Genomic DNA, 113,643 nt, shown 5'->3' with positions numbered 1-113,643 from the left:
CGAGAAGAGCCGCTTGCGCTTGTCGCCGGCCGGCTGGAGTTTCCTTGACTATGCCCGGCGCATTCTCGACCTGGTCCAGGAGGCTCGCGCGACGGTGGCGGGCGAAGAACCGCAGGGATCGTTTCCCCTGGGGTCGCTGGAGAGCACCGCTGCAGTGCGCATCCCTGAGCTGCTGGCGGCGTATAACCAGAAGCACGCCAAGGTCGAACTGGATCTGTCCACCGGACCTTCGGGGACCATGATCGACGGGGTGTTGTCTGGCCGACTGGCGGCAGCGTTTGTCGATGGACCGGTGCTGCACCCGGCACTGGAAGGCGTGCCGGCGTTTGAGGAAGAAATGGTGGTGATCGCACCGCTCAACCATTCCCCCATCCATCGTGCGCGGGATGTTAATGGCGAAAACATCTATGCCTTCCGCTCCAATTGTTCCTACCGCCATCACTTCGAAAGCTGGTTCGCCAAGGACGCGGCGGTGCCCGGCAAGATTTTCGAAATGGAGTCCTATCACGGCATGCTGGCGTGCGTCAGCGCCGGTGCAGGCCTGGCGCTGATGCCCCGCAGCATGCTCAACAGCATGCCCGGATGCACCACGGTGAGCATCTGGCCGCTATCGGAATCGTTCCGCTATTTGCGCACCTGGCTGGTGTGGCGCCGGGGGACGGTGTCGCAAAGCCTGACCATGTTTGTGCGCTTGCTCGAGGAGCGCGGAGTGGTGCGGGATGAGGCTGTGCGCTAGTTCACGCTTGAGAATGTCCAGATCGGTGTGCCGGCTCATTCCCCGGCTTTCGTCGACTTGATCAGATTGCCACGCAACTTCACGATCGCCTTCTGCAGGATCGTGAACTCGTCGAGCGTCAGGCCCGTTGCGTCGGCGAGGCCCATTTCCGGTTGGCTTTCGCGCAGCTGTCGACCGTTCTTCGTCAGGCTGATCCGCACCTGGCGCTCGTCCTCTGGATCGCGCTGCCTTTGCAAAAAGCCCATCGCTTCCAGTTTCTTCAGGATCGGGGTCAGGGTGTTCGATTCCAGAAACAGCTTCTCGCCCAGGCTGCCGACGGTCTGATCGTCTTCCTCCCACAGCGCGACGATGGTGATGTATTGCGTATAGGTCAGCCCAAGCTGCTCGAGTATCGGCTTGTAAGCCTTGCCGAAGGCCAGGTTGGTGGAATAGACCGCAAAACACAGGAATTCGGAGAGCTTCAGGTTGTCGGGGACGGCGTTGTCGATGGGTTTCATGTGCATCCTCGTTGGCCAAAGACGGATGGCTCGCAAAAAGCGAAATATACCTCGTATGCGATTGTGTCGGAACGACTCTAACTGACGGTGGCGACCGGTTCGACGGCGAAAGTCGAACCGGTCGTACGGTGCATCACGCTGTCAGGGCGTTGATGACCACGTCGATATTGCCGCGCGTCGCCTTCGAGTACGGGCAGATTTGGTCTGCGGCGTGCGCCAGCTCCGTCGCGACGTCTTGCGTCAAGCCTGGCACGCGAAGAGTCAGCCGGGCCTGGAGGAAGTAGGCCGGACCGGTCTGGCCCAGATCGACCTCAATATCAACGGCCAGATTGGGCGGCAGCGTCACCTTCATATTTTTCGCCGCCAGTTCGACGGCAGCGGTGTAGCAGGCCGACCATGCGCCGGCGAAAAACTGCTCTGCCGTTGGGTGCGGCACAATGGCTGCGAACTCGTGTGCCAGTCTAGGGTTTCCAGGCGACGAGAGCTCGATGGCGAGGCCGCGGGAAGAGTTGTCACCGTCGCTGAACGTCGTGTGGGTTTTGCCTGTGGCTAGGACTTTTTCGATCTTGTTCATGGATGAGTCCTCATCATTTTGTTGGGGTTGTGATTCGTATGCGCTTAAAGCGCATACGATATATATGGTGTATCGACAATGCCGATCGACAGCAACGCCGCGCGGTGCGTCAAGCCGTGAGGACGTTCAGGGCCACGTCAATGTTACCCCGCGTCGCTTTCGAGTACGGGCAGATTTGATCGGCGGTGTGCGCCAGTGTGGTCGCAACATCGTTCGACAAACCCGGTACGCGCAGGGTCAATCGAGCCTGAAGGAAGTAGGCCGGACCGGTCTGACCCAGATCGACTTCGATGTCGACGGACAGATCCGACGGCAGCACCACGTTCATTTCTCCTGCCACCAAGCCGACGGCGGCGGTGTAGCAGGCCGACCATGCGCCGGCGAACAGTTGCTCGGCGGTCGGGTGCGGCTGGGTGGCGGCGAACACGTGGGCTGGCTTGGCGTTGCCAGGCGTCGACAGGGTGATGTCGAGGCTGCCGTCATGGCCGCGCGAGGTGTTGCTGACGGTGGTGTGGGTTTTGCCGGTGGCCAGTACTTTTTCGATCTTGCTCATGATGATTTCCTGAGTTGTTACTGTTTTCGTATGCGCTTATATCGTATGCGACATATTTGATGGATTAAAACGATCTTCACGCCGTCAAGACGTTCACCGCCACGTCGATGTTGCCCAGCGTCGCTTTCGAGTACGGGCAGAGTTCGTGTGCGGCGTGCGCCAGTGCCGTTGCGACGTCGTGTGCCACGCCCGGCAAGCGGACAAAGAATCGAGCCTGAAGGAAGTAAGCCTGACCGGTCTGGCCCAGATCGACCTCGATGTCGACGGACACATCGGCCGGCAGCATCACTTTTTTCGCCTTGGCTATGTGTTCGATGGCGGAGATGTAGCAGGCCGACCATGCGCCGGCGAACAGTTGCTCGGCCGTCGGGTGCGGTTGGGTAGCTGCGAACACGTGGGCCGGTTTCGCGTTACCTGGCGACGACAGCTCGATGTCGAGGTTGCCGTGGGCACGGGTCGCGTCGCTGAACGTGGTGTGGGTTTTGCCGGTGACCAGTACTTTTTCGATCTTGCTCATGGAATGAATCCTCAACGTTTCAATAGGTGGTGCTTGTCTGTCGTATACGTTTGTATCGTATGCGATTTAAATAATACTCGCGCAGAGCTCAATCGGTGTCAAGGGGTGGTGTGGCGTCCAGCCGACGAATGGCCGGGCTGCCGGGATATGCCGAATTCGTCGTCGACCGGGTCTAAAGCGATCAAGCCGTGGCGTCGGGAATGGGCCAGTCTGGGCGGTCTGTCCAAGGAGTTGATGATGAAACGACTGTCCCTGGCCGAAGCTCGCGAGCTGGCCGAATCGATCTTGCTGCACAACGGTTTCAACCTTGCCCACGCTCAGGCGGTGGCCGCCACGGTGATTGCCGGGGAGCGCGATGGCTGCGCCTCCCACGGTTTGTATCGGGTATTGGGGTGCGTAAATTCGCTTAGGGCCGGAAAGGTAATGGCCGATGCCGAGCCACGGGTGATCGACCAGGCCCCTTCGATCGTGCGGGTCGATGCGGCGGGTGGTTTTTCCCAGTTGGCGTTTCAGGCGGGTCTGCCATTGCTGGAGGAGAAAACCCGGGCAAACGGGATTGCGGCGCTGGCGATCAATCGCTGTGTGCATTTTTCCGCCCTGTGGGTCGAGATCGAGCAACTGACCGCTGCCGGCCTGGTGGCGCTGGCGTGTAATCCCAGCCATGCCTGGGTCGCGCCGGCGGGAGGCAGTCAACCGGTGTTTGGTACCAATCCCATTGCGTTTGGCTGGCCGCGTTCGGGCAAGGATCCGTTTGTGTTCGACTTCGCCACCAGTGCGATTGCCCGTGGCGAGATCGAGTTGCATCGACGCGCCGGCAAAGCGATTCCCGAAGGCTGGGGCGTCGATGCAGACGGGCAGCCGAGTACCGATGCGAACGTGGTGCTCGATGCCGGCGCGATGCTGACGTTCGGCGGGCACAAGGGCTCGGCGCTGGCCGCCATGGTGGAGTTGATCGCCGGGCCGTTGATTGGTGACCTGACCAGTGCGGAATCGCTGGCGTACGACGCGGGCAGCAAGTCATCGCCGTACCACGGCGAGCTGATCATCGCCCTCGATCCGCGGCGCTTTCTCGGCGAGGCCACCGAGCAGCACCTGGCCCGTGCCGAAGTCATGTTCCAGAGCATACAAGGGCAGGGCGCGCGCTTGCCGTCGCAACGGCGTTACGAGGCGCGAGCACGCAGTTTGGTGGAGGGTGTGCAGATTCCCGAAGCCTTGTACAACGACTTGAAGGCACTGCTGGATTGATGAGAAACGGGCGCCAGTGGCGCCCGTTTGGTTTTACAGTGGTTCGCGGTGGCTGTTGCCATCGACCAGACGGGCGATGCCTAGCGGATTGGCGTTTTTCAGCGCCTCGGGCAGGAGCGCATCCGGGCAGTTCTGGTAGCACACCGGGCGCAGGAAACGCTCGATGGCCAGGCTGCCGACCGAGGTGCCACGGGCATCGGAGGTGGCCGGGTAGGGCCCGCCATGCACCATCGCATCGCAGACTTCGACGCCGGTCGGGTAGCCGTTGAACAGTACCCGTCCGACTTTCTGCTCGAGCAGCGGCAGCAGTTCGCTATGGGTTTGCAGGTCACCGGCTTCGGCAATCAGCGTGGCCGTAAGTTGACCGTGCAAACTCTGCAACGCCCGTTGCAGTTCGGCCTTGTCGGCCACTTCCACCAGCACCGTGGCGGGGCCGAACACTTCTTCCTGCAGCAGCGGGTCGCCGTTGAGCAGCAGGCTGACGTCGGCCTTGAACAACTGCGGCTGGGCCTGCTTGCCCTGTTGTTCGCGACCAGCCAAGTGGTTGATGTGCGGATGCGCGTGCAGCGCCTGCACGCCCTTGGCGTAGCTGGTTAACGTGCCGGCGTTGAGCATGGTTTGCCCCGGCTGGTCGGCCATGATCGCGCTGAGCGATTCAACAAATGCGCTGAACTCGGGGGAGTGAATACCGATCACCAATCCGGGGTTGGTGCAGAACTGGCCGCAGCCGAGCACCACTGACGCGGCGAGTTCACCGGCGATTTTATCGCCCCGCAATTGCAGGGCTTCGGGCAGTACCAGCACCGGATTGATGCTGCTCATTTCGGCGAACACAGGAATTGGCTGCGGCCGTGCGGCGGCCATGTCGCAGAGGGCGCGACCGCCTTTGAGCGAACCGGTGAAGCCCACCGCCTGGATCGCGGGATGCTTGACCAGTGCTTCGCCGACACCCGCGCCGTAGATCATGTTGAACACGCCTTTGGGCATGCTGGTTTGCTCGGCGGCGCGGATGATCGCATCGGCCACGAGCTCGGCAGTCGCCATATGCCCGCTGTGGGCCTTGAACACCACCGGGCAACCGGCGGCCAGGGCGGCAGCGGTGTCGCCACCGGCAGTGGAGAACGCCAGCGGGAAATTGCTCGCACCGAACACCGCGACCGGGCCGACGCCGATCCGGTACTGACGCAGATCCACCCGTGGCAGTGGCTGACGCTCAGGCAAGGCGCGGTCGATGCGCGCGCCATAGAAATCGCCACGGCGCAGGACCTGAGCGAACAGGCGCATCTGGCCGCTGGTACGACCGCGCTCACCCTGAATACGCCCGATTGGCAGCGCCGTTTCGCGGGTTACCAGGGCAATGAACTCATCGTCCAGCGCATCCAGTTGCGCGGCGATGGCCTCGAGAAACTCCGCGCGCCGGTTCGCCGGCAAGTTGCGGAAGGCTGGGTAGGCGGCAGCCGCTGCCTGGGCGGCGGCGTCGACTTCCTCAACGGTGGCTTGCATGAACGAGTAGGGCAGCGCTTCACCAGTGCTGGCGTCATGGCTTTGCACGGTGATGTTGCCGGCGGCACTGCGCGCACCGCCGATGTAGTTGTGGCCGATGATGTGGGGCATGAAAAACTCCTGTCGAAAGAGGGCAAAGGGAAAGGCGCGTCGGACAAAAAACTGTGGCGAGGGGGCTTGCCCCCGTTCGACCGCGCAGCGGTCGCAAATTCAACGAATGCGGAGTGCCTGACGCAACCGATTGCTGGTTTTGGGGCCGCTTCGCGACCCAACGGGGGCAAGCCCCCTCGCCACATTTGATCGCCAGGCTCAAGCCAACGAATCGCCCCGGCGCGGGATGGCGGATTCGGCGGTATCCAGAGCAGCAATCCGTGCAGCAGATTCGCTATCCACCAGGTGCAGCGACTTGCCACGGGTTTCCCGGGTCAGGCCGACGGCGACGATGGAGATCAGCGCAGCGCCGACCAGGTACCAGGCGATCGGTGTCGAGCTGTGGTACTTGTTGAGCAGGGTGAGGGCAATCAACGGCGCCAACGAGCCGGCGAAGATCGGTGCCACTTGGTAGCACAAGGACAACGCGGTGTAGCGCACGTGGGTCGGGAACATTTCGGCCATCAGCGCCGAGTAGGGCGCGTAGGTCATCGACTCGATCGCCAGGCCCAGGGTGATAGCCCCGATGATCAGCCAGTTGTTGCCGGTGTCCATCATCGGGAAGCCGATGAAACCCCAGAACGCGGTGAGGATCGCACCCGTCAGGTACACCGGTTTGCGCCCGACCAGGTCGGACAGATAACCCATCAGCGGGATCATGAAGAAATGCAGCAGGTGCGCGCCGAACATCAGAAACAGAATCTCTGAAGTGTCCTTGTGCACCACCAGTTTCAGGTAGGTAATCGAGAAGGTCACGACGGTGTAGTAGAGAATGTTCTCGGCAAACCGCGCGCCGATACCGACCAGCACTGCACGCCAATGATGACGCAGCACTTCGACCACGCCCAGCTGTTGTTGCTTGTTTTGCGCCTGACGGGCCTGGGCTTCCTTGAAGATCGGCGCGTCATCGACGCTGGTGCGAATCCAGTAGCCGATCAGCACCACCACCGCCGAGAACCAGAACGCTACACGCCAGCCCCATGCGAGGAATTGCTCCTCCGACAGGTTCGACGACAACAGCAGCAACGCGACGGTCGCCACCAGGTTACCGGCCGGTACGCCGGCTTGCGGCCAACTGGCCCAGAAGCCTCGACGATTGTCCGGGCAGTGCTCGGACACCAGCAGAATCGCACCGCCCCATTCACCACCGAAGGCGAAGCCCTGGATCAGCCGCAGCAACACCAGTAACACGGGCGCGGCGTAGCCGATCTGGTCGAAACCGGGCAGGCAGCCCATCAGGAACGTGGTGATACCGACCACCACCAGGCTCAGTTGCAGCAGGCGTTTGCGGCCGAACTTGTCACCGTAGTGACCGAACACCAAGCCACCCAATGGGCGGGCGAGGAAGCCGACGGCATACAGGGCGAAGGCGGCGAGGATGCCATCGATCGGGCTGTCGGTCTGGCGAAAGAACAGCTGGCCGAAGACCAGTGCCGAGGCGGTGCCGTAGAGAAAGAATTCATACCATTCGGCGACGGTGCCGGCCATGGCGGCGGCCACGACACGCTTGAGTCCCGAAGGTGTGGTTGCGCGGGCGGTGTTGTGAGGATTGGGCATGCTGACGTTTCCTGTAGAGGCGCAAAAAACAGGCAGCCGGGCTGGGTCCGCAAGGGACCCGCCCGGCAATCACTCAGAGACCGACGTCTGGCAGTTCCGGACGATTGGCCAGGGCCTTGGCCATGATCTGCTCGACGAAAACCCGATCGGCTTCCGGCAGGGCCAGGCGTGGCGGACGGGTCAGGGCGCTGCCGCGACCGGCAATGGCTTCGCACAACTTGATGCACTGCACCAGGTCGGCACGGGCGTCGAGGTGCAGGATCGGCATCAGCCATTCGTAGATCGGCATGGCTTCGGCGAAGCGACCGGCCTTGGCCAGGCGGAAGATGGTTTCGCCTTCTTTCGGGAACACGTTGGACATGCCCGAGACCCAGCCTTCGGCACCCACCGCGATGCTTTCCAGTACCACGTCATCGAGGCCGGCGAACAGCACAAAACGGTCACCCACTTCGTTGCGAATGTCGATGAAGCGGCGGGTGTCGCCAGAGGAATCCTTGAAGCACACCACGTTGTCGCAGTCGGCCAGGGCAATCAGGATGTCCGGGGTGACGTCGTTTTTGTAGATCGGCGGGTTGTTGTAAACCATCAGTGGTACGTCGGCGTTTTTCGCCACGTAACGGTAGTGCTCGGCGGTCTCGAATGGCTTGGAACCGTAGACCAGCGCGGGCATCAGCATGACCCCGTCGACACCCACCCGGCGCACGGCATTGGCGACCTTGGCCGCTTGAACGCTGGTGAATTCGGCCACACCGCAAATGACCGGCACGCGGCCGCGGGAAGCGTCGACCGCGACTTCGGTCACTGCGATTTTTTCTTCGGCGGTCAGCGAGGTGTTTTCCCCCACCGAACCACACACCACCAGGCCCGACACGCCGTCACGGATTACGTTGGAAATCACCTGGTGGGTTTTTTCCAGGTTGATGGTGAAGTCGTCGTTGAATTGAGTGGTCACCGCGGGGAAGACGCCACTCCAGTTAATGCGCTTGCTCATTGTTGCCTCCGGTTCATTTTTTGTATTTCGTATACGATATTGCATGTGAAAAGACTCGGCCAGTGCTTTTTTCAGTTACGAAGGGTTTTTTACTAGCCGTTTGTCAGAGTTTTTGGGTGAGGGTTTGTAAGGCTGTGTTCAGGCCCCAGGCCAGGTGTCAGAGAGCCGATAGCCTTGTGGCCACGGATCGCTCGGATCGAGTAGCAACTGGTGGGTGCCGGTGATCCAGGCCCGGCCGGAAATGCACGGGTAAATCGCCGGGCGTCCCGCCACTTCCGTCAACGAATCGATGCGGCAGTGGAACTCGGAACCGATGATCGAGCGGCCGATAAATCGCTCACCGACCTGCATCAATCCCTTGGCCTGCAGCACCGCCATGCGCGCCGAGCAGCCGGTGCCGGTGGGTGAACGGTCGATCTTGCCGGGTTGAATCACCACCGCGTTGGCGCCGGTGGCGATGCCGTTTTCATAGACGAGGGGAGCCGCGATCTGGCAGAAGGAAATGTGCGACCACTCGGGGTTCAGCGGATGGACAAATCCCAGTTGCTCATTGGCCGCGCGGGTAATTTTCAGCCCGACCTCGACCAGCTCCGCCGCTTCATCAGGACGAATGGAAAAGCCCAGGCGCTTGGCGTCGGCGATCACAAAACTGTCGCCGCCGTACGCGGTGTCGACCTGCAATGAGCCGACGCCTTCGACTTCGATCCAGGCGTCGAGGCGGTCAGCGAAGGAGGGCACGTTCTTGATTTCCACTCGTTCGACCTTGCCGTCACGGCAGTCGGCCACCGCTTCGATCAGTCCGCCCGGTGCTTCGAGCACCAGCCGGGTTTGCGGTTCGGTCATCGGCAGGATGCCGCTGTCGAGCAACACGGTGGCCACGCACAGCGAGTTGGAGCCGGACATCGGCGGAGTGTCGGCCGGTTCCATGATGATCCAGGCCATCTGCGCCCGAGGATCCTTGGCCGGCACCAACAGGTTGACGTGGCGGAACACCCCGCCGCGCGGCTCGTTGAGGACGAAGTTGCGCAGGGTCTGATCCTTGGCAATCCAGCGCGACTGTTCCCACACGGTGGCCCCGGGCGGTGGCGCGACGCCGCCGACGATCACGTCGCCGACTTCGCCTTCGGCGTGACAGCTGACTACATGGATGACTTTTGATGAGCGCATGGTTTGCTCCTTGTTTCGTCTGTTAGGGCGCCTTCGCGAGCAAGCCCGCTCCCACATTTGACCGAGTTCTTCCAGAAGAAATGCGAACAGTGTGGGAGCGGGCTTGCTCGCGAAGGGGCCATCGGTTATTTCACTGATTTCAGAAAGGCCGCAGTTTCCGCATGCACCGGGTTGCCAATGACCTGATCAGGCGAGCCGATCTCATGCACCAAACCATTGCGAAAGAACGCCACGCGGTCGGACACATCGCGGGCAAAGCGGATTTCATGGGTCACCAGAACCATGGTCATGCCGTCTTCAGCGAGCATGCGCATGGTGTCCAGCACCTCGCCCACCAACTGCGGATCGAGGGCCGAAGTGGCTTCGTCGAACAGCATGTAATCCGGCGACATGGCGAGGGCGCGGGCGATCGCCATGCGCTGTTGCTGGCCGCCGGAGAGTTTGCCGGGAAACGCTTTGAGCTTGTCGCCCAGGCCGACGTGGGTCAGTTGCTTGACCGCCAGTTCCTCGGCTTCCGCCTTGCTCTTGCCCAGCACTTTGCGCGGCGCCAGCATCACGTTTTCCAGCACGGTCAGGTGCGGGAACGCGTTCCATTGCTGGAAGACGATGCCGATCTTCTGCCGCAGACGGTTGAGGTCGGTGGCGCTGTGATGGACCTCGACACCGTCGACCCGGATGTTGCCTTTCTGAATCGGCTCCAGGCCGTTGATGCACATCAGCAGGGTCGATTTGCCCGAGCCGGAGCCGCCGATGATCGACACCACCTCGCCCTTGTTCACCGTCAGGTTGACGCCCTTGACCACTTCGAGGTTGCCGAAGGATTTGTGTACGTTGTCGATCTCAATCATTTTCTTGCCACCTTCTTTCCAGACGAGCGCCGAGGCGAGCGACCACCAGGCTCATGACGTAGTAGATGAGGCCCGCGATGCACAGCACCAGCAGCGGTTCCTGAATGCGGGTCACGATGGTTTGCGAGGCGCGCAGCAGTTCGACGATGCCGATCCACATCACCAGCGCGGTGTCTTTCATCACGCTGAGGACCAGGTTCAGCCAGCCGGGAAAGGCCACCCGCGTGGCCATCGGCAGGACGATCCAGCGCAGGTCCTGCAGGAAGCTCAGGCCCAGCGAGCGACTGGCCCGGCGCACGGTGAACGGCACCGAAAGCACGCCGCTGCGCACGATCTCGGTGAAGTACGCGGCGGCGTAGACCCCCAGCACAATGCAGCCAACGCTGAAGGCGCTGATGTTCAAACCGACGATGCTTTTCAGCGAGTTGAACAACACAAACTGGATCAGCAACGGCACGCTGCGAAACACGTCCAGCACCCAGGCCAGTGGCAGGCTCGCACGCGGAAACAGCGCCCGCAGCAAGCCGAACAACAGCCCGGCGAAAGAGCCGAGGATGATCGACCAGAACGTGAGTTTCAGAGTGACCCAGGCGCCATCAAGCAAGAACAACAGGTCATTCCAGGAAAAACTGGTGGTCAACATGGTCTCCTCCTCAGTAGCGGAACAGTCGCCAGGCCATCAGCCGGGCGACGGCGACGATCGCCTTGGCAATCAGGTAATACAACGCCGCTGCGATGGCGAAGTATTCGAAGGTGCGGAACGTCTTGACGTTGTAGTCCTGGGTCACGCCGGTGAGGTCGTTGTTCAGCCCGACGATCACCCCCAGCGACGTCATCAGCACCGCCCAGACCATCTGGTTACTCAACGGGTAGAACACGATCCGCAGCAGCTGCGGGACGATGATCATCCGGTAAGCCTGGAAGGCACTCATGCCCAGCGAACGCGCGGCGCGAACTTGCGTGCCCGGCACAGCCTTGAGGCCGCCGCGAAAGTTTTCCGCCAGGTAACCAGCGTTGTTGAAGGTGATCCCGGCCAGCAACGCGAACCATGAGCTGACATGCAAATCGAGCGAGCCGAGGCCGAAGTAGAGGACGTAGATCTGGAACAGCGACGGGGTGTTGCGGGCGATCGACACCCAGCCATTGCCGATGCCGCGCAACAGCGGTTGTTTGGTTTCGCGCATCACCGTCAGGGCCAGGGCGATCAGCACGCCGAAGATCATCGACAGCGCGGCGGTCTCGAAGGTGACCCAGGCGCCGGCGAGCATGTCCGGCAGGGCGCGCAGGGTCGCACGCCATTGGAAGGTGTAATCAAACATGCGCGTGGCTCTCCAGTGAGGCGGCCGATTGCAGCCAGGCCGGCAAACGACCGCTGGCCGTGGCGCTGCAGGCGGTGTCGACACATTCGGCGAGGTTGGCGAAGTGCACCTTGCGGCCCACCAGGCCGGGTGCGTAATGGGCGTACTTGCCTGAGTTGGTCATCAAGGTTTTGGCGGCCAGCGGGATCACCGGCTCGCCGAGCATGCACCAGCAGGTGTCGGTGACCAGGGTCGCGCCGAAGGCTTCGATCACCGCGATATGTCCAGCCTCGCGGGCCTGCTCCAGCACCGCACGACCGCAGGTGATGGCGAGCACAACCTCGGGGTGTTTGTGCCGACCCCGACACAACCGCGCCAGATGCGCGAATTCGCTGAGGGAGAAATGCGGGTTGCCCAGCGAGACCACATCCACTCGACTGTCGCGGGCACTGTTGAGCTCGCGCCAGCTGAGCAGCAAATCCTTCAGGCGGATTTTTTCCACCGGCACATGGGCATTCGCCTCCAGCACCTGCGTCGGGTCGAGTGCTTCCGGGGTCACCCCGGCGATATGGAACAGCGGCGCGGCGGAGGTGGTGGCGAAAGCCGCACCGAAAGCTTTCAGGTCATCCAGGCTCGGCTTGCTGTGTTCCAGCCCCAGCACCAGCGGGATCCGGCTGCCGGCCAGGGCACCAATGTGGTAACCGAGCAGCGGGTAGAAGGCATCGTCTAGCTCGCGCAAAACCGGTAATTCGATTTGCAGTCTCGCTTTACGTTGCGCGTCCAGATGGCAGCCGATCAGGGGCGCGCGGCCGGTCAGGGCGATGCAGATATCCAGGTAGTCCGGGTATTTCAGGGTGCGCGCACCGAGCACGCTGTTGGCATAGACCACGGCGTTGGATTCGGCCCAGACGATTTGCTCGCCGGCCTTCGGCGCGCTGTCGAGCAGGTAGGGCGCGCAGGTGAAACTCAGCTGTGCACCCATCGCCATGTATGCATCGCCGAGGGCGCTGGCCGGTACGCCGAGTGCCGGATCAATGCCCAACTCGCGCCAACGGCGCTGGTCCACAGAAATGGAATTGAGGGTGGTCGGCACCCGTACTTTTGCTCCCCACTGCACCAGTTGTTCGGCGAAGCGCAGGCTCGCAGGCCCGGTATAAATGCAGCCGTCGATGTGTGCCTGGGTGACGTCCACCAGATGGCGGGCGCCTTGCAGTTCGGCCATGCGCAGGACGATCTGCATCGCCACTTCGGCTGCCTTGCCATGCGCGCCGTCGAGCAGCGCCTGATCGTGTTCGGTGAGTTCGATAGCGGTGTTTTTTTCTGCTGTCTGCAACGGACTGTCGAGTGCCTGCCAGGCATCGCCCGGCAGGTGTTCGAACACGGTCACCGTTGATGCTTCGACCCGAGCAAAGGCCTTGCCGCGCAAGGCGGCGAAGGCCTCCCGGCCGATGCAGAGCACCGGCAGGGAACGCTCGAAAATGGTCTGTGCCACAAGCACGCCCAGGGTCAGGATCTCATCGGGTTCGGCCAGCACCAGTGCGGCCGGCGCATGACCGTTGCTGATCAGTTCCATCAGCACACTGCTGCCGGTGCACGAACCGCGGCCGCTGGGAATCGCCAGTACCCGGCCGGCCAGATGTTCGCCGCTCAGCGGGTGGTGACGGTCGATGACCTCGCCGCTGTACGGGTCGACCCCGCCCCAGAAACTCAGCCCGACATCGGCGAACAACAGGGCGCCTTGTGCGGCGCCGGCGACCAGGCTGCGACCGGTCAGAGAGGTTGGCCTAGGCATGCCGGACACCTCAGTAATAGACCTTGGGCACGGTCAGGTCGGTGGGTGAAATCTCGGTGCCGACCCATTTGGTGAACAGCTCGTTGTAGCGGCCGCTACGCACCTGCTGATTGACGAACAGGTTGAGGTAGTTGAGCAGGCCATACTCGTTGCGCTTGGCGCCCAGGGACACGTAGTCGATGGTGTACGGCGCGTTACCGGCGATTTTCAGGTTCTTGTATTTGCCCGACTTGATCGTGGCGGCGGCCACGGTGTTGGTGACTACGGTGGCGTCGATGTGGCCCTGAGCAACCGCCAGCAACGTGTCGTTCTGCGACTGATAGGCGCGGAAGGTGCCGGTGCCCCAGTTTTTCACATCTTTTTCCAGGGCGATGGCTTCATAGGTGCCGCTGGTGTTACCCAGCGCTTTGCCTTTGATATCGGCGAAGCTGTTGATGCCGGTGTTGTCGCGGGTCAGCACCACCATCTGGAAGGCGAAGTACGGCACGGTGAGGCCGACAGTCTTGGCCCGTTCGAGGGTGTCGGACGTGGACGCGACGATCACGTCTGCGCGCCCGGAGACCAGCGCCGGAATTCGATCGGGGAAGGGCGTTTCAACCACTTCGGCGTCGACCCCGAGGATCTTCGCCAGGTCGCGGCAGTAGTCCACGTCGAAACCGGCCGGGTTGTTACCTTCATCGCGGAAACCCATGGGTGGGAAGTCCAGCGTCACGGCGCAGCGCAGCTTGCCCGAACCGATAATGTCGTCGAGCTTGTCGGCCTGGGCGGTGGCGATGAAGGAAGTACTGAGAACAGCGCTGAGGGCTACGGCAAATGCGGGGTTTTTCATAGAGGCCTCGTTGTCGGAAAGTGCTGTTGGATATCGTATTGTGAATTTCGTATACGATATGTGATTAGCAATGACCATGCCTGTTTCCGAACAGAGGCGAGAATTAATCGCCAAGCCTTGAGCTAAAGGTCTTACAAGATTGTGGGAACAGGGTGTAGGAGAAGAACGCCTCGGCGGGCCGTATCAGGCGGTGTTACAGAAGGGAGCAGTGGGAACGCCGGGCGCCCCTTAAAGGAACACTCGCCCGGGTTCAGCGACGGCTTTCGCGATACTGACTCGGCGCCAGACTGGTCAAGGCGCGGAACTGCCGGCTGAACGCGCTGTGATCGGTGTAACCGCAGCGCAGGGCGATCTCGGTGATGGGCAGGTCGGTGTGCAGCAACAGTCGGGAGCCTTCTTCCAGGCGCGCCTTGTGAATCATCTGCCGTGGAGTGAGCTGGAACACCCGTTTGCAATGGCGCTCCAGTTGCGCCACGGAAAACCCGGCGATCGCGGTCAGTTCGGCAAGGCTGATCGGCCGGGCGAAATGGTTGCGGATATGCGCGTCCACCGCCGCGAGTTTCTGGAACGCCGGATGGCTGGACTGTGGCGTTTGCAGGTCGCGGGAGATGCCGGCCAGGCCGACGATCTGACCTTGCAGGTCGCGCAGCGCGAGTTTGTGGGTCAGGCACCAGACCGGTTGGTTACCGTAATACAGGTGCAGTTCGAGTTGGTCGGCCAGTTCGCGGCCGGTGGACAGCACGCGACGATCCTGCTCGGTGTACAGCGGGCCGAAGCGCTCGGGAAAGACCATGTCGGCGGTGCGCCCGAGCAGTTCGTCACTGTGTTTGAAGCCGCAGCGCCGGGCCAGGGTCTGGTTGACGAAGGCGTAGCGGGCATCGCTGTCCTTGATGAAAAACACCACGTCCGACAGGGTGTCGAGCAGCGCCGCGATCGGCTGCAGACTGCTCAGCAGAGTGGGCAGGTCGCAGGGTTTGAAGGTAGTGAGCGAGGCATACATGGCGCTGGGCGTCTGGAGGCAATGCCCGGGATCATAAAGACTCGGCGACGGACCCGAAAGCCCCGAGCCGGCATTCAGGCCGGCGGGGTGTCGTCCAGGCACAACAAGGTCTCGATCCGCGCCGGACTGAAGGGCGGGCGTGGCGCCGAAGGTTGCCAACCGAACAGGTGCTGCAAAGCGCCGCCACACACCCGGCCTTGGCAGGCGCCCATGCCGCAGCGACTGGCCAGTTTGACCTCGCGCCAGTCAGTGTGCCCGGCAAGCAACCCGTAAGACACGTCTTCGCAACGGCACACGAGGGTGTCGGGTTGCGCCAGCGACTTGAGTTGCGGGTCGAGGGTGAATGCTTTGTTGAGGGCCTTGGCGAAACCCTGCCAGCGCGCACGACGCGGCCACAATGCTCGGGCCGATTCAAGGTCACCGACGGCGGCGTGGCCAGCGATGGCGCCTTCGACCAACGCCAGTTCACTGCCACCGAAACCGGTGCATTCACCCGCCGCGTAGTGATCGGCGCGGCGAGTGGCCTGCCAGGCATCGACGGCGATCGCTTGGCCATCGAGTTCGCAGCCCAGAGCCTGGCCGAGCTGGGTATTGGGAATCAGACCGAAGCCGCAAGCCAGGCGATCACATGCCAGTTCGACGATTTTTCCTTGCTGTTGCAGGCGCACACCTTCCAGCCGTTCATTGCCCAGGGCCGCCAGTACATAGGTCCCGGTACGGTAATGGCGGTCGAACAAGGTGACCGACTGCATCAGTTTGTTGGGCCAGCGTGGCAGTTGCGCGGCGAAACCGGCGACGGCGGCCGCGCGGGCTTGCTCGGCGATACGCAGCACTCGGGCGCCGTTGTGTTTTGCGGTGGCGGCGCTGGCCAGCAAAAGCGGTCCGCTGCCGGCAATCACAATGCGTTCGTCCTGCACCGGCAGCCCGCCCTTGATCAACGCCTGGAGACCACCCGCACCAGTCACGCCGGGCAGCGTCCAGCCGGGGAAGGGCAGCAGTAATTCGCGGGCGCCGGTACACAGAATCAGTTTGTCGTAACCGATCACCCAGCCTCTATCGGCGTCTTCGACCAGCAGTTGTTTCGCCCCGGCACAGGCGATCACCCGCGTGCCGGAGTGGTGGTGGATGTTGCTGCACGCCTCCAGTCGCTCGCGCATCTGACGCGCCGGGTTCGGCAGCTTGGCCTGAGGCCCGTCACGCCAGATTTGCCCGCCCGGCAGCGGGTTGTCATCGAGCAGGACGATGCGCGCACCGCTTGGCGCCGCAGCGAGCGCGGCGGCCATGCCGGCGGGACCGGCACCGATGATCAGCAGGTCGGCGTATTCGCTCATGCTTGCGTCTCCACGTGCATACCGTCACGGCACAGCGTCTGGCAGGCCAGGCGCAGGCGACCGTCGATGGTCACCCGGCATTCCTGGCAAATGCCCATGCCGCACAGCGGTGCGCGGCGTTGGCCACTGACCGAGGTGCGCGTGCAGCCATCGCCGCTCAGCGCCAGTGCCGCGGCGACGCTGGTGCCCTCGGCAACCCGCAGGGCACGTCCGTCCAGCATCAATTCAGGCATAAACGGGCTCTCCGAGAAAACGTTGCGGCAGATACGGTTGCGCGGCCAGCGGCGGCGTTTCGTCGAACAGCTGCGCGACCAGCAGGTCGGCGGTGCCGGGGGCGGTCGTCACGCCGAGGCCCTCGTGACCGACCGCCAGCCATAAGCCTTTGCGTTGCGGGTGCTGACCTACCAGCGGCAAGCCGTCGGGGCTGGCAGCGCGAAAACCGGTCCAGGCGCGGATGCCGTTGAGCTGAGCCAGGCCCGGCATGTAGTCGGTGGCACGCCGGAGCATTTTCGCCAGCATCCAGCCCTCGACTTGCGGGTCGGTGGTGCCGAATTGCCGCGAGGCACCGATGAACAATTGTCCGGTCGGCCGGGGCTGAATATTGCACGCCGTCGATGGGCCAGTGGCGTTGTGGGCGCTGGTGACATAACCGAGTTCCACCAGGGTGTGGGTGACTTTTCCGGGGTAGCGGTCGGTAATCAGCAAGTGGCCTTTCTTCGGCTCGATCGGTAACTCCGGGCAGAGTTCGTTGGCCTGGATGCCGTTGGCCAGAATCACCGCTTCGGCGCTCAGCCAGTGGCCGTCGTCGAGTCGCACGCGGTTGCCATCGACTTCGCTGACCCGCGCCCGGCGTTGACTGATGTTCGGTGTATCGAGCATCCAATTAGCCGTCGCCGGCGCATAAAGAATGCCGTCGCCATTGATCAGCAGTCCGCCTTCCAGGCCCTCGCGCAGTTCCGGCTCGCGCTGGAGCAAGGCACTGCTGGAGATCAACTCGCAAGCCACGCCTTGGGCCTGCAAATTCAGGTATTTGCTGTGGGCGACGGCCATTTCTTCGGCATTGGCCGCCAGCCAGAGCGTGCCATTGCAACGGTAGGCGCAGCCGTCGGGCAGGGCCGGTGCCAGTTCGCGCCAGCGTTGCAGGGAGTATTGACTGAGGGCCAGTTCGGCCGGGTTGTCGTCGAGGACCAGCAAGTGGCCCATGCCCGCCGCTGTAGCGCCGGGCAGGCCGGCGTCCAGCACCAGCACGCGCAAGCCACGCCCCGCCAGCGCCTGGGCACAAGCGGCGCCGATGATGCCGGCACCGATCACGATTACATCGGCCGCCAGGCCCTCGTTCACGGGCGAATACCCCAGGCGAACGGGTCGTCCTGTTCGATGATCAGGCTGGCTTCGGCGCTGATAAAGGCACGGCCGCGAATGGTCGGCACGATGCGTTCGCCCTGAAGTTCGTAGGAACCCTCGAATTCGCTGCCGATGACGCTGGCCTGACGCCAGATCTGTCCCGGCTGCAATTTGTCGTCGGCGGCCAGGCACGCCAGTTTGGCGCTGGTGCCGGTGCCGCAGGGCGAGCGGTCGTAAGCTTTGCCAGGGCAGAGGACGAAGTTGCGGCTGTCGGCCTGCTCGTCATCGGCGAACAGCTCGATATGGTCGATCAAGCCGCCGTCTTCGCCGCGAATGCCTTGAACCTCCAATGCTTGCTGCACGGCGTAGGTGTAGGCGGTCAACGTATCGAGGTTATCGCCGGCAATGCGCAAACCATGCTCGGCAATCAGGAAAAACCAGTTCCCACCCCAGGCAACATCGCCGGTCACTTGACCGATCCCCGGCACCTGCAGCGACAGCGCTTTGCGATAACGGTAGGCCGGCACGTTGCGCACGCTGACCGAATGGTCTTCGTGCAGTGTCGCTTGCACCGTGCCCACCGGGGTTTCGATGCTGTGCACCCCGGGGCCGATCTTGCCCAGATGCGCCAGCGAGGCCACCAGGCCGATGGTGCCGTGGCCGCACATGCCGAGGTAACCGCTGTTGTTGAAGAAAATCACGCCGGCGCAGGCGCTCGGGTCCACCGGCTCACAGAGCAGGGCGCCGACCAGCACATCGCTGCCCCGTGGTTCGAGCACGCAAGCGGCGCGCCATTGATCATGCTGTTCGGCCAGCCGCTGTCGACGTTCGGCCATGCTGCCGTTGCCTAGGTCAGGAAAACCGGCGGTCACCAGGCGGGTCGGTTCGCCGCCGGTGTGGGAGTCGATCACGGTGATGCGTTTCATGGGATGGCCACGTCCGTTCAGATGAGTGAACGAAAGAGTGGCCTGTGCGGGGGCTTGCCGGCTTGATGGTTTTATTCAGTGCCGATGACGAAATCGGCACAGTGCGGCGAAGGGTTAGTGGCTGTGAGGCAGGTGCTCGAACAGGGTCTTGCAGACCCCAGCAATGTGCTCGTCGAGCAACTTCACCGCCAGGTCCACGTCACCGGCGCGGCAGGCCGCGAGGATTTCACGGTGTTCGTGATCGGCGCGTTCCTTGCCGGCCGACAGGCTCATCTGCATACGCAGGTAGCGCTCCAGTTTGTCGTTGACCGAGCGGATCAGACCGACCAGAAACGGTCGTTGCGCCGGCTCGTAAAGGCAAGCGTGCAGTTCCCAGTTGAGCTCGGCCCAGCGCCCGACGTCATCTTCGCCGATGAACTCCTGGCAGATGCGTTCGGCGCGAGCGAAGGTTTCTTCGGTCATGTTGGGAATGGCCAGGCGCAGCACCTTGTCTTCGAGCAGCATGCGCACTTCGAACATCTGCGCCAGTTCTGCATCGGAAACCCGGGTGACCATCGCCCCGCGATTACGCTGGAACATCACCAGGCCTTCGGCCTCCAGGCGCTTGAGGGCTTCGCGCACCGGAATCTTGCTGACGTTGAACTGACGGGCGATGTCGTCCTGGCGAATCGGCTCGTCCTCGGCGAAATGCCCGGCAACGATGGCGTCACGCAGATGACGGGTGATGATTTCCGACGTCGAAGGCGAATTGCCAAGGTCGGGAGCGTTGAGTTTTGTCAGGGCCACGGTCGTGATCGTTAGGATGGAATTGCAGATATGGTATACGAATTTGCACTGAGTGTTCCTGCGTCGATGATCAGGACCCCCAGCCACTGCAATATCTTCCCGATCCGATTGCAACTGCTACGCTACGTTCTGGCAGCGCTCGAGTCGTTCATGGCCATCGAGGTGGCGGGCGACAGGCGGTTACCTGCAAGGAGGCAGGCTGTGGTGATCAAGCCCATCGGCAATGCAAGTGCAGACATCGTTCCCGAGCCTCTCGCTCGGGAAGAGGTGGAGCGGGTGCTCGCGCTATTATTGGCCAGCCCGTTGTTCGCCAAGTCCAGGCGGATGGGCAGCCTGCTGCGCTTTCTGGTCGAGCACGACCTTCAGTTCCCGGATATCCCCCTTACCGAGCACGCCATCGGCATCGCGGTGTTTCGCCGTGATCCGGCGGTCTACTGCACCGGCGATGATCCGGTGGTGCGGGTTCAGGTAGGCCGGTTGCGGCGCAAGCTCGCCAGTCATTACGCCACGTTTGGCCAACAGGATCCGGTGCGTCTGAGCCTACCGGCCGGTTGTTATCGGCTGGCGTACCAGCGACTCAGACTCAAAGGCATCGCTATTCGCCATCCTGTTCTGCAACTCCAGCCGTTTACCTGCATCACCCGCGATGGCGACGACTTTACCCGGGGCTTGTGCGAAGAGTTGAGCTGCAGGCTGTTTGAGTCGTTTGAACAGACGCAAACCCGCGTCAGTCATGTGCTGATGAAGGTGCCGCGAAGCAGCGTGAAAACACTGGCCCAAGGGCGGACGGGGCGGGGCAGCTATTCGCTGGAAGGCAGCGTGCGGGTGGAGCCGGCTCGTGTCCGGGCCTCGGTACGTCTGATTGATGTCGCTCAGGGTCGCATTCGCTGGTCAGAGCAGTTTGATCGCAATCGACCGTATGGCATCGCCACTCAGGAAGATCTGGCCGAGTCCATCTGTCAGTCGTTGACGGGGTATTTCGCCCGGGGTGACGGTGACGATTGATGAGCACAGGGGCAACGCGAGGTTGCCCCTGGATGCTGGCGTTACACGATAGTCCAGCTACCGCCAGAGTAGAGGCGGGTCGCACTGTTATCGAAGGTCAGGTCGATTTCGACGGATTGCGAGCGCGAGGTGCTGAACATGGTGCTGGTCTGCACGTTCTGTTCGAACCACACCAGAATGGTCTCGACGGGGGTTAGCACGGTCTGGCCGGTGACTACTTGTGCCGAGGCCACGTAGATGGGCGTGCTGATCTGCTTGCCATCGATGCCTGTGGACAATTGGCTGATGCCGGGGTGGATCGCACCGTAGTTGTTCACCAGGGTGATGGAGGTGTCGGGGCCACCGCTCGTCGCCGAACCCAGCAGGCCGGCATTGTCGAGTATCGACTGTTGGCCCAGCCCGATATTGACGAGGTTGGTCGATACATCGACCTGCACGTTGGCCTGGAAAGTGTTGGCGCCGAACAACTGATACTGGGGCGTCCAGCTGAAAGTGCTGTTGCTCAGGTACTGGACGTAAGACTGCCAGACCACGTTGTAGGCTTCATTGCCGACCTTCTTGGCAAAGCACAGCTTGTAGCCTGATTGTTTGAGCTGGGTCAGATCAGCGGAGGCGATCTGGATCTTGACCGACTTTTGGGTGGCGGCCAGGGTCGACGTCAGCACCTTGCTGTAGTCGGTGGTTTTCAGGGCCGTTGGGGCGACGCTCTGGAACGACTTGAAAGCCTCTTGCACGTCTTTGTGCAGTTGCTGGCTTTGTTTGCTGACTGCGTTTGACTGACTCATGGTTTCCCTCTTCCTTGGTTGAGTGTTGGACAATCAATGGGCAGCGGGCTTCGAATCCGGCGGACGGTGCCGATGATGTGTCACGACCCTGTAAGCACATTGACGGCTTTACGGTAGGCGGATCGTGCAGTGCGGCGAAGTGTCTTGGCGTTACAGTCAGAAGGGGCATTGGCGCCGGTGCAGATCAGGAAGTAACAGCCGGCGTAACGGTGTTGTATCAACGTTCGGGAAGGTTCCAGCTTTCGCGGATTTGCTCATATTCCGCCTCGGGCATTTGAACCAGCAGAGGGGACTGGCGAGGATCCAGCCAATTGAATAAACGAGAAATATCCGCTTGATCCATGGCGGTGCAACCCAGCGTCGGCGAGGTGGGACCGCGCCAGATGTGGAAGAAAATGCACGAGCCCGAGGTGGGGGACGCCGACGTATTGTGCTCGATGAAAATGCCTTTTCGATACGTGTCGTCATCGCGGCGCATACGTTCGGAGCTGTTCCAGTCTTTCGAAACAGTCGCTCCGTCGACCAGCTCGTTATAGCGCTCGGAGTGGCTGTCATCCACGCATTCGATGGTCGAGGTCAGCGCCAGGTAAGGCAGTTTTGTCTCGGCCGTGCGGTCGTAGCCAAAAGCCGTCCCCAGTTTGAATACCCCGGCAGGTGCTTTGCCATCACCTTCACGTTTGACCGGACCTTCGCGTTGCTCAACGCTGCTCAGGCCCTTGCCCCATGCGAGCCCGCTCTTGCCGACCACTACCGGAAACGACCCTTCGTATTTTCGAAAGGTGTTGCCCTGCCGTTCATAGCGCTGGGCCGTGCCCTGGATGTCAGTCCAGTTTTTTGTGGTGACCACAATCAGCTGATTGGCGGTGTCGAGAGCGTCGCGTGTACCCAGCGGCGTGATGGGGAAATCCATGACGTTCTTCGGCGAACCTTCCCCGCTGTAGGTGAAGTGCCACCATTCCTTCGAGTACCCGGTAAACCCTTCTTTCTCCATGGCCCTGCTGAGCTTCTGGCGATTGTCCCTGGCGGCAGCGCTGATCGTCGGATTGTCGGTATGCGCACGCTCATCGAAGCAATCGAAACCGGTGCCCATGTCGAGCGCACCGTCGCGCCAACGCTGGCCATAGGGGGCCGTGCAATCGACTTGCCCGGCTGAAGGCATCCAGGTATCGGCGGGCAGGGCATCCGGACCGGTCAGTGTCAGGTCCACAGTTGAGCCTTTGGAGTGGTTCGACACCCGGGCCACGTAACCCAGACGCCAGAAGTCCTGTTTGTCCACGCGCGGATAGAACTCGGCCTTGCGCGGGTCACTCGCCTCCGACGCAAAACGCCCCATATCGGCAACGGCACGGCTGGGCCGATAACAGTCAAACACCTTCAAACCGTAACCTTGCGCCCGCAATGCCGTTTGTACCCGAGCGAGGGCCTTGGCGGCGTCCAGCGATAACAGACACTGTGCCGCGGCGTAACCGTCGAGTGGGTGCCCGGTGAAGTTGTGAGCGCTGGCATAGCGAATGTCTTGCTCGATGCCCGGATCAATCGTACGCAGATAAACCATGTTCTCGGGTCGTGTCTCTGCACCGGCCATGCCGGGGGCGACAATGCTCAGGCACAGGATCCATCGCAGACAGGTTCGCGTGAGCCTGTTTTGCAGACGGACTGGAAATGGCATCGAGAAGGACGGAGGTTTGATTGGGCATAAAGAGCGCATGCGATGCCTCCAAAGATTCTGGTTTCTAAACAAGATCATGCAATGACACGAGTCGGTGACAGTATCAATGCTCGATCCGCTTTCCACTGCTATAAGGCTCAGTCTCGCTAAGAGGTGTGAGTAGGTCGTGGAAGCGGCTACGATGGACTGCAATCGACTCCGAGCGGACGTTGAAGCCCTCGCAAGAGACGAGTGAGCGAAGCGAACGACTTGAACCGTTTTTAGGCGTACAAGCCATACCCTGCCGCGATGATCAGCGGAGAAACCAGCAGCATTGCCCAGAACCCCGATTTTGGAACCGCAATGACGCAAATGATCGAGATCATAAGCACATAGATGCCAACCATTTTAAGTAGCGCGAGATCGCCAACGGCTACGGCGTGAATCGCTGTCTGCCCTGCGAGCATAAAAAGCGGCCCCAGCATGGTAAACCAGAGGGCAGTACGCCGATCTTCGTGCGCTTTGAATTGGTCAACGAAGCCAGAGTCTACAGCGGCGGCGAATGCTGTTTTGAACTTGATGATACCGAATGGAATATGGAGGACGCCCAGGGCGAACAGGGTCCATGCGACGATGTTTGACATGTCTTATATGCTCCGTACGGTAAGGTTGGATAAGTGCCTAACGTTTGTTTAAGGGCGCGCGGCACGGTCCCAGCTTTATCGCGCAGCGTCCAGCAACCGAAGAGAGCGACAGTGAGTGCATTGTCAGACCGGGTCCTCGCGGTACGTGCCATCGGAATGCCTGGCCCAAACAGACTTGTAAATTTCAGTGGTGTTTAAGATGCTTAGATCAGCTCTCAGGGGAAATGATCGAGTCTGGACTGGGTTCAGCCTCTAGTTTCAATCGGTCAGCTTTACTAATGTATTTAGACTTGCTTGGCGGTGCCAATTTGGCACTGGCCTTTTTTGCGTGAGCCTTTAATAACTGCTGTATTTTTTTACGACGATTCATGTTTTCTGCTCGGCTTATCAGTTCTTGAATGATGATACCAGCAGCACCCGCTACAGCCCAAAGCAGACATTCACCGCCGCATCTCTCAGGCAAACGCAGCCTCGACAAATGCCTCCAGCGCCTTTTCTTCCAGGATCTCGATAGAGAAGTGCCCGAAGCGCTTGGGCAACCAGATGATGCGTGTCCCGGACGGGGATTGCAGGTTTGCGCGGGCCAATGGCTCTCCGTTTTCATCTTCTGGCTGAACACCGGCGACCATCAATTCGTCATAGGCCTTCTCGATGTCCGGTGTCGAGTAGCAGTGGCGATAAATCATCCCTTCGCCCGAGGAATCCAATAGCTCCTTCAGGTTCCCCGCCAACGGCTGTACCAGCATGAATCGCTCTTGGCCGATCAGCGCAATCGCGTAGCGTACGTGCAGTCCACCTCGTTCCCAGACGAGCGTTTTGGAGATCCTGGCATTAAGTATCTGCGCATAGTAAGCACAGGCTTCCTCGAGGTTCTTGACCAGTACATCGACGTGACTGAATTTCAGTTCCATTGCATGCCTCCTGCCACATTTGCAGTGGCACGCGAACTCTATTTATTCAGTTACCCAATTTAGCTCATGACTTAGACCCGCCACGGTGGAAGAGCCCCTTCGAAAAGTGAAAAGGCTCGATGCAGGAAACTGTTGAAGCGAGCGGCATCACGCCGCAGCCCTGCCTGTTGACCACCAATCAGGCACAGATGGGCCACCTGACCAATTACTTCTGCTTCGCCTGGCATACGGACCAAGCGGCGGCACGTCCGTATCGCGAAGTCCAGTCGTCTTGTGTCAACACGCTGCTGAAACTCGCCTACCAACGGATCGTGCAGCGACCAGGCTCGGATGGAAACTTCCCGCCCAGGTTGTTTCTCAGCGGCAATACTCAAGTAGCGTTTCAAGGTTTCGCCCACGCTACGACCCTGCGCCGCATAAGCGAGCATGCGCTCCGTGTAGTCTTCTTCCCAAGCGGCCAGCAAGGTGCGGACAAAGTCTTCGCGATTACGGAAATGGTGATAGAACGATCCGCGGGTCACATTCAATCGGCGCGATAGACTCTCGGCCGAAACGCCAATATGCCCTATTTGGTCGAGGGCCTCAAAACCAGCCGCGATCCAATGGTTACGAGTTAGTTTTCTCACCAGTTATTTCGCTCCATATTTAGCGCCATACAGACTGTGTATGGTGCGCAACCGATTGATACGCTGCGAACACCAGCAAAGATGGCCGTTGCGTTTTGCACGCCAGCACTTTTCATGGAGCTCGCCTTGAAGAAAATCGTTCTGGTTGCTTTCGACCAATTCACTGATATCGACCTATTCCTGATGTGGGACATTTTAGGCCGCAACACTGAGGACTGGCACGTCCGAATATTGGGTTCTAGCTCTATCGTGCGATCGGCGCACGGCCTGCCTGTTTCGGTGCACGGTCCGCTTTCCGAGGCCAATAGTGCCGACGCGGTATTGTTCGTCAGCGGCAAGGAAGGGATACCCGCTGCACTTGCCGCCCCAGATTTCCTGCCGTCGTTTGAACTTGACTCCAGACGCCAGCGAATCGGCTCCATATGCGCCGGAACTTTCATTCTCGAACGGCTTGGACTGCTCAGCGGCCAAGCAACTACACACCCGGATGCACGATCGAGCTTGCACGCTCTGGGACTTGAGCCCGTGGACCAGCCTCTTGTATGCCAGGGGAACGTTGCAACCGCTGGCGGATGCCTTTCGGCGCTCTATCTGGTGGGATGGTTGGTTGAATCCTGGTTCGATGTCGACAAGCGCCGTGCGACGTTGCTCCCTGTTCTGCCAGCTGGGCAGCAAGAGCTCTATGATGCCTTGATCGGGTTCAGTATTCGACAAGGAGCGTTACACGACAAACCATCGCAACAAGAAACGCGACATGGCATGTCGTCTAATTGGTAGTTAGAACTCAGGAGAGATCCCCGATGCCCAGAGAATTTGAGCTCATTATGTCCGTGCCAGTCCCCTCGAAGTCCGGCATCACCCACCTTTACAAGTCGATGAACCTGGCGGACGCTTTTGCGATTCGGCTCCCTGCGGGCACATCTGGCAATCCGGATTTGCTAGCTCGATTCATCTTTTCCCACCAGCCATCCTGGATCGGATGGCTCACGAAAGTCCGAGACACTATTGTTGCCTGTTTTGGTCTCAAGACAGCCAAACACTTGGCAACACTTGCTAATCGGATTGGAATCTTCAAGGTCTACAGCACGAACCAGACTGAAATCGTGTTGGGAGAGGACGACAAGCACCTCGACTTCCGGATATCGATCCTATGTTCTGGAGAGGTAGAGCCAGAAGGCAGTCGCCAACTCGTTTTTTCAACCGTGGTCGAGTGCCACAACCGTCTAGGCCGGGCCTACATCTTCGTCATTGCCCCACTTCACCGTTTGGTTGTTAAGGCCAGTCTCCTGCGTGCAGCGCGCATCGGCTGGCCTCTGGCTACCTGCCCCTAAGGCTGAGAGCGCTGTGTGCCCCCTGAGGTGCCACTGCGAAGCGACCCGGCAAACAACCAGTTTGAGCGCCCAAGTGCCCATGGTCGGATTTGGTTCTCGACTTGATTATTGTCAATGGGCACGGCCCCGTCTTCCAAGTAGCGCGTCAACGCTACCCAGCGTTTAAGGCTGTAATCCAGAGCTTTGGCCGTTGCTGATCCATTGGGCACGAGATCGCGCTGGGCCAGCATCCAGTCATGCAGCGTTTTGATGATTGGGGCTGCCTTTTCCTGGCGTATTCGCAAACGATCCTCATCGCTCATGTCTCGAGCTTGGCGTTCACCCCTTCAAGTCTAAACATACAAGCGAGCTTGCTCGCTCCCACAGGTCCGTATTTTTTTGGCTATGACAATCAGCTTCCAGCCCGTTTATTCAACGCCTCTTCCGCCGCCGCAATTTCAGCCTGACGCTTGACGATCATGTCGCCTATCGGTGGACCCTGGAAGCGTCGGGCTTCAAAGCCGAACCAGACGATGGCCGTCAGCACCAGAAAGCCGATGGTGATGTACAGCGCCCAATCGTTCGGTGGCTGGATGCCGATGACGAAAATGATCACCATCGAGAGGATCGAGAGGATGGCAAACACGGAGTACCAGAAGCGCCCCATGTTCCACGGCCCCATGGTTGGCCACTTCGACGTCCCGAAGGTAAACAGGCCCAGGATGATGGGAATGACGAAGGAGAAGAACAGGAAGATCACCGTGCAAGACACCACGATGGTATAGACCGGCGTTTCACCGATCGAGATCACCGACGATCCCCAGACGAACAACACCGCGAGGGTGGCACCGGTCCAGATCGCCGCCACCGGGCTGCGAAGGGTAGGAGAGACCGAGGACAGAGCTTTGGAGAAGGGCAGGCCGCCGTCACGGGAGAACGCGAAGATCATTCGTGAGACCGAGGTCACGGTCGCCAACCCGCAAAGAAACTGCGAGATGAAAATCGCCACATAAAGCGCCAACTTCACAGTCGGATTGACCTGGGTGTCCATGGCCCAGAAAAACACGGTCCAGCCATGCTTCGCCGCCTCGTCCATGCTCGGCAGCATCAGCACAAACGAACTGAGCATGACCCAGCCGAACAGCAACGACCAGACCACCGACATGACCATGCCGCGTGGCACCGACATGGCCGCATTCCGGGTCTCCTCGGAGGTGTGTGCGGAAGCGTCATAGCCGGTGATGGTATAGATCGGCAACAGCAGGCCGAGCATGAAAATCCAGCCGTTCGACACCTGTGGCCAGACGCTGCCGCCAGCCTCGCCGGAATAGTTGCTGAAGGTCCATAACCGGGCGAACTCATAGCTGGGTGCAGAGATCAGGCAAACGATGGTCAGCGCGAGCGCCGTGGCGAAGATCAGATAACCCGAGAAGTCGGTGAGCTTCGCCGTCAGACCGATACCCAGGTGGTTACACAAGGCCTGGAGGCCGGTCAGGATCGCCAGGAAAATCACCCGGGTCGTGGTGGTGTCCTCCATTCCCAGCGCCGGTCCGAAGGCGCCGAAAAAGAAGTAATAGGTGCCGACGTTGATCGCGCCGAGCACGGTGACCAGTCCGAGCAAGTTGAACCACGCGGTCAGCCAGCCGGTGAAGCGGTTACCGAGAATCGAGCCCCAGTGATAGAGGCCGCCAGCGGTAGGGTAGGCCGAGGAAATCTGCGCCATGGCCATGGCGAAAACCCCGGAGATCAGGCAACCGATCGGCCAGCCGATGCCGATTGACGCACCGCCTGCACCCGAGGTGCCCTGGGCGAGTGAATTGATACCACCCGAGAGGATGCAGATGATCGAAAAGGAAATGGCAAAGTTGGAGAAAACGCCCATGCGTCGCGAGAGCTGCTGGGCATAGCCCATGTTGTGCAGCACCTTGACGTCATCGTCTTGCGGCGTGCTCGTGCCGGGCTGGCTTGCTGGATTCATGTTGTGTGCCCCTTAGGTTTTGATACGCATCCATCCGGGTTTTACGTAGCCGGATGGGCTGGCCTTCAACCCCTTGTCGTACTGCTCCTGTTTCTTGCGGATAAATCCCGCCCATGCTGCGCGTTCGCACCTTGGCCATGGACAGACAACTGCTCTACAGACGGCCGTGGTACGCCGCCTCGAAAATTTCTGCCGCGCCATTTCGGGTCAATGGCAGCGGATTGCCGCCGGCGCAAGGGTCGACAATCGCCATGTCCGCGATCAGGTCGGCCTGCCGGTCATCCACTCCCAGCTCAACCAGCGTATGGGGCACGCCGATGTCCTTGCGCAACTTGAGGACGAAGGCCAGAAAACTGTCGAAGCCGGGTGAGGGCAGACGCAAATAAGCCGCGAGGCGGGTGATGCGTTCCTCGATGGCCGGGCGATTGAACTTCAGGACATAGGGCATGAACGTGGCGTTGGTCATGCCGTGATGGGTGTCGTACAGGGCGCCCACCGGATGTGAGAGGGCGTGCATCCCGCCCAGACCTTTCTGGAAAGCGGTAGCGCCCATCGCGGCAGCCGCAAGCATTTCCGCGCGCGCCTCCAGGTCCGAGGGTGTGTGTACGGCTCGCACCAGGGCATTGGCGACCAGGCGCATGCCTTCCACCGCAATGCCTTCGGCCATGGGGTGAAAACCGGGGGCGCAATACGATTCCAGACAATGCGCAAACGCATCCATGCCGGTGCCCGCGGTGACCTTGGCCGGCATGCCGACGGTGAGCGCCGGGTCGCTGATGACCACGCGCGGCATCATCTTCGGGTGGAAGATGATGCGTTTGGTGTGCGTACGCTCATCGATGATCACCGCGGCACGGCCCACCTCGGAGCCGGTACCTGCCGTGGTCGGCACCGCAATGATCGGGGCGATGCTGCCTTCGTCGGCGCGGGTCCAGTAGTCGCCGATGTCTTCGAAATCCCACACCGGGCGGGTCTGGCCGCTCATGAAGGCGATGAGCTTGCCCATGTCCAGGCCACTGCCGCCGCCGAAGGCGACTACGCCATCGTGTTTACCGGCTCGCCAGGCGTCGAGCCCGCCCGCCAGATTGGCTTCGACCGGATTGGGTTTAAGGTCGCAGAACAGCGCGACGCCAAGGCCGGCGGCGCGCAAGGCGTCCAGCGCTGCAGCGGTGATCGGGGCTCGTGCCAGGCCACTGTCGGTGACCAGCAACGGTCGCTGGATCCCTTGGCTGCGGCAGATCTCGGCGAGCTCGGCGATGCGGCCGACACCGAAGCGGATGCTTGTGGGGTAGTTCCAGTTCGCGGTCAGGCTCATGGCTCAGATCTCGTGGCGCAAATGGAAGGATTTCGCTCGGGTCAGGTTGTCATAACCCAGGCGCGACAGCGTGACGCCGCGCCCGCTGTTCTTCACCCCGGTCCAGGCCAGGGCCGGGTCGAGGTAGTCGCAGCGGTTCATGAACACGGTGCCGGTGTCGATCTCATTGCCCAGGCGTTCGGCGGCGGCAAGGTCTTGCGTCCAGATGGACGCGCTGAGCCCGAACTCACTGTCGTTCATCAACGCGATGGCTTCGTCGTCGCTGGCCACCGGCATGATGCCGACCACCGGGCCAAAGCTTTCCTCGCGCATCACCGACATTTGATGGGTGACATCCACTAATACTTGCGGCGCGAGGTAGGCGCTCCCCGGCGCGTCGGCAGGAAAATCCTTTGGATCGATCAACGCCCGAGCGCCCTGGGTCAGTGCGTCGGCGATCTGACCACGAACGAAATCAGCGGCGTTCGGTGTGACCAGCGGGCCGAGCGTGGTGGCTTCGTCCAGTGGGTTGCCCAGCACGTATTGGCGGGTCAGTGCGACGAAGCGTTCGACAAACGCCGGGTAAATTTTTTCATCGACATAAATACGCTCGACGGCGCAACAGCTCTGCCCGGAGTTGAAGAAGCTGCCATCCACCAGGTTTTCCACGGCGTGTTCGAGGTTGGCATCTGCCCGGACGTAGGCCGGGTCTTTGCCGCCGAGCTCCAGGCCTACACCGAGGAAACTTCCGACGGCCGCGTGTTCCATGGATTTTCCGGCTTCGACCGAGCCGGTGAAGTTCACCTGCTGCACGCGTCCAGAGGCAATGATCGCTCCGGTATAAACATGACTGAGCAGCAGGTTCTGGAACAGCCCTTCGGGCAGGTTGGCACGGCGAAACGCCTCGGCGAACCGTTCACCCACCAGCAGCGTTTGTGAGGCGTGTTTGAGGATGACGCTGTTGCCGGCCATCAGTGCCGGAATGATCGTATTCACTGCCGTTAGATAGGGGTAATTCCAGGGCGCGACGACCAATACCGTACCCAGCGGCTCGCGTTTGATACAGCGTCGAAAACCGGCGACGGGCGTGGGCTCAAGCGCTGCCAACGCTTCAGGTGCAATGGCGATCATATGCCGGGCACGCTCTTCGAAACCGCGCAGTTCACCAGCGCCAAAGCGCACCGGGCGGCCCATTTGCCAGGCCAGTTCCGGCACGATGTCGGCCTTCATGGCCAGCATCGCGTCCACCGCGGCGCTGCAGAAGGCGGCGCGTTCGCTCAGTGGCCGGCGTTTCCATTGCATCTGGGCAGCTTCGGCCGCCGCCAGAGCCTGGTCAATCTGCGCAGCATCGGCGCAGCGGCGTTCGGCATAGACCCGGCCATCGACCGGTGAGATGAGTTGAATGGTTGAAGTCATGATGGCGGTCTCAATAGCGCTCAAACCCGCGCTGCAGTTCCCAGTCGGTGATCCGCCGGTCGTACTCTTTCTGCTCCCATTCGGCGGTGTGCACGTAGTGGTCGATCACTTCATCGCCGAACGCTTCGCGCAACATGGTCGAGCCCTGGAGTGCGGCGCAGGCTTCGCGCAGGGTCTTCGAGACTTCAGGCAAGTGTTCGTCGACGTAGGCATCGCCCTCGAAGGGCGGCGCGAGGCTGAGCTTCTCGTCGATACCGGCCAGTCCCGCAGCGATCAACGCGGCGAAGGCCAGATAAGGGTTGAGGTCGGCGCCGCCAATGCGACATTCGATGCGGATGGATTTGCTGCCTTCTGCGCACAAACGAAAGCCCGCAGTGCGATTATCCCGACTCCACACCGCCCGGGTCGGGGCAAAGGTGCCGGCCTGAAAGCGCTTGTACGAATTGATATAGGGCGCGAGAAAACAGGTGATGTCGTTGGCATATTTAAGCTGCCCGGCCACCCAGGAGCGCATCAGTTTCGACATGCCGAACTCAGCCTTGGCGTCGAAGAACAGCGGCTTTTTACCGTTCTTGTCCCACAGCGAATTGTGGATGTGGCTGCTGGAACCGGCGGCGTCATAGCGCCACTTGGCCATGAACGTGATCGCCTTGCCCTGCAGTTGCGCGATCTCTTTGCAGGCGTGCTTGATGATGACGTGGTGGTCGGCCATGGTCAGCGCATCGGCATAACGGATGTTGATCTCTTCCTGGCCTGGGCCCCATTCACCCTTGGAGTTTTCCACGGGAATGCCGCTGGCCTGCAGATGTTTGCGAATCGCCCGCAGCACCGGCTCTTCGCGGGTGGTCTGCAGGATGTTGTAGTCCTCGATGTAGTGACCGGCCGTTTTCGGCTTGTGGTAGTTGCGCTCGTGGATCGCCTCGTAGGTCTCGTCGAACAGATAAAACTCCAGTTCCGAGGCGAACATGCCGGTGTAGCCGCGCTCGCGCAGTCGCTCGACCTGCTTTTTCAGGATCGCCCGCGGGCTGTGCGGCAGATCGCGCCGATGGTGATGATCGAGTACATCGCAGAGCACCAGCGCCGTGCACTCAAGCCAGGGCACCCGCCGCAACGTGGTCATGTCGGGTTTGAGCACAAAGTCGCCATAGCCTTTGCTCCAGCTGGCCGCGGCGTAACCCGGCACCGGTTCCATGTCGATGTCGTCGGCCAGCAGGTAATTGCAGCAATGGGTTTCTTCATGGCCGCTGTCGATGAAAAACTCGACCTGGAATCGCTTGCCGACCAGTCGGCCTTGCATGTCGACCATGCAAACAAGAACGGTATCGATCTCGCCAGAGGCGGCGGCACGCTTGAGTTGATCAAAACTGAGGAAGGGCTCGGTCATCACGTAGTCCTGCGTGAATTGTTTGGGCCTGTCTGAAATAGCTGTTGCAGACGCTCTCCAGAACAAACCAAAACCTGCAGACGCGAGCATCGTGTGCAATAAGCTGCTGTAAGCGTAGCCTACTGTTGCAGTGTGCAAGTTTCGGAAATCGCAGCCTGATGACTAAGGCGCAAAGGCGCGAATTGATCGCCCTCCAACGCGAGGAAACAAACATGGCAAAGAAGAGAGAGCACAACACCTACCAACGTCTCGAACAGCAGTACCCGGATTACATGACCGCCGTGGAAGCCTTGGGTACGGCGGTGCGTCATACCGGTCCACTGGAAGAGATCGTTGTCCAGCTGATCCAGCTCAGTGCTGCGGCGGCCATCCGTTCTGAGGGCGCAGTGCACAGTCATACCCGACGGGCACTGGCGGCGGGCGCCACGCCAGAGCAGATCCGTCACACGCTGATCTCACTGACCAGCACCATCGGTTTCCCGACCGTCGTTGCGGCCATTAGTTGGGCGGATGATGTGATTGAGACGTGAATGAGTTCGCTGGAAGACAGGGCACCGGTCGCCTTGATCATAAGCGAGCCCCGCAAAGCGGTAGTCACGAATCATGTCGGTCGCTGACAGGCGCAAGTTGTGCCATCAGCTCAGCGACCCAATCGATGAACACGCGCAACTTGATGTTGATATGCCGGTTCGGGGGAAATGCCACGTAGATGGGCATCGGATCGAGGCTCCAGTTCTCGAACAGGGGCACTAACTCGCCGCGCGCTTCGAAGGTCTTGGACATGTACTTTGGCAGCCAAAGAACACCCAGTCCGGCAAGGCCGGCCGCGAGGTAGGCATTGCCATCGTCGACTGCCAGCGCGTAGCGACCTTTGATCTGGACACTCTCAACGGGGTTGCGCATGGCATAGGGCACGGCTTTGCCGGTGCGCGCCCACAAGAAGCCGACGATACGATGATGCGAATCTTCCAGCTCCCGCGGATGCGCGGGCATACCGACGCGTGCCAGGTAGCTCGGCGCTGCAAAAACGCCAAGCTGCAGTTCGCCTACCCGCCGGGCTATTAACGACTGATCCGTTAGCTCGCCGCCGCGCACCACGCAATCGACGTTCTCATCGATCATATCCACGATACGATCGCTTACGCCCATGTCGATCTGAATGTCTGGGTATCGCACGTAAAACGCAGGCAATGCGGGTACGAGAATCATGCTGGCCAGCGGGCTCGGAACATCCACTCGCAACCGGCCCCTGGGCAGCGCCGAGGCGCTGGACAAGCTAGTCTCGGCGTCGTCCATGTCAGCCAGCAGCCGTAGCACTCGCTCGTAATAGACGGCACCATCGGCAGTGACGTTGACTTTGCGAGTCGTGCGGTTAAGCAATTTAACGCGCAACCGAGCCTCCAGCTGCTGCACCAGTTGTGTCACGGTGGTCTTGCTCATATGCAGTGTTTCGGCCGCCTTGGTGAAGCTGCCCGCTTCCACCACTCGAGCAAATGCCTGCATCGCATCAAAACGATCCATTTCTGCCCCCGCTATCGATCAGATTGTTTGGATTTCACAAACAGTGATAGCCAAGGTTGCTTGTTTATCGCCCAGACACAAGTCCTTACAGTCTCTCCATCATTAGTTTCGGGTCGGCTTTGACCCATTGATGGAGGCACTTATGACGCAGCGTGATGTTGTTTTTCCGCCTGGACGCCAGGCGCTTTATGAGCGCAATCGCTATTCGCCGGCTATCAAGTCCAATGGTTTTTTATTCGTGTCGGGGCAAGTCGGCAGTCACGAAGACGGCTCGCCCGAACCCGAACTGGAGGCCCAGGTCCGACTCGCGTTCAACAATCTGAATGCAATCCTGGTCGCTGCCGGTTGCACCTTCGACGATGTGATTGACGTCACCGTTTTCATCGTCGATCCCGAATCAAAGTTCGAGACGATCTGGAAGGTTGTGCCAGAGTTCTGGGGTAACGCGCCGCACCCGACGCTGACCGGCGTGGGCGTCACGTGGCTCTATGGTTACCAGTTCGAGATCAAGGTGATCGCCAAGCTTCCAGAAACCACTTGGGGATGATCTGACCAGCGATTATGTAAACCGAGGCTATTTCCCCGGGTCTTTCTGCCTGATATCTCCGCAAAAAATATCGATGTTGCCACTGTCCGGTGCACTTCGAACGACGATGGAGTACTCACCGGAAAGCAGGACCGGCAGTGCGACCGGTGCGCTTCTTGAGAAAGCCCAGCCGCGTATAGCCTGGGGTTCGGTGGTGACACGATCATTCATGGCGTAAGCGACTGGCCCGGGTTGCTGGCAGCTGCCTTTATTGATGAAGGTGAAGAGGCGCAAAGGCAGAGACGCTCCGCTTGGAGCACCACTGATGAAGAAACTGAACCCGGTTTCTTTGCCCCAGTCGGCCAACGTTACATTGCCGATCTGACCGGTGTTCTGCCGGGTGGCAACCAAAGGAACGCTCACGCCATGGTTTGATGAAGTGGTGCAGCCGAAAAGGCTTGCGGTGACCATAAGAGCTGCAAGTGAGTTACTGCGTTTCATGCCAACCTCCTGTGCTGAAGAACTGCAATGAGAGATTAGCGGGTATAGCTCATTAATCGTCTGCCTGGCGTTGCCTGTTCGAAATTCTCCATTCATGCGGAATCCGGCAACAGTGTTTGTCCAGTGGGCTGCTGTTTGAGGGCGAGGTAAACACCTAGCATCGTCTCTACCGAGTGAGCCAATAGAGTCAATATCAACCCGCTCACGAGGTTAACTTTTGACGATAGGGTGAATACGATGAAAATCTCAAAACTGGCGATGTTTCTTGCGCTCGGCGTTTTAGGTTCACAGGCATTTGCGGGCGAAAGCCATTCAACTGCCGCGGACAGCAAGTTGCCTGTTGAAACGTACACTTACGACACGAAACTGGATATCCAGAAAGTCATTACGGTGACTGATATTCCTGACCAGTGCGGGCCAGTCCCGGCGCAAATGACGTATGAAGACTCTCACGGTCAACGGCATATCCTGCAGTATCAAGTCATGGGAACTGGCTGTTCAAATGGTTGAGTCGTGCGTGGAAGATGGAGGGTCGACACTCCATGCCTGCCGCACTCGTGATTTAAAAGCTTGTTATCGTTTCCTGGGTGAGCCTGTGATTTTTTCATCGGATGCCAACAAGCCTGGAATGTAACTTTTAAGAAACTCCACCCATGTCCTGATCTTTGCATCCACGAATTTTCGTGATGGGTAGATTGCAAATAAATTCAACGCTTCAAGATGATAGTCGGGTAATACCCGCACTAACGTGCCCGCCCTGAGTCCATCGACTGCCGAAGCAATCGGCTGAATGCCGATGCCCATCCCGTTTGTAATCGCGATGGTCATGCCATCGGCGGTGTTGATGTGCAGGGGAGACAGCGGGATGTTGACGGTTTCCATGCCTTCTGGTCCCTCAAATGCCCAGTTTTCAGCCGGCATGACGGTATTAACAATTCTCAAGCAATCATGTGAGCCAAGAGCACTCGGGGACTCCGGGTGTCCGCGTTTCTTCAGGTACGCAGGCGAGGCGCAGAGGATGCTGTAGGTCATGCCGAGCCGCTGAGCGACAAACCCTGAATCGGGTAAATCCCGCGCTAAGACAATCGACATGTCATAGCCTTCTTCCAGCAAGTCAGGGAGCCGGTTGGTCAGGGTCAAATCAAACATCACCGAGGGATGAGTCTCTCTATAGCGGGCGATGGCATCGATCACGTAATGATTGCCAATGGCTGACATCGCGTGAATTTTCAGTCGGCCAACGGGCAGGGTGTGAGCAGTGCCGGCTTCCTCATCTGCTTCTCGCAATTCTTCCAGAATTTTCTCGCAGCGTTGCAAATAGCGCAGACCGGCTTCGGTCAGCGCCAGGCGTCGGGTTGTCCGGTTAATCAGGCGAGTTTGAAGCCTGGCCTCCAGGCTGGAGACCGCTTTGGAAACGTTGGTTGTTGTGGTGTCCAACACCTCAGCCGCCGCGGTAAAGCTGCCGCTTTGAGCGACCGCCACAAAAAAACGCATGGTTTGGAAAACGTCCATCGTTTCCACCTCAAGGGGTATGGATGAAGAGGGCGGCCCTGCAAAAAGACCGCCCCCTCGTGGTGTATTACTTTTTCTGCGGAATAAATCCAGGTACACCCGTTTCCACGACTGAGTTGAATCGCACTCTAGTCGTAATATCGTCCTGAATTTCACGCATGGCCCTGTGCGGCAGGGTAGAAATATCAATGTTTTCCTGAATATGGCTCGGCGTCGCAGACGTGGTCAGGAAAGCGACTCCCCGCTGTACCGACCAGGCCAATGCCACTTGAGCCGGGGTCTTCTGTATGCGCTTGGCGATCCCTGTAATCACCGAGTCTTCGAGTACGTTCGGCTCCATGCCATGGCCGAGTGGCGCAAACGCAAGGACAATAATTCCGTGCTGCTGACAATACTCAAGCAGTTCCCATTCAGGCAGATAAGGGTGGGATTCAACCTGCACGACGGCGGGTTTTATCCGGGCCACTGCCACAATCTCTTGTAACCGCTCCAGCGTGATATCAGACAAGCCGATGGACTTGCAGCGTCCTTCATCCACCAGGCGCTCAAGTGCCCGCCAGGTCTCTATCAACGTCACGCCTGAATCGTAGATGACTCGACCGTGCTCGTCTCTCGGGTCCTGATCATCACCGGGTTGAAAGGCGAAGGGCGTATGGATCAGATAGCAATCGATGTAATCAACTTGTAGCCGTCGGCAACTCGCCTCAAAAGCAGGTTCGACTCGCTCGGGACGATGGTTGGTGTTCCACAGTTTCGTGGTAATGAACACGTCCTCGCGCCGAACCTTACCCGCCTCAATCACTTCCTGTAGGGCAACGCCGACCCGCTCTTCATTTCGATAACGTTCTGCGCAATCGAAATGGCGAAAGCCTGCTTCCAGTGCGGCCTTGACCGCTTGTGTTGTGACGTTGAGATCCCTGAATAGCGTGCCAAAGCCAACGGCCGGCATCTCACCCGACCCGTGTATCAGAGGGAATCGGGTATCGCGAAGTGCATCGTGAAATGATTCGTATGGCATATCTTTTACTCCAATGTCTGGCGCTACTGATAGGACGGTTTCTGGTCTTCGCGACTGGCCACTCGTTGCTCAAACACACCGGCGGAATTACCGCCGAGTGCCACGTACAGCCGCACGGTGTCGAGGTACTGCGCGGTCTTCACTCTGATTTGACCCAGCAACGCTTGCTGATAAGCACGTTCCGCCTCCAGCACCTGGAGAATGCTGTTTTCGCCTTGCGCGTAGGCTTGTTGGTTCAGCCGAAAACTCGTGTCAGCCGCTCGCAACGCGTCCTCCTGCGCCAGGTTTTCCTCGGCGTCATGATTGATCGCCTGCAGCGTGTCGGCGACCTGACCAAACGAATTAATGACGGTTTGCTGGTAGCCGGCGAGGGTAGCCTTGTAACCGTCGACGGCGGCCTGACGTTCAGCTTTGAACGTTCCGCCATTGAAGATGGGCGCCGTGAGCCCGGCAGCGAAGCCCCAGAGTGCGGCGCCGCCATTGCCTGAAGCCGCTTGTGCAAGTGATGCGGACAGTTCGACATGCGGATAGAGGTTGGCTGTCGCCACGCCAACCGCGGCGCTGGCCATGTGCAGTTCTGCCTCTGCTTGCCGTACGTCCGGCCGGTCGTGGGCCATTTCGGAAGGCAGACTGACCGGCACGTTTGCCGGCAAGGCAAACTCGGCGAGCGTGAAGTCAGGTGCGATCCAGTCAGCCGGGCCTTTGCCCGTCAAAATTGAAAGCGCATGACGTGCCGAATCGCGCTGCTGGGCGAGGGGCGGCAACAGCGTGCGGTCCTGAGCGAGCCGCGTTTCGGCCAGCGAAACATCGATCTGCGTGGTGCTGCCATTGGCGTGCGCCATGCGCACCAGTTCGAGGTTCTTTGCGTCATTGGCGAGCAACTTCTCGACGGCTGCCATCTGCGCGTTGGCCGAGGCCAGCAACAACGCCTGGCTCGCGACATCGCCCGTCAGGGTCAGGTACGCCGCTTCGTAGCGATGCTTCTGCAGATCGGTAAACGCTTGCTGTTGTTCGACCTGGCGCTTGTTACCACCGAAAACGTCAAGGTCGAAGCCAACCCGTGGCCCAATCGCATAGAAATTGGAGATGGAAGGTTCTTTCGCGTTGTGCACTCGTTGGCGGCCAGCCTGGGCGCCAAAGTCGACCTGCGGATACAGCGCTCCTTCCGCCGCAGCGACGAAGGAAGCCGCTTGCCGGATCGTCGCGTCTGCCGCTACGAGCTCAAGATTGCCGTCAATGGCGCGACGTACAAGCTTGTCGAGCTTCGGCGAGCGAAACGCAGACCACCAGTCACCGTTGACCTTCTTGCCCAGGTCAATGTGCTGTTCACCGGGTTTGTTGCCACCTTGGCCAAGACGCTGCTCGGCCTGTTGGTCGTAGTGCTGCGACAGGCTCGGTGGCGGCATTTGATAGTCAGGGCCGACGGTGCAGGCAGTCAGGAATGCAAGAGCCGACACCGCACCGAACGTGGTTTTTAACATCTGTCTGTTGATGAAGCGCGCATGGGATTTCATTTGGCAAACTCCACGAAAACTAGTTGGTCGGAACGGGCTTGCGAAGAAAGACAACCAGTGGGCTGACCACCAGCATCGCGAACATCAAAATCCTGAACTGGTCGATCACCGCGATAAATGCTGCCTGGCCGGTGATCATTTCGTTGAGCCCCGCCAGTGCTTGCAGGGACGTCGGCGCGGAATGCGCAGCGGCGCGATAGGGCGTCAGGTTGCTGACCAGCGCCAAGTGCATCGCCTGCGTGTTGTTGAAGAAAAACAACTGCACAATCGCAACGCCGAGGGTGCTGCCGTACACGCGTGACAGATTGAACAGACCGGTGCCTTCGGGGCGTAACGTCGGGTCGAGCGTGCTGAACGCGACCTTGGTCAGCGACGGCATCAAGACGCCGATGCCAACCCCCTGGATCGCACCCGCCACCGCCACGGGCGACCAGTCCATCAGCGGCGAATAGCCGAGCATCAGCCAGTTGGCATAAATCACCACGGCGACGCCTGCCGCCACGAACAATCGGCGGTCGAAACGCTCGGGCACACGGCCCATCAACAGGAACGCACCGACCAGCCCGATCCCGCGCGGAATCGTCAGGGAACCCGTGGTGTCAGGCGGGTAGCCGAGAATCTCGTCGAGCATCGGTGAGGTCAGCGCCATGGTCGACAACAGCACGAAACCCACGGCGAAAAAGATGACCGTCGACAGCACGAAGTTGCGGTCTTTGAACAAACGCTTGTTGAGGAAATGCACCTTCGCGGTCAGCACATGCACAGCGAACAGGTAGAGCCCCAGTGCACAGCCGATTGCTTCCAGCCAGATCTCGGTCGAGGAAAACCAGTCCAGGCGTTCACCACGGTCGAGCAACATCTGCAGGCTGATCAAACCCAGCGTGAAGCTGCCGAAGCCAAAGAAGTCGAACGACGGACGTTTCTCGGCCTTTTTCTCGGCAAGCAATAGCGCCATCACCAGGAAGATAAACGCCGACAGCGGAAGGCTGATGTAGAAGATCGGGCGCCATCCGAAATGTTCGCCGAGCCAACCGCCGATGCTCGGGCCGCTGACGATGCCGAACAGCACGATGGCCGTCCACGTCGCGCCAAATTTCGCACGCTTCTCGAGTGGCAATGTCTCCAGCGCAATCGCCATCGACAGTGGTGCCAACACGCCGCTCGCCAGGCCTTGAACAATGCGCGCGCCAACGAATTCCAGCGGCGTCGTTGCCTGCGTAGCGAGCAGCAAGCCCAGGACGAAGAAGGCCAGCGCGGCTTGATAAACCCGCTTCAAGCCATAGCGCCCGGCGAGCCACTGCGCAATCGGCATAGTGATGGCGCTGGCAGCCAGGTACGAGGTGAATATCCAGCCAGCCTGGTCGTCGGTCATCGACAGGCTGCCCTGAATCAACCTGAGTACCGCATTCGGAAGCGGCAGGTTCGCCGACTGCATATAGGTGGCGAGCAGCGCGGCGAACCTTAATGCCCCCGCACCTTGAGGTCCTGCAAGTTTGGCGTTCATCAGAAGTTACCCGCGGTCAAAAGCGCCTTGAGCGGATGCCACCAAGGCGTGCGATACCCGGTATCGACCTTGACCGTGGCGCTGGTGCCCGAGAAAAGGGGCAGGGCAGGGTCCATCTCATCGAGTTCGAGTCGGACCGGCACCCGCTGGACAACCTTGACCCAGTTGCCGGTCGCGTTTTCCGGCGGCAGCAATGCGAAGTCCGATCCAGCACCCGGACTCATGCTGGTCACGTGGGCTTTGAAGATGCGATCAGGATACGTATCGATACTGATGGTCGCTTCCTGGCCTCGACGCATGTGGGTCACGTCGGTTTCGCGGAAGTTGGCCTCTACCCAGATCTCGCGATCGGACAGCAGCGCAAAGGCTGGCGCACCGTTGTTGACGTAGTTGCCGACCTGTAAATCGTCGACCTTGGCCACGATGCCATCGTCCGGCGCATACACCGTCGCGTACGAGAGATACAGCTGCGCCTCGTCGAGCTGAGCCTTGGCCTCGCGAACCGATGGGTGACTATCGGCTTCGATGTTCGGATTACCGTTCAAGGCAACGACCGTACTGGCGATCTGTTGTTCGACCGACGCGATTCGTTGTCGGGCAACTTTAAGGTCGGTGTCGGCGCGCTCGTAAATGGCGCGCGAGACGAACTCGGTAGCGACCAGCGCCTTCTTGCGGGCAAACTCCCGCTGGTCGAAATCGGCCGACTCTTTGGCCGATTGCATTTCAGCCTGCTGCTGGCGGTAGCTGGCCTTGAGGCCATCAATACGAAGTCGCGCGACGCTCAGTTGTGCTTGTGCACGGTCAACGGCGATCTGGAGTGGTTTCGGGTCGATCCGAAACAGAATCTGGCCCTTGTGGACAGGCTGATTGTCCTCGACTGCGATCTCGACAACTTGCCCGGAAATGCGCGCATTGATCGATGCCTTCGCCACTCGGGCGTAAGCGTTATCGGTCGAAACAAAGGGCTCGCCCGCTACATAGTGGGCGTAACCAACCGCGGCGAAAAGGAGAGGAAAACCCACCATCAGCACTGGCCGTAATTTCTCTTTTAACGGCTTTTTGATGGGCAAGTCAGACGGGTTCGGCCCTGGATGCTCGAAGGTCTGTGTAGCTGGGATGTCGAACTGTTTGGTCATGATCGAATGCACCTATTAACCGGGAAGTCGGGCTAACACCCACAAAAACAGCCATACCGTGTGCGGTCAGGAGGATCGCTCCGCCGCCTCTGTTTCGTCGCCGCAATACCCAGTTCGAGCTCCGCTACAACAAACCTCAAAGCCAAGGAATTTCTGGTTCCTTAATTTTGTGCGATGGTGTAAGAATATCCCCCGAGCCCATCTTCATTCAAGGATTTTGTACGACATGGCACAAAAAAAGATTACAGAGGCGAAAGGCCGCGGCCGTCCACGCGCGTATGACCCGCAGACAGCGCTTTTGCAGGCACTTGATGTTTTTTGGAGCACCGGATATTCCGGCGCTTCTCTGGACAGCATCGCCACGGCCGCCGGCATGAATCGCCCAAGCCTCTATGCGGCATTCGGCGACAAGCACGCGCTCTATATCAAAGCGCTTGAGCAGTATTGGGAGTTTGCCGCTGCCGCCATGCAGGAGGCGCTGACGGACAACGAACTGACCTTGAGCCAGGCATTGATGCGGTTTTATGAGGGGCAGTTGTCGATCTACTTCTCGGGTGACGGCCAACCGCGCGGTTGTTTTGCAATCGGCACGGCGACGACCGAAGCCGTCGAAGATTCTGAAATACGAGACGTGCTTTCGGACCGGCTCAGCAGGCTCGATGCCGATCTCGAAACGCGTCTGCGAACGGCCATCAGTTCCGGCGAATTGAAAGGCGATGTTGACCCGGCAGCTCTTGCGGTACTCACGTCATCCCTGCTGCATAGCATTTCCATACGTGCACGGGCGGGCAAATCCCGCGCTGAATTGACCGAGCTTGCCCGCAGTGCGGTCAACGTGATCTGCGGTGTGTGAGGTTCACTGTGAGTGAAGGACTCGACGATATTCTTGCCGAACAGCTAGCCGTGATTTTTTGTGGCATCAACCCAGGCGTAACTGCCGCTGCCCAAGGCCATCATTTTGCGGGCCGGGGCAATCGCTTCTGGCGCACGCTGCATCTCGCCGGCTTTACGCCTGAGGAGGTGCGCCCGGAAAACGATCGGATAATCTTGCAGTATCAGTGTGGATTAACGGCCGTGGTGGAACGGCCTACGGCGCGAGCGGATCAGCTGGCTGCCCATGAATTCATCGCTGCCGCTGCAGACTTTGAACAAAAGATCGTGCGTCATGCGCCACGCTTTGTGGCGTTTCTCGGTAAAGCGGCGTATTGCGCGCTATCCGGCCAACGAGACATTGCATGGGGGCTTCAGCCAAAGACCTTCGGCAATGCCTCGGTATGGATCCTGCCCAATCCCAGTGGGAGAAATCGCGCGTTCACACTTGATCAACTGGTGGGCGCGTACCGCCAACTCTATTTAGCGACAGGCGAGCAACCTCACCATTAAGCCAGGTACCGCCGAAACCACCCCAGCGTCCGGTCCCAGGCCAGCTTGGCCGCGGCCTCATCGTATCGAGGCGTGGAGTCGTTATGGAAACCATGATTGGCCCCAGGGTAGATGTACGCTTCATAGGTCTTGCCCGCGGCTTTCAGTGCCTTCTCATAGGCGGGCCAGCCTTCGTTGATGCGCGTATCCAGTTCGCCGTAGTGCAGCATCACCGGCGCCTTGATGCGGGCGACATCCTTGGTCTCTGGCTGTCGGCCATAAAAAGACACGGCAGCCGCCAGTTCTGGATAAGCCACGGCCGCCGCATTGACGACGCCACCGCCGTAGCAGAACCCGGTGATCCCTACTTTTCCAGTGGTTGCGTCATGCTTCATCAACCACTCGATGGCGGCGAAAAAGTCGTTCATGAGCTTTTCAGGGTCGACGGTCGCCTGCAGCTCCCGGCCTTTTTCATCGTTGCCAGGATAGCCGCCCACCGACGTCAGGCCATCAGGGGCGAGGGCGATGAAGCTTGCCTTGGCCACACGCCGCGCGACGTCTTCGATGTACGGGTTGAGCCCGCGATTTTCATGCACAACCACCACCGCCGGCACCTTGCCGGTGGCTTTCGCCGGACGCACCAGATAGCCACGAACCTGCCCGTTGCCCTTGGGGGATGGATAGGTGATGTACTCGGCAACAATGTCCGGGTCGGTAAATTCAACCTGCTCGGCGAGCGCATAATTCGGACTCAGCGCGGCGAGGAGGGCGCTGGCGGCCAAACCGCCCAAGGTGAACAACGCCGCCCGATCCAGAAACTCACGTCGGTTGATCTTGCCGTGGGCGTAGTAGTCGTACAGTTCGAGCAGTTCCGGGGCAAAGTCTTTCGCAGTGAGACGGGTCATCTGTGCGCTTCCTCTTGGGCGGGCCGATTGCTCTGTCGGTTGGACAGGGTGGGCGATACCTGTCGAGCGTAGCTGTTCACAAAAAAGAGGCCTCGCAGACGGGGTGAAAACGCGAAGAGGGTGGCTCAAGCAAACGCCCGAGATTGTTTTGGGGGCTTGCTTTTGGGTTAGGACGCGGCTGCCCGGAACTTACTACTGTCGATCGCCACAAGCTCACTTACGGCCAAGCTCGAATCATCAGGCGGTAGCTAAGTTTTCACACAATCTGTGATGGTCGATTTTTAGAGTAATTGTTTTTACTAATTATGTAACTTTTAATAAGTTTTTATAGACTGATTTTTTAAGTTGACTGGGCAATCTGTGATCTAAGTGCGGAGTTTCAGCGCTTTAGCTCCACTGCAATGTGTGTAGAATTATTTCGAAGATACAATATGAAACAAATAGTCGGTTGAATCGTAATGTAACGAAATTATAGAAGTGTTCTGTTTTCCAACGAGAAAAGTTGATTTTTCTTACATTGCGGGTAATCGTCTGAGGTCAAAACATGGAGTTCGACGTCATTGTTGTAGGTGCAGGAGCAGTTGGTGGGTCAATCGCGTATGAGTTGTCCACGCGTGGTTTAAATGTCTGTCGAGTCGGTGAGACTGATCGTACAAATGCAGCGTCAAGGGCTGCCGGAGCGATGAATGGATGTTTCGGGGAGGTAACAAGCGGCCTGCTGGCAAGTGATTTTGGTCGATTGAAATTAGACATGGACCGACAAGCTCAACACCTGTGGTCAAGTTGGGCGGAGCGTTTGGCAATTTCTTCAGGTGATTCCAGCTCGTTGTTTACAGCGATTGGGACCCATGTGCTGCTCAACACCGCCGGCATGGATGAGGTGGACAGCGTTAACTACGACACCATCGAGAGAACCCTTCGTGAGTATGGTGAGCCGTTCGAAACTGTTGATCCACGCAAAATGGAGTGGCTGAAGCCCAACCATCTGGTTCGCCCTTTGCGTGGGCTGTACATACCAAACGAGCATTCCGTGAACTCTCATCTTTTGCTGGAGAAACTGGATGCTGCATTTGTCTCCGAGGGCGGCACTCTGAAAAATGAGAACGCCCAACGCGTGTTGGGTGAGGGTGGAGTAGTCACCGGCATTGAGTTATGCAATGGAGAGGTTCTTTGGGCTAAAAAGGTTGTGATTGCGGCAGGCGTTCAATCTTTAGACCTGCTTAGTGATTTCGACGAGCTCGTAAAGAAAATTCCACCGTTGTTCAGTGGATATGGCGTTTCAATTCTCGTGAAAATGCCAGAAGGGGTTGAGTTGCCTAGTTCTGTCATACGGACGCCAAATCGTGCTTTTGCGTGCGGCTTGCACTGTGTCCCTCGTGGGGACGGGGTCCTGTATTTGGGAGCTACTAATATAATTTCCGAGCAGCCTAAACAACAGGCTCTCATATCGGATGTTCAGTTTTTGCTTGACTGTGCTGTTGATCAGTTGAATCTGGACCTTCATGGTGCTGAAATCATTTCCATACAGGTTGGCAACAGACCAATTCCGGCAGATGGTTTCCCATTGATTGGCGAGTGCGGCATTGAAGGTCTTTGGCTTGCAACAGGCACCTACCGAGACGGCCTGCACCAATCACCATTGCTTGCGCGGTATATAGCTGATTGCCTTACCGATATAGAGACTCCCGATCTAGATCTCAGCCCTTTCAAACCTGTGCGTGCTCCGTTATCTGGGTTTGCCCGCGAGAATACGGTCAGGGAAACGGTACAGCAGATGTTTGCCACAGGATATGAGTATCGTTGGGATATAAAACCTTACTGGTTTCCTTTGCTGGATGAAGGACTTTCGCGCAACTACGAACAACTTATAAATGACTTGCACCCGTCATTTACGCCTCCGCCGGAGTTGGTCGCATTCTCCTATCTGTATGAGTCAATTTTGAAAAGACTTTCGCAGTATTACAAGGAGTGGTCATGAGTCTTACAGATCGTGAGTATCTTGCTATTAGTCAAGCGCGGGCCATGTTGCAAGCGTCTGGGGTCTGGGACTTGGAAGCCGACTTGAGTTGTCTTATAGATCGCTATATCGAACGGGTGGATAAAAGCCGTGCGCTCGATGAATTTATGTTAGCGGTTAAAGAACGCTGTAACCGAATTCCTCTCGGGCATATTGTTGGCATGGTGGAGTTTGACGAAATGCCGCTGGTGGTTGGTACCGGCGTGTTTATCCCCCGCCCTCACAGCCAAATCATTCACAAATGGCTGGAGACCAGTGCTGCGCTGCGACCGGGAGCTACTGTTCTCGATTTGTGTGCCGGAAGCGGCGCGATTGGCTTGGCGATCGCACGGCGCAGACCGGATCTGAAAGTGACATGTGTGGAGTTTGATGAGATAGCGATGCAGTATCTCAAACGCAACATCGATCGACTGGCCTGCAAGGGGGGGCAGGTCAATCACTTGCAGGCAGACATTCGCGACAAACAGGCATTTACGCGATTCACAGATCAGGTTGGTTTGATTGTCGCTAATCCTCCGTACGTCCCACAGTCCCAAGAGTTGTTACCTGAGTGGAGCAATCACCATCCACGGGAGTCGGTCTATTCCGGGGTCGATGGGCTTGAACTGATACGGCAAATCATCTCGCTCGCGAACCAGTTACTTAGTCGTGAAGGTTGGCTAGTCATTGAGCACGGCGAGGAACAGGCCAGAGCGGTGCGTGAACTGTTCAAGCAGAGTCAGCTGACAAATACACAAACTGTAATCGATAAGGAAGCGTCCGACGCCTCGGGCAGCTCAGTAATGACCATCGGATGCAAATCTCATTGATTTTCAGAAAGGAACTTTAGCTATGGATGTGCAAACTAGACAAGACTGGATGAGCATTCGTCGCGGCAACACCACTGGTGCACTGGCGAAGGCTTACGAGGAAGGGCTGACAGGTTTTACGGTTGCGAGTCGTGTGGGTAAGCACATTACCTTGCAGAACGGAGGCACATTCACAGAGTTTGTTTCCTGTTCGTACTTGGGCTTGGAAACCCACTCTGCATTGATCTATGCCGCACACCAGGCTATGGAAACTACCGGACTACACCTGTCGTCTTCTCGAAGTGCGATGCGCCCAAGTTACCTCCCTCAACTGGAAGAGTTGCTTGCTCAGATTTACGGAGGTAGCGGCGTTGCGGTGTTTACCTCTACCAGCAGTGTCCATTTAGGTGTTTTACCGTTGCTGGGGAGTGGTTCGTTGAGTGGGTATCCAGTCAAAAAACGAATCCACTGGCTGATGGATAAAACCGCCCATGCTTCGATGCAGGTACTTAGGGGGATTTTGGAGCAGTTCGGACCTGTTTCTAGAGTTGAGTCCACCAGCCAAGAATCAATGACCACAGCGCTGAAAGTCTGCACCGACAAAGGTGAAACTCCTGTGCTCTTGATCGATGGAATTGGCTCGATGAGTGGTCTTGTACCCATCGCCGAGCTCTCTCGGCAGCTAGAGTCGGCACAGGGATACCTATACGTAGACGATGCTCATGGTATTTCGATCGTCGGACGTCATGGTGCGGGATATGCCTTTTCAGCGGTTGATCACTCATTACCTGCAAATATTATTCTGGCAGGGTCTCTCTCCAAGGCATTTGGTGGCGCGGGTGGTTTTGTCGTGGTTTCAGATCCACGGGATGTTGAAGTTATCCGAACCCTGGCCAATCCGCTGATATTTGGTCATTCCATTATGGTGCCCATGCTGGCGGCTAACGTTGCCTCGGCGAAAATCCATCTCAGTGACGAGATCGATATGCTGCAACGGCGACTTTGGGAAAATGTCGCCCTTTTAGATTCCCTCACCGACAACCAGTTGCTCAACGCAGGTATCCAGTCACCCGTCAGAGGAGCCTTCTTTGACACAGAGGAGGCCGGCTTGCAGGCTGCGAGAACCCTGCGTGACCAAGGCATGCTGCTCTTTCCTGTGTTTTACCCAATCATTGCCAAAGGCAAAGCGATGCTGCGTTTTGCAATTTCAGCAGACCACAGTGGCAAAGACATCAAGTTATTGGGGGCTGCTCTAGGGGCTATGACGAACAAGGGGTTATGGGTGCCTGCTATCAATGAGCAGGATCACGCCTGACTGACGACTCTCTACCAGAAATTGGCAAACGGAGGTGCAAAAGATGAAACAACAGGGACAGTTATCACCGACAGGCACGTCTAACATTTTGCAGCCGCAGCGGGAGCGGCTTGACTCGATAAATTTGCAAGTTGTCGACCTGCTCTCTGAGCGAATGAAAGTGTGCATGGACATTGCCGAGCTCAAAGCCGTCCATGGCATTGCGATGATGCAACCCGGACGAATTTCCTACGTGCTCGATATGATTAAGACTAGATCGGAGGCGGTAGGATTGAGGGCAGAATACACCGAGTCGATATTCAAACTGATTATAGAAGAGACGTGTATTCAGGAAGATGTCCTGATTAATCGGTGTCTGGCTGAGGGGCGGCCTTCATGAAAATATTGCTGATTGATAACTTTGATTCCTTCACCCAGAACATTGCTCAGTATTTGTATGAGGTGACAGGTATTTGCGCGGATGTAGTCAAAAATACCTTTTCGTACAATGAATTGGGCATCGAAAAATATGATGCTGTAGTGCTGTCGCCCGGTCCAGGGCACCCCGGTCAGGAGGCTGATTTTGGTGTGTGCGGTGACGTCATTCTCCGTTCTCCTGTCCCGTTGCTTGGTATTTGTCTAGGACACCAAGGCATCGCTCAATTTCTTGGGGGGACTGTGGGGTACGCTCCCAGCCCTGTGCATGGCTACCGCAGTCGGATTACTCATTCCGGTAAAGGGCTCTTTCGAGATTTACCGGAGCAGTTCGAAGTGGTCAGATACCATTCGTTGATGTGTACCAGCCTCCCAGCAGAGCTCCAATGTACGGCTTGGACGTCTGAAGGTGTGGTCATGGCAATCGAACATATCACTAGACCGGTTTGGGGTGTCCAGTTCCACCCCGAATCCATCGATTCAGAGTATGGCCATGCGCTATTGAGCAACTTCATACGCATGGCGCTGGAACATAACGTCAGTGCTAGAGCTCACTTAGAATCAGACACGGAATGTACGTCATCAAAAGATGCATACGTCGCAGTAGGGGGGATGCTGAATATGCAGCTTGCCTATCGCGAGTTTTCCGAATGCACGGATCCACTAGCAGTATTTTCAACGCTCTATACAGATGATCGTTATGCTTTTTGGCTAGACAGCGAGAAGTCAGAAAGACCTAATGCTCGCTACTCGATCATGGGTAGTGGGGAGGCGCAAGGAGCGATAAGGCTTGAGTACGATGTCAACGATGAGTGCCTGAAGCTTGAGGGCCCCAAAGGTAAAAAAAGTATCAAAGGAGACTTTTTTACACTGATTGCACAGATCTTCGAAGCTGTGCAGGTGGCGACCCCTCAGTACTTGCCGTTTGTTTTCAAGGGCGGTTTTGTTGGCTTTCTCGGTTACGAATTGAAAGCTTTGGCGGGTGGATGCAAAATTTACCGTTCGGTTTATCCGGATGCTTCATTCATGTTTGCGCCGCATTTCTTTGTCTTTGATCATCATGAAGACAAGGTCTATGAATGCCTGATGACTGCGACTGACGATGCTGTGGATTGGCCTTCCTTACCTGATTTTCTCCATCGTAATGATGAGTCAGTTGGTGATTGCAATTCGTTTATTCCAGGTGCCGTAGATCAGCTGAAGCTCTCGCTTGAGGACGGGCCAGATGATTACATCAGTAAGATCAATCAATTTCTCAAGTACATCACCGATGGGGAGTCATACGAGATCTGCCTGACCAATAGGGCAAAAATGGCTTACAGCGGTGCGCCTTTGAGTGCTTATTGGCGAATGCGCGAGGCTAGCCCCGTACCCTACGGTGCCTACCTCTCGTTTGCAGGATTTTCAGTATTAAGCGCTTCGCCCGAAACCTTTCTCAGAATCGATGACAGCGGATTGATCGAGTCCAGACCGATCAAGGGAACCAGGCCGCGTAGTAAACAATTCGCAGAGGACCAAATACTACGGGATGAGCTACGTAGCTCGGCCAAGGACAGGGCCGAGAACCTAATGATTGTAGATTTGGTGCGCCATGATTTGAATCAAGTGTGCCGTCCAGGGAGCGTTCATGTTCCTGAGATTTTCTCAGTAGAAAGCTTTTCCTCGGTCCACCAACTTGTCTCAACAGTTCGTGGCCACCTTCGCTCGGATATTTCAACAATCGAAGCTATTCGAGCTTGTTTCCCGGGAGGCTCAATGACGGGAGCTCCGAAGAAACGCACGATGGAAATTATTGACGTATTGGAGTCCTCTGCCCGTGGTGTCTACTCAGGCGCATTAGGCTGGTTATCTTTCAGTGGTGGAGCGGAGCTGAGTATTGTCATCCGAACAGCAGTACTCCAAGGTAACGAGGCGAAATTTGGAATTGGTGGCGCGATAGTTGCGCACTCTGATCCACAGCAAGAGCTTGAAGAAACGTTGGTCAAGGCTAGCGTGCCTTATTACAGTTTTGTCGCAGGGAGCGAATCATTATGAGCGACACGGTTGTTGTGTTGGGAGGAGCGGGTTTGGTTGGCTCATTGATCAGCCGCATTCTTATGCAATATGGATACGATGTCCGGGTGGTGGATCGCAGGCCTTCCGAACAGGAAAGTGGCTTCTATGAAGTCGATGTCACAAGTCCGTTCAGCAACACCGGGCACATCTTCCAAGGGGCGGTGGCAGTGGTCTTTGCATTGCCCGAAAACGTGGCTATTCGGGCAATACCTTGGGTTGTTGGCTCCGTTTCGAACGATGTTGTATTCATACCGACTTGTTCTGTTCAGGAGCCTTTTTACAGAGCATTGAAGAATGCTTCGTCCCAGCAGCCTTTCGTCGGCGTCAATCCGATGTTTTCACCCAAGCTCTCCGTACAGGGACGCACCGTCGCAATTTGTCTGGAAGATGGCGACTCACCTTCGACTTTCATCGAACAGCACTTGATGGGGGCTGGGATGAAGATTAAGCGAATGACGCCGGTGGCCCATGATGAACTCATGGCGCTATGTCAGGCGCTGCCCCATGCCGCAATTCTCGGGTTCGGTTTAGCGTTGGCAAAGTCGTCACTTGATCTGGAAAGCGCTCTTGAAGTGATGCCACCACCGATGCGGACAATGATGGCGTTGCTGGCCCGGGTTCTGGTCAATCCGCCTGAAGTCTACTGGGACATACAGCTAGAAAATGACCAAGCCAACCGCCAGCGCGCCGCGCTGGCGGAAGGAATGGAACGCTTGATGAATAATGTCTCTAATCAGGATTTTGACGAGTTCAGATGCGACTTACGGGACGTTTCAAATGCTTTGGGTAGTCGTTTGAACTCAGGGGCCGTCGATTGTCAGCATGTTTTTTCATTACTGAACTGACCGAGTCCTCGCCATGGAAGTGCGCTGGGTTCGTTTCACGGGAGCATTGCGAAATCTCCCGTGAATACTTTGAGGGAGATAAGGAGCTTGGCTAATGCCGTTAATAAGTGAGATAGCGCAACACAGAGCAAAATCAAAACGATGGTCTGCCCTAACCGTGCTGATGCTGCCAGTACTACTGGTGACCGTAGACAATACGGTGCTTGGATTTGCGTTACCAAAGATTGCCGAGGCCCTGAGTCCGAGCGCTAGTCAGCAGTTATGGATGATCGATGCCTATTCACTGGTATTGGCGGGATTACTGGTGTCGATGGGTAGTCTGGGCGATCGAATCGGTCATCGAAAGTTGTTACTGGCCGGTTCTTTGGGTTTTGTCATTGTGTCGGTGCTGACCGCCTATTCCCAAACGGCCATGCAACTGATTGCCGGGCGAGCTTGCATGGGGGTTTTCGGTGCGATGTTGATGCCCTCTACTTTGGCATTGATACGTTCGGTGTTTCTGGATCGAGAGGAGCGCAGAGTCGCTGTCGCGATCTGGGCAACAACTCTGACGGTAGGATCAGCGCTCGGTCCTTTGGTCGGTGGGGTTTTGCTGGAGTTTTTCAGCTGGGGGGCGATTTTCCTATTGGCAATACCCGTATTGGTGCCGTTGTTGGTATTGGGACCAGTGTTGTTGCCCGAGTCCGAGAAAGACTGTTCAGGGCCATTGGATCCGCTGAGCATCCTGCAATCGATGGTTGCCCTCAGTGCCATCGTTTACGGCATTAAACACAGTGCCAGTAATGGTCTCGACTGGATGGCGCTGACAGCATTTGTAATCGGCATAGTTGCTGGGTGGATGTTTGTGCATCGGCAGTTACGTCTGCCTGTGCCGCTGATGGACCTGAGTCTGTTCCGAAGTGGCGCCTTTAGCGGCTCCGTACTAATCAATTTGATGAGCCTCGCGTTCCTCGTCGGCTTTGTGTTCTTCACCACTCAGTTCTTACAGATCGTCCTTCAGATGTCCCCGTTGAATGCCAGCTTTGCGTTAGTACCTGGTCAGATCATGGCGATCGTAGTGGGAATGGCAGTCGTGCCTGTAGCGCGGCGAGTACCGGTGCATGTGCTGGTACCGATTCTGATGGCGTTTGCTGGGGCGGCGTTTTTGTTGGTCGCCAGCATCGGCAGCAGCCTGACCGTTCTGGTGGTGGCTTTTGCCTTGCTGAACATCGGCGTGGGCGCGATTGCGACGGTATCCAACGATGTGATTTTATCGGCAGCACCGCCGGAAAGGGCGGGTGCGGCGTCCGCCATTAGTGAAACGGCCTATGAAGTGGGTGTTGTTTTGGGGACGACGGTGCTTGGTGGTCTTGTCACAGCCTACTATCGCGGTGCATTGCAGCTTCCGGGCTTTTTGAGCGAGGTTCAGACGATGCTGGCGAGTGAGACGCTATCGGGTGCTAATCATGTAGCGGTGCAGTTGTCAGGAGATCAGGCAAGAGAGCTGATGACGCAGGCGGGAAGTGCATTCGAGGGTGGAATTAATCTGGCTTCGTGGGTGACGTTCGGCTTGGCACTCATGGCGATATTGATTGCCTGGCGCGCTCTGCAGACACCGAAGACGAAGCTTGCTGAAGGGCAGTGATCGAAAACGAACGTCGGGCCGTTTGCCACACGGCCCGACTGTTTCAGTGCTCGAAGTTACCAAGCAGGTTCCAGGTTTTCACCCAGTCTGTTCAGTCTCTTTTGTTCCCTAGGTTTACGCCCTCGACTGCTTACACACGCGCCGGAATTTATGCAACAGCGGTTCGGTGTAGCCATTGGGTTGTGCGCATCCCTCGAACACCAGTGCGCAGGCCGCTTGAAACGCAACCGACTGCTCGAAGTCCGGTGCCATAGGCGTGTAGATCGGATCACCGGCGTTCTGCTCATCCACGACCCGCGCCATGCGCTGCAAAATTTCGACGACCTGATCCTGGGTGATCACCCCGTGTCGCAGCCAGTTGGCCATGTGCTGGCTGGATATGCGCAAGGTCGCGCGATCTTCCATCAAGCCCACGTTATGGATGTCGGGCACCTTCGAGCAGCCGATGCCTTGTTCGACCCAACGCACCACATACCCCAGCAAGCCTTGTGCATTGTTTTCGACTTCCTGACGAATCTCATCGGCCGACCAGGACGGGGCGGTGACGACCGGCACGCTGAGCAAACCGTCCAGAAGTGCCGGGCTGGCGCCACCGAAGTCTGTTGTTTCAAGGGACTCCTGCACTGAGCGCACGTTGACCTGATGGTAATGCAGCGCGTGCAAGGTGGCGGCGGTCGGCGAGGGCACCCATGCGGTATTCGCGCCCGCTTTCGGGTGGGCGACTTTCTGTTTGAGCATATCGGCCATCCGGTCCGGCATGGCCCACATGCCTTTGCCAATCTGCGCTCGCCCACGCAATCCACAGTCCAGACCGACGAGCACGTTGTTGCGCTCGTAGGCCTCGATCCACGAGGTGTTTTTCATGTCACCCTTGCGCAGCATCGCGCCCGCTTCCATGGCGGTGTGCATCTCGTCGCCGGTGCGATCCAGAAAACCGGTGTTGATGAACGCGACCCGTGAGGAAGCTGCCGCGATACAGGCCTTGAGGTTGACGCTGGTGCGTCGCTCCTCGTCCATGATGCCCATTTTCAGGGTATGACGTTCGAGCTGGAGCAGGTCTTCGATGCGGCTGAACAATTGCTCGGCGAAGGCCACTTCGGCGGGGCCGTGCATTTTCGGTTTGACGATGTAGACGCTGCCGGTGCGGGAGTTAACGCGGCGTCGCAGGTCATGCAAGGCAATCAGGCTGGTGATGACGCCGTCGAGAATGCCTTCCGGGATTTCCAGTCCGCCCTTGTCGAGAACCGCCGGGCTGGTCATCAGGTGTCCGACGTTACGGATGAACAGCAACGACCGCCCGTGCAGCGACAGTGAGCTGCCATCGGCCGCAGTGTACTTGCGGTCCGGGTTCAGCCGCCGAGTGATGGTTTTACCGTTTTTCTCCAGGTCCTCTTTCAGGTCGCCCTTCATCAAACCCAGCCAGTTGCGGTACACCTGCACCTTGTCATTGGCGTCGACCGCAGCGACCGAGTCTTCACAATCAATGATGGTCGAGAGTGCTGCTTCAATCAGCAGATCCTTGACCCCAGCGGCGTCAGCCTGGCCGATGACGCTCTGCCGATCGATCTGAATTTCGACGTGCAGATCGTTGTTTTTCAGCAGAATGGCCGTGGGATCAGCGAGTGAACCCTGATAGCCAATGTACTGCGCAGCGTTTGATAAACCGGTTTGGCTGCCGTCATTCAAAGTGGCTTCCAGTGTGCCGTTGTCGATCCGGTAACGCGCCACCTCGGCATGGGAACCGCTGCTCAAGGGGAATGCCTGATCCAGGAAACCACGGGCAAACGCGATGACTTTCGCCCCGCGCACGGGGTTGTAAGTCCGGCCCGGTTCGGCACCGCCGTCATTGGAAATCACATCGGTGCCGTAGAGCGCGTCGTACAGCGATCCCCAGCGCGCATTGGCGGCATTCAGCGCATAACGTGCGTTGACCGCCGGGACAACCAGTTGCGGTCCGGCCTGCACACTGATTTCCGTATCGACGTTGGTGGTGCTGACCTTGACGTCTGCGGGTTGCGGTTGCAGGTAACCAATACCGCTCAGGAAGTCGCGATAAGCCGGCATGTCCGTCACCGGTCCCGGGTGGGCGCGGTGCCAGGTGTCCAGTTCGGTTTGCAGGCGATCACGCTCAGCCAGCAGCGCGCGGTTGATAGGTGCCAGTTCATGCACCAATGCGGCGAAACCACTCCAGAACGCTTGAGGGTCCAGGCCGGTTCCCGGCAGCACGTCCAGATCAACGAAACGTTGCAAGACAGGCGCGACCGTGAGGCCTTGGCAGTTCACGAAATCGGTCACTTTTTGCATCTCCATCACACAGTGTTATCGAGCGCTAAATCGCGCCCGGCTCAATTCAGTTCAGGCATTGCGCGCCGGCCTTGGCCACTTGTGCGTCCTGCTCGGCTTTGACACCGGACACCCCAACCGCGCCGATCACCTGGCCGTCGACGATGATCGGCACGCCGCCCTCAAGGGACGTCAGTAATGGCGCGGACAAAAAGGCGTGGCGCCCGCCATTGACCATCTCTTCATAGCCTTTGGATTCGCGCCGGCCCAGGGCCGAAGTGCGGGCCTTTTCGGTGGCGATGTAGGCGCCAATCGGAGCGCAACCGTCGAGGCGTTCGAGAGCCAGGGGATGGCCGCCGTCATCGACAATCACGATGGTCACGGCCCATTGGTTGTTCTGCGCTTCGGTGCGTGCCGCCGCGAGGATTTGGCTGACTTCGGTCTGGCTCAGTACGGCTTTGCTTTTCATGGGGATTCTCCAGTACTCGGTTAGGGCAAGGCGGCTTCGACCAGTTCGATCCAGTGCCTGACAGGGGTTCGGCCCGCACCGTCGAGGTGGGACTGACAGCCGATATTGGCCGTGACAATGACTTCGGGATGTCCGCTTTCCAGCGCATTGAGCTTGTTGTCGCGCAATTGCCGGGACAGTTCCGGTTGGGTCAGCGAATAAGTGCCTGCCGAGCCGCAGCACAGGTGACTGTCGGCAACAGGCGTGAGATTGAAGCCCAGACTGGTCAGAATAGCTTCAACCGCACCGCCCAGTTTCTGCGCGTGCTGCAAGGTGCAGGGGCAATGGAAGGCCAGGCGTTTGGCGCTGTGGATACCGAGCTTTTCCAGCGGCTCGTCGCGCAGCACTTCGACCAGATCCTTGGCCAGCGCGCTGACCTTTTTCGCCTTCTCGGCATAGGCCGGGTCGCTGCTGAGCAGGTGGCCATAATCTTTGATGAATGCGCCGCAACCGCTGGCGGTTTGCACAATCGCCTCGGCACCGTTTTCAATGCTCGGCCACCACGCATCGATATTGCGGCGGGCGCGGTCCAGGCCGGCCGCCTGAGCGTCGAGGTGATAATCCACAGCGCCGCAACAGCCCGCCTCGCGGGTCGGTGTGACGCTGATCCCCAGTCGATCCAGCACTCGGGCGGCGGCCGCGTTGGTATTGGGTGACAGACTCGGTTGCACGCAGCCTTCAAGCATCAGCACCTGCCGGGTGTGGCGAGTGACTGGGCGCGGCTTGGCCGGATAGACGCGGCGAGGCAACTTTATCTGCAAGGTGTTGGGCAACAATGCCCGGAACATCTGTCCGCTGCTGACCAGCCCTTTGAACAGCGCAGGATTGGGCACGACGCTGCGCAGCCCTTCGCGCAACAAGCGCTGACCGAGTGGGCGCGGCACCGCCGCATCGACCACTGCTCGGCCGATGTCCAGCAAGTTGTGGTAGTCAACGCCGGAAGGGCAGGTGGTTTCGCAGTTACGGCACGACAGGCAGCGATCCAGGTGTTGTTGGGTCTTTTGCGTGACTTCGTTGCCTTCCAGAACCTGCTTGATCAGGTAGATGCGGCCCCGCGGTCCATCTAGCTCATCGCCCAGCAATTGATAGGTCGGGCAGGTGGCATTGCAGAAACCGCAGTGCACGCAGGTGCGCAAAATGCTTTCGGCTTCTTCGGCGCGGGGCAGCTGACGGGCTTGTTCGCTCAAGGTGGTCTGCATGGGTCAAAGCTCCGCGTACAGGCGCCCGGGGTTGAAGATGCCCCGGGGATCGAGTTGTTGCTTCAAGTTCCGGTGGTAGCGCATCAATGCGGCAGGCAACGGTTGAAACGGGCTGTCGATCAGGCCATGGGTATAGCAGGTCACATGCCCGCCAACTTCTTCGACGATCGAGCGAATGAACGCTGCCTCCGCGTCAGACTTGAGCCAGCGCTGTGCACCGCCCCAATCGAGCAGCTGACGGCCAGGCAGGGAAAGCCGAGGCGTGTTGTGAGGGACGGACAGGCGCCAAAGTGCCTGGTCCTCATCGAAGAAGCTCAATCGATGTTCGTTGAGATCCTCCCAATAGGAAGCGTCGAGCAACTCGCCGCCGAGTCGGTCATGAGCCGCTGCCACCGAGCCTTCGCCCCCCTCAAGCCGCAGGTGCAGGCGCTGCCCATCGTGGCACGCGGCGCTGATCGGCAGCGGTTGTTGCCCCCATTCGGCGAGGCGCAGCAAGGCGCGATCACTTTCCATTTCCAGGCTGATACTTAAAGCTTGACGCGGCTTGGGCAGGACCTTGAGCGAGACTTCGGTCACCACACCCAACGAGCCGTAGCTGCCGGCCATCAAGCGCGACAGGTCGTAACCGGCGACGTTTTTCATGACTTCGCCACCAAAGCGCAAATGCTTGCCATGACCGGTGATGACGCGGGTGCCAAGGACGAAGTCCCGAACGGAGCCCGACCAAGGACGCCGTGGCCCCGACAACCCGCTGGCGATCATGCCGCCGACGGTGGCGCCGTCGCCGAAGGAGGGCGGTTCGCAGGGCAACATCTGCTGCGCTGCGTCCAACACTTCAGCCAGTTCTGCCAACGGGGTGCCGCAGCGAGCGGTGATCACCAGTTCGGTCGGGTCGTAGCTGACGATGCCTCGGTGGCTGCGCGTGTCGAGTACTTCGCCCGCCACGATGCGCCCAAGAAACGCCTTGCTGTTGGAGCCTTGAATGCGCAACGGCGTAGCGTTTTGCAGCGCCTGGTTAACCTGTTCCAGCAGCGAGGCGCTGTCGTCGATATCGTGTTCGCTGCGCATCAGAAACGCTCCAGTTCAGGGAAGGGCAGCTGACCCATGTGAACGTGCATGGCGCCGAACTCGGCGCAGCGGTGCAGCGTCGGAATGTTCTTGCCGGGGTTGAGCAAGCCACTCGGATCGAAGGCGGCTTTGACGGCATGGAACACGGTCAATTCATCGCTATTGAACTGCGCGCACATCTGATTGATTTTCTCCCGGCCCACGCCGTGCTCACCGGTAATGCTGCCACCGACCTTCACGCACAATTCGAGGATCTTGCCGCCCAGGGTTTCGGCGCGATCGAGCTCTCCCGGTTGGTTGGCATCGAACAGAATCAGCGGGTGCATGTTGCCGTCACCGGCGTGAAAAACGTTGGCCACCCGCAGGCCGTACTCGGCCGACAACGCGGCAATCGCCTGCAGCACACCGGGCAACTCGCGGCGAGGAATCGTCCCGTCCATGCAGTAATAATCCGGTGAGAGACGGCCCACCGCCGGAAAGGCATTCTTGCGCCCGGCCCAGAAGCGCACGCGTTCTGCTTCATCTTTAGCCTGGCGCACTTCGGTGGCGCCGGCCTGTTCCAGCACCTGGCGCACGCGGTCGCAGTCATCATGAACGTCGGCTTCAACGCCATCGAGCTCGCACAGTAGAATGGCTTCGGCGTCGACCGGATAGCCGGCGTGGATAAAGTCTTCGGCGGCGCGAATGGCCAGGTTATCCATCATTTCCAGGCCACCGGGGATGATGCCGGCGGCAATAATGTCACCCACCGCACGGCCGGCTTTCTCGACGGAATCGAACGCCGCCAGCAGCACTTTGGCGGTCTGGGGTTTGGGCAGCAGTTTGACCGTGACCTCGGTGATGACACCGAGCATGCCTTCGGAACCGGTGAACAACGCCAGCAGATCGAAGCCCGGAGAATCGAGCGCCTGGGAACCCAGGGTCAGCTGTTCGCCGTCGACGGTGAGGATGTCGACCTTGAGCAGGTTGTGCACGGTCAGCCCGTACTTCAGGCAATGCACGCCACCGGCGTTTTCCGCCACATTACCGCCGATTGAACAAGCGATCTGCGAGGAAGGGTCCGGCGCGTAGTACAAGCCAAACGGCGCTGCAGCCTGGGAAATCGCCAGGTTGCGCACCCCCGGCTGAACCCGAGCCGTGCGGGCGGCGGGGTCGATGTGCAGAATATTGTTGAAACGCACCATCACCAGCAGCACGCCTTTTTCCAGCGGCAATGCACCGCCCGACAAACCGGTGCCGGCACCGCGGGCGACCACCGCGACCTGCCGCTCATGGCAGAGTCGGAGCACGCCTTGCACTTCGTCAATGTGGCGCGGCAGCACCACCAGCATGGGCGTGGTGCGGTAAGCAGAAAGTCCGTCGCATTCGTACGGCTTGAGCTCTTCCTGTTGATGCAGGACTTCCAGATCCGGCCACTGCGTTTGCAGGGCTTGCAGCAGGGCAGTTTTGTCGACGTCAGGCAGGACGCCGTCGACGCGTTCATCGTAAAGAATGTTCATAGTCGGTTGACGACCCTCAGTTGTTTTTATAGGAGGTCTGTGTCCGTTTACCACTGACTTGCATGATTGGCCTGAGGCGTTCTACTGTCTATGTGTTGTTTGGCTGGTCGAACCAGTTTTTTATTCGATGGTTTTTTATTGGTGCAAATAAACAGTTTTAAAACATAAGCTTATGTTTGTGTTTGAACATTGGTGGTTTTGGTAGTGAGACTGGTCATACCAGTTGGAGAGTCGATGGAAAGGGCAGAAACGAGCCGCAATCCACAAGTCGCAGACGTGGTCTGTGAACGCATAGAACGGCTGATCGTGGACGGGGTGCTCAAGACCGGGCAGCTGTTGCCGTCGGAGCGTCGTCTGACCGAAAAACTCGGCGTTTCCCGCACGGCACTTCGCGAGGGCCTGAAGCTGTTGCGCGCTCGCGGGATTATCAAGACAGAGCAGGGCAAAGGTTCATTTGTCGCCGACCTTTCGGGGCACGGTGCCGCGTCACCGCTGATGCACTTGTTCAGCTCACAGCCACGCACGCTCTACGATTTGTTCGAGGTCCGCAGCCTGCTCGAAGGTGAGTCCGCACGCCTCGCGGCGTTGCGTGGAACCGACGCCGACTTCGTCCTCATCACCCGCAGCTACGAGGCGTTGCTTGATGCCCATAGCCGCTCTCTGGAGGCGTCCGAACACGCCCGGCTTGATCATGCGTTTCACCTGGCGATTTGCGAAGCGTCGCACAACCCGGTGCTGGTGCAGACCTTGCGCTCGCTGACGGACTTGCTGCTGAACACGGTGTTTGCCTCGGTCAACAACCTTTATCACCGCGAACCGCAAAAGCGTCAGATCGACCGCCAACATGCACGGCTCTACAACGCCGTCACCGGCCGTATGCCGGAGCAGGCACGCAAGGCGGCCATCGCGCACATTCAGAGCATCTGCGAAAACCTCAAGGAAATCGAAAGCGAGGAACAACGGTTGGTTCGGGCTACGCTGCGACTTGAGGGGTGGGCGTAATGCCGCATCTGGATCACTTCTCCTTGCACCTGTTTATTCTGGTCTGCGACGAAGGCACCATCGCACGGGCCAGCGAGCGGGCATTCATCGCGCCATCGGCGGTCAGTAAACGGATCTCCGACATTGAGCTGCGTTTCGGCACGCCGTTGCTCAAACGCAGCAAGCGCGGGGTTGAACCGACGCCGGCAGGGCAGGCTTTGCTGCGGCATGCCCGGTCACTGACCCGAGCAATGGAAAGGCTCGACAGTGAGCTCAGCGAATATGCGGGGGGGGCTCGTGGGCATGTCCGGGTATTGGCGAACGTGTCCTCGATCATGGAGTTTTTACCGGAAGAATTGTCCGATTTCATGTTGGCCAACCCGAGAATCCAGGTCGACATCGAAGAGCGTTTCAGCCCCGATGTAGTCCGTGGGGTGGCCGAAGGAAATGCCGACCTGGGCATTTGCAGGCGGTCGATGGCCGTGGGCGACCTGGAGTTTCTGCCTTACCGCCAGGACCATCTGGCCGTCGTGGTAGGTGCGAATCATCCCTTGGCCGATCGCACCAGCCTTGCGTTCGAAGAGACGCTGGATTTTGATCACCTGGGATTGTCGGCCTTCGCCACGCTCAATACCTTCATGCGCGAAGATGCGGAAAAGCACGGTCGGGAGCTGCGTTTCCGCTCCTATGTATCGTCATTCGACGCAGCGTTCCGGTTGGTGCAGTTCGGGCTGGGACTGGCGGTGTTCCCGCTGGAAGCCGTCGCGCGCTACAGGCAACTGTTCGACCTGCGCATCATCCCCCTGACCGACGATTGGGCACTGGGCGAGTTTGTGATCTGCGTGCGGGATCGTGAGGCACTGTCGCTTTCAGCCCGTCAGCTGCTGGATCACCTGCTGTTACGGGCACCGCCACGACAAACCATGACCTGAATCCATCCATCGCGGTTGACGATGGATCAGACCGTGAATCACGTCTTTTCGGCGCCTTGGAGTCTCTCTAGTCTGAGCCTGTGCTTCAGCCTGTGAGAGAACTTCATGACAACAATAACGATCAACGAAGTCGGCATGCGCGATGGATTGCAGAGCCTACAAGCCATCATGCCCACTGCTGCCAAACGCCAATGGATCGATGCCGCCTATGCGGCTGGCGTACGGCATATGGAAGTCGCGTCCTTTGTGCCTGCCAAACTGCTGCCGCAAATGGCCGATGCCAAGGAAGTCGTTGCCCACGCCTTGAGTTACCCCGATCTGGTGGTCTCGGTCCTCGCGCCGAACCTGCGCGGCTGTCGGGACGCGCTTGAGTCCGGTGCTCACCGCATCATTGCGCCTGTTTCCGTCAGCGCGGCCCATAGCCTGGCCAATGTTCGGCGTACGCCGCTGGAAATGGTCGAAGAGCTGGCGCGGATGTGCCAGTTGCGCACCGAGCTGGGTCTGCACAGCGTTCAAGTGATTGCCGGAATGTCCGTGGCTTTCGGCTGCACCCGCCAGGGCGATGTACCGTTGAGCGACTTGTGCGAATTGACCCGGCACGTGCTTGAGGCCGGTTGCAATCTGGTCTCGCTCGGTGACACCACCGGCTATGCCAATCCCGGTCAGGTGGCGACCACGTTGCAGGCAGTTCGAGCCATCGCCGGTGAAAAACTCCGGGCTGCGCATTTTCATGACACCCGTGGTCTGGCGCTGGCCAACAGTCTGGTGGCCGTGCAGCAAGGCATCACCGAACTCGATTCGTCCCTCGCCGGGCTGGGCGGTTGCCCGTTCGCACCGGGCGCGTCCGGCAACACCGTGACGGAAGACCTGGTGTTCATGCTGCACAGCATGGGTTACGACTCCGGCATCGATCTGGCCGCACTGATCGAATCACGAGACGTGCTGCATGCCGCGTTGCCGGACGAAACCCTTTATGGCTGCATTGCCCGCGCCGGTCTGCCACTCAATTACACGCCACCCGTCAGCCGCGCTTGAGCCTGTTCGATCGAGGAAAACATTCATGTCCAGACTTCCATTGGACGGCATTCGTGTCGTCGAAATTTCTCACATGGTGATGGGGCCGACCTGCGGGATGATCCTCGGTGACCTCGGTGCCGAAGTCATCAAGATCGAGCCAACCCGCGGTGACGGTACGCGTCGTCTGCTGGGGGCCGGTGCCGGATTCTTTCGCACCTTCAACCGCAACAAACAGTGCATCGCCATCGACGTCAACACCCCGCAAGGGCGCGACGCCGTGCTGGAGCTGATCGACACCGCCGACGTGTTCATCGAGAACTTCAAACCCGGGCGCATGCAGGAACTCGGCTTCGGTTACGCCGCGATGCGTGAGCGTAATCCGCGCATCATTTATGCCTCGCACAAAGGCTTTCTCAACGGCCCGTATGACAATCGCCTGGCCCTGGATGAAGTGGTGCAGATGATGGCGGGCCTGGCCTACATGACCGGCCCCGTCGGCAGACCGTTGCGGGCCGGCAGCTCGGTGAACGACATCATGGGCGGGATGTTTGGCGCTATCGGCGTGCTTGCCGCGCTCAATGATCGCCACACCACTGGTGTCGGCCGTGAGGTGCAAAGCGCGCTTTACGAAAATTGCGTATTGCTAGCGGCCCAACACATGCAGCAGTACGCCGTGACCGGGCAGGCGGCCGCGCCAATGCCAAGCCGCATCAGCGCCTGGGCGATCTACGACGTGTTCGAGTTCGCCAACGGTGAGCAAATGTTCGTGGCGGCCACCGGCGAAGGGCAGTGGAATGCCTTGTGTCAGTTGCTCGGTCAGACCGCGTTGCTCGACGACCAGACCCTCACCACCAACAATGATCGCGTGTTGCAGCGACCCCGGTTGCTGGCTCACATGGCCGAAGTCTTTGCCACGATGGATGCTCAGGCACTGGCTCTGGAGTTGGAGGCTCACAGCATTCCCTTTGCGCCGATTCGTCGCCCTGAGGAGTTGTTCGACGATCCTCACCTGCTGCAAAGCGGTGGCCTGGCGAATCTCGAACTCGAAGACGGATCGTTCACCGCCATGCCATTGCTGCCGTTGTCCCTGGATGGCGAACGTCTGCAACCGCGTCAATCGATTCCGCGCATCGGCGAGCATACGCACAAAGTCATGCGTGGACTCGGTTACAGCGACGAGCACATCGCCGAGTTGTGCGCGGCCGGCGTGCTTAAAACCGACGCTCAGGCCTGAGGAGGCGCTGCCATGGCTATCTATCAATACGACACGCTGATCCCCGTCATCCACGCCGAAACTTTCGTCGCCGAAGACGCCACCGTCATTGGAAATGTCACGCTGGAGCAGGGCGTCAGTGTCTGGCCCCAGGCGGTTCTGCGTGGTGACAACGAGCCGATTCGAATCGGTCAGCACAGCAACGTACAGGAAGGCGCGGTCTTGCACGCCGACCCCGGATTTGCGCTGACGGTGGGCGAGGGCGTGACCATCGGCCACCAGGCCATGTTGCATGGCTGCACCATCGGTGATGGGGCGCTGATCGGGATTCAGGCGGTGGTACTCAATGGCGCGGTCATCGGCAAGAACTGCCTGGTCGGTGCCGGGGCGATTGTCACTGAAGGCAAGGTGTTCCCGGCCAACTCGCTGATTTTGGGAGCCCCCGCCAAAGTCGTGCGAGAGCTGACGCCTGAAGCCATCGCCGGCCTGCAGCGTAGCGCCCAGGATTATGTCGCCAAGGGCCAGGCTTACAAGGACAAACTGATTCGAATCAGCTAAACCCGTTGAGCAAGGTCCTGAAGGACGTTGCCTCTCTCCAATAATTACAACAATGGAGAAACACTATGGTTGCCATGACTGGCGAAATTGCACTGGCACGCAATGAAGAAACGATCAATGAGCTGCTGCTCTATCGGCGCGTGGCCTGGCGCATCATGCCGCTGGCCATTATCTGCTTTCTGTTCTCTTATTTTGACCGGATCAATATCAGCTTCGCCAAGACCCAGATGCAGCATGAACTGGGCTTGACCGATGCCGCGTATGGACTGGCCGCGAGCATGTTCTTCATCGGCTACGTGCTGTTCGAAGTGCCCAGCAGCCTGGGCCTCAAACGATACGGTGCCCCGGCCTGGATTTGTCGGATCATGGTCTCGTGGGGGCTGGCCACCGCCGCAATGATGTTTGCCTACACCCAATACACGCTCTACTTTTTGCGTTTTCTGATTGGGGTCATGGAAGCCGGTTTTGGTCCAGCGATTCTGTTCTACCTGGCGTGCTGGTTCCCGAAAAAGCACTTGGCAAAGATGAACGGCCTCTGGTTCCTGTCGGTCCCTCTGGCGGGGGCATTGGGCGGGCCGGCCGCCGGGATTTTGTTGGGCACGATGGATGGTGTGCTTGGCCTGGCGGGTTGGCACTGGCTGTTCCTGATGTCGGGTTTACCGTGTGTGGTGCTGGGTGTGCTGGTGTTGTGGAAACTCGATCGTGATATCGAGTCGGCCAAGTGGCTGACAAGGGGGGAGAAAGACCTGCTTGCCGCCAATCTGGCGCATGACAAAGCCAGGCAGAAGCCGATACTGGGGTCGCTGTGGCGAGTGTTACTGACGCGGGAAGTCGCGATCATGGCGTTCATCTACTTCGTGATCAAGACCGCTTCCTATGGCCTTAATTTCTGGATGCCGCACTTGATCAAGTCGTCCGGCGTGCAGAGCGTTTTTTGGGTCGGCATGCTGTCATCCCTGCCGTATATCGTTGCGTGCATCGGCATGATCTGGCTGACGCGACTTTCGGACCGCACCGGTGAGCGCAAGAAATACCTGGTGATGTGCCTGTTGCTGGCGGCTGTGGGTTACTTGCTGGCCTGCCTGTTTTCCGATTCGTCCTGGGCCATGATGGCGGCACTGGTCCTGGCCACGGCGGGGACGTTCATCGCCATTCCAATCTTCTGGACGATTCCTCAATCGACCTTCTCGGGGCTGGCGATTGCCAGTGGAACTGCAGCCATCAACTCCATCGGCCAGCTCAGCGGCATGGTCGCTCCGGTGATGGTGGGCAAAATCAACGATGTTTCGGGGACCAGTTACATGGGCATGCTGTCGATCGCGCCGATGATCCTGATCGCGTGCTTTGTGGTCATGCGTTGGGTCAAGAATCCCAAGCCTTGACCCCTGCGATGCACCAGGGGCCAAGACTTGAGAATGGCGGGCTAGTCGATCAATGCCCGCCGACAACCATATGGCTGAACGGCGCCACATACGCCTGCAACGTCACCAAACCACCGACCAGAATGGCCAGGATGATCGAGTGGAAAAACACATAACGCAGGATTTCCCCTTCATGCCCGTACCAGCGTGTCGCGGTGGAGGCCACCACGATCGACTGCGCGTCGACCATCTTGCCCATGACCCCGCCGGAACTGTTGGCGGCAGCCATCAACACCGGGCTGATCCCCAGTTGCTCGGCGGTCACCCGTTGCAAGCCGCCGAACAGCACGTTGGACGCCGTGTCCGAGCCGGTCAAGGCTACGCCGAGCCAGCCGAGCAGGGTGCCGAACATGGGGTAGAAGATGCCCGTCGCGGCGAAGGCCAGGCCCATGGTGGCGTCCAGGCCTGAATAGCGGGTGAGGAAGCCCAGGGCGAGCATCGCGACGATGGTGATCAGCGAGTAACGCACGACCCAGATCGTTCGCAGGTATTGGTGGATCAGTTGCGGGATGGAATAGCCCATCAGCAGTCCGCCGAGGATCGCCGCCAGCAGGATGCCGCTACCGGTGCTGGTGAGCCAGGTGAACTTGTAGACCGCATCCTCGGTTTTAGGTGCGGGCACTACGGGCGGGACCTTCTCGATCTGCTGGTGAATCGTGGTGAACGTCACGACCGGAGCGAAGATCGGGTTCGCTTCGCGCATCGGTTTGCCTTGCGGGTCGAGCTTGGCCGAGTGGGTGGCCGGATCAATCGCCGGGCGAGTATCGAACATGTTTTTGAAACCCTGGGTGCCCCAGGCGAACACGAACACGGTGAGGATGATCCACGGCATCCACGCGCGCATCACCGCAGGCTTGGCATCGCTGGCAAAGGTCGCGCTGGCGACGGGTTTTTCGTCATGCTCTTCGGCTATTTTGGAATTGTCGACGCGCCCGGACAGCGCGGCGGAGGTATGCACGGTGGCCGGTTTCCAGACTCTGAGGAAACCGGTCAGGCAGGCCATGGAAATCAGCGCGGCGATCACGTCCACCAGCATCGGCCCGTGGTAGTTGGACACCAGGAACTGCGGCACGGCAAAACTGACCCCGGCCACCAGAATCGCCGGCCAGATTTCCAGCATCTTGCGCCAGCCGGCGAATGCCCAGATCAACCAGAACGGCACGATCACCGAGAAGAACGGCAATTGCCGGCCGACCATCATCGACAGTTCCATTTCATCCAGCCCGGTCACCTTGGCCAGGGTGATGATCGGCGTGCCCAGCGCACCGAACGCCACGGGCGCGGTGTTGGCGATCAACGCCAGGCCAGACGCGGCCAGTGGCGAGAAGCCCAGCCCGATCAGAATCGCCCCGGTCACCGCCACCGGCGTACCGAAGCCTGCGGCCCCTTCGAAGAAAGCACCGAAGCAGAAGGCAATCAGCAGCAGTTGCAGGCGTCGATCATCAGTGATGCGCGCCAGGGAATCCTGCAGCACTTTGAACGAGCCGTTCTCGGTGGTCAGCCGATGAAGGAAGATGATGTTGAGCACAATCCAGCCAATCGGCAGCAAGCCGTTGGCGGCGCCGTACAGTGCGGCCGAGCCGGCCATGTTCGCGGGCATGCCGAAGGCGAAGATCGCGATCACCAGCGCCGACGCTAGGGCCATCAATGCGGCCAGATGCGCCTTCACATGGAAAAACGCAAGGGCTGCCAGCATCACCACGACCGGCACTGCTGCCATGAGGGTTGAAAGTATCGGGTTGCCGAACGGATCGTAGATTTGCTGCCAGACCATGTTCCACCTCTGCTTTTTATTGTTGGGAGTGCAGACCCCGAGGGGGCGGTGGCTTCTAGTATAGGTGGCATTACGCCGCTGTCCTGGCAGGCCTTTTAGTGGGCCGCACTGAGCTAACATGGCCAATGGGTAAATGCGCTACTCGGACTTTAACGACGGGAGAAATGCAGCCATGACTGAACGCCATATGCACCACAAGGAAACGCTGTCGAACGGATGCAAGATCGAGGTCAAAACCGAGATCTTGAAGGACGGCTCACTGGGGATGTTCATCGGTGTTTACCGGCCGGACGGCACCGCCATTTTTGAGGACCACGATCCAAAACCGCATCTGCTGGACATGGAGGCTGCCTTTGACTGGGGGATCGAAAAGGCCAAGACCCTCGGCAACAGTCAAAAAACGTTGTAAAGCCCGGTTTTGAATACCCTCATGAAGAAGGCGACAACCACCATGAAGAAAGAGCAGGTCGGTGCAAAAGAGGAAGAGGGCGCAGATTCGGCCTCTCAGCTGATAGACGCGAGAATCAAGGAACTGGGCGATTGGCGGGGCGAGACGCTCGCTCGGGTCCGCACGCTCATCCAGCAGGCCGACCCCGACGTGGTCGAGGAATGGAAGTGGCGGGGGGTTCCAGTGTGGTCGCACGCCGGAATCATCTGCACCGGCGAGACCTACAAGCAGGTCGTGAAGCTGACGTTTGCCAAGGGCGCGTCGCTGGACGACCCTTCAGGCCTCTTCAACGCCAGCCTCGAGGGCAACACCCGACGTGCCATTGATGTGCATGAGGGCGACACGCCTGATGAGAAAGCCTTGAAGGCGCTCATTCTCGCTGCCGTGGCGCTCAACACATCGACAGCGGCCGCTCGCACCAAACCGGCTGCGAAATCCTGATCCGTCTTCGCCGACCTGGCAGTCGAAAACCACTCTGACGAGATGACTGCTATCGATGTCTCTCGTCATGAGCTTTTTAAGTGCGTTGTCGTACAACAATGTTTAATCTTCAAAACCTTCATATCTCGCTGACAACACCCGATACATCCCAGCGCTAACTGGTCCACAGACTACGTCCTCTGGACCTGATCGAATTTCTATCGAGCAGCCTTTGTCGAGACGAACGGCTGTTTTTTCAGATTGACAGCCCGGTAGTGAACTGGATATAAAAGGTGCAGTTGTACGACGACAGACGATCACCGACTGTTGAACCCTAAAAATAAAAAAGAGTGTCGGCCTATCATGAACACAACTCGCCCGCGCATCGCCCTGAATGCCGCTTCCTATGGTTCGACCTTGACTGCTTGCCCATCTCCACAGTCAGGCCTGTCGCATACGACTGTCCCACCAAACGCCCGATAGCTCTTGCCAAATGTCCAACTCCAGCCGCTGAGCATGGGGTACCCATTTTCGAGCCCGCAATACAGTGGCGTGGACTCATCGCGTTTTGGCGATGCTTCACGACACAATTGATCTCGCTTGAAACCGAGAGATCATCACCATAATCCAACAATAAAGTGATGCCATGAATCTGAACGAGCCCATCAATCCGCAACGAATCGGCCAGGCCGTCGGCAAGTACCGCTGGACGATTTGCGCGCTGTTGTTTTTTGCCACTACGGTCAATTACCTGGACCGCCAGGTACTGAGTCTGTTGGCGCCGGACCTGTCGACGCAATTTGGCTGGAGTAACACCGATTACGCGAACATCGCCTCTGTCTTTCAGTTTGTGTACGCGATTTCCATGCTGTTCGCCGGCCGCTTCGTTGACAAGATCGGCACCAAGAAGGCCTATGTGGTAGCGATCTGCATCTGGTCGACCGGCGCGATCATGCACGCCTTTGCGGAGCCGATGGGCGAGGGGATTGCGGGTATCAGCAGCGCCTTGGGCCTTGCCGTGATCCCTGTTTCAATCGCCGGTTTCATGCTGTCGCGCGCCGTACTGGCGATCGGCGAAGCGGGTAACTTCCCGATTGCGATCAAGGCCACCGCCGAATACTTCCCGAAGAAGGAGCGTTCCTTCGCCACCGGTATCTTCAACTCCGGCGCCAATGTGGGCGCGATCCTGGCACCGATCAGCGTGCCGCTGATTGCCGGCCTTTGGGGCTGGGAAGCGGCGTTCATCGTGATCGGTGCGTTGGGCTTCGTTTGGGTGGCGGTATGGATTGCGCTGTACGAAAAACCGGAGCAGCAAAAGCGTCTGTCGGTGCAAGAGCTGGCCTACATCCGCAGCGATCAGGGCGCACAAGCGCTCACCGGCACTGACTCGGGTGCTGCGGCCAAAAAAGTATCGTGGTTCAAGTTGCTGACCTATCGCCAGACCTGGGCCTTTGCCTTCGGCAAGTTCATGACCGACGGCGTCTGGTGGTTTTTCCTGTTCTGGCTTCCGACCTACCTGTCGGCGCAATACGGCATGAAGGGCCAGGCCATCGTGTTGCCGCTGGCCGTGCTGTACAGCATGACCATGGTGGGCAGCATCGGCGGCGGCTGGTTCCCGAGCTATTTCATGTCACGCGGTGATGCGCCGTATGACGGCCGTATGAAAGCCATGCTGGTGATTGCTTTCTTCCCGTTGCTGGTACTGCTGGCGCAGCCATTCGGCTACATCAGTTTCTGGGTACCGGTGCTGCTGATCGGCGTGGGCGCATCGGCGCATCAGGCGTGGTCGTGCAACATCTTCACCACCGTGTCTGACATGTTCCCGCAAAAATCCATCGCGTCGGTGGTCGGCATTGGCGGTTTGGCCGGCGGCTTGGGCGGCGTTGTGATGACCAAGACCGGCGGTTGGGTGATCGACCATTACAAACTGATCGGCGATATCCATACCGGCTACATGATCATGTTTGCCATCTGCGCGCTGGCCTATCTGGTGGCGTGGAGCGTGATGAAGGCGCTGGTGCCACGTCATAAGGAAATCACCGACCTGTAAACGGCGACGCGCATGGCCTGCTGACTTCCTGTCGGCAGGCCATGCTCCCGTTTGATGTTATTTGTAGCGTTGCTCAAACACGGCCACTTGCTCCGGCATGATCAGCTGGAAGGGCACCCAGACATCCGCCTCGACCGGCTCCCCTTTGATCATTTTGATGGCCGCTTGCAGCGCGCTGGTCGCTTGCGCTTTGGGGTCTTGAAATACCGAGGCGACGAGCATCCCGCGCTTGATGGCCGCCAGGCCGTCGGGCAGCCCGTCGATACCGACAATCGCAATCTCGCCCTTGGCTTTGCCGGCTTGCTGCAATGCCATGGCGGCGCCGATGGCCATCTCGTCATTGTTGGCAACGATGGCATCAAAACGGGTACCTGCCAGCAGCCAGTTGCTGGTCAGGTCCATCCCTTTGTTGCGCTGCCACTCGGCACTTTGTTGTTCGACGATCTTGATCCCCGGATAGTCCTTGAGTACCTGTTTGACGCCTTCAGTACGGTCGTGCGTGGAGTTTTGCGCGAGGTCGCCCATGATGATCGCGATGTTGCCTTTGCCCCCCAGCTTGTCGGCCAGGTAGCGCATCTGCAGTTGACCGGCCTCAATGTCATTGGACGCCACCGTGACCACGCCTTTGGGCAAGACGCGTTCGTCCGGGTGGCGATTGACGTAGACCAGCGGTGTCTTCGCCTCGACGGCGGCGCGCGTCATGTTGGCGGTGGCAGCGGTGTCCACCGGCAAGACAATGACGGCATCCACTTTCTGGCTGAGGAAACCCTCGACCTGATTGAGCTGGCGAACCACATCACCCTGGGCGTCCTCGAACTGGATCTGGACGTTCTCCTTTTTGGCGGCCTCTTCCAGGCCGCTACGCACGTAGGTCATGAAGTTGTCGTCGACCCTGGCAATGCTGACGCCGATGCGATAGCTGGCGGCGGCCCATTGGCTGAAGAGTAATAACAGCGTGGCAAAAAGTAGTGTGCAACGACGCATGATGGTTTTCCTTTTTTGTTATGAGTCGACATTCATCAAGTTCAGTCAGTCAAGCCGCAATGCGATCTGTAGCAGCTGTCGAGCCTGCGAGGCTGCGTTCGGTTCGGGCCGCGTTCGGACGAAGCAGTCGTCAAACCAGAACTTGCGGTGTATCAGGTAAACCGCATCAGCCGGATTCACGACTGCTTCGTCCGAACGCGGCCCGAACCGAACGCAGCCTCGCAGGCTCGACAGCTGCTACAAAGAGTGCGTTGCAGCTGGCATAAGGTTTAATCCAGTGTGAAGGCCTGTCGAAAGCGTTCCAGTGCCGCTTCGCTGTCACCGCTGGCCCAGCCCTCGAGCCCGACGACTCCGGTGTATCCCATGCCGAACAAGGCTTTGGCAATGGCCGGATAATGGATTTCACCGGTGCCCGGTTCCATGCGGCCGGGGACATCGGCGACCTGGATTTCCCCGATGGCGCTGCCTGCGCGCTGGATCAGTTCGATCAGGTTTCCTTCGCCGATCTGGGCATGGTAAAGGTCCAGGTTCATCTTCAAATGCGGGCTGCCCACGGCCTCGATCAACGCCAGGGTATCGTCGGCGCGAGCGAAAGGGGTGCCGGGATGGTCCACTTCGGTATTGAGGTTTTCCAGCAAGAATACCCGGCCTGCCTCTTCGCCCAGACGGGCGATTTTTTCCAGGGTCTTGCAGGCGCTCAACCACATGCGTCCCGTGGTGAGGGCCACGGGTTTGACTGGCAAGCCTTTGTCGCCCAGGCCAGTGCCGTGCAGGTTCAGGCTCGGGCAATTCAGTTGGGCGGCGACGGCCAGCGATTCGCGTGCGCTGTCGAGCAGGTGCTGGATGTCGTCGGGATCGGTCAGATTGCCCGAGATGTAACCCGTCATCGAGGTGAAATCAGCGCCAGTGGCGACAAGGGCTGGAATGTCTTTCTGCGTCCAGCCCCAGAGTTCGGCGCTGAAGCCCTGCGAGTGAATTCGTTTGACGCGTTCGGTGAACGGCAGGTCGAGGAAGACCATCTCGGCACTGATCGCCAGTTTGAACGGTATGAAACTCATGAGCGGGCTCCTTGCACGCGCACCGCTTTGCCTTGCTGGAACGACTCGATGCACGCGCGGGCAATGGCCAGTGCCGCCCGGGCATCTTCGCCGCTGGCGAGGGGTTTTTCGCCGGTACGCAGGCAGTCGACAAAGTGGTTGAGCTCGGCCACATACGCATCACGCAGCAGGTCGGTGTCCAGGCGCTGGGTGTCGGCCTGGATGCCATTGGCCAAATAGCGAACCAGGTCAGACTCGTTGACGCTGCCCATGGTCAGCATGCCCGCGCTGCCGAACACTTCCCCCCGAACATCGTAGCCATAGACGGCCTGGAAATTGGCCTCGGCCGTCGCGATGGCGCCGTTGTCGAAACGGATCGTGACCACTGCAGTGTCGAGGAAGCCCTTGTCCTTGAAGTCCGGTGCGATCAGGGCATCGGCCATGACAAAAACCTCGACCGCTTCGGCTCCGGGATTCAGGTAGCGCAGGGTATCGAAGTCGTGAATCAGGGTTTCGAGGAAGATCACCCACTGCGGCGAGGCGGCCGGATTGTTCAGCGCCGGGTCGCGAGTCAGCGAGCGCAGCAGTTGCGGCGTACCGATACGACCGGAGACCACGTCCAGGTGAGCCGTTCGGAAGCTTTTGGCAAAGCGGCGGTTGAAACCGACTTGCAGCGTCACCCGTGCGTCGGCAGCAGCGGCGATGGCGCGGTCGGCTTCGTCGAGGGTGATGGCCATGGGTTTTTCACAAAACACCCCTTTGCCGGCGCGGGCTGCACTGATCACCAGTTCGGCGTGGCTGCGGGCAGGGGCGGCGATCAGGACGCCGTCTATTTCCGGGTCATCGAGTAATTGCTGTGGATCGGTATAGACCCGCTGCACACCTAATTCTGCCGCGAGGCGGGCGGCCTGACCGGGTGTCGGGTCGGCGATGGCGGCCAGGCAGGCACCGGGAATGTGCCGGGCGGCAGTCAGACCGTGAAAGCTGCCCATGCGGCCAGCACCGATGAGACCCAGGCGGATGATCTTGGACGTACTCATGAAATGACTCCCTTTTATTGTTGTTCAATGACTCGACAGCAGGAATGTCCTCGCTGGTACAAAGCAGGGAGCAAGGGCTGTGCCAATATTTAAGTCATTGATACTTAAGGGAGTATTTAAAGGTGTTTGAAATAAGTGTTCATTCAAATGACATGTCTATACTGACATGTCAAAAATATGAACATAGGAGCAAATGGTGATCCCACAGCCAATGGCCTTCAGCGTGCAAGACCTCGACTACATTACGGCGCTCGGTCCGGCGTCGTTAAACGAAGGACCGATCGCTGAGCTGGAGCAGGCCTGGCTGGCGTGCCTGAACGGTCGCACCGATCGACCTGTCGGGGTCAGGCAGATTATTTGGGACTCTTGGTTGCGCAGCGTCAGTGCCGGCCTCGATCCGGATGATGGCCAATACCGTTTTGTCGCCCCCGACGTGCTGGCCGCAACGTTGGCGGCCAATCGTGTGTTGATCACGGCGGCGGCGGAGGTCATGCGCGGGTTGCTGGCTTACAACCCCAGGGGCCATATCAATCTGACCGATGCCGAAGGGACGACGCTATATTTCTGCGGCCTGGATCTCACGCCGGTGGGCAGCCGGCTGCTGGAGTCCGTGCAGGGCACCAACTGCACGGGGCTGGCGCTTGCCGCAGACCGATTGGTGTATGTGCTGGCCGAGGAAAACTTCGGCGTCGGCCTGCGTCGGCGGCGCATGCATTGTGCCGCCGCGCCGATCAGGGATGCGCAGGGCCGGACACTGGCCATGCTGACCCTGACCGCAGAGCCGGGCTGGTTTCATTTTCATACCCTCGGCACTGTCCAGGCAGCGGCCGAAGCGGTCTCGCGGCAGATGGCGCTGCAAGCATTGCTGGAGGAACAACAAACCGTGCTTGAAGTGCTCAACGAAGGACTGGTGGTGCTGGATGAGCGGGGCTGCATCAAGGCGCTCAACCGTTACGCCCGCCAATTGTTCCGCGTGGGCCGGGACCTGCTGGGCAGTCCGTTCCAGCGCTTGGGCCAGAGTGAACTGACCGATGAGATTCTGCTGCGAGGCGGGGAAGGGCTGCGGGATCTGGACTGCACGTTTGAATTGCATGATCGCAGTCAACTGGCGTGCCTGGTGTCCGTGTGCTCGCTGGAGCAGGGTGGACGCATTGTCTCGTTGCGGGAGAACCGACGCATCCGGGAAATTACTCGCCGGATCATCGGCACCCAAGCCAGTTACACCTTCGAGACCATTCAGGGCAATTCGCGAGCGATACAGGACGCGTTGCACCTGGGGCGGATTGCCAGTCGCAGTGATTCGACCACGCTGATTCTGGGTGAAAGCGGCACAGGCAAGGAGCTATTCGCCCAGGCGATCCATAACGCCAGTGACCGTAGCAGCGGTCCTTTTGTGGCCGTCAATTGCGGGGCTATTCCGCGAGATCTGGTGCAGAGCGAATTGTTTGGTCATGTCGAAGGCGCCTTCACCGGATCGGCGCGCGGAGGCTCTGCCGGGAAGTTCGAACTGGCCGATGGCGGAACGATCTTTCTCGATGAAATCGGTGACATGTCGTTTGATGCCCAGGTCAGTCTGCTGCGCGTCTTGCAAGAAGGCGAGGTGACACGCGTGGGCGCGAAAAAATCGCAGCAGGTGAACGTGCGCATCATCGCTGCTACTCACCGCAACCTGAGTCAGGCGGTGGCCGAGGGTGCTTTCCGCGAGGATCTTTTTTACCGGCTCAATGTCCTGAACCTGACGGTTCCGCCGCTGCGGATGCGCCACGAAGATGTGCCGTTACTGGCGCGCCATTTTCTCAGCCGTTGCGCCCGCTCACTGCGCAAATCGGTGCAGGGCATCTCGCCAGAGGCGCTGGATATTCTGTCGGCCTACCACTGGCCGGGTAACGTTCGCGAGCTGGAAAACACCATTGAACGGGCGACCAACCTGGCCGTGACCGAACTGATCCAGCCGGGTGATCTACCGCTTGAAATCAAGCAAAGGCAGCGGCCATCGGCGCCGGGAAGTGTGCCCGAACCCCGGACCGCCCTGGACCTTGGCGCCCATGAAATGAATGCGATCATTGCGGCCCTGAAGGATACCCGCGGCAACATCCGCCTGGCCGCCAAACAGCTGAATGTTTCTCGGGGTGGGTTGTACAACAAGATGAATCGGTTCGGACTGAGTGCCGATGCTTTCCGTTCAGGGCCGGGCATTCTCTGACGTGACGATCTGCAATGGAATATGGATGCGATGCCGGGCCGGATCGAAGTCCGGCGCGGCCTGCAATTCCAGCAGCAAATCGACCAGCGCCGCCGCCAGCAATCGCGGCTGGGAATCGATGACCAAACTGATCAAACCCTGCGACAAGGCCTGGCGCGACAGTTCGGTCGACTCCTGCAAAATGCAGCACAGCGACGGCCGCTTTGGTAACTGCGACAGGGCACTGATGATCCCGTCGCCGCCACCGCCGACCACGCACAAGCCGCGCAAATCGTCATGCCGCGCCAACAGTTCCAGGGTCGCCTCTTCGGTGATGTCGCAATTATCCAGATTGATCACCGCTTCAAGCAGGCGCAATCCGGGTGCGTGTTCCGTCAGGTAACTGCGCAGCCCCTCCACCCGTGCCTGATGGCCGAGAAAACGGTGGCCGCCGAGCAACACCCCGACGCTGCCTTTGCGCGCACCACAGGTGTGAGCCATCAGCCAGCCCATGGTGCGCCCGACCTCAAGATTATCCTGGCCGACGTAAGGCTCATTCGCGGCCTCATCGATGTCGGACAGCAGCGCGATCACCGGCACGCCGGCCTCTCTGATCTGGGCGATGGCGGCATTGATCAGCGGGTGAGCGAAGCTGACCACTGCCAGACCATCGCACTGCACCGCCAGTTGTTCGATTTGAGCAACGATGGCGCTCGGTGTGCGATCGAAAACGTACTCAAACTGACAGCTCAGGTTGGCGCCGGTGTGACGCTGCGCCGCCTCGGTAATGGCGGCGGCAACATTGGAATAGAACGCCTGGGCGGTACCGAGCAAGAGGATGCCGAAACGATAACTGGGACGCCGTTCGCGGATCCGCTGACCGATCAGCCGGGCGGCGAAATAACCGACGGCTTCGGCGGCCTGGAATACCTGTTCGGCGGTGGCCGGGCTGACCGGCGCTCTGGCGTTGAGTACCCGGTCCACGGTGGCGACACTCAAGCGAGCGTGCTCGGCGACCGTGGCGATGGTGGGGCGTTTAGTGTTGGTCATGGCGGGTCCCGAAAACGCCTTGATAGAAAACTATCAAGCCTTGCTGGGCCTGGATGATAGCTTGATAGGGAATGTATTCAAGGGCTTGAGGGTAATCTTTGGGCTCTCTATCTTTTCTCCAACGATGTGATCCCGCGTCGAAAAGTGCCTGAAACCATCAAGCTTGCGGAGAACAATAAAATGCCTGAACAAAACGCAGCCTATGAACACCGCGGTAAACCCGTGCCTCGGGATTATCGATTGATCGGTCCCGAAGCCGCCAAAGCGGCGCAAAAAGGTTTGGTCTCGGCCAACTGGTACCAATCGCCCATTTCTCGTAAACGCATGAAGGAATTGATGCAGCGCCGCGACGGCCCGGCCTTGCGCGATACCGCGATCTGGTTGCTATCGATGGTCCTCACCGGTTTCGGCGGTTACTGGTTCTGGGGTTCCTGGGCCTGCGTTCCATTCTTCTTCGTCTATGGGCTGCTTTACGGTACGGCGTCCAATGCCCGCTGGCACGAAGCAGGTCACGGTACGGCGTTCAAAACCCGCTGGATGAATGATGCGGTCTACCAGCTGTCGAGCTTCATGTTCATGTTCGAACCCCAGGTCTGGCGCTGGAGCCACGCACGGCACCACACCGACACCATCATCGTCGGCCGCGATCCGGAGATCGTCGAGCCACGTCCGCCGAGCCTGATCAATATGGTGCTGAGCCTGTTCAGGATGCCTTACGCGTTGAAGACGATGGCGTCAGTCTGCCGGCATGCAGTCGGGCGGATGGATGAAGAAGAGCAGACGTTCATCCCGGAATCGGGGTGGCCCAAAGTGACGAGAGACGCGCGCGTCTGGCTGGTGATTTACGGGCTTGTCGTGGGCGCTGCACTGTATCTGCAGAGCTGGTTGCCGCTGATGTTTATCGGTCTGCCAACCCTTTACGGTGGCTGGCTGTCCTACCTGTTCGGGCTTACGCAGCATGTCGGCCTGGCTGAAGACGTACTCGATCACCGCAGCAACTGCCGAACCATTTACATGAACCCGGTGCTGCGCTTTATGTACCTCGACATGAACTATCACCTTGAGCACCACATGTATCCGATGGTGCCGTTTCATGCGCTGGCGCAGCTTCATGAGGAAATCCGCCACGACTGTCCGCCGCCGTACACCAGTCTGTTCGCGGCCTTCAAAGAAATCCTCCCGACCATTTGGAAGCAGCGCAAAGACCCGACTTATTTCATCCGTCGTCCTTTGCCACAATGCGCAGAGCCTGCCGCCAGCACCCAGGCAAAACCTGAAGTAACGCCGGCCTGACACCTTCCTGTCTGTACCCCTAACAAGAGAAAACGCCATGACCGATCAATGGATCGATGTATGTGCCGTGGGCGAGATTAATGAAGAAGACGTCATTCGTTTCGACCATGGCCAGCACACCTATGCCGTCTACCGCTCCGCCGACAGCGAGTTCTTCGCCACCGCGGGCCTGTGCACCCACGAATCCATTCACCTGGCCGATGGCCTGGTGATGGAGCATGTCATCGAGTGCCCCAAGCACAACGGGCGTTTCGACTACCGCTCCGGCAAAGCCCTTGGCGCCCCGGTGTGCGTCAACCTCAAGACCTATCAGGTGCGGGTCGAGGCGGGGCGTGTCCTGCTGGCCATTACGGTTTAATTGCAGGGAGTCAGTGCCATGAATTCTGCCAATGCTCCACTGGTCATCGTCGGCGCCGGGCATGCGGGTGGCCGCGCCGCGCTGACCCTGCGTGCTGAAGGTTATAGCGGTCGCCTGATTCTGATAGGCGATGAATCTCACCCTCCGTATGAACGTCCGCCGCTGTCCAAGGGACTGTTGCAGGGCACGGTAGATCTGGCGGGCTACAGCTTGTGCGACAGCACTCGACTCGCCGAACTGGACATTGAACACCTGGCCGGCAATCCGGTGAAAAGCCTCGACCCGCAGCAGCATCGTCTGCAGTTGGCCGACGGTAGCTGGCTGGCCTATGCGCGCCTGTTGCTCGCGACGGGAGGGCGCTCACGGCGACTGGCTTATGTGCCCGAGCATCTGGGCAACGTGCTTTATCTGCGAACACACGACGAAGCGCTGGCACTGCGCGCTTCGTTGCAGCCCGGTACTCGGTTGGTGATCATCGGCGGCGGCTTCATCGGACTCGAAGTCGCCGCGACCGCCCGTGCCTTGGGTTGCTCGGTGACTTTGCTTGAGGCCGGACCGCGTCTGGCGGGGCGGGTGTTGCCGGAGCGACTGTCCAGCGTCCTGCTGGAACTGCATCGCGGTCAGGGTGTGGATGTCCGCTTGAACGTGACCATTGAGGCGGTGCAGGGCAACGCTTGCGTCGAGGCGGTGCAACTGGTTGACGGCGAGTTTCTGCCCTGCGACCTAGTGGTAGTGGGCATCGGCATGCAACCCAACATTGAATTGGCCGAGGCAGCGGGGCTCGAAGTCGGGCAGGGCATCCGTGTCGATGCTCAGTTGCGCACCAGCGCGCCTGACATCTTTGCGGCGGGCGATGTCTGTGAGTTTCAGCTGCACCCGCAAGGGGTTTTCCAGCGTCAGGAAACCTGGCGCAACGCCGAGACCCAAGGCCATCACGCTGCCCTGAATCTGTTGGGCGGCGAGCAACCTTTCGCGGTCATTCCCGGTTTTTGGTCTGATCAATACGACTGGGGATTGCAGATTGTGGGCGTGATCTCGAACGCCGAACCCTCGGCGAGCCGGGCAACCCCGGAGGGCGGTTTTCTGTTGTTCTACCTCGATGCCGAGCAACGTCTGCAAGGTGCTTGCGGCTGGGGCCAGGGCAATAGCGTCGCCAAGGACATCAAGTTGTGCGAGCGGCTGATCGCCAACCATAACTACCTCTCGGTGGACGCACTGGCCGATGCCGCTGTGCCTCTCAAACAACTGCTCAGGAGCTGACATGCGTGAATTTCTGGTGTTTCAGTCCCTGTGGGCCATGCAAGATCAGCACGGCCAATGCGACCTTCCGCTGGAAGCGCAGCTGGAGAAAATCGCCGCCGCCGGCTTCGATGGGATCACCGACCATTTCTGGGTCGCGCCACATGCAGCACGCCTAAGTGCCGCCGCCAGAGCGCAGGGCCTGCAAATCGAAGGTCAGCTGTTCCCTCGCACGGTGGATGATCTGGCGGCAGCGATCGATGTCGCCTCCTGCTATGGCTGCCACCACCTCACGCTGCAAGCTGACGTCCGGCCGCGCACGTTGGCGCAAGCGATCAAGCTGATCGAAGGCTGGCAGCGTCTGGCGGAACAGGTGGACTTTCCGATCCTGCTGGAAACCCACCGCTATCGCCTCACCAGCGACCTGTTGTTCACCCTCGACATCCTCGCTGAAATGCCCGATCTCAAACTGTTGGCCGACTTGTCCCACTATGTCGTGGGCCGCGAATTGCCAGAGCCGGCCGCTGCCGAGGACGACGAGCAGATCCATACCCTCCTGCGTCACAGTTGGGGTTTCCATGGTCGTGTTGCCAACGGCGAACAGGTCCAGGTGCCTTTGAGCTTCGCCCAGAATCGACCCTGGCTCGAGCGTTTCCTGGGCTGGTGGCGCTATGGGATCGAGGATTGGCTGGCCCGACCGAACACACCCAAGAGTCTGTCCTTCACCTGTGAACTCGGTCCGCCGCCGTATGCCATTACGGGTGCTGACGGAGGCGAAATTACCGATCGCTGGGCCGAGGCGTTGATGCTGAAGGAGCTGATGCGCAAGGTCTGGAAGGAGTGCCAGGTACAGAAATGACCCGCGATCCGGGTGTCTGCTCATCCGTAAAGGGTCGCGGGTGTCATCTTAGCGTCATTGACCCCATGGCAAGATCCTCGCAAACCGCCTAGAGCGCTCAGCTTGCAAGGAATCCCCCCATGAAAGGAGACGCCTCTCTATTTGCAGCCATTGACCTTGGTTCTAATGCGTTTCGCATGATGATCGGCCAGTCCGTCAGACGGCGTCAGGGGTTCGTGATCCAAGAAGTGAAAACCTTGCGTGAACCTGTCCGTTTGGCGGAGGGGTTTCAAGGCGGCGCGCTGGACGAGTTGGCTCTGGATCGGGGATGGCAAGCGCTCGCGCGATTTGGCAAAAAGTTACGCGGCTTCGAGGCCGGTCGAGTGCGGGCGGTGGCGACCAGTGCCGTGCGCGAAGCCGACAATGCGCAACTGTTTTTAGCCAGCGCGGAGCGGCATCTGGGGTTTCGGATTGATGTCATCTCTGGGCATGAAGAGGCCCGACTGGTGTACGCCGGTGTTGCCCATACCATACCCGGTACCGAAAACAGGCGACTGGTCGTGGATATCGGTGGCGGCTCCACTGAATTGATTTTGGGGCAGGGCGCTCAGCCCTTGATGACCGAGAGTATTGCCATAGGCAGCGGCAACTTCGGCGCGCGCTACTTTCAGGGGGGGTGTATCACGGCTCAGGCGCTTCTGGAGGCTGAGCGTGTAGCCACTGTTCAGTTTGAAAAAGTAGCGCGTCGTTATCGCGCGCTGGGTTGGCAGCAGGTGATTGGCTCTTCAGGCACCGCACGGATGCTGGCCAAAGTCCTCAAGGCCAACGGGTTGAACGACGATGGCGAAAGCGGCATCACCTACAGCGGCCTGTTGCGTTTGTCGTTGCGCCTGCTTGACGTGGGGCATGTCAAACAGCTCGGCCTGGCGGGCTTGCAAACCCATCGCCAGAGCATCTTGCCTGGCGGTCTGGTGCTCATGCTGGCGGCATTCAAGGTATTTGGTGTCTCGCATATGACGCCTTCCGAGCCGGGTCTGAGGTTCGGCGTTCTGCATGGTCTGATGAGTAAACACTGATCAGCTCGTGTCACGGGTGTTAGTGTTTTTCCATCCTGCCGCGCTCCCCACAGGGCAAAATCGTTCTAAAAAGCCCGCCTTGCGCTTTGGAGTTTGTACTACTCTTGAAGGTGTAGGTGAAGACGCAGACTGATGCGCAAGCGGATGGCGAGGAAACGTGGGGCGCGTTCCGAAGGGTACACGGTTAGAAAGATCTCCGCGCTGAGATCCAGCCCTTATGCCGTGTGAAGCAGGACAGCACAAAACTGTTCTGTGGGAAGCCTGATAAACCTTGTAAGCCGGAGACCAGCGCCGGCCACCTACTCGATTTACGAAGCCCGCCTTGTGCGGGCTTTTTCGTGTCTGCGGGATCCGTTTGTATCGGAACGTATCCCGCGCACCTGCAGCTAACTCCGAATACAAATCCAAGGCATCTCGACACTTGCGCGATACACGGCGGCCTCCAAATAGAGCCACCGCATCCGCGGCAAGCTCCGCGCGCATTTCCGCGCACTGATTGGAGAAATGCCATGTCCCGTTTCAACCACCGTCTCTCTGCTGGCATGCTCGGCGTCGCCGTTGCCGCAGCACTTACGGCCTTCGCGAGCCTCTCTCAAGCACAAGAGACGCCTCCAGCAAAAAGCTGGCAGGCGGGTCTTCACCGCACCGATCTGCTGCGCCAGGACCTCGATGTCGCCGGGCGTGAAGTGATCCAGGTTCTCGTTGATTTTGAGCCGGGTGTGGTATCACCCAAGCATTCTCATCCTGGGGTGGAAGTGGCCCACGTGATTGAGGGCACGTTTGAATATCAACTCGAGGGTCAGCCTCCTATAACGCTCAAGGCTGGCGATTCCTTGTACATCCCCGCAGGCACTGCGCACGTCGCGAAGAACGTTGGCGCGAACAAAGCGTCTGAGCTGGCGACGTACATTGTGAAAAAAGACACGCCACTGGTAGTGCTGGAAAAGTAAAACGATCTGTCTACCGGCGCTCACGACGCACTGCCAACGCGCGGCTTCCCAACGCGATGGCCAGTGCGACAGCGATCAGCACCAGCGCCACGGCAAAGGTGATCCGCAGACCGCTGGCAACCGCTTCGGGTCGCGCGGTTGCAATGTCGACCGAGGCCGATGCGAGCGCGAACACCGCGCCCAAGGCGGACGCCCCCGTGATGAGCCCCAGATTGCGCGACAGGTTAAGCATGCCGGAGATGACGCCTCGCTGGTCCGGCTGAACATCCGCCATGACCGCCGTGTTGTTGGCTGTCTGGAACAGGGCATAACCGATGGTTATCACGACCATCGGCAAGAGGTAGCCGCCGATGCCAAACGCCTCCGGCAATACCGATAACGTGAGGCACCCGGTCGCCATGGCGATGAGCCCGGCGAGGGTCATGCGTTGGGCGCCAAAGCGGTCGGCAATACGGCCGGCGGGCACACCCGTCAGTGCCGCGACAAACGGCCCGACCGACAAGACCAGTCCAACCAGAACGGCATCGAGCCCCAGCCCATGCGCGAGATAGAAGGGCCCGACCACGAGCGTCGCCATCATCACGGTCGCGACGAGCAGGCTCATGGCGAGGCTGCCACTGAGCATGGGATCACGGAATATCGCCAATCGAATCAACGGTGAGGTGACTCGAGACTCGGTGAATACAAAGAGGCAAGCGCCGCCGCCCGCCGCCAACAGCAAGGCGATGTTGAACGGACCGAAACTGCCTCGTCCAAGGGTCATCGCCAGCGCATAAGCGGCGAGCGTCAACGCCAGCAGCAGCGTACCCAGCGGGTCGAAGCCGGCGCGATCGGTCTTGGGCTTCTGGCGATCGGCGGGCAAGTAGCGATACGCGAGCACTAACGTCAGCAAGCCCAGCGGTACGGTGATGAGGAAGATCGCCTGCCAGCCAAATCCGCCAATCAGCAGGCCACCGAGCGATGGCCCCATCGCGGTGCCAATCGCCGACATCGTCCCGAGCAAGCCCATGGCGCTGCCGGTTTTTGCCTTCGTCACCGTCTCGCCGACAAAGGCCATGGTCAGCGCCATCATGATTGCCGCACCGATTCCCTGCAGCGCCCGGGCGCCAATCAGCAGCCAGAGCGTGGGCGCCAAACCGCACAGGGCCGACGCCAGCGTGAACACGCCGATGCCGGTCAAGAGCAGCCGCCGACGCCCAGTGATATCACCGAGCCGCCCGACACTGACAATCAGGGTGGTAATTGCCAGAAGGTAGGCGAGGACGATCCACTGCACGTGCTGGAAGGAGGCATTGAACACCTGGGCCAAGGTCGGCAAACCCACATTGGCGATGCTGGTGCCGAGCGAGGACAGCAGCATCGACAGCGAAAGACTGGCCAGCGCCCACCGAACCGACGGTGTCTGTTGTGCACGCTCTGCGACTGCACTGATTGATTTCATGCTGTTCCTCTTTTCTGGCCACTCCCGAAGCGGAGCTATCAGAAAGTTACGCTCCGGCCTAACATGGCGGAAGGCGCACCGTTTGCACTTGATACGTGCGTTTAACGCCATATCACTCTGCCACGGGGCGCCGCATGTCCACTCCCGATTTCAATTTGCTGATCACCCTTGATGTGCTGCTCGCCGAAGGCAGCGTGGCGCGCGCCGCCAAACGCCTGCGCCTGAGCCCGTCGGCGATGAGCCGGGCACTGGCGCGATTGCGTGAAACCACCGGCGATCCGCTGTTGGTCAGGGCCGGACGCGGTCTGGTGCCCACCCCGCGAGCGCTCGAACTGCGTGAGCGGGTCAGTCAACTGGTGCAGGACGCCGAAGCGGTGCTTCGGCCTGCCGAGCAACCCGATCTCAGCCAGCTGAGCCGCACGTTCACGCTGCGCACCAGTGAAGGCTTTGTCGAGAATTTTGGCGCAGACCTGATTGCCCGCGTCGCCGAGCAGGCCCCTGGCGTGCGGCTGCGTTTCATGCACAAACCCGACAAAGACAGCACGTCACTGCGCGACGGGACGGTCGATCTGGAAACGGGTGTGGTGGGGAAGGCCGCTGGGCCGGAGTTGCGTACACAGGGCTTGTTTCGGGACCGTTTCATTGGCGTCGTGCGAATGGGGCATCCGCTGAGCGAAGGCGAGATGACCCCCGCGCGTTATGCGGCAGGCAACCACATCAGCGTCTCTCGGCGGGGGCTCGACAAGGGACCCATTGATGAAGCCCTTGAGCTCCTGCAACTGGAGCGGCACCTGGCAACAATCGTTGCAGGTTTCTCTACTGCGCTGGCACTCGCCCGAGCTACTGACTTCATCGCCAGCGTTCCCGAACGTCACACCGCCAGCCTGCGCGCCGGCATGCACAGCTTCGCACTGCCGTTGTCTCTGCCGGCGTTCACCGTCGCCATGCTCTGGCATCCGCGGCTGGATGCCGACCCTGTGCATCGCTGGTTGCGTGGTTGCCTTCGAGAGGTTTGTGCTGAGTAAAAAATTGTCAGATTTGATCTAATGTTCATTATTGAAACAATGATGTTTCACTCGTGTAACTATTGCATGACTGTTCTGGTTCTATAAGTAAGTAATTTTGGTATAAAAATACTTTGAACTTATTAGTGTTCAGGCGGTAGCTAAAGCCTTTGTCGCAAATGGGAATTAACTGCTGATGCCATTAAATGGCGCAACGCTATCAATGGTGGCTATTAACTAGTAGTGAGTATAGTTGTAATGATTGAGTTACTTGGTGTGTATAACGTTATGAAATATAAGTAATTATTTTTTCTGGTGATAAGGCGCTTCATCGCGTCGAAACTCGATGAGTAAGGCGAGATCCAATTAAAATTAATGACGATATATTGGCGGCCTATATATCAAAAAATAACTTCATAATAATGCTGACGTTTTTCTGATGCGGTGCTAGTGTTTCTAACTCCTTTTAACCGTACTTGTCTGTCTGCAGAGGCCGTGCGTCATGCCGACTCCAACTCCACGGATTGCGATACTGGGTAATAGAGTTCCAAGCTTGAATCTTCCGGAGCTTGAGCACTTCGCCGATCTGGGCAGCTTGTTGGCTGCACCCGCCTTTGATGTCCTGCTGCTGGACCTGCCAGCGGTTTATGCCGGGCGGGTGCTTCGAAAGTTGCGCGCCATTCCCCCTTATCGCTACAGCCTCATTTACTGCTGCCGTGATCAGAACGGCTGGTGTGAAGCCTTGGGTGATGGCGCGTGCCCTGTCGATTCCAGTGAAACAAGAAGCCTCTGGGGGGTGTGGCGAGAACGTTACAGGTTGTTCAAACAGGGTTCTGCCCCCGAGCGTTTTGAAAGTCGGGTGCTTTCATGGTTGTGGTTGCGCGACAAGGCCCACATCTATGCCCTTCGAGACCCGGAGGTGCCTCAGCATTATCGCTATCCGTTGCTGGACGCCCTGGCTGATAACGAGCAGGTCAACTCGTTTGTCTGGCTCAGTTTGATGGTGCAGCAGGACTGGCTGGAGGAGGGGGTTCTGGTCGATCGCGTTCGCTTGTGTTCGGAGTGTGGCTCGGGCCGGCTCAATTACATTGATGTGTGTGCCGAATGTCAGGCCCTGGACATTTCACGACAGCCTTCATTGCACTGTTTTACCTGTGGGCATGTGGGGCCACAGGAATCCTTTCTCAAGGACGGGGTGTTGTTGTGCCCCAACTGCTTGAACCGGTTGCGCCATATCGGCACTGATTACGACCGCCCGATGGAGAACTATCGCTGTCGGTCATGTCAGGCGTTTTTTGTCGACGCCGAAGTGCAGGCGCGCTGCCTGGATTGCGGCCTGTCACACAGGCCTGACAAGTTGCGAGTACGCGAAGTCAGAGATTTTCGCCTGGCCGAGGCCGGCCGTTTCCGCTGCCGTCAGGAGTTCAGCGATCAAACGGTCCATCACTTCGGTCGACTCAATCTGTTAGGCGGCAAGGATTTCTATGACCTGCTGACCTGGCAGATGCAGGTCGTACGCCGTTACCAGTCGCCTGCCTTCTCACTGCTCGGTCTGCGCTTCGTCAACCTGGCCGGTACGTTGACTCGCCTCGGTGAACACCACGGCCATGCCTTCATCGATAGCGTGGCTGATCGATTGAAGGAAACCGTCAGGGATACAGACCGCTGCTCTCGAAGTACCGAAGAGTATTTCTGGATCATGCTTCCCCATACCGATGGCAACGGCCTGGAAACCGTCAAACAACGCTTGACCCGGGTCGCCGAGTTGTTTTCAGCACCGGAAGTCAGTGACATTTCCTTGCGTGTCGTCAGCATCACGGCGCCCCAGGATCTGCTCGAACAGGAAGATGGCGAACTACTACTGGCCCGTCTGGCCAGTGAGTTGGCGTGACCGCCATGAGCCCTTTCCTGGAGCAACTCCTCAGCGCACTCAGCTCGCTGATGGGGCCGGATGGTTTGAGCCGGGTGTTTTTCATGCTTTTCCCTTTGTTTCTGATCTTTGAATTGCCCCTGATGATCATGGTGATGCTGGGTGTTTTGCGCTGGTTCGCACGTCGGCGCACCCGTATACCGAGGATCAGTCTCTATCGGCCCAAGGTCTCTTGCATCATTACCTGCTACAGCGAAGGGATGGACGTTCAGACCACGCTGTTAAGCCTGTGCGAGCAAACGTACCCCGGCCACATCGAGATGATTCCGGTGGTGGACGGGGCCACGGTGAACCAGCCGACGCTCAGCGCCGTTCGCAGTTTCAACGTGGATCCGCAGTTGTACCCCAGGCGTCATTTGCGCCCGATCGCCAAATGGCAGAGGGGCGGGCGGGTGTCGTCACTGAACGCCGGCCTGTCGCTTGCCAGCGGTGAAATCGTGATGGCGCTCGACGGTGATACGTCCTTCGACAACAACATGGTCAGCTCCATCGTGCGCCATTTCGAGGACCCGTCGGTGCCTGCGGTCGCCGGTAGCCTGCGAGTGCGCAATGTCTGGGCTTCCTGGGTGACCGCGATGCAGGCGCTCGAATACCTGTTGTCCATCCACATGTCGAAAATCGGTTTGGCCGAATGGAACCTGGTCAATAACGTCTCGGGGGCCTTCGGGGCATTCCGCCGCAGCTTTCTGGTGAAAATCGGTGGCTGGAACACGCACACTGCGGAGGATCTGGACCTGACGTTGCGCATCAAGAGTTACTTCAAGCGACACGACTTGAGGATTCCCTTCGAACCGGAAGCGATTGGACACACCGATGCACCGTCGACGCTCAGTCAGTTTCTGATGCAGCGCTTGCGCTGGGATGGCGACCTGTTTTTTCTGTACATCAGAAAGCACAACCAGAACATCAACCCCAACTTGTTGGGCTGGCCGACCTTTCTGATGATCCTGCTCAGCGGCTTCTTTTTTCAGCTGGTGCTGCCGTTCCTCATCTTCAGCTACACCTTGCTGGCGTTATTTGTTCTGCCGGGCAAGACGCTGTTGTTTCTGTTTGTACTGATTTATGCGCTGTACCTGACGATCACCGCCATGTTGTTCGGCGCCATGTTGTTGATGGTGTCCGACCGACCTGCAAAGGACGTGGTCCTGGGGTTGTTGGTGCCTTTCTTTCCGCTGTTCATGCTACTCCTGCGGTGCTGGAGCGCAGTGGCCATGCTCAACGAGATCTTTCGCCGGGGCCACGAAGAAAGCTCGATGGCGCCGTGGTGGGTGCTTAAACGAGCCACGAGGTTTTGATTATGCGATCGATACTTCTGCTGCTGACGCTGTCGTTGCCCCCCACGATACTGGCCGCACAACCACTGCCAGCTCCGGCGGCGGGGGCGCCGTCGAGCCAATGGTCCCAGGCCAGTTATGTCTGGGACAGCGAAGCGTTGCTCGATCCCGATCAACGTAAGGCGGAGCTCGAGCAACTGCGTAAAGCCGGGATGGACAAGATCTACCTTGGCCTCAAGTCCTCCCAGTTGAAAGACCTTGCAACGACACGCCAACGGCTGGAGCAATTGCTGCAGGACGCGGCCGGCAAGGGGGTGCAAGTCAGCCTGTTGCTCGGCGATCCGGCCTGGATCGAGCCGCAGGAACGCCATCAGCTCCCCGACTTGCTGGCGAAGCTCAAGGGGCTTTCATTCACCAGCCTGCACCTGGACCTGGAACTCGAACAACTGGGCGTACCGGTCCCGGATCAGCGTTTGAAGGACTTGCTCGACACCTTGCGCGCAGCCTCAGCCGCCAGCCCATGGCCGGTAGAAATCTCCAGCCATCATCGTTGGTTTGCTGAGGCAAAACCCGGGAAAACCTGTCTGCCGTGCGCGCTTCCCGAAGCGGGCGTGCGTCAGGTCAGCCTGATGATCTACACCCGTAACCCGAAAAACAGCGCACGAATGGCAGAGCAGATCGCCCAACGTTGGCCCGATCTGCAGTTCCGCCTGGCGCAAAGCACGGAGCCGCAACTGGATGCCACAGAATCCTGGGCCGGCGCGTCGACTGAGCAGTTGCAGCACCAGACCAGTGTCTGGCGCGAACAGCTGCAACCACGGGGAATTGCCGGCATTGACTGGCAAGCCTGGCGAGACTTTCCAAAACGGTGAGCCGTCATGAAGATTCGATTCGATAGTCGCAAAGAACTGAGCCCGACCCAGGAACAGGGTTTGAGTGTTCTCTATGCGCCGGGCAAACGCATGGCGTTTCGCATGCGTTGGTATTTGATCCTGTTCCTGGTCGCGAGTCCCTTGATCTGGCTGGGAGGGCGGCTGACTTACGGCATATTGATGATCGACGCACCGGCGCAATTGCGCCTGCCGATTCTTGAGGTGCGTGCACGGGATGCCGGTCGGGTCGATCAGCTGTTCGTCATGGCCGGGGAGCAGGTCCAGATCGATCAGCCATTGGTCAGTCTCGACAATCCCGAATGGCGTGCGCGGCTCTCGCAGCTCGCCGCGATGCCGAAGAAATCGGTGCCCGTCACCAACACCAAACTGGACACGAGGGAGCGTCAGTTGCTCAGGACCCGAGTGGGCAGAACGGAGGAGCGCGTGCAGGTGCTTGAAGACCTCGTTGAATCAGGCGCCGTGTCTCGTGGAGAAGTGCTGGCAGCCCAGTCCGAACTTGACGCTTTTAAAGCCGACCTGTTGGCGTTCGAGCGCCGCGAACAACTGGCTCGTCAGTCGCCGTTGAGCGTTGAACGCGAGATTATTCAACAGACCGCCGAGCAACAGTGGTTGAAAACGCGCCTCGCCGCGTTGTCGGTCAAGGCTACGCAGAGCGGTCGAGTGGCGGAGGTGTTGGTCACGCCCGGCGAAAACGTCGGTGCGGGTACGTTGTTGATGCGCCTTGAGCGGCTGGAAGAGCCTCTGCTGTGGATTTATCTGGAACCGCTGAACATCAGCTATGCCGCGATTGGCCAGCCGCTGCGCGTGCGCATGCCCGATGGCGAGTGGCTGGCGGCCCATGTCGTCCAGGCCGTCGACAGCGCCGGTCGCACGCCGACGGTGTTGCGTGGGCCATTCGCTGCCAGCGAAATGGGCTTGCAGGTCGCCGCCCGGTTTGATCGCCCCCTGTCGCCGCGCTGGAGAATCGATCAACTGCCGTTGAATGTGCGCTTTCCCACCGACTGGCAACAAATGCTCAGTAACAGCCGTGAATTCATCGAACAAATAAGCGACTTCATTGCAATGGATCGAACACCCACCACTGCACCGGGGAGTAAATAAATCATGACTGCTGATCGAATTCTTGTGACGGGCGGTGCCGGTTTCATCGGTTCGCACCTGGTCGAAGCACTGCTTGAAAGTGGTTATAGCGTTCGGGTTCTGGACGATCTTTCCAGTGGCAAATTGTCGAATTTGCCGATTGATCGCTGTCATTTGACCCTGGTGGTGGGGGATGTCGCCGACGCGCCGACGGTAGAGCGGGCGATGAAAGACTGCTGCGCGGTGGTGCATCTGGCGGCGGTGGCCTCGGTGCAGGCGTCGGTCGATGACCCGGTCGCGACTCACCAAAGCAATTTCGTCGGTACGCTGAATATCTGCGAAGCCATGCGCCAGGCAGGCGTAAGACGAGTGGTTTACGCGTCCAGTGCGGCGATCTATGGCAACAATGGCGAGGGCATGGCGATTACCGAGGACACGCCCAAGAATCCGCTGACGCCGTATGCCGCCGACAAACTGGCCAGCGAACACTTCCTCGATTTCTATCGCCGCCAGCATGGTCTTGAACCGGTCATTTTGCGGTTTTTCAATATTTACGGACCTCGTCAGGACCCTTCATCGCCTTACTCCGGAGTCATCAGCATTTTCAGCGAGAGGGCGCAAAAAAAACTCCCCATCACGGTTTACGGTGATGGGGAGCAAACAAGGGACTTTGTTTACGTCAATGACCTCGTAAAGGTCCTGGTACAGGCGGTCGGTGAGTCAGAGCCGATTATTGAACCGGTCAATGTCGGGTTTAACCGATCCACCAGCGTTAACGAACTCGTGGCGACATTAAGCGAACTCCTGGGACGGCCCGTGACGTTGAACCACGACGCACCGCGTTCCGGTGACATCAAACATTCGCGCGCCGACAACAGTCGCCTGCTTGAGCGTTTTTCCTTGAACTCACCGACGTGTTTTGCCGAGGGCCTGGGGCAGTTGCTCAGAAGTATTGATTCCGGCGGGCGGTAGCGGCGAGCTCAGTTGCCAGCAGGTGCTCCTCCAGCACATCGCTCAGGAACCGGAACTGATCATTGAGCCCGATTACTTCATTGTTGAAGTGATTGGCGGCGGACGGCATCAGCAACGCCTCGAAGTTTTTGTCGAACACCAGTTCGAGTGTTTTGCGCGAAACGAATGACTGGGAATAGTAGTTGTTGCCGAACACCGCAAAGCTTACGGCCAGGGTCACGGAGTGAATCATGACGTGTACTCCTCGGACAGGACGTACCAGGAAAAAACGCTCAGTGTGAGGGCCGTCAGGGCCAGGCAGGTGAGGAGATGGATAATCATGATTCGCCCCTCCGATGCGGGGTTTTGCGTTGGGTTAGGCTCGATCCTACGCTGACGGTTTTTGAGCGGAAGGCATTCGCGGCGATGGTGAATATCGACATAAGTGATGGTGGGATCATCGCTGACTGTTCCGGCCCCTGGGTGGGCAGCCACCTATACTCAGGCATATAGCCCTCGTTCTGATTTCAACCTGAGAGAACCGCGATCTTGAACGTGCGTTCGCTGATCATCGCCGTGTTGGTGGTACTGGCGGGATGCGTCACGACTGCGCCTGCGCCGGTGGAAGTGGTGCCGGTGATTATTTCCCAAAGTACCTGGCAGATGGTCGACCAGGAGATTGTCGCGGCGTCGCATTCGGCCACCGAGCAGACCAAAATCTACGCGCGCGGTGCCATGGATTACTGGCGAACGCGGGTCTATGAACTGACCGAAGAGAACTTCATTCCCTGGTTCAGCAGTTACTGGACCCAGGAATGGCTATCGATGAAGGTCAGCTGGTACACCATCAGCGCCAAAGGCGAGCAGGATGCCTCGGCCAAGCGCCTGGCGGCCTATCTGTTGGAGCAATACCAAGAGCGTGTGCTGGCGCCGGTCGCGGTGGAGATCGATCCCGACGCGATTCTTGGCCAGGCGACGGCGTTCTACGTGGACATTCTTCAGGAAGAACTGCAGAAAATCTCCCAGCGTCACGGCGTGCCGATGGCTCAGCTCAATGGCCGAATCCAGAAAATCCCCGCCATCGCCCTCGGGCCTCCACCAGCGCGGGACGCCTCGCTGTATCAAGTGGTGCATACGCAGCCGCTGAACACCTTGCCGGCCTACGCGGCCCTGATCGAGAAGATCCACAAGGCCGGCGGTGACAAGGGGGTGGGTTCGACAGACACCGCCATGGCACCGGTGGCCAAGCGCGCCAGCAAGCGGATGGAAGCCGAAATGGCCCCGCGAGGGGCGGCTAGTGCGGTGGCTGCGGCGGCAGGGAAACTGGCCGGAGGACTGATTACCGTGGGCGTGGCGGGGATTCGCGCGATTATCCAGGCCAATGACCGGCCTGACAGCGAGGCACTGATTCGCAGCAGTCTGGGCAACACGTTCGACAAGGCCTGGCTGAAGCTGGTGCAAAACCCGACCACCGGCGTGATGGCCGGTACGTTCTACATGGCGGCGCAGATCGAGGGCAATCTGGCGGGAAGCGCCGAAGTACCGTCGGTCAGTTCGGGCAGCGGATCTGTCGATTGGGGGCCGACGGATTCGACTAACCAGCAGATCACCCCATAACCCAAGGAGAACGACCATGTCCTACGTTGATGGCTTTATCGCTGCCGTACCCACTGCCAATCGCGAAAAATTCAAGAAGCACGCCGAAACCGCCGCTGTCATTTTCAAGGAAAGCGGCGCTCTCAGCGTCGCCGAATGTTGGGGCGACGATGTCCCTGACGGCAAAGTGACCTCGTTTCCAATGGCAGTAAAACTCAAGGAAGACGAAACCGTGGTGTTTTCCTGGATCATCTGGCCCGACAAGGCCACCCGCGATGCAGGCATGGAAAAACTCATGAACGATCCGCGCATGCAACCGGACGTCAACCCGATGCCATTCGATGGCCAGAGGCTGATCTTTGGCGGGTTCGAAATGATCGTAAAAGCCTGAAAAACCATCGGCAGGATCACTCCGGTGTCGGGGTGATCCTGCAACTCTTGCGATTACGGATTTCACTGTCCGTCGGCCGCTCTTTGATGAACTCGAAGCGCGGCTCACCTTCGTTGTAATGAACCAGCCAGCCCCATTCCAGCTCGGACTCATCCTGACCGGGTTTCGGTGGTACGGCCCACCATGGTTCCTTGCTGATGATCTCGCGCATGGCCCCCTCCAGTTGAATCGTTTGCATGAACTATAACTTGGATGTCAGGAGGTGCCAGATATGAGCGACGAATCCCATGAGCCGTTAAAACGACTGTTTTTTGCCCTGACCTGCGCACCCGAGCAACGTCGGGCCATTGCCCAATGGCGCAGCGCACTTGAGCTCAGGAGCGGACGCCCGGTGCCGGTGGAAAACTTTCATCTGACGTTGATGTTTTTGGGCGCTGTCGAGGTGGCAAAAATCGCCGATATCTGCACGGCCGCTGCCAATGTTCGAACCCCGGGTGTGCCTTTGAGGGTGGCGCTTGATCGGCTGGATGTCTGGCGCAGGGCAGGGGTGTTGGTGCTCGCTCCGGAGCAGGCATCACCGGAGTTGCTGCGGCTGGTGTATGCGCTTGAGCAGGCCATGCTGCCGTTCGGCTTTGAGGATTCGCCGAAGGAGTTTCGACCGCACCTGACGCTGATGCGCGATTACCGAGTGCCGGTGCCCGAGTCCGCGACGCCGCCCGAGTTCTATCTGCGGGCCGATCACTTCACCCTGTTCGAATCCCATAAGGGCCGCTACCGAGCGCTGGCCGAGTGGCCTCTCCTTCCATCATAAAAAAAGCGCCCGAGGAGGGCGCCAAAATTCACCTTAACCGAGGAAGCCAGGTGAGGCCGTTCTACAGATAGGAGTGCAGCGGTGGTAAGGCGCTGCGTGAACGGAAATCAGAATTCAGGGTGTCCACGCGGATTTTCGTGGTTACTTGCCCAGCTTCACCCGCGTCCACCCGCGAGTCATCACCCGCTGAACGCCAATCGGCATATCTGGAATCGCATACAACGTCGCCATCACAGCCTGCGACGGATACGACCCCGGATCATCCCGAATCGCTTCATCCACCAAAGGCGTGGCCGCCGCGTTGGCGTTGCTGTAGCCGATGTTGTTGGTGATCTCGGCGATGATGTCCGGGCGCATCAGGAAGTTCATGAACAGGTAGGCGTTCTCCACGTTCGCCGCATCCCGAGGGATCGCGACCATGTCGTAGAAGCTGCCGGCGCCTTCCTTGGGAATGCTGTAATCGACCTTCACCTTATCGCCCGCTTCCTGGGCGCGCGCCTTGGCTTGCAGCACGTCGCCGGAGTAACCGACCGCCACGCAGATGTTGCCGTTGGCCAGGTCAGAGATGTATTTCGACGAATGGAAGTACGCCACCGAAGGACGAATCTTCATGAACAGCGCTTCAGCCTCAGCGATCTGACCCTTGTCCTGGGAGTTCACCGGGTAACCCAGATAGTGCAGGGCGGCCGGGAGCATCTCGGTCGGTGAATCAAGGAAACTGATGCCGCAGGCTTTCAGCTTGGCGGCGTTTTCCGGTTTGAACAGCAGGTCCCAGGAGTTGGTCGGCGCATTGCTGCCGAGCACTTCCTTGACCTTCTCCGGGTTGAAGCCGATGCCGATGGAGCCCCACATGTACGGGAAGGCGTGACCGTTATCGGGGTCGCTGGCGGCAGCATTTTTCAGCAGGACCGGGTTGAGGTTTTTCCAGTTCGGCAGCTTCGACTTGTCCAGTTCCTGATAGACGCCAGCCTTGATTTGCTTGGCCAGAAAACTGTTGGACGGCACGACGATGTCGTAGCCGGATTTGCCGGCAAGCAGCCGGGCCTCAAGGGTTTCGTTGCTGTCGAACACATCGTAGGTCACGCGAATGCCGGTCTCGTCTTCGAACTTTTTGACGGTGTCCGGGGCGATGTAATCCGACCAGTTGTAGACGCGCAGTACCTTGTCATTGGCCTGGGCGCCGGTGGCCATCGCGCCCAATAAGGACAGTGTCAGCAGAGTCCTGCCAAACATTTTCATCGGTACAACTCCATTTCTCTTTTTATTCAAAATCACACAGCAAAAATGCAGTGAACACAAAACCTGTGCAGCGAACACAAAACCACTGCAGTGAACCCAAACCCTGTGGCGAGGGAGCTTGCTCCCGCTTGAGTGCGCAGCACTCACAAAATTGGCAGGGTTACCAGAATTCTTGGGGTCGCTTCGCAACCCAGCGCGAGCAAGCTCGCTCGCCACAGGATGAAGTTCACTTACTTCATCGGCGACGGCACTAGGCCGTCGCTTCTACCATTTGCTTTTTAGGTTGCTGCCAGGATTCGCTGGCGGTCTGGTCCATGGCTTCCTGGATCGCGCGTTTACGGGTCGCTTCGGCGCGACGGCTGAAGAACCAGACCATGAAGGTCACGATCGATACGGCGAGCAGAATCAGGCTGGCCACGGCGTTGATCTCAGGCTTCACACCCAGGCGCACCGCCGAGAACACTTCCATCGGCAGGGTCGTCGAACCCGGGCCGGACACGAAACTCGCCAGCACCAGGTCATCCAGCGACAGGGCAAACGACATCATGCCGCCGGCCGCCAGTGACGGCGCGATCATCGGAATGGTGATCAGGAAAAACACCTTGAACGGCTTCGCCCCGAGGTCCATGGCCGCTTCTTCGATGGACAGGTCCAGCTCACGCAAACGCGCCGAAACCACCACCGCCACATACGCCGCACAGAACGTGGTGTGGGCGATCCAGATGGTGATGATGCCGCGTTCCTGCGGCCAGCCAATCAACTGCGCCATGGCCACGAACAGCAGCAACAGCGACAGACCGGTGATCACTTCCGGCATCACCAACGGCGCCGTCACCAAGCCACCGAACAGCGTGCGGCCCTTGAAGCGCGTGACGCGAGTCAGCACAAACGCCGCCAACGTCCCCAGCGCCACCGCGGCAATCGCGGTGTAGCAGGCGATTTCCAGCGAGCGCACCACCGAACCCATCAGTTGCGAGTTATCGAGCAGGCCGGCGTACCACTTGAACGACCAGCCACCCCACACCGTCACCAGTTTCGAGGCGTTGAACGAGTAGATCACCAGAATCAACATCGGCAGGTAGATAAACGACAGGCCGAAAATCAGCATGAACTTTGAAAATCCGAAGCGTTTCATCCCCGTGCCTCCATCTCTTTGGCCTGACTGCGGTTGAACAGCAGAATCGGCACAATCAGGATCAACAGCATCACCACCGCCAAGGCAGACGCCACCGGCCAGTCGCGGTTATTGAAGAACTCTTGCCACAGCACGCGACCGATCATCAGGGTCTCCGGACCGCCCAGCAGTTCCGGGATCACGAACTCACCGACCACCGGAATGAACACCAGCATGCAGCCGGCGATAATTCCGTTCTTGGCCAGCGGCACGGTGATTTTCCAGAAGTTGTTGAAGTTGCTCGAACCCAGGTCCGAAGCGGCTTCCAGCAGGCTTTGATCGTGCTTGACCAGGTTGGCGTACAGCGGCAACACCATGAATGGCAGATACGCATACACCACGCCGATATAGACGGCGGTGTTGGTGTTGAGGATCTCGATCGGGTGATCGGTCAGCCCGGTCCACATCAGGAACGCATTGAGCAAGCCGTTGTTGCTGAGGATGCCCATCCACGCGTAAACGCGGATCAGGATCGCGGTCCAGGTCGGCATCATGATCAGCAACAGCAGAACGTTCTGCGTTTCCTTGCTCGCCTTGGTGATCGCGTAGGCCATCGGGAAACCGATCACCAGGCACATCAGCGTGCTTAAAAACGCGACCTTCAACGAGCCGAAGTAGGCCGAGATGTACAACTCATCCTGAGTCAGCAGCGAGTAGTTGCCGAGGTTCAGCAGCAGCTGAAATTTCTGCTCGGCGAAGGTGTAGATCTCTGAGTAAGGAGGAATGGCCAGGGCCGCTTCCGAGAAGCTGATCTTCATCACCAGGAAGAACGGCAGCATGAAGAACAGGAACAGCCACAGGAAAGGAATCCCGATGACGAGCTTTCGACCACTCGGCATCAGCCGCGTAAACCGCTGATTGAGTGTTTTCATGAGCGCAGTACCACGCCGCTGTCGTCTTCCCACCACACGTAGACCTTGTCGTCCCAGGTCGGACGCGCGCCACGGCGTTCGGCGTTGGCCATGAACGACTGCACAACCTTGCCGCCAGGCAGTTCCACGTAAAACACCGAGTGACCGCCGAGGTAGGCGATGTCATGCACCTTGCCGCTGGACCAGTTGTAACGGGTATCCGGTTGGGTGGTGCTGACCAGCAGTTTTTCCGGGCGGATGGCGTAGGTGATCGACTTGTCCTGCACCGAGGTGCTGACGCCGTGACCGACGTAAATCTTCTGCTCCAGGTCCGGGCTGTGAATGATCGCGTGACCTTCAAGGTCCTCGACCACGGTGCCGTCGAAGGCGTTCACGTTGCCGATGAATTCGCAGACCATGCGGCTGACCGGCGCTTCATAAATGTCCACCGGGCTGCCGATCTGCGCGATCCAGCCGAGGTGCATGATCGCGATGCGCTGGGCCATGGTCATGGCCTCTTCCTGATCGTGGGTCACCATCACACAGGTCACGCCGACCCGCTCGATGATCTCCACCAACTCCAGTTGCATCTGCGAACGCAGCTTCTTATCCAGTGCGCCCATTGGTTCGTCGAGCAGCAACAGCTTCGGACGTTTGGCCAGGGAGCGAGCCAGGGCCACACGCTGACGCTGACCGCCGGACAACTGATGGGGTTTGCGCTTGGCGTACTGGGTCATGTGCACCAGCCGCAGCATCTCTTCAACGCGGGCGTCGATTTCGCTGGCGGACAGACGATCCTGCTTCAGGCCGAAGGCGATGTTCTGCGCCACGGTCATGTGCGGGAACAGCGCGTAGGACTGGAACATCATGTTGATCGGCCGTTCGTACGGCGGCATGTCGGTGATGTCGACACCGTCGAGCAGAATCCGCCCTTCGGTCGGGCGCTCGAAACCTGCGAGCATGCGCAGCAGGGTCGATTTACCGGAACCGGAACCGCCGAGCAGGGCGAAGATTTCCCCTTGATGAATCTCAAGCGAGACATCGTCCACCGCGGTGGTTTCGTCGAATTTCTTGGTGACGCGGTCGACTTTCACCAGCACCTTTTTCGGTGACTGGTGACCTTCAAGAGCCTTCCTGTAGATGCTGGAGGCGTTTGCCATGTGAAACTCCCAACAGGTTTCAGTCGTCGGGCCAACGCGGCCTGACTTAATAGTTGATTGCAAGCCAGCACTGGGCGGGCTTATTCGGCGCCGCCGTCCTGGCTGCCTGGTGGTACTTGTTGTTATCGCGTTTGTTGTTGTCGTGAGGGACCGGCGCGCAAAGGCACGCCCGCCTGACTCACGGGGCAGTAAATTGATTAATCAAGTGTTAAGTCAGCGCTTGTTACGTAGCGCGGCCCGTCGCCGGCATGCATCGCCAAACGCCTGGAAAATATTCAAGTAGGGCTGATTCGAAAGCACCTGCCATTCCGGGTGCCACTGCACGCCAACGGCGAAGGTCGGGCTGTGTTCCACCGAGATCGCCTCGATCAAACCATCCGGCGCAATCGCTTCGGCACGCAGGCCGGGCGCCAGTCGGTCGATGCCCTGGCTGTGAATCGAATTGACCTGGAACACCTGCGGCAAATCCAGCGCCTCGAACACGCCGCCCGGTTGCACGTTCACCGCATGCGCCGGTGCGTATTGCACCGCCAAATCCGGATGATTCGCTTCCCGGTGATCAAGCATGCCCGGGAGTTCGTGGACCTTCTGATGCAGGCTGCCCCCGAACGCCACGTTCATTTCCTGAAAGCCCCGGCAGATGCCAAGCACCGGAACGCCCGCCGCAATGGCCGCACGCAATAAGGGAAGGGTCGTGGCGTCCCGTTGCGGATCGTGATCCGTGCCGGGAGCGCTGTCGGGGCCTTGATAGTGGAAGGGTTCCACATTCGAGGGCGAGCCGGTCAGCAGCAGACCGTCGAGCTGCGCGAGCAGGTCATCGATTTCGGTCAGATCGCCTAAAGAAGGAATGACGACCGGCAGCCCCAAAGCCGCGACGCTGACAGCACGCAAGTACTTGTCGCCGCTGACATGGTAGGGGTGCAGGCCAATCTGTTTGACGCACGCTGTAACGCCGATCAATGGCTTGAATGCCATTTTTATCACCTCGAAGTTTCACACTTGAACGAGCTTTTCCGGAGCTTAGCCTTGTTGATTTTAATTAACAACTCTCATGTAAAAAATTCTAAACGCCGTACGTCAGATCTTCAGGGTTTACACGGCGCGCAAGACCTATTTGGCACTCTCGTGCCCAAGAAAGGCCCGAAAATAAAGGTTGAGAGGCCAAGTGTTCGCTATTGACTTCACTTTGCCGTTCGGGTTGACTGGGCTCGCAACAAGGTAGTGAACATAATAATTAACAGCTAATAGGTGCATCATGTCGGTCCCTCTGCGTACCGTTCAACTCAACGAAGCAAACGCATTCCTTAAGAAATATCCTGAGGTTTTGTACGTCGACCTTCTGATTGCTGATATGAACGGTGTGGTGCGCGGCAAGCGCATCGAGCGCACCAGTCTTCATAAGGTTTACGAAAAAGGCATTAACCTCCCGGCGTCGCTGTTTGCTCTGGACATCAATGGTTCTACGGTGGAAAGCACCGGCCTGGGTCTGGACATCGGTGACTCAGACCGAATCTGCTTCCCCATCCCTGATACGCTCAGCATCGAGCCCTGGCAGAAGCGCCCGACCGCGCAACTGTTAATGACCATGCACGAACTCGAAGGCCAGCCGTTCTTCGCTGACCCTCGCGAAGTGCTGCGTCAGGTCGTGAGCAAGTTCGATGACATGGGCCTGACCATCTGCGCCGCGTTCGAACTCGAGTTCTATCTGATCGACCAGGACAACGTGAACGGTCGTCCGCAATCGCCACGTTCGCCGGTGTCGGGCAAACGTCCGATGTCGACCCAGGTGTATTTGATCGACGACCTGGACGAATACGTCGATTGCCTGCAAGACATCCTCGAAGGCGCGAAAGAGCAGGGCATCCCTGCCGACGCCATCGTCAAGGAAAGCGCCCCGGCGCAGTTCGAAGTGAACCTGCATCACGTCAATGACCCGATCAAGGCCTGCGACTACGCGGTGTTGCTCAAGCGTCTGGTGAAGAACATCGCCTACGACCACGAGATGGACACCACCTTCATGGCCAAGCCGTATCCGGGCCAGGCGGGCAATGGTTTGCACGTGCACATTTCGATTCTCGACAAAGAAGGCAACAACATCTTTGCCAGCGAGGATCCCGAGCAGAACGCCGCACTGCGTCACGCGATCGGCGGTGTGCTCGAGACCCTGCCGGCGCAGATGGCTTTCCTGTGCCCGAACGTCAACTCGTACCGTCGCTTCGGCGCGCAGTTCTATGTGCCGAACTCGCCGAGCTGGGGCATCGACAACCGTACCGTTGCGGTACGTGTGCCGACCGGTTCGCCGGACTCCGTGCGCATCGAACACCGCGTTGCGGGCGCAGATGCCAACCCGTACTTGTTGATGGCGTCGGTCCTGGCCGGTATTCACCACGGCCTGACCAACGAAATAGAGCCGGGCGCACCGGTTGAAGGCAACAGCTACGAGCAGAACGAGCAGAGCCTGCCGAACAACCTGCGTGATGCACTGCGCGAGCTGGACGACAGCGAAGTCATGTCGCGCTACATCGACCCGATGTACATCGACGTGTTCGTGGCGTGCAAGGAAAGCGAGCTGGCCGAGTTCGAGAACTCTATTTCGGACCTTGAGTACAACTGGTATCTGCATACGGTTTGAGTCTGCGAAGGCCCTCACCCTAACCCTCTCCCAAAGGGAGAGGGGACTGACCGAGTTGTTCCAAGGTATTCAGCGACCTGACCGATCCAGTCGATTATGGATTCGATACAAAAGTTTCAGGTCGCAGGAGTTCCCGGGCATCCCCCGATCAGTCCCCTCTCCCCCCGGGAGAGGGCTAGGGTGAGGGCTGGATCCCAAGGCGAACACATCAGCCAGACAACCACCCAATTTCCCCGCGTCGAGTCACAACCATGACAAACACCCGCAGCGACTGGGAGCAACGCTTCCAGTCCCTAACCATCGAAGGCCGCGCATTCATCGACGGCCAATACTGCCCGGCACTCAGCGGCGACACCTTTGAATGCATGAGCCCGGTTGACGGCCGCTTCCTGGTCAACGTCGCCAGCACCGACGAAGCCGACGCCAATGCGGCAGTCGCCGTCGCGCGCCGCACCTTCGAATCCGGCATCTGGGCCAAACTCGCCCCAGCAGAACGCAAGCGCATCCTGATCCGCTTCGCCGACCTGATCCTGGCCAACCAGGAAGAACTCGCCCTGCTCGAAACCCTCGACATGGGCAAGCCGATCAACGACTCGATGAACATCGACATCCCGGCGACCGCCAACGCGATCCGCTGGAGCGCCGAAGCCATCGACAAGATCTACGACGAAGTCGCCGCCACGCCGCACGACCAACTCGGCCTCATCACCCGCGAACCTGCCGGTGTGGTTGCCGCCATCGTGCCGTGGAACTTCCCGCTGATTATGGCCAGCTGGAAGTTTGCCCCAGCCCTCGCGGCCGGCAACTCGTTTATCCTCAAGCCTTCGGAAAAGTCACCACTGACCGCCATCCGCATCGCCCAACTGGCGCTGGATGCCGGCATCCCGAAAGGCGTGTTCAACGTCCTGCCGGGCTACGGTCACACCGTCGGCAAGGCGCTGGCGTTGCACATGGACGTCGACGTGCTGGCCTTCACCGGCTCGACCGCGATTGCCAAGCAACTGCTGATCTACGCCGGCCAAAGCAACATGAAACGCGTCTGGCTCGAAGCAGGGGGGAAGAGCCCGAACGTGGTGTTCGCCGACGCGCCGGATTTGCGCGCGGCAGCACAAGCGGCGGCCGGTGCGATTGCCTTCAACCAGGGCGAAGTCTGCACCGCCGGTTCGCGCTTGCTGGTGGAGCGCTCGATCCGCGAGCAGTTCATTCCGCTGCTGGTGGAAGCACTGCAAGCCTGGAAACCGGGACACGCTTTGGACCCGGAAACCACCGTCGGCGCGGTCGTCGATCAGCGTCAACTGGACAACGTGCTGCGCTACATCCAGATCGGTAAAGACCAGGGCGCGCAACTGATTGCTGGCGGCAGCCGCACCCTCGAAGCCACCGGTGGCCTGTACGTGGAACCGGCGATCTTCGACGGCGTGACCAACGCCATGACCATCGCCCGCGAAGAAATCTTCGGCCCGGTGCTGTCGCTGATCACCTTCGACACCTTCGATGAAGCGCTGGCCATCGCCAACGACAGCATCTTCGGCCTGGCCGCAGGCGTCTGGACCAGCAACCTCAGCAAGGCCCACACCTTCGCGCGCGGCTTGCGCGTCGGCAGCGTCTGGGTCAACCAGTACGATGGCGGCGACATGACCGCGCCGTTCGGCGGGTACAAGCAGTCGGGTAACGGTCGGGACAAATCGCTGCACGCGTTCGACAAATACACCGAACTCAAAGCGACCTGGATCAAGCTCTAATACCTCTACAACGGCGGTCGCCGGCAGGTGCCAGCGGCCATCGGAGAAACCTATGAAACAAGCACATGTAAACAGCTACTACGCCGCCACCCGCAACTTCACCGGCGACTTCCCGGTGCTCGAACAAGCGGTGGACTGCGACGTCTGCGTGATCGGCGCCGGCTACACCGGTCTGTCCTCGGCCCTGTTCCTCGCCGAAGCCGGCTACAGCGTGACCGTGCTCGAAGCCGCCAAAGTCGGTTTCGGCGCCAGCGGTCGCAACGGCGGCCAACTGGTCAACTCCTACAGCCGCGACGTCGATGTCATCGAAGAGCGCTACGGTGACAAAACCGCCGAAGTCCTCGGCAGCATGATTTTCGAAGGCGCCGACATCATCCGTCAGCGCATACAACACTACGACATCCAGTGCGACTACAAGCCCGGCGGAATCTTCGCCGCGCTGAACAAGAAGCAGCTCAAAGGCCTGGCCGAGCAGAAAAGCAGCTGGGAACGCTACGGCAACAAAAACCTGAAAATGCTCGACGCCGCAGACATCAAACGCGAAGTCGGTTGCGACAACTACGTCGGCGGCCTGCTCGACATGCAGGGCGGCCACATCCACCCGCTGAACCTGGCCCTCGGCGAAGCCTCGGCCATCATCGGCCTGGGCGGCAAAATCTACGAACAATCGGCCGCCGTGGAAATCACCTACGGCGAACCGATTACCGTGCGCACCGCCAAAGGCGTAGTGCGGGCCAAGTACCTACTGATCGCCGGCAACGCCTACCTGCCGCAAGACCTCGACAACCGCGTCACGCGCAAAAGCATGCCGTGCGGCTCGCAAATCGTCGTCACCGAACCGTTGTCCGAAAAGGTTGCGCGCAGCCTGATCAAAAACAACTACTGCGTCGAAGACTGCAACTACCTGCTCGACTACTACCGCCTCACCGCTGACAACCGCTTGCTGTACGGCGGCGGCGTGGTCTACGGCGCCCGCGAACCGGATGACATCGAGCAACTGATCAAGCCGAAAATTCTCAAAACCTTCCCGCAACTGAAGGACGTGAAAATCGACTACCGCTGGACCGGCAACTTCCTGCTGACCATGTCACGCATGCCGCAATTCGGCCGCATCGAGAAAAACGCCTACTACATGCAAGGCTACAGCGGCCACGGCGTCACCTGCTCGCACCTGGCCGGCAAACTGATCTCGGAAATGATCCGCGGCGACGCCGAACGCTTCGATGCTTTCGCCTCGCTCCCGCACATGCCCATGATCGGCGGCCGCACCTTCCAGGCCCCACTCACCGCCATGGGCGCCGCGTACTACGCGCTGCGCGACCGATTCGGCATCTAAGCCCCGACACAGGCTCTGCTCCCACCACCGATCAAAATGTGGGAGCGGGCTTGCTCGCGAAGAGGCCATATCAGCCAACATTGATGTCGCCTGACACACCGCCATCGCGAGCAGGCTCACTCCCACAGGAGATCGATGATGAGCACAAAACCTGTGATCGCCCACGCCAAAACCGTGGGAGCGAGCCTGCTCGCGATGAGGCCATCCCAACCACCACCATTCGGCGCCATACACAGATTTCAAAAACACCACCGGCCAAATGTGGGAGCGGGCTTGCCCGCGAAGACGGCGGCACTGTCAACATTGATCTTGCCTGACACACCACCACCCTGTAGGAGCCGAGCTCGCTCGCGAAGAGGCCATGCCAGTCACCATCAATCCCAACGGACACACAGTAATCGCACCTACACTTTTCACAACCAAACCACCCAACTTCAGGCCGAAACAACCTTTTTACCCAACCATTTATCGAACCTGCTGAGCAACACCACCAAACGTGATTTAATACCCGCCTTTCAAATTTCCGGGACAGGGAAGCGGTGTTTTCGCGGCCAAAAGTCGCCCGCCATCCACCCCCATAACCCTTAAGTATTCTTCGCATAAGGCTGTCATGGACACGGGCTCACGACTCAAATTAGTACGCGAAAGCTACAAACTGTCCCAGCGCGAGCTGGCCCGGCGTAGCGGCGTCACCAATGCCACCATCTCCCTGATCGAACAAAATCGCGTCAGTCCCTCCGTCAGCTCCCTCAAAAAACTGCTCGAAGGCATTCCTATGTCTTTGGCGGACTTCTTCACCTTCGACCAACCGCCGCGTGAGCATCAATACGTGTTCCGCGCCAATGAACAGCCGGACCTCGGCCGTCATGGGCTGCGGTTGCTGCTGATTGGGGCTTCCGTGCCGAGTCGGCAGATGCGTCTGTTGCGCGAGCAGTACGCGCCTGGGGCGAGTTCGGGGGAAGAGCCGATTGTGCATTCGGAAGGGGAGGAGTGTGGGTTGGTTACTCGGGGGACGGTTGAGTTGACGGTTGATGGGCAGATTAGTGTGCTGAATGCTGGGGATGGGTATTACTTTCCGACGACGCTGCCGCATCGGTTTCGGAATATTGGGGCGGATGAGGCGGAGATTATTAGTGCTAACACTCCGGCTAACTTCTGACGCTGAGAACATTGACTGGTTTACGGTTCAATGACTTGGGCCAGCCCTAACCAGTCTTATACTTAACTGTTTTTAGCAGAAAAAGATGACAGGTTTATTTAGATAAATAGACCTGTCACCTTTATCTTGTGTTTTGCATTTAATCGTCTTCTAATAACAACATAACAATCAAGCGAAATTGGTGGATGATTCAACTTCGTAGCGGTATTCGTCAGGTCAGGTGGCCATCTATTGAGCGCTATTCATAGTATCCAGCGATCCAATCGCCCACAGTGATTTCATCATCTTCCCATTTCGTTTCCCAATTGTTTCTTAGGTACTTAGATATGTCCGTGTGCTCCAAGTCAATCAAAGCAAGTCCTTCATACTCCATCGCTTTGCGTATCTGACGAGCTACCAATGATAATGTTCTGTTTTTTATTGCCTCCACCGCTATCGACTCGCACCAAGAGCGCACAAAGCTTTCCCAAGCTGCAGTATCCTGCCTGAACCGTGGAACGTCTGGGAATTCGTATCCGTTTACATATCTCTTTTTAAAATCTTCATCATTTGCGAGTTGCAAGTCTTGATCTAGCTTCTGAGTAAAACGTTTCTCATAAAATTCTGAATTTAAGTTGCCCTGTATGCTCTCAAGATACTTGCTAGGAGGGACGCCAGCAGCCTTCAAGTCGCCCCATACTTGATTCAACGCCTCCAGCAATGCATCAATTCTTTCGCGTCGCCAAATTTGATCGCTCGAATATTTTATGAGGTCTTTTATCTTCGTATCTCTAGAGTTAGCGGCTTTTGACTTCATGCTTTTGCTATGAGCTTTGTAGCACTCGGATGAAATCCAATCACCTAGGTGTGTCCATACCGCGTATCGAGACTTCCAGCGAGGTTTTTCGCACTCCTCTTCATTCACCGTGATTTCGTCGGTACCGTTCATGTACCCATATCGAACAATGTTTCGACCGCCTTTCTCTGTAAAACTGCGACTAGCGAAAATCTTTGCAATCAAATCTTGCGGTAAGGCCTGTTTGAGATGAATAGTTAATGTCGCAAATTGAGGGGCGTTGCGAAATTGTGCGGCTAACATGCCCCGTTGTAACCATGTGTCGAATCCAGAAGGCATTGTTCCTATGACAATGCTCTTGAATCTTGGAAGATACAGTGTCGGTTGTTTGCTCAACCATACCTCTCTAGCCTCAACGACAGCGCTGGTGTCGTTGTTGAAGGTTTCAAGGATGCTTGAAAAATAATCCGCAACATTGGCATCCTCTCTAATAGCCAAATCGACATCGGCGATCAACTCAGCATTCCTTCCTCCATGAAATGCGGAATTTGTTGCATTTGCCGACCCAAATAACAACCGGCGCTTTCTTCTTTTGGGTGCTTCCTCACGTACAAACTCAAAGTAAAATGCTTTCATGTGCATAAGGCCAGCAGCTCGAGCCAGCCGAATCTCTAGCTTGACACCTCGACCGCAGTCTTTACGGATTCTTTGCAAGTCCTCGGCTCTTATTCCATCATCGACTAACAAACAAAGCCGGTTAGGTTGCATCTGCTTGATCAAGTTAACCATGAATTTCGATTCGACATACGGTGCAATCACCAACGCTAAATCTGTTTTAAATCCTTCAGGAATCCACAATAATTCAAAACTCATTCCGTGTGCTTCCAATCCTGCTGTTGAACTGCTCATGATCAGGTTTTTATAGTCGTAGATACGTCAACATTTCTCGTTGGCTATGCCAAAGTAGTGGTTATCTCACTTGTGAAGAGCTGCGCTTCCCTTTGATTATCTTCTGTTAAAGTGTCATTGATGACTGGTTCTTCTGGAATGATTGCAATTAACTTTGATCTGTTGCGTCCAGGCTTATCCACCGCAAGTCCAAGTTCGGTTGGTTCGATAAGGGATAACTCGCTATAGTCAGCACCGTCTAGCTGGAGGCTTACTATTTTTCGTTCTAAGCAGTAGTCATCGCCCGAGAGGTAAATGGTGTCTCCGATAACAAAATTCCCCGCCATGTTTCCGATTAGAACGGTGTCAGACTTTAGGCACTCACTAACTTTGCCTCGGAGGGCCGCAGATCCACTTGTGATCAGGGACTCTAAACCTGTCTTTTGAACTCGTTCGGAGATTGCCTCGCAAACCGCGCTGATAAAATCGCAGAACTCATAAAGATAGTCCAAACCTAGCAATGTAGTCAGATCTATACTTCCGTGAGCGGCTTCATTTCGATACTTTATTAGTTCGCGAAGTTCATGTTCGCTAGAACTACCTATTCGCGTTTCCAACTCAAAAAATTCCTTGATGCAGCGATGCTTGTCAATCCAAGTATTGATGTTGGCGATCCCGCTCGCGGCGAATAGTCTTGTGAGTTCTGGCAGTCGGAGATTTTGTTCTTGTATGAGTAATGCTAACGGTTCGAGAGTGTAACTTTGCCCAGATAAAGCACTACCATATTGTTCAACTAGGTTAGATAGGTCGAGGTGTCCGTAGCGCGGTCCCTCTTTTTTATCTAGTATTGTTGCAAATCCTTTTCGATATGCTGACTTTAACTCCGTTGGAAGATCTTCAAATGCTACATTATTTTGCAGTAGAGCTAAATGCTCTCGAATCATCTCTTGTGCAAATTGTTCATATATAGCATAAAGGCGCGTAACTGCCGTGCAGTGATCTATCAGTTTCCATTCTAACCTGTCGGGCGCTGAGTTAATCGACAACGCTTGAGGGCTAAAGGGGGGGAGGGTGCCTTTTTCGTGAATTTCTGATCGTAATGCATCTGATGTTGCGAGATGCGATTTTAGCGCAGCAATACTCTTGTGAGTTTTTTCCAGGAAAGCTGCGTACATTATCGGCCCAGTACCCTTGTCAACATGGAACGATACAATTCGATGCGGTCAAGGATGTCCTGTTTTGTGTTGCCTCGGCCAGTGAACGCTCCTTCTCGAGTGTCGCGGAAGAGATCCTTCGTGGCCTCAAGAATTTCGTCTCTGCGTGCAATTAGTTCGACTTTATCGTCTAATCGCTCTGAAAGACCTACCATCACTGCATCCTGAAAGGCCTTATGCGGTTTGTTTTCCCACTCATTCTTGGTCTTGTCAAACGTCCTAAAAATAGATTCTTTGTATATTTCCCGAGCAAGTAAAAGCGAGTCTGTATACATATTGCTCAAAAACTCTAGATCTTGTTCGTTAAATGTAATGGCCTTTCGCATGTAGATATCTAAGAAACCTTGCATACCTCCCCGATATTGGAGCGCGTGACGAAGTGCAAAAAAGCGCAGGACAATTTCCGAGTCTCCCATTTTTGCAAATAATGGATTGTCCAAGAGCGCAGTATTAATCTCAACTTCGTTTTCAACCCAGCGTGACAGACCCCAAACGTCGCGGAACTCATCTGATTGAGTAAGTTTATGCAATAGTTCATTAAATTCGCTGCGATATAATGCATTGCGGATTTCCTGTCGCTCTAGCTTAATACCTCCCGTATTCAGTCTCTCAAAAACGGTTTCCCGAAGAAGTGATGCCTCTTCTTCGTTTTCAGTAGACTCTTTCATTACAACTATGGATGTAATCGATCTGCGGTCTATTCCTGCTTTTATTTTTTCAGGTAGGGTCTTGTAGCTTCGCCCATTCAACTCTGGCCACATTTGAAGGCCTTTGAGTTTGAAGCTGTTGGAATAAAAATCTCGAATGGCAGTTATTCGTTGTTGGCCATCCATTACCTCATATGAATTGAAATCCCTTTCATACAAAAATACAGGAGGGACGGGTATGTTCATAATGAACGACTCAACCAGGAGGCTCTGCTGGCGAATATCCCATCTAGGACGTCGCTGATAAAAAGGACGTAGATCCATGTAGCCTGGATTTGTAAGCTGGTCTACAAAGCCCGGCAGCTTTTCTCTATTGGTCTCTATTACAATGCGTCCTTCGCCGCGAATGTAGCGATCGTTAATTGCACGATCATCGAGCCTCTCTAACTTCTCCCCTTGCTCGTTATTCCACATCGTTTGTTCAGTTAAGGAAAATGTCATGATTTTGATGGCCTTAATGAATTGGCTTTAGAATAAAGTGACGGAACGCCTTGTCGTGACCGAGTTTTTGAGTTCTGAATGGGACACCTTCGGCCTAGGCACCGTACCCTGATGGCTAATCGATGAGATTAGGGAGGCATTTGTTTGCAATGTCAATTCTGAAAATGCTTACATAAATTATTACTTTTTACTGAACCCCATGGAGACCGACGGCTTTGGATTCCACAGGGGCAACCCAAATCTGAGAGGGCCACGGGGAATGAGAGAGACGGACCACGGTTTCCCCTTTGGGTTTTGAAATCGCGGCCTGCCTCTATATTTCTCGTTCTGCAATAAATAGGATTCTTTGGATTTTGCAATAAGCGGTGAATGCGTTGAAACGCTGGTTCGAAACTGAGTGCCCGATAGCTTCTATTGACGTCAATGCGGTTTCTTTGGGTGTGAACCTTGGTTACCGATCTTTTGGCGTATCAAATCCCCGCTGTTCAATCACCCGAAACACATCGCTCACATCCTGGACCATGATCCGGGCGATGTTGGTGACGGTGTTGATGTCGTTTTCGGCGTAGTCGGGGAGGCTGGTGCAGGCCATGAGGTTTAGGTACTTGAGGACGGCGCTGAGGCGTTCGCTGACGCAGTTGTGGAGTTCGCGGATTGGGGCGTCGCTGTCGATGAGGAGGACGGGGTAGTCGGTGGCGAATTGGGACATCGGGGTGAAGCGGCGGGGTGGGTTTTGGGTTGTCATGATTTTAGTCCTAGAAAGATGAATCACATCCGTCATAACCAATTCACAGTCGGAAATCGGCTGTGTTGTGGCTGACGGTACTTGGTGTCTTCTTTTTAGGGCTGCGAAACCCTGCCGCTAACTGCGTTTTGCTGTCAGCGACGGGGCGAACTATATGCGGTGGATTTGCCGTCTGCAAACGGGTGTGTAGGACGACAGGTCGGGTTTTGCGGTTGATGGTGGAGACTGTGATTGGCTGCTTAGCAGTTGTGGTGTTAGAAGGTGTTTAGTGTCAGATCGACCTTTCTTGCTGGATTTACGGCCGCTGCGCAGCCGAACGCAGGCTTCGCCAACTGCTACAGGATTGGGTTGATGTTTAAAAGTTGGGGAGGGTTTGGGGCTACTTCGCCGCCCAGCGAGAGCAAGCTCCCTCGCCACAGAGGGTGGATTCCTACGAGATTTTCGGAGCGGAAGATCAAAAGATCGCAGCCTTCGGCAGCTCCTACGCGGGACGGGCAGCCAGAAATGACAAAGCCCCGAATCAACGGAGCTTTGGCCTTAAAAAATGTCGTCGTTTACGGTCGCTAACCCGAGCTGTCCGGCGTTAGTTTTTTTGTTCGCGGAATGCGAACCAAGGGGATAACCCCATCTCCTGTCGATTCACGGTTTCTGAATCGAGGCATCAGAGTTTTTGTTGGCCGCTGTGAGGGCTGTCGTCATGTGAGGCACGGCATAGGCCTTGTACCAATGATTCATCCCTTCAATGGCTTTCTTGGCGGGGGCAGTGTCGTAGGCTCCGACCAACTCTGCGCTCGCCTGAGCCATGGCAACAAGAATGCGAGCTAGTTCGGGGACGTAGGGAAGGTCGCTTCCAGCGTCATGGCGCTCACGAATGATCTGGTAGCGAATGTTTTCCGGCAGTGTCCAGGCGCTGATTAGAAATTCCTGAACAGAATAATCAACGCCGTTTATTGCCACCGTTGCAGAGCGATGTTCCTCACTAAAACCTGCCGCTTCGATCTGCTCACAACTGTCGATGACCGTGTTCATCATTTCTCGAATTTGCTGCCAATCAGTTTTCATGCGAACTCCTTTTCAGTTGGGTCTTCAGGATCTATCGAGCGTGCGAAGCATACATCTGCGTCTCGATCTTTTCCTGCCAATTGCATGAAGGACAGTCCACGATTTCGCCGTAAAACGGTTTTTGAAATCGTGGTCCGCCCCGGTGTTTCTCGCTTACATGCTGTTAGCCAGTTTCCCTGTCGACAACCGGCGCTTGTAGGCGGTGTCGCGGTTGGCCAGCCAGTAGTAGAGCGGCGAGGTGATCAGCAGGCCGACCAGCCAGGACAGGTCCGCGCCATTGATGTGCTCCGAAATCGGCCCGACATACAGCGGCGTATTCATAAACGGAATCTGCACGACAATCCCGATCGCATACGCCAGCAACGCCTGTGGGTTGTACCGTCCATAAATCCCGCCATCGACCTTGAAGATCGAGCCGATGTCGTACTGACCTTTGTGAATGGCGTAGAAGTCGATCAGGTTGATCGCGGTCCACGGCACCAGCACGACGAGCAGGACCAGTACCATGTCGACGAAGTGGCCGATGAAGTTGGCGGAGGCGCCGACGGCGGCGAAGCAGCAGGCGGCGAGGACGATGACCGAGAGGACGGCGCGGCTTTTGGCGGTCGGGATCCAGCGGTAGGCGAAGGTTTGGACCAGGGTGATCAGCGACAGCACGGCGCCGTAGAGGTTGAGGGCGTTGTGGCTGATGACGCTGAGCAGGAACAGCACGAGCATCAGTGGGCCGAAGGAACCGGTGGCGAGTTTGACGGCGTCCATGGTGTCCATGCCGACAGGCGTGGCGAGGACGGCGACGGCGCCGAAGATGAACGAGAGGCTGGAGCCGAGCACGGTGCCCAGGTAAGTGGTCCAGAACGTTGCGGCCACGGGCACGTTGGCCGGCAGGTAGCGCGAGTAGTCGGAGACGTAGGGCGCGAAGGCGATTTGCCAGAGCGCGGCGAGGGAGACGGTGGCGAGCCAGCCGGAGATGTTGAAGCTGCCACGGGTGAGGAAGTCGGCGGTCTGCACGTGGGTGAAGATGTAGCCGAAGCCCAGCACGATGCCGGCGCCGAGCACCCAGGTGCCGATGCGGTTGAGCACGTGGATGAAGCGGTAGCCGATGATGCCGATGATGCCGGAACCGAGGGCGCCCATGACGATGCCGACTGGTACTGGCACGCTGTCGACCACGCCGTGTAGGGATTTGCCGGCGAGGACGATGTTGGAGGCGAAGAAGCCGATGTACATGATGCCGGCGATCAGCACCACCAGCAGTGCGCCGAGCGAGCCGAACTGGGCGCGGCTCTGGATCATTTGCGGAATGCCCATTTGCGGGCCTTGCGCGGAGTGCAGCGCCATCAGCACGCCACCGACCAGGTGGCCAACGAGGATGGCGACGATGCCCCACACCAGGTTCAGGTGAAACATTTGCACGCCGAGGGCGCCGGTGACGATGGGCAACGGCGCGATGTTGCCGCCGAACCAGAGGGTGAACAGGTCGCGGGTTTTACCGTGGCGATCTTCGGGGGGCACGTAGCCGATGGTGTGTTTTTCGATGAGCGGGGCGGAGGTTGTTGCTGCGGTAACCATGACGGACTCCAAGGCAATTTGAGTACGTGGACGTACTTCGGTGAGCGCTGCACGGGGGCGACGCTTTTCTTGTTGGAGTTGATGATGTGCGGTGGGGAGTGAGAGATAAATTAGTAAGTTTGTGGGTATAGACGCTAAAAAATGTATGTCAGTGGGGACGGTGAAAAACCTATGGGAGCGGGCTTGCTCGCGAAGGCGGAGTGTCAGTCGACAATGATGTTGTCTGACACTCCGCCTTCGCGAGCAAGCCCGCTCCCACAGGGGATTTTGGGGTGTTCAAAATCTTTGCTATTCGCTGATTGATTGCAACATTCGATGGAGCATTGCATCGCAGATGTTCAATTGCTCGAGGCTGACGAACTCGTCGGGTTTGTGGCCTTGATCCATGCTGCCGGGGCCGCAGACGACGGTGGGAATGCCTGCCGCGTCGAATAGTCCGCCCTCGGTTCCGAAGGCTACCGTGCCAAATTCTCGAGAGCCTGAGAACGCAGCAATCATCTCGGCCGCTTTGCTGTGCGCATCGGTCGCCAAACCGGGATACGCCGACAACTCGCTGAAGCGAATCTCGCTCTGTTCACTCACCGCACGCATGCGCGGCAAAACCTGCTGCTCGGCATAGGCCTTCAGCTCCTGTGCAACCTCACTCGGATCATGCGAGGGCAGGGCGCGGATTTCGAAGTCGAAGCGGCAATCGGCGGGGACGATGTTCAGGGCTTTGCCGCCGGAAATCACACCGGTTTGCACGGTACTGAACGGCGGATCGAAACGCGCGTCGTGATACTCGGGCGCTTTGAGCCGGTTGCCAATCCTCCCCAGTTCACCGATCAGTTCGGCGGCGTATTCAATCGCATTGACCCCGAGCGGCGCGTAGGCCGAATGGCACGCTTCACCGTGAATATCACAGCGCATCGCCAGTTTGCCTTTATGGCCAAGCACCGGTTTGAGCTCGGTCGGTTCG

Annotated in this window: 108 protein-coding genes and 1 pseudogene (2 of these 109 cut by a window edge); 46 read left to right on the top strand and 63 right to left on the bottom strand. The window is 58.4% G+C overall.

Annotated features, from left to right (window positions below; all coding sequences use genetic code 11):
* Positions 1–736, top strand: the 3' portion of a protein-coding gene (ptrR, locus tag ACSQ87_RS19445; RefSeq protein ID WP_046055497.1) for a putrescine utilization regulator PtrR. The gene continues 149 nt to the left of window position 1, outside the view; the window shows 736 of its 885 coding nt (coding positions 150–885); the start codon falls outside the window, past its left edge; its stop codon occupies positions 734–736.
* 35 nt (positions 737–771) lie between these two features.
* Here the strand turns inward: ptrR and ACSQ87_RS19440 are convergent, their stop codons facing one another.
* From ACSQ87_RS19440 to ACSQ87_RS19425, 4 genes are all read right to left on the bottom strand, one after another.
* The gene (locus ACSQ87_RS19440; RefSeq protein ID WP_436274136.1) at positions 772–1,233 is read right to left on the bottom strand and encodes a MarR family winged helix-turn-helix transcriptional regulator; all 462 of its coding nucleotides are present in this window, start codon (positions 1,231–1,233) and stop codon (positions 772–774) included.
* Between the two features lie 133 nt (positions 1,234–1,366).
* Complete coding sequence (locus ACSQ87_RS19435) at positions 1,367–1,807, bottom strand: Ohr family peroxiredoxin (protein WP_150657331.1); 441 nt, start codon at positions 1,805–1,807, stop codon at positions 1,367–1,369.
* 109 nt (positions 1,808–1,916) lie between these two features.
* On the bottom strand, positions 1,917–2,360 hold the full coding sequence (locus tag ACSQ87_RS19430; RefSeq protein WP_223431425.1) for an Ohr family peroxiredoxin: 444 nt from the start codon (positions 2,358–2,360) through the stop codon (positions 1,917–1,919).
* A gap of 76 nt (positions 2,361–2,436) precedes the next feature.
* A complete protein-coding gene (locus ACSQ87_RS19425) occupies positions 2,437–2,877 on the bottom strand; it encodes an Ohr family peroxiredoxin (protein ID WP_223431426.1) in 441 nt (146 codons plus the stop codon).
* 237 nt (positions 2,878–3,114) lie between these two features.
* Here ACSQ87_RS19425 and ACSQ87_RS19420 point away from each other — a divergent pair, with 237 nt between their 5' ends.
* Entirely contained in the window at positions 3,115–4,122 is a 1,008-nt protein-coding gene (locus tag ACSQ87_RS19420; RefSeq protein ID WP_223431427.1) for an Ldh family oxidoreductase, read from the top strand.
* Between the two features lie 33 nt (positions 4,123–4,155).
* Here the strand turns inward: ACSQ87_RS19420 and ACSQ87_RS19415 are convergent, their stop codons facing one another.
* From ACSQ87_RS19415 to ACSQ87_RS19345, 15 genes are all read right to left on the bottom strand, one after another.
* On the bottom strand, positions 4,156–5,736 hold the full coding sequence (locus ACSQ87_RS19415) for an aldehyde dehydrogenase (NADP(+)) (RefSeq protein WP_436274135.1): 1,581 nt from the start codon (positions 5,734–5,736) through the stop codon (positions 4,156–4,158).
* A 198-nt stretch (positions 5,737–5,934) separates the two neighbouring features.
* Positions 5,935–7,332, bottom strand: coding sequence for a fosfomycin efflux MFS transporter AbaF (gene abaF / locus ACSQ87_RS19410; protein WP_223431429.1), 1,398 nt, complete (start codon positions 7,330–7,332; stop codon positions 5,935–5,937).
* 73 nt (positions 7,333–7,405) lie between these two features.
* Positions 7,406–8,323 carry a dihydrodipicolinate synthase family protein gene (locus ACSQ87_RS19405; protein ID WP_223431430.1) on the bottom strand — a complete coding sequence of 306 codons (918 nt, stop codon included), beginning with the start codon at positions 8,321–8,323 and terminating at the stop codon, positions 7,406–7,408.
* A gap of 138 nt (positions 8,324–8,461) precedes the next feature.
* Positions 8,462–9,490 (bottom strand): trans-3-hydroxy-L-proline dehydratase, encoded by a 1,029-nt coding sequence (locus ACSQ87_RS19400; RefSeq protein ID WP_076030925.1) that lies wholly within the window; start codon positions 9,488–9,490, stop codon positions 8,462–8,464.
* A gap of 125 nt (positions 9,491–9,615) precedes the next feature.
* Entirely contained in the window at positions 9,616–10,338 is a 723-nt protein-coding gene (locus ACSQ87_RS19395; RefSeq protein WP_008157200.1) for an amino acid ABC transporter ATP-binding protein, read from the bottom strand.
* Complete coding sequence (locus ACSQ87_RS19390) at positions 10,331–10,981, bottom strand: amino acid ABC transporter permease (protein WP_056745275.1); 651 nt, start codon at positions 10,979–10,981, stop codon at positions 10,331–10,333. The genes ACSQ87_RS19395 and ACSQ87_RS19390 overlap by 8 nt, the downstream gene beginning before the upstream one ends.
* Positions 10,982–10,991: 10 nt before the next feature.
* The gene (locus tag ACSQ87_RS19385) at positions 10,992–11,657 is read right to left on the bottom strand and encodes an amino acid ABC transporter permease (RefSeq protein WP_008157202.1); all 666 of its coding nucleotides are present in this window, start codon (positions 11,655–11,657) and stop codon (positions 10,992–10,994) included.
* A complete protein-coding gene (gene lhpI, locus ACSQ87_RS19380; RefSeq protein WP_436274134.1) occupies positions 11,650–13,428 on the bottom strand; it encodes a cis-3-hydroxy-L-proline dehydratase in 1,779 nt (592 codons plus the stop codon). Before lhpI ends, ACSQ87_RS19385 begins: the two co-directional genes overlap by 8 nt.
* A gap of 10 nt (positions 13,429–13,438) precedes the next feature.
* The gene (locus ACSQ87_RS19375) at positions 13,439–14,257 is read right to left on the bottom strand and encodes an ABC transporter substrate-binding protein (protein ID WP_008157204.1); all 819 of its coding nucleotides are present in this window, start codon (positions 14,255–14,257) and stop codon (positions 13,439–13,441) included.
* A 250-nt stretch (positions 14,258–14,507) separates the two neighbouring features.
* A complete protein-coding gene (locus tag ACSQ87_RS19370; protein WP_223431432.1) occupies positions 14,508–15,257 on the bottom strand; it encodes an AraC family transcriptional regulator in 750 nt (249 codons plus the stop codon).
* A 74-nt stretch (positions 15,258–15,331) separates the two neighbouring features.
* A complete protein-coding gene (locus tag ACSQ87_RS19365) occupies positions 15,332–16,588 on the bottom strand; it encodes an FAD-dependent oxidoreductase (protein ID WP_436274133.1) in 1,257 nt (418 codons plus the stop codon).
* The gene (locus ACSQ87_RS19360; protein ID WP_436274132.1) at positions 16,585–16,821 is read right to left on the bottom strand and encodes a (2Fe-2S)-binding protein; all 237 of its coding nucleotides are present in this window, start codon (positions 16,819–16,821) and stop codon (positions 16,585–16,587) included. The genes ACSQ87_RS19365 and ACSQ87_RS19360 overlap by 4 nt, the downstream gene beginning before the upstream one ends.
* Positions 16,814–17,929: an NAD(P)/FAD-dependent oxidoreductase gene (locus ACSQ87_RS19355; protein ID WP_436274131.1), complete on the bottom strand. Its 1,116-nt coding sequence runs from the start codon at positions 17,927–17,929 to the stop codon at positions 16,814–16,816. Before ACSQ87_RS19355 ends, ACSQ87_RS19360 begins: the two co-directional genes overlap by 8 nt.
* A complete protein-coding gene (locus tag ACSQ87_RS19350; protein WP_436274130.1) occupies positions 17,926–18,858 on the bottom strand; it encodes a 4-hydroxyproline epimerase in 933 nt (310 codons plus the stop codon). The genes ACSQ87_RS19355 and ACSQ87_RS19350 overlap by 4 nt, the downstream gene beginning before the upstream one ends.
* A gap of 114 nt (positions 18,859–18,972) precedes the next feature.
* Positions 18,973–19,644, bottom strand: coding sequence for a GntR family transcriptional regulator (locus tag ACSQ87_RS19345; protein WP_185049412.1), 672 nt, complete (start codon positions 19,642–19,644; stop codon positions 18,973–18,975).
* 201 nt (positions 19,645–19,845) lie between these two features.
* Between ACSQ87_RS19345 and ACSQ87_RS19340 the strand changes: the two genes are divergently transcribed.
* Positions 19,846–20,649, top strand: coding sequence for a hypothetical protein (locus ACSQ87_RS19340; RefSeq protein ID WP_436275104.1), 804 nt, complete (start codon positions 19,846–19,848; stop codon positions 20,647–20,649).
* A gap of 41 nt (positions 20,650–20,690) precedes the next feature.
* Here the strand turns inward: ACSQ87_RS19340 and ACSQ87_RS19335 are convergent, their stop codons facing one another.
* The 6 genes from ACSQ87_RS19335 to ACSQ87_RS19310 all read right to left on the bottom strand — a co-directional run bounded on the left by ACSQ87_RS19335 (position 20,691) and on the right by ACSQ87_RS19310 (position 25,263).
* Positions 20,691–21,434, bottom strand: coding sequence for a hypothetical protein (locus ACSQ87_RS19335; protein ID WP_436274129.1), 744 nt, complete (start codon positions 21,432–21,434; stop codon positions 20,691–20,693).
* 217 nt (positions 21,435–21,651) lie between these two features.
* Complete coding sequence (locus ACSQ87_RS19330) at positions 21,652–22,989, bottom strand: M15 family metallopeptidase (RefSeq protein WP_436274128.1); 1,338 nt, start codon at positions 22,987–22,989, stop codon at positions 21,652–21,654.
* A gap of 374 nt (positions 22,990–23,363) precedes the next feature.
* Complete coding sequence (locus ACSQ87_RS19325; protein WP_436274127.1) at positions 23,364–23,726, bottom strand: DUF6463 family protein; 363 nt, start codon at positions 23,724–23,726, stop codon at positions 23,364–23,366.
* A 208-nt stretch (positions 23,727–23,934) separates the two neighbouring features.
* Positions 23,935–24,096 (bottom strand): DUF2986 domain-containing protein, encoded by a 162-nt coding sequence (locus ACSQ87_RS19320; RefSeq protein WP_223431438.1) that lies wholly within the window; start codon positions 24,094–24,096, stop codon positions 23,935–23,937.
* An 85-nt stretch (positions 24,097–24,181) separates the two neighbouring features.
* Positions 24,182–24,637, bottom strand: coding sequence for a VOC family protein (locus tag ACSQ87_RS19315; RefSeq protein WP_223431439.1), 456 nt, complete (start codon positions 24,635–24,637; stop codon positions 24,182–24,184).
* A 71-nt stretch (positions 24,638–24,708) separates the two neighbouring features.
* Positions 24,709–25,263 carry a TetR/AcrR family transcriptional regulator gene (locus ACSQ87_RS19310; RefSeq protein WP_436274126.1) on the bottom strand — a complete coding sequence of 185 codons (555 nt, stop codon included), beginning with the start codon at positions 25,261–25,263 and terminating at the stop codon, positions 24,709–24,711.
* A 126-nt stretch (positions 25,264–25,389) separates the two neighbouring features.
* On the opposite strand from ACSQ87_RS19310, the gene ACSQ87_RS19305 reads away from it, so the two are divergent.
* Positions 25,390–26,040: a DJ-1/PfpI family protein gene (locus ACSQ87_RS19305; RefSeq protein ID WP_436274125.1), complete on the top strand. Its 651-nt coding sequence runs from the start codon at positions 25,390–25,392 to the stop codon at positions 26,038–26,040.
* Between the two features lie 23 nt (positions 26,041–26,063).
* Positions 26,064–26,594, top strand: coding sequence for a DUF2867 domain-containing protein (locus ACSQ87_RS19300; RefSeq protein ID WP_436274124.1), 531 nt, complete (start codon positions 26,064–26,066; stop codon positions 26,592–26,594).
* Between the two features lie 29 nt (positions 26,595–26,623).
* Here the strand turns inward: ACSQ87_RS19300 and ACSQ87_RS19295 are convergent.
* The 5 genes and pseudogenes from ACSQ87_RS19295 to ACSQ87_RS19275 form a co-directional block, all read right to left on the bottom strand.
* Positions 26,624–26,914: pseudogene (locus ACSQ87_RS19295) on the bottom strand (IS66 family transposase); the annotation flags it as partial.
* 71 nt (positions 26,915–26,985) lie between these two features.
* Entirely contained in the window at positions 26,986–28,551 is a 1,566-nt protein-coding gene (locus ACSQ87_RS19290) for an amino acid permease (RefSeq protein WP_436274123.1), read from the bottom strand.
* Positions 28,552–28,705: 154 nt separating this feature from the next.
* Entirely contained in the window at positions 28,706–29,866 is a 1,161-nt protein-coding gene (locus ACSQ87_RS19285) for an iron-containing alcohol dehydrogenase (protein WP_046046824.1), read from the bottom strand.
* Between the two features lie 3 nt (positions 29,867–29,869).
* Positions 29,870–31,261: an aldehyde dehydrogenase family protein gene (locus ACSQ87_RS19280; protein ID WP_436274122.1), complete on the bottom strand. Its 1,392-nt coding sequence runs from the start codon at positions 31,259–31,261 to the stop codon at positions 29,870–29,872.
* Between the two features lie 10 nt (positions 31,262–31,271).
* Entirely contained in the window at positions 31,272–32,645 is a 1,374-nt protein-coding gene (locus ACSQ87_RS19275) for a glutamine synthetase family protein (protein ID WP_436274121.1), read from the bottom strand.
* Positions 32,646–32,857: 212 nt separating this feature from the next.
* Here ACSQ87_RS19275 and ACSQ87_RS19270 point away from each other — a divergent pair, with 212 nt between their 5' ends.
* Positions 32,858–33,175, top strand: coding sequence for a carboxymuconolactone decarboxylase family protein (locus ACSQ87_RS19270; protein WP_436274120.1), 318 nt, complete (start codon positions 32,858–32,860; stop codon positions 33,173–33,175).
* A gap of 64 nt (positions 33,176–33,239) precedes the next feature.
* On the opposite strand, the gene ACSQ87_RS19265 is transcribed toward ACSQ87_RS19270, so the two are convergent.
* Entirely contained in the window at positions 33,240–34,166 is a 927-nt protein-coding gene (locus ACSQ87_RS19265; protein ID WP_436274119.1) for a LysR substrate-binding domain-containing protein, read from the bottom strand.
* A 142-nt stretch (positions 34,167–34,308) separates the two neighbouring features.
* On the opposite strand from ACSQ87_RS19265, the gene ACSQ87_RS19260 reads away from it, so the two are divergent.
* Complete coding sequence (locus ACSQ87_RS19260; protein ID WP_436274118.1) at positions 34,309–34,713, top strand: RidA family protein; 405 nt, start codon at positions 34,309–34,311, stop codon at positions 34,711–34,713.
* A gap of 27 nt (positions 34,714–34,740) precedes the next feature.
* On the opposite strand, the gene ACSQ87_RS19255 is transcribed toward ACSQ87_RS19260, so the two are convergent.
* Complete coding sequence (locus ACSQ87_RS19255; protein WP_436274117.1) at positions 34,741–35,193, bottom strand: hypothetical protein; 453 nt, start codon at positions 35,191–35,193, stop codon at positions 34,741–34,743.
* A 237-nt stretch (positions 35,194–35,430) separates the two neighbouring features.
* Here ACSQ87_RS19255 and ACSQ87_RS19250 point away from each other — a divergent pair, with 237 nt between their 5' ends.
* Positions 35,431–35,703 carry a DUF2790 domain-containing protein gene (locus tag ACSQ87_RS19250; protein WP_223431457.1) on the top strand — a complete coding sequence of 91 codons (273 nt, stop codon included), beginning with the start codon at positions 35,431–35,433 and terminating at the stop codon, positions 35,701–35,703.
* A 63-nt stretch (positions 35,704–35,766) separates the two neighbouring features.
* Here ACSQ87_RS19250 and ACSQ87_RS19245 read toward each other — a convergent pair whose 3' ends face one another.
* The 5 genes from ACSQ87_RS19245 to ACSQ87_RS19225 all read right to left on the bottom strand — a co-directional run bounded on the left by ACSQ87_RS19245 (position 35,767) and on the right by ACSQ87_RS19225 (position 41,877).
* On the bottom strand, positions 35,767–36,705 hold the full coding sequence (locus ACSQ87_RS19245; protein ID WP_436274116.1) for a LysR family transcriptional regulator: 939 nt from the start codon (positions 36,703–36,705) through the stop codon (positions 35,767–35,769).
* Positions 36,706–36,772: 67 nt separating this feature from the next.
* Positions 36,773–37,723 (bottom strand): aldo/keto reductase, encoded by a 951-nt coding sequence (locus ACSQ87_RS19240; protein WP_436274115.1) that lies wholly within the window; start codon positions 37,721–37,723, stop codon positions 36,773–36,775.
* A gap of 23 nt (positions 37,724–37,746) precedes the next feature.
* A complete protein-coding gene (locus ACSQ87_RS19235) occupies positions 37,747–39,237 on the bottom strand; it encodes an efflux transporter outer membrane subunit (protein WP_436274114.1) in 1,491 nt (496 codons plus the stop codon).
* Positions 39,238–39,256: 19 nt separating this feature from the next.
* Positions 39,257–40,741, bottom strand: a complete 1,485-nt coding sequence (locus ACSQ87_RS19230) for a DHA2 family efflux MFS transporter permease subunit (protein WP_436274113.1) — start codon at positions 40,739–40,741, stop codon at positions 39,257–39,259.
* Positions 40,741–41,877 (bottom strand): HlyD family secretion protein, encoded by a 1,137-nt coding sequence (locus ACSQ87_RS19225; protein WP_223431462.1) that lies wholly within the window; start codon positions 41,875–41,877, stop codon positions 40,741–40,743. Before ACSQ87_RS19225 ends, ACSQ87_RS19230 begins: the two co-directional genes overlap by 1 nt.
* A 226-nt stretch (positions 41,878–42,103) precedes the next feature.
* Here ACSQ87_RS19225 and ACSQ87_RS19220 point away from each other — a divergent pair, with 226 nt between their 5' ends.
* Together ACSQ87_RS19220 and mug are read left to right on the top strand one after the other, a co-directional pair.
* Positions 42,104–42,730 carry a TetR/AcrR family transcriptional regulator gene (locus ACSQ87_RS19220; RefSeq protein ID WP_223431463.1) on the top strand — a complete coding sequence of 209 codons (627 nt, stop codon included), beginning with the start codon at positions 42,104–42,106 and terminating at the stop codon, positions 42,728–42,730.
* A gap of 8 nt (positions 42,731–42,738) precedes the next feature.
* Positions 42,739–43,260 carry a G/U mismatch-specific DNA glycosylase gene (mug, locus tag ACSQ87_RS19215; protein ID WP_223431464.1) on the top strand — a complete coding sequence of 174 codons (522 nt, stop codon included), beginning with the start codon at positions 42,739–42,741 and terminating at the stop codon, positions 43,258–43,260.
* On the opposite strand, the gene yghX is transcribed toward mug, so the two are convergent.
* Positions 43,257–44,144, bottom strand: a complete 888-nt coding sequence (yghX, locus tag ACSQ87_RS19210; protein WP_223431465.1) for a YghX family hydrolase — start codon at positions 44,142–44,144, stop codon at positions 43,257–43,259. The genes mug and yghX overlap by 4 nt on opposite strands.
* Positions 44,145–44,688: 544 nt before the next feature.
* Between yghX and ACSQ87_RS19205 the strand changes: the two genes are divergently transcribed.
* The 7 genes from ACSQ87_RS19205 (at position 44,689) to ACSQ87_RS19175 (ending at position 53,202) form a co-directional block, all read left to right on the top strand.
* On the top strand, positions 44,689–46,122 hold the full coding sequence (locus tag ACSQ87_RS19205; RefSeq protein ID WP_436274112.1) for an NAD(P)/FAD-dependent oxidoreductase: 1,434 nt from the start codon (positions 44,689–44,691) through the stop codon (positions 46,120–46,122).
* Positions 46,119–46,970, top strand: a complete 852-nt coding sequence (locus tag ACSQ87_RS19200) for a HemK/PrmC family methyltransferase (RefSeq protein ID WP_223431466.1) — start codon at positions 46,119–46,121, stop codon at positions 46,968–46,970. The genes ACSQ87_RS19205 and ACSQ87_RS19200 overlap by 4 nt, the downstream gene beginning before the upstream one ends.
* Positions 46,971–46,992: 22 nt before the next feature.
* Entirely contained in the window at positions 46,993–48,264 is a 1,272-nt protein-coding gene (locus ACSQ87_RS19195; RefSeq protein WP_223431467.1) for an aminotransferase class I/II-fold pyridoxal phosphate-dependent enzyme, read from the top strand.
* A gap of 43 nt (positions 48,265–48,307) precedes the next feature.
* Positions 48,308–48,643 carry a chorismate mutase gene (locus ACSQ87_RS19190; protein WP_223431468.1) on the top strand — a complete coding sequence of 112 codons (336 nt, stop codon included), beginning with the start codon at positions 48,308–48,310 and terminating at the stop codon, positions 48,641–48,643.
* Positions 48,640–50,712, top strand: coding sequence for an aminodeoxychorismate synthase component I (gene pabB, locus ACSQ87_RS19185; RefSeq protein ID WP_436274111.1), 2,073 nt, complete (start codon positions 48,640–48,642; stop codon positions 50,710–50,712). The genes ACSQ87_RS19190 and pabB overlap by 4 nt, the downstream gene beginning before the upstream one ends.
* Positions 50,709–51,578: a prephenate dehydrogenase dimerization domain-containing protein gene (locus ACSQ87_RS19180; protein ID WP_223431470.1), complete on the top strand. Its 870-nt coding sequence runs from the start codon at positions 50,709–50,711 to the stop codon at positions 51,576–51,578. Before pabB ends, ACSQ87_RS19180 begins: the two co-directional genes overlap by 4 nt.
* A 94-nt stretch (positions 51,579–51,672) precedes the next feature.
* Positions 51,673–53,202: an MFS transporter gene (locus ACSQ87_RS19175; protein WP_223431471.1), complete on the top strand. Its 1,530-nt coding sequence runs from the start codon at positions 51,673–51,675 to the stop codon at positions 53,200–53,202.
* 114 nt (positions 53,203–53,316) lie between these two features.
* Here ACSQ87_RS19175 and ACSQ87_RS19170 read toward each other — a convergent pair whose 3' ends face one another.
* Genes ACSQ87_RS19170 through glcD form a run of 5 tightly spaced genes read right to left on the bottom strand, consistent with a single transcriptional unit; the run spans position 53,317 to position 59,759 of the window.
* Positions 53,317–55,497 carry a malate synthase G gene (locus ACSQ87_RS19170; protein ID WP_436274110.1) on the bottom strand — a complete coding sequence of 727 codons (2,181 nt, stop codon included), beginning with the start codon at positions 55,495–55,497 and terminating at the stop codon, positions 53,317–53,319.
* A gap of 55 nt (positions 55,498–55,552) precedes the next feature.
* Positions 55,553–55,954, bottom strand: coding sequence for a heme-binding protein (locus ACSQ87_RS19165; RefSeq protein ID WP_008157093.1), 402 nt, complete (start codon positions 55,952–55,954; stop codon positions 55,553–55,555).
* A gap of 20 nt (positions 55,955–55,974) precedes the next feature.
* Entirely contained in the window at positions 55,975–57,192 is a 1,218-nt protein-coding gene (gene glcF / locus ACSQ87_RS19160; RefSeq protein ID WP_223431473.1) for a glycolate oxidase subunit GlcF, read from the bottom strand.
* A gap of 3 nt (positions 57,193–57,195) precedes the next feature.
* Complete coding sequence (glcE, locus tag ACSQ87_RS19155) at positions 57,196–58,260, bottom strand: glycolate oxidase subunit GlcE (RefSeq protein ID WP_223431474.1); 1,065 nt, start codon at positions 58,258–58,260, stop codon at positions 57,196–57,198.
* Complete coding sequence (gene glcD, locus ACSQ87_RS19150; RefSeq protein WP_436274109.1) at positions 58,260–59,759, bottom strand: glycolate oxidase subunit GlcD; 1,500 nt, start codon at positions 59,757–59,759, stop codon at positions 58,260–58,262. Before glcD ends, glcE begins: the two co-directional genes overlap by 1 nt.
* A gap of 234 nt (positions 59,760–59,993) precedes the next feature.
* Here glcD and glcC point away from each other — a divergent pair, with 234 nt between their 5' ends.
* The 6 genes from glcC (at position 59,994) to ACSQ87_RS19120 (ending at position 65,842) form a co-directional block, all read left to right on the top strand.
* A complete protein-coding gene (gene glcC / locus ACSQ87_RS19145) occupies positions 59,994–60,761 on the top strand; it encodes a transcriptional regulator GlcC (RefSeq protein ID WP_223431476.1) in 768 nt (255 codons plus the stop codon).
* Positions 60,761–61,672 (top strand): LysR family transcriptional regulator, encoded by a 912-nt coding sequence (locus ACSQ87_RS19140; protein WP_436274108.1) that lies wholly within the window; start codon positions 60,761–60,763, stop codon positions 61,670–61,672. The genes glcC and ACSQ87_RS19140 overlap by 1 nt, the downstream gene beginning before the upstream one ends.
* Before the next feature lie 105 nt (positions 61,673–61,777).
* A complete protein-coding gene (locus tag ACSQ87_RS19135; RefSeq protein WP_436274107.1) occupies positions 61,778–62,707 on the top strand; it encodes a hydroxymethylglutaryl-CoA lyase in 930 nt (309 codons plus the stop codon).
* Positions 62,708–62,732: 25 nt separating this feature from the next.
* Positions 62,733–63,923: a CaiB/BaiF CoA transferase family protein gene (locus ACSQ87_RS19130; RefSeq protein WP_436274106.1), complete on the top strand. Its 1,191-nt coding sequence runs from the start codon at positions 62,733–62,735 to the stop codon at positions 63,921–63,923.
* Positions 63,924–63,935: 12 nt separating this feature from the next.
* The gene (locus ACSQ87_RS19125) at positions 63,936–64,460 is read left to right on the top strand and encodes a gamma carbonic anhydrase family protein (RefSeq protein WP_436274105.1); all 525 of its coding nucleotides are present in this window, start codon (positions 63,936–63,938) and stop codon (positions 64,458–64,460) included.
* Between the two features lie 65 nt (positions 64,461–64,525).
* On the top strand, positions 64,526–65,842 hold the full coding sequence (locus ACSQ87_RS19120) for an MFS transporter (protein ID WP_046055876.1): 1,317 nt from the start codon (positions 64,526–64,528) through the stop codon (positions 65,840–65,842).
* Positions 65,843–65,891: 49 nt separating this feature from the next.
* Here ACSQ87_RS19120 and ACSQ87_RS19115 read toward each other — a convergent pair whose 3' ends face one another.
* A complete protein-coding gene (locus ACSQ87_RS19115; RefSeq protein WP_150657372.1) occupies positions 65,892–67,655 on the bottom strand; it encodes an L-lactate permease in 1,764 nt (587 codons plus the stop codon).
* Positions 67,656–67,827: 172 nt separating this feature from the next.
* Between ACSQ87_RS19115 and ACSQ87_RS19110 the strand changes: the two genes are divergently transcribed.
* From ACSQ87_RS19110 to ACSQ87_RS19100, 3 genes are all read left to right on the top strand, one after another.
* On the top strand, positions 67,828–68,064 hold the full coding sequence (locus ACSQ87_RS19110; RefSeq protein WP_046049268.1) for a hypothetical protein: 237 nt from the start codon (positions 67,828–67,830) through the stop codon (positions 68,062–68,064).
* A gap of 42 nt (positions 68,065–68,106) precedes the next feature.
* The gene (locus ACSQ87_RS19105; protein WP_436274104.1) at positions 68,107–68,544 is read left to right on the top strand and encodes a DUF1801 domain-containing protein; all 438 of its coding nucleotides are present in this window, start codon (positions 68,107–68,109) and stop codon (positions 68,542–68,544) included.
* 625 nt (positions 68,545–69,169) lie between these two features.
* Positions 69,170–70,573, top strand: a complete 1,404-nt coding sequence (locus ACSQ87_RS19100; RefSeq protein WP_436274103.1) for an MFS transporter — start codon at positions 69,170–69,172, stop codon at positions 70,571–70,573.
* Positions 70,574–70,630: 57 nt separating this feature from the next.
* On the opposite strand, the gene ACSQ87_RS19095 is transcribed toward ACSQ87_RS19100, so the two are convergent.
* The 3 genes from ACSQ87_RS19095 to ACSQ87_RS19085 form a co-directional block, all read right to left on the bottom strand.
* The gene (locus ACSQ87_RS19095; RefSeq protein WP_436274102.1) at positions 70,631–71,557 is read right to left on the bottom strand and encodes a sugar ABC transporter substrate-binding protein; all 927 of its coding nucleotides are present in this window, start codon (positions 71,555–71,557) and stop codon (positions 70,631–70,633) included.
* A gap of 269 nt (positions 71,558–71,826) precedes the next feature.
* Positions 71,827–72,615, bottom strand: a complete 789-nt coding sequence (locus tag ACSQ87_RS19090) for a TIM barrel protein (protein WP_436274101.1) — start codon at positions 72,613–72,615, stop codon at positions 71,827–71,829.
* Complete coding sequence (locus ACSQ87_RS19085; RefSeq protein WP_436274100.1) at positions 72,612–73,634, bottom strand: Gfo/Idh/MocA family oxidoreductase; 1,023 nt, start codon at positions 73,632–73,634, stop codon at positions 72,612–72,614. Before ACSQ87_RS19085 ends, ACSQ87_RS19090 begins: the two co-directional genes overlap by 4 nt.
* A gap of 193 nt (positions 73,635–73,827) precedes the next feature.
* On the opposite strand from ACSQ87_RS19085, the gene ACSQ87_RS19080 reads away from it, so the two are divergent.
* Positions 73,828–75,837: a sigma-54 interaction domain-containing protein gene (locus ACSQ87_RS19080; RefSeq protein WP_436274099.1), complete on the top strand. Its 2,010-nt coding sequence runs from the start codon at positions 73,828–73,830 to the stop codon at positions 75,835–75,837.
* Here ACSQ87_RS19080 and ACSQ87_RS19075 read toward each other — a convergent pair.
* Positions 75,817–76,866: a LacI family DNA-binding transcriptional regulator gene (locus ACSQ87_RS19075; protein WP_223433063.1), complete on the bottom strand. Its 1,050-nt coding sequence runs from the start codon at positions 76,864–76,866 to the stop codon at positions 75,817–75,819. The genes ACSQ87_RS19080 and ACSQ87_RS19075 overlap by 21 nt on opposite strands.
* Positions 76,867–77,046: 180 nt before the next feature.
* Here ACSQ87_RS19075 and ACSQ87_RS19070 point away from each other — a divergent pair, with 180 nt between their 5' ends.
* The 6 genes from ACSQ87_RS19070 (at position 77,047) to ACSQ87_RS19045 (ending at position 82,620) form a co-directional block, all read left to right on the top strand.
* Positions 77,047–78,159: a fatty acid desaturase family protein gene (locus tag ACSQ87_RS19070; protein WP_436274098.1), complete on the top strand. Its 1,113-nt coding sequence runs from the start codon at positions 77,047–77,049 to the stop codon at positions 78,157–78,159.
* A 37-nt stretch (positions 78,160–78,196) separates the two neighbouring features.
* A complete protein-coding gene (locus ACSQ87_RS19065; protein ID WP_008151778.1) occupies positions 78,197–78,517 on the top strand; it encodes a MocE family 2Fe-2S type ferredoxin in 321 nt (106 codons plus the stop codon).
* Positions 78,518–78,535: 18 nt separating this feature from the next.
* Entirely contained in the window at positions 78,536–79,777 is a 1,242-nt protein-coding gene (locus tag ACSQ87_RS19060; protein ID WP_436274097.1) for an NAD(P)/FAD-dependent oxidoreductase, read from the top strand.
* A 1-nt stretch (position 79,778) separates the two neighbouring features.
* Positions 79,779–80,615, top strand: a complete 837-nt coding sequence (locus ACSQ87_RS19055; RefSeq protein WP_436274096.1) for a sugar phosphate isomerase/epimerase family protein — start codon at positions 79,779–79,781, stop codon at positions 80,613–80,615.
* Between the two features lie 119 nt (positions 80,616–80,734).
* Complete coding sequence (locus ACSQ87_RS19050; protein WP_436274095.1) at positions 80,735–81,670, top strand: Ppx/GppA phosphatase family protein; 936 nt, start codon at positions 80,735–80,737, stop codon at positions 81,668–81,670.
* 509 nt (positions 81,671–82,179) lie between these two features.
* A complete protein-coding gene (locus tag ACSQ87_RS19045; RefSeq protein WP_223433058.1) occupies positions 82,180–82,620 on the top strand; it encodes a cupin domain-containing protein in 441 nt (146 codons plus the stop codon).
* Positions 82,621–82,630: 10 nt separating this feature from the next.
* Here ACSQ87_RS19045 and ACSQ87_RS19040 read toward each other — a convergent pair whose 3' ends face one another.
* Complete coding sequence (locus ACSQ87_RS19040) at positions 82,631–84,061, bottom strand: MFS transporter (RefSeq protein WP_436274094.1); 1,431 nt, start codon at positions 84,059–84,061, stop codon at positions 82,631–82,633.
* Between the two features lie 134 nt (positions 84,062–84,195).
* Between ACSQ87_RS19040 and ACSQ87_RS19035 the strand changes: the two genes are divergently transcribed.
* From ACSQ87_RS19035 to ACSQ87_RS19010, 6 genes are all read left to right on the top strand, one after another.
* Entirely contained in the window at positions 84,196–85,086 is an 891-nt protein-coding gene (locus ACSQ87_RS19035) for a LysR family transcriptional regulator (RefSeq protein ID WP_436274093.1), read from the top strand.
* 481 nt (positions 85,087–85,567) lie between these two features.
* On the top strand, positions 85,568–86,956 hold the full coding sequence (locus ACSQ87_RS19030) for a diguanylate cyclase domain-containing protein (RefSeq protein ID WP_223433055.1): 1,389 nt from the start codon (positions 85,568–85,570) through the stop codon (positions 86,954–86,956).
* A 5-nt stretch (positions 86,957–86,961) separates the two neighbouring features.
* Positions 86,962–88,290, top strand: a complete 1,329-nt coding sequence (locus tag ACSQ87_RS19025) for a glycosyltransferase family 2 protein (RefSeq protein ID WP_223433054.1) — start codon at positions 86,962–86,964, stop codon at positions 88,288–88,290.
* Between the two features lie 2 nt (positions 88,291–88,292).
* Complete coding sequence (locus ACSQ87_RS19020) at positions 88,293–89,141, top strand: hypothetical protein (RefSeq protein WP_436274092.1); 849 nt, start codon at positions 88,293–88,295, stop codon at positions 89,139–89,141.
* 6 nt (positions 89,142–89,147) lie between these two features.
* A complete protein-coding gene (locus tag ACSQ87_RS19015) occupies positions 89,148–90,263 on the top strand; it encodes an HlyD family secretion protein (protein WP_223433052.1) in 1,116 nt (371 codons plus the stop codon).
* Positions 90,264–90,266: 3 nt separating this feature from the next.
* Complete coding sequence (locus ACSQ87_RS19010) at positions 90,267–91,214, top strand: NAD-dependent epimerase/dehydratase family protein (protein WP_223433051.1); 948 nt, start codon at positions 90,267–90,269, stop codon at positions 91,212–91,214.
* Here the strand turns inward: ACSQ87_RS19010 and ACSQ87_RS19005 are convergent.
* Positions 91,186–91,446 carry a hypothetical protein gene (locus ACSQ87_RS19005; protein ID WP_436274091.1) on the bottom strand — a complete coding sequence of 87 codons (261 nt, stop codon included), beginning with the start codon at positions 91,444–91,446 and terminating at the stop codon, positions 91,186–91,188. The two genes, ACSQ87_RS19010 and ACSQ87_RS19005, sit on opposite strands and share 29 nt — an antisense overlap.
* 296 nt (positions 91,447–91,742) lie before the next feature.
* Here ACSQ87_RS19005 and ACSQ87_RS19000 point away from each other — a divergent pair, with 296 nt between their 5' ends.
* Together ACSQ87_RS19000 and ACSQ87_RS18995 are read left to right on the top strand one after the other, a co-directional pair.
* Positions 91,743–92,810: a hypothetical protein gene (locus tag ACSQ87_RS19000; RefSeq protein ID WP_223433050.1), complete on the top strand. Its 1,068-nt coding sequence runs from the start codon at positions 91,743–91,745 to the stop codon at positions 92,808–92,810.
* 16 nt (positions 92,811–92,826) lie between these two features.
* Positions 92,827–93,180, top strand: coding sequence for a DUF1428 domain-containing protein (locus ACSQ87_RS18995; RefSeq protein WP_140681436.1), 354 nt, complete (start codon positions 92,827–92,829; stop codon positions 93,178–93,180).
* A gap of 16 nt (positions 93,181–93,196) precedes the next feature.
* Here the strand turns inward: ACSQ87_RS18995 and ACSQ87_RS18990 are convergent, their stop codons facing one another.
* Positions 93,197–93,391, bottom strand: coding sequence for a hypothetical protein (locus ACSQ87_RS18990; RefSeq protein WP_033056474.1), 195 nt, complete (start codon positions 93,389–93,391; stop codon positions 93,197–93,199).
* Between the two features lie 60 nt (positions 93,392–93,451).
* Between ACSQ87_RS18990 and thpR the strand changes: the two genes are divergently transcribed.
* Positions 93,452–93,991 carry an RNA 2',3'-cyclic phosphodiesterase gene (gene thpR / locus ACSQ87_RS18985; RefSeq protein WP_223433047.1) on the top strand — a complete coding sequence of 180 codons (540 nt, stop codon included), beginning with the start codon at positions 93,452–93,454 and terminating at the stop codon, positions 93,989–93,991.
* Between the two features lie 141 nt (positions 93,992–94,132).
* On the opposite strand, the gene ACSQ87_RS18980 is transcribed toward thpR, so the two are convergent.
* The 5 genes from ACSQ87_RS18980 to ACSQ87_RS18960 all read right to left on the bottom strand — a co-directional run bounded on the left by ACSQ87_RS18980 (position 94,133) and on the right by ACSQ87_RS18960 (position 99,390).
* The gene (locus tag ACSQ87_RS18980; protein WP_223433046.1) at positions 94,133–95,230 is read right to left on the bottom strand and encodes a polyamine ABC transporter substrate-binding protein; all 1,098 of its coding nucleotides are present in this window, start codon (positions 95,228–95,230) and stop codon (positions 94,133–94,135) included.
* A gap of 250 nt (positions 95,231–95,480) precedes the next feature.
* A complete protein-coding gene (locus ACSQ87_RS18975; RefSeq protein WP_150657396.1) occupies positions 95,481–96,365 on the bottom strand; it encodes an ABC transporter permease subunit in 885 nt (294 codons plus the stop codon).
* Positions 96,362–97,243 (bottom strand): ABC transporter permease subunit, encoded by an 882-nt coding sequence (locus ACSQ87_RS18970; protein WP_162247457.1) that lies wholly within the window; start codon positions 97,241–97,243, stop codon positions 96,362–96,364. The genes ACSQ87_RS18975 and ACSQ87_RS18970 overlap by 4 nt, the downstream gene beginning before the upstream one ends.
* 29 nt (positions 97,244–97,272) lie before the next feature.
* Positions 97,273–98,415, bottom strand: coding sequence for an ABC transporter ATP-binding protein (locus tag ACSQ87_RS18965; protein WP_095132236.1), 1,143 nt, complete (start codon positions 98,413–98,415; stop codon positions 97,273–97,275).
* A 213-nt stretch (positions 98,416–98,628) separates the two neighbouring features.
* Complete coding sequence (locus tag ACSQ87_RS18960) at positions 98,629–99,390, bottom strand: gamma-glutamyl-gamma-aminobutyrate hydrolase family protein (protein ID WP_436274090.1); 762 nt, start codon at positions 99,388–99,390, stop codon at positions 98,629–98,631.
* Between the two features lie 280 nt (positions 99,391–99,670).
* Here ACSQ87_RS18960 and ACSQ87_RS18955 point away from each other — a divergent pair, with 280 nt between their 5' ends.
* From ACSQ87_RS18955 to ACSQ87_RS18940, 4 genes are all read left to right on the top strand, one after another.
* Positions 99,671–101,047 carry a glutamine synthetase family protein gene (locus tag ACSQ87_RS18955; RefSeq protein WP_436274089.1) on the top strand — a complete coding sequence of 459 codons (1,377 nt, stop codon included), beginning with the start codon at positions 99,671–99,673 and terminating at the stop codon, positions 101,045–101,047.
* Positions 101,048–101,298: 251 nt separating this feature from the next.
* Positions 101,299–102,789, top strand: a complete 1,491-nt coding sequence (locus ACSQ87_RS18950) for an aldehyde dehydrogenase (RefSeq protein WP_436274088.1) — start codon at positions 101,299–101,301, stop codon at positions 102,787–102,789.
* Positions 102,790–102,841: 52 nt separating this feature from the next.
* Positions 102,842–104,125, top strand: coding sequence for an NAD(P)/FAD-dependent oxidoreductase (locus ACSQ87_RS18945; RefSeq protein WP_223433043.1), 1,284 nt, complete (start codon positions 102,842–102,844; stop codon positions 104,123–104,125).
* A gap of 610 nt (positions 104,126–104,735) precedes the next feature.
* On the top strand, positions 104,736–105,284 hold the full coding sequence (locus tag ACSQ87_RS18940; protein ID WP_007895886.1) for a cupin domain-containing protein: 549 nt from the start codon (positions 104,736–104,738) through the stop codon (positions 105,282–105,284).
* Between the two features lie 238 nt (positions 105,285–105,522).
* Here ACSQ87_RS18940 and ACSQ87_RS18935 read toward each other — a convergent pair whose 3' ends face one another.
* From ACSQ87_RS18935 to argE, 7 genes are all read right to left on the bottom strand, one after another.
* Entirely contained in the window at positions 105,523–106,968 is a 1,446-nt protein-coding gene (locus tag ACSQ87_RS18935) for a hypothetical protein (RefSeq protein WP_436274087.1), read from the bottom strand.
* Positions 106,969–107,012: 44 nt separating this feature from the next.
* Positions 107,013–108,122 (bottom strand): MAE_28990/MAE_18760 family HEPN-like nuclease, encoded by a 1,110-nt coding sequence (locus tag ACSQ87_RS18930; protein WP_436274086.1) that lies wholly within the window; start codon positions 108,120–108,122, stop codon positions 107,013–107,015.
* Positions 108,122–109,309, bottom strand: a complete 1,188-nt coding sequence (locus tag ACSQ87_RS18925; protein WP_436274085.1) for a DUF262 domain-containing protein — start codon at positions 109,307–109,309, stop codon at positions 108,122–108,124. Before ACSQ87_RS18925 ends, ACSQ87_RS18930 begins: the two co-directional genes overlap by 1 nt.
* A gap of 451 nt (positions 109,310–109,760) precedes the next feature.
* Positions 109,761–110,054 carry a fructose-bisphosphate aldolase gene (locus tag ACSQ87_RS18920; RefSeq protein ID WP_436274084.1) on the bottom strand — a complete coding sequence of 98 codons (294 nt, stop codon included), beginning with the start codon at positions 110,052–110,054 and terminating at the stop codon, positions 109,761–109,763.
* 639 nt (positions 110,055–110,693) lie between these two features.
* Positions 110,694–111,116 carry a hypothetical protein gene (locus ACSQ87_RS18915; protein ID WP_436274083.1) on the bottom strand — a complete coding sequence of 141 codons (423 nt, stop codon included), beginning with the start codon at positions 111,114–111,116 and terminating at the stop codon, positions 110,694–110,696.
* A gap of 153 nt (positions 111,117–111,269) precedes the next feature.
* Complete coding sequence (locus tag ACSQ87_RS18910) at positions 111,270–112,685, bottom strand: purine-cytosine permease family protein (RefSeq protein ID WP_436274082.1); 1,416 nt, start codon at positions 112,683–112,685, stop codon at positions 111,270–111,272.
* A 288-nt stretch (positions 112,686–112,973) separates the two neighbouring features.
* Positions 112,974–113,643 carry the 3' portion of an acetylornithine deacetylase gene (gene argE, locus ACSQ87_RS18905; protein ID WP_436274081.1) on the bottom strand. Its footprint extends 482 nt past the window's final position, so the window shows 670 of its 1,152 coding nt (coding positions 483–1,152); its start codon lies off the right edge, out of view; its stop codon occupies positions 112,974–112,976.

The organism is Pseudomonas sp. LjRoot277 (assembly GCF_964253845.1).
In the GTDB taxonomy this organism is placed as follows: Bacteria; Pseudomonadota; Gammaproteobacteria; order Pseudomonadales; family Pseudomonadaceae; genus Aquipseudomonas.
This window is presented reverse-complemented; position numbering and strand designations above follow the sequence as displayed.

Bases quoted from the DNA above. Each gene is read 5' to 3' on its own strand.
- ACSQ87_RS19440 (WP_436274136.1), bottom strand. From the start codon at position 1,233: ATGAAACCCATCGACAACGCCGTCCCCGACAACCTGAAGCTCTCCGAA.
- ACSQ87_RS19435 (WP_150657331.1), bottom strand. From the start codon at position 1,807: ATGAACAAGATCGAAAAAGTCCTAGCCACAGGCAAAACCCACACGACG.
- ACSQ87_RS19430 (WP_223431425.1), bottom strand. From the start codon at position 2,360: ATGAGCAAGATCGAAAAAGTACTGGCCACCGGCAAAACCCACACCACC.
- ACSQ87_RS19425 (WP_223431426.1), bottom strand. From the start codon at position 2,877: ATGAGCAAGATCGAAAAAGTACTGGTCACCGGCAAAACCCACACCACG.
- ACSQ87_RS19420 (WP_223431427.1), top strand. From the start codon at position 3,115: ATGAAACGACTGTCCCTGGCCGAAGCTCGCGAGCTGGCCGAATCGATC.
- ACSQ87_RS19415 (WP_436274135.1), bottom strand. From the start codon at position 5,736: ATGCCCCACATCATCGGCCACAACTACATCGGCGGTGCGCGCAGTGCC.
- abaF (WP_223431429.1), bottom strand. From the start codon at position 7,332: ATGCCCAATCCTCACAACACCGCCCGCGCAACCACACCTTCGGGACTC.
- ACSQ87_RS19405 (WP_223431430.1), bottom strand. From the start codon at position 8,323: ATGAGCAAGCGCATTAACTGGAGTGGCGTCTTCCCCGCGGTGACCACT.
- ACSQ87_RS19400 (WP_076030925.1), bottom strand. From the start codon at position 9,490: ATGCGCTCATCAAAAGTCATCCATGTAGTCAGCTGTCACGCCGAAGGC.
- ACSQ87_RS19395 (WP_008157200.1), bottom strand. From the start codon at position 10,338: ATGATTGAGATCGACAACGTACACAAATCCTTCGGCAACCTCGAAGTG.
- ACSQ87_RS19390 (WP_056745275.1), bottom strand. From the start codon at position 10,981: ATGTTGACCACCAGTTTTTCCTGGAATGACCTGTTGTTCTTGCTTGAT.
- ACSQ87_RS19385 (WP_008157202.1), bottom strand. From the start codon at position 11,657: ATGTTTGATTACACCTTCCAATGGCGTGCGACCCTGCGCGCCCTGCCG.
- lhpI (WP_436274134.1), bottom strand. From the start codon at position 13,428: ATGCCTAGGCCAACCTCTCTGACCGGTCGCAGCCTGGTCGCCGGCGCC.
- ACSQ87_RS19375 (WP_008157204.1), bottom strand. From the start codon at position 14,257: ATGAAAAACCCCGCATTTGCCGTAGCCCTCAGCGCTGTTCTCAGTACT.
- ACSQ87_RS19370 (WP_223431432.1), bottom strand. From the start codon at position 15,257: ATGTATGCCTCGCTCACTACCTTCAAACCCTGCGACCTGCCCACTCTG.
- ACSQ87_RS19365 (WP_436274133.1), bottom strand. From the start codon at position 16,588: ATGAGCGAATACGCCGACCTGCTGATCATCGGTGCCGGTCCCGCCGGC.
- ACSQ87_RS19360 (WP_436274132.1), bottom strand. From the start codon at position 16,821: ATGCCTGAATTGATGCTGGACGGACGTGCCCTGCGGGTTGCCGAGGGC.
- ACSQ87_RS19350 (WP_436274130.1), bottom strand. From the start codon at position 18,858: ATGAAACGCATCACCGTGATCGACTCCCACACCGGCGGCGAACCGACC.
- ACSQ87_RS19335 (WP_436274129.1), bottom strand. From the start codon at position 21,434: ATGAGTCAGTCAAACGCAGTCAGCAAACAAAGCCAGCAACTGCACAAA.
- ACSQ87_RS19330 (WP_436274128.1), bottom strand. From the start codon at position 22,989: ATGGTTTATCTGCGTACGATTGATCCGGGCATCGAGCAAGACATTCGC.
- ACSQ87_RS19325 (WP_436274127.1), bottom strand. From the start codon at position 23,726: ATGTCAAACATCGTCGCATGGACCCTGTTCGCCCTGGGCGTCCTCCAT.
- ACSQ87_RS19320 (WP_223431438.1), bottom strand. From the start codon at position 24,096: ATGAATCGTCGTAAAAAAATACAGCAGTTATTAAAGGCTCACGCAAAA.
- ACSQ87_RS19315 (WP_223431439.1), bottom strand. From the start codon at position 24,637: ATGGAACTGAAATTCAGTCACGTCGATGTACTGGTCAAGAACCTCGAG.
- ACSQ87_RS19300 (WP_436274124.1), top strand. From the start codon at position 26,064: ATGCCCAGAGAATTTGAGCTCATTATGTCCGTGCCAGTCCCCTCGAAG.
- ACSQ87_RS19290 (WP_436274123.1), bottom strand. From the start codon at position 28,551: ATGAATCCAGCAAGCCAGCCCGGCACGAGCACGCCGCAAGACGATGAC.
- ACSQ87_RS19285 (WP_046046824.1), bottom strand. From the start codon at position 29,866: ATGAGCCTGACCGCGAACTGGAACTACCCCACAAGCATCCGCTTCGGT.
- ACSQ87_RS19280 (WP_436274122.1), bottom strand. From the start codon at position 31,261: ATGACTTCAACCATTCAACTCATCTCACCGGTCGATGGCCGGGTCTAT.
- ACSQ87_RS19275 (WP_436274121.1), bottom strand. From the start codon at position 32,645: ATGACCGAGCCCTTCCTCAGTTTTGATCAACTCAAGCGTGCCGCCGCC.
- ACSQ87_RS19270 (WP_436274120.1), top strand. From the start codon at position 32,858: ATGGCAAAGAAGAGAGAGCACAACACCTACCAACGTCTCGAACAGCAG.
- ACSQ87_RS19265 (WP_436274119.1), bottom strand. From the start codon at position 34,166: ATGGATCGTTTTGATGCGATGCAGGCATTTGCTCGAGTGGTGGAAGCG.
- ACSQ87_RS19260 (WP_436274118.1), top strand. From the start codon at position 34,309: ATGACGCAGCGTGATGTTGTTTTTCCGCCTGGACGCCAGGCGCTTTAT.
- ACSQ87_RS19255 (WP_436274117.1), bottom strand. From the start codon at position 35,193: ATGAAACGCAGTAACTCACTTGCAGCTCTTATGGTCACCGCAAGCCTT.
- ACSQ87_RS19250 (WP_223431457.1), top strand. From the start codon at position 35,431: ATGAAAATCTCAAAACTGGCGATGTTTCTTGCGCTCGGCGTTTTAGGT.
- ACSQ87_RS19245 (WP_436274116.1), bottom strand. From the start codon at position 36,705: ATGGACGTTTTCCAAACCATGCGTTTTTTTGTGGCGGTCGCTCAAAGC.
- ACSQ87_RS19240 (WP_436274115.1), bottom strand. From the start codon at position 37,723: ATGCCATACGAATCATTTCACGATGCACTTCGCGATACCCGATTCCCT.
- ACSQ87_RS19235 (WP_436274114.1), bottom strand. From the start codon at position 39,237: ATGAAATCCCATGCGCGCTTCATCAACAGACAGATGTTAAAAACCACG.
- ACSQ87_RS19230 (WP_436274113.1), bottom strand. From the start codon at position 40,741: ATGAACGCCAAACTTGCAGGACCTCAAGGTGCGGGGGCATTAAGGTTC.
- ACSQ87_RS19225 (WP_223431462.1), bottom strand. From the start codon at position 41,877: ATGACCAAACAGTTCGACATCCCAGCTACACAGACCTTCGAGCATCCA.
- ACSQ87_RS19220 (WP_223431463.1), top strand. From the start codon at position 42,104: ATGGCACAAAAAAAGATTACAGAGGCGAAAGGCCGCGGCCGTCCACGC.
- yghX (WP_223431465.1), bottom strand. From the start codon at position 44,144: ATGACCCGTCTCACTGCGAAAGACTTTGCCCCGGAACTGCTCGAACTG.
- ACSQ87_RS19205 (WP_436274112.1), top strand. From the start codon at position 44,689: ATGGAGTTCGACGTCATTGTTGTAGGTGCAGGAGCAGTTGGTGGGTCA.
- ACSQ87_RS19200 (WP_223431466.1), top strand. From the start codon at position 46,119: ATGAGTCTTACAGATCGTGAGTATCTTGCTATTAGTCAAGCGCGGGCC.
- ACSQ87_RS19195 (WP_223431467.1), top strand. From the start codon at position 46,993: ATGGATGTGCAAACTAGACAAGACTGGATGAGCATTCGTCGCGGCAAC.
- ACSQ87_RS19190 (WP_223431468.1), top strand. From the start codon at position 48,308: ATGAAACAACAGGGACAGTTATCACCGACAGGCACGTCTAACATTTTG.
- pabB (WP_436274111.1), top strand. From the start codon at position 48,640: ATGAAAATATTGCTGATTGATAACTTTGATTCCTTCACCCAGAACATT.
- ACSQ87_RS19180 (WP_223431470.1), top strand. From the start codon at position 50,709: ATGAGCGACACGGTTGTTGTGTTGGGAGGAGCGGGTTTGGTTGGCTCA.
- ACSQ87_RS19175 (WP_223431471.1), top strand. From the start codon at position 51,673: ATGCCGTTAATAAGTGAGATAGCGCAACACAGAGCAAAATCAAAACGA.
- ACSQ87_RS19165 (WP_008157093.1), bottom strand. From the start codon at position 55,954: ATGAAAAGCAAAGCCGTACTGAGCCAGACCGAAGTCAGCCAAATCCTC.
- glcF (WP_223431473.1), bottom strand. From the start codon at position 57,192: ATGCAGACCACCTTGAGCGAACAAGCCCGTCAGCTGCCCCGCGCCGAA.
- glcE (WP_223431474.1), bottom strand. From the start codon at position 58,260: ATGCGCAGCGAACACGATATCGACGACAGCGCCTCGCTGCTGGAACAG.
- glcD (WP_436274109.1), bottom strand. From the start codon at position 59,759: ATGAACATTCTTTACGATGAACGCGTCGACGGCGTCCTGCCTGACGTC.
- glcC (WP_223431476.1), top strand. From the start codon at position 59,994: ATGGAAAGGGCAGAAACGAGCCGCAATCCACAAGTCGCAGACGTGGTC.
- ACSQ87_RS19140 (WP_436274108.1), top strand. From the start codon at position 60,761: ATGCCGCATCTGGATCACTTCTCCTTGCACCTGTTTATTCTGGTCTGC.
- ACSQ87_RS19135 (WP_436274107.1), top strand. From the start codon at position 61,778: ATGACAACAATAACGATCAACGAAGTCGGCATGCGCGATGGATTGCAG.
- ACSQ87_RS19130 (WP_436274106.1), top strand. From the start codon at position 62,733: ATGTCCAGACTTCCATTGGACGGCATTCGTGTCGTCGAAATTTCTCAC.
- ACSQ87_RS19125 (WP_436274105.1), top strand. From the start codon at position 63,936: ATGGCTATCTATCAATACGACACGCTGATCCCCGTCATCCACGCCGAA.
- ACSQ87_RS19120 (WP_046055876.1), top strand. From the start codon at position 64,526: ATGGTTGCCATGACTGGCGAAATTGCACTGGCACGCAATGAAGAAACG.
- ACSQ87_RS19115 (WP_150657372.1), bottom strand. From the start codon at position 67,655: ATGGTCTGGCAGCAAATCTACGATCCGTTCGGCAACCCGATACTTTCA.
- ACSQ87_RS19110 (WP_046049268.1), top strand. From the start codon at position 67,828: ATGACTGAACGCCATATGCACCACAAGGAAACGCTGTCGAACGGATGC.
- ACSQ87_RS19105 (WP_436274104.1), top strand. From the start codon at position 68,107: ATGAAGAAAGAGCAGGTCGGTGCAAAAGAGGAAGAGGGCGCAGATTCG.
- ACSQ87_RS19100 (WP_436274103.1), top strand. From the start codon at position 69,170: ATGAATCTGAACGAGCCCATCAATCCGCAACGAATCGGCCAGGCCGTC.
- ACSQ87_RS19095 (WP_436274102.1), bottom strand. From the start codon at position 71,557: ATGCGTCGTTGCACACTACTTTTTGCCACGCTGTTATTACTCTTCAGC.
- ACSQ87_RS19090 (WP_436274101.1), bottom strand. From the start codon at position 72,615: ATGAGTTTCATACCGTTCAAACTGGCGATCAGTGCCGAGATGGTCTTC.
- ACSQ87_RS19085 (WP_436274100.1), bottom strand. From the start codon at position 73,634: ATGAGTACGTCCAAGATCATCCGCCTGGGTCTCATCGGTGCTGGCCGC.
- ACSQ87_RS19080 (WP_436274099.1), top strand. From the start codon at position 73,828: ATGGTGATCCCACAGCCAATGGCCTTCAGCGTGCAAGACCTCGACTAC.
- ACSQ87_RS19075 (WP_223433063.1), bottom strand. From the start codon at position 76,866: ATGACCAACACTAAACGCCCCACCATCGCCACGGTCGCCGAGCACGCT.
- ACSQ87_RS19070 (WP_436274098.1), top strand. From the start codon at position 77,047: ATGCCTGAACAAAACGCAGCCTATGAACACCGCGGTAAACCCGTGCCT.
- ACSQ87_RS19065 (WP_008151778.1), top strand. From the start codon at position 78,197: ATGACCGATCAATGGATCGATGTATGTGCCGTGGGCGAGATTAATGAA.
- ACSQ87_RS19060 (WP_436274097.1), top strand. From the start codon at position 78,536: ATGAATTCTGCCAATGCTCCACTGGTCATCGTCGGCGCCGGGCATGCG.
- ACSQ87_RS19055 (WP_436274096.1), top strand. From the start codon at position 79,779: ATGCGTGAATTTCTGGTGTTTCAGTCCCTGTGGGCCATGCAAGATCAG.
- ACSQ87_RS19050 (WP_436274095.1), top strand. From the start codon at position 80,735: ATGAAAGGAGACGCCTCTCTATTTGCAGCCATTGACCTTGGTTCTAAT.
- ACSQ87_RS19045 (WP_223433058.1), top strand. From the start codon at position 82,180: ATGTCCCGTTTCAACCACCGTCTCTCTGCTGGCATGCTCGGCGTCGCC.
- ACSQ87_RS19040 (WP_436274094.1), bottom strand. From the start codon at position 84,061: ATGAAATCAATCAGTGCAGTCGCAGAGCGTGCACAACAGACACCGTCG.
- ACSQ87_RS19035 (WP_436274093.1), top strand. From the start codon at position 84,196: ATGTCCACTCCCGATTTCAATTTGCTGATCACCCTTGATGTGCTGCTC.
- ACSQ87_RS19030 (WP_223433055.1), top strand. From the start codon at position 85,568: ATGCCGACTCCAACTCCACGGATTGCGATACTGGGTAATAGAGTTCCA.
- ACSQ87_RS19025 (WP_223433054.1), top strand. From the start codon at position 86,962: ATGAGCCCTTTCCTGGAGCAACTCCTCAGCGCACTCAGCTCGCTGATG.
- ACSQ87_RS19020 (WP_436274092.1), top strand. From the start codon at position 88,293: ATGCGATCGATACTTCTGCTGCTGACGCTGTCGTTGCCCCCCACGATA.
- ACSQ87_RS19015 (WP_223433052.1), top strand. From the start codon at position 89,148: ATGAAGATTCGATTCGATAGTCGCAAAGAACTGAGCCCGACCCAGGAA.
- ACSQ87_RS19010 (WP_223433051.1), top strand. From the start codon at position 90,267: ATGACTGCTGATCGAATTCTTGTGACGGGCGGTGCCGGTTTCATCGGT.
- ACSQ87_RS19005 (WP_436274091.1), bottom strand. From the start codon at position 91,446: ATGATTCACTCCGTGACCCTGGCCGTAAGCTTTGCGGTGTTCGGCAAC.
- ACSQ87_RS18995 (WP_140681436.1), top strand. From the start codon at position 92,827: ATGTCCTACGTTGATGGCTTTATCGCTGCCGTACCCACTGCCAATCGC.
- ACSQ87_RS18990 (WP_033056474.1), bottom strand. From the start codon at position 93,391: ATGCGCGAGATCATCAGCAAGGAACCATGGTGGGCCGTACCACCGAAA.
- thpR (WP_223433047.1), top strand. From the start codon at position 93,452: ATGAGCGACGAATCCCATGAGCCGTTAAAACGACTGTTTTTTGCCCTG.
- ACSQ87_RS18980 (WP_223433046.1), bottom strand. From the start codon at position 95,230: ATGAAAATGTTTGGCAGGACTCTGCTGACACTGTCCTTATTGGGCGCG.
- ACSQ87_RS18975 (WP_150657396.1), bottom strand. From the start codon at position 96,365: ATGAAACGCTTCGGATTTTCAAAGTTCATGCTGATTTTCGGCCTGTCG.
- ACSQ87_RS18970 (WP_162247457.1), bottom strand. From the start codon at position 97,243: ATGCCGAGTGGTCGAAAGCTCGTCATCGGGATTCCTTTCCTGTGGCTG.
- ACSQ87_RS18965 (WP_095132236.1), bottom strand. From the start codon at position 98,415: ATGGCAAACGCCTCCAGCATCTACAGGAAGGCTCTTGAAGGTCACCAG.
- ACSQ87_RS18960 (WP_436274090.1), bottom strand. From the start codon at position 99,390: ATGGCATTCAAGCCATTGATCGGCGTTACAGCGTGCGTCAAACAGATT.
- ACSQ87_RS18955 (WP_436274089.1), top strand. From the start codon at position 99,671: ATGTCGGTCCCTCTGCGTACCGTTCAACTCAACGAAGCAAACGCATTC.
- ACSQ87_RS18950 (WP_436274088.1), top strand. From the start codon at position 101,299: ATGACAAACACCCGCAGCGACTGGGAGCAACGCTTCCAGTCCCTAACC.
- ACSQ87_RS18945 (WP_223433043.1), top strand. From the start codon at position 102,842: ATGAAACAAGCACATGTAAACAGCTACTACGCCGCCACCCGCAACTTC.
- ACSQ87_RS18940 (WP_007895886.1), top strand. From the start codon at position 104,736: ATGGACACGGGCTCACGACTCAAATTAGTACGCGAAAGCTACAAACTG.
- ACSQ87_RS18935 (WP_436274087.1), bottom strand. From the start codon at position 106,968: ATGAGCAGTTCAACAGCAGGATTGGAAGCACACGGAATGAGTTTTGAA.
- ACSQ87_RS18930 (WP_436274086.1), bottom strand. From the start codon at position 108,122: ATGTACGCAGCTTTCCTGGAAAAAACTCACAAGAGTATTGCTGCGCTA.
- ACSQ87_RS18925 (WP_436274085.1), bottom strand. From the start codon at position 109,309: ATGACATTTTCCTTAACTGAACAAACGATGTGGAATAACGAGCAAGGG.
- ACSQ87_RS18920 (WP_436274084.1), bottom strand. From the start codon at position 110,054: ATGACAACCCAAAACCCACCCCGCCGCTTCACCCCGATGTCCCAATTC.
- ACSQ87_RS18915 (WP_436274083.1), bottom strand. From the start codon at position 111,116: ATGAAAACTGATTGGCAGCAAATTCGAGAAATGATGAACACGGTCATC.
- ACSQ87_RS18910 (WP_436274082.1), bottom strand. From the start codon at position 112,685: ATGGTTACCGCAGCAACAACCTCCGCCCCGCTCATCGAAAAACACACC.